Origin of the sequence: Aeromonas fluvialis, from assembly GCF_000819885.1 — a bacterium.
In the GTDB taxonomy this organism is placed as follows: domain Bacteria; phylum Pseudomonadota; class Gammaproteobacteria; order Enterobacterales; family Aeromonadaceae; genus Aeromonas; species Aeromonas fluvialis.
Map to the genome: position 1 here is coordinate 1 of NZ_CDBO01000059.1, position 112825 is coordinate 112825.

The window sequence follows — 112825 nt, forward strand, 5'->3', positions numbered from 1 at the left end:
TTTTCTTGACCACTACACCGTGATCTCACCCGGATTTATCCATGAGCAAATCGTTTATGATTTACGCCGTTTATTGGCCCTAATGAGTCATGCTCCGCCCTGACCCATGTGTGACAAAGATCGCAGTTTATACATCTGGCGACAGCGCCTGACATGCCGCGACACCACCTGTCGCCGCTGTTCTGCATTGTCGTCAACCATCAAGCAGTAGCAATCCAAGGAGTGATGCATGAGTAAAATGATCCAGATGAAAGAGTCCACCGCAAAGCGCGAGGTGAAGCAGGAATACGGCCTGACCGAAACGGATGGCCAGGCTTTCTGGGATCGGGTGAACCGGGTGATCGGTGAATCCCGAGAGGAAGTCGATAATGAAGACCGCGTTCCTGCCGGATATGAAGTGTATCGATAACGTCAACACGTACATGTTAGTTGGTCATTAGTTGACTCCTGTGAGCGATATCTGCCACGAAACGCTCGTAACGACAAAGCGGCCAGTTCTACTGGCCACTTTTTTTTGGACCGTTCGACAGCACCGGCTGAGATCACACCAGTGAGCAATACCGGGGGAATCCCCGCATGGCGAGACACCTGTATCGCGGTTTAGCGACCCAATGAGCCGTTTTGGCTGCACCTCCCTCCAAACCTCCGCAAAAAGATCATCCTGACCTTCTCAGCCTACTGAAATGATGCTCCATCTTCTGCCTACGGCATCGACATTACCTCCGCCCTTCAAGGCTTCTAAACCTTCCTTACCCGAGTGTACTTGCGCTAAATAATGTGTGAGTAAGCAACCATGATTTCCACAAGAAAAGTCCTGCAAATCCATCGTTTCGTCAGTCGTGCCATTGAGCAAACACCCTCTATGACCACCCAGGGTATGGTGCAAATCCTGGACTGGACCATCATGCGAGTGCAGCAAAACCAAATCAGGGAGGAGGCCTATCCCTGTATCTTTGCCAGAGGGGCTGAACTGTTTTATCTGATTAGTTCAATCCGACCGTTTAGGCGATACAACCAGTTAACCGCATTGTGTGCTGTCGACTGGTGTGTCCGACAACATGGCTTTGGCCTCAAAGCTCTGTATCTGGATGAACAGCAGGTCATAACGGAGCGCATAAGACGCGATTACCGAGAGCCACTCTTGCAGGCATGTGATCATTTTGCTCAGGAGTATCGCTACTGGTTTTTCATGCATAGCGAACCCTTCAGTAAACAAAGTGCCAGGTCTGCTAGTGCAATTACATCCATTAGTCGCAGCTTGTTTGATCTCAACTGGTAACTGCCGCTCCCCCTCATTCTTACCTCAAGGAGGTGAGCAGAAACATAGCAATGAGGTGTGACCCCAACCCCCCTAGTTCAGAAACAAATCAATCGGGTGGACTGGTCGTGCCATAACGAAAGGTGGTCGTATGCAACCAATAGCTTCCCGTGCTCGAAGACATCAGCGCCGTCATAGAGAAAAACGAGCACAAGCCGCGATAACGGGCCAGCACTACCATCCCACAATCCTCTTCTTTACCGGGGCGGGCTTGTCAGCGGAAAGCGGTGTGCCCACGTTTAGAAGTGAGGGCATTTGGCGTAATCATGAGAACTGGTGCTATTCCCACGCTAATAGCATGAGTACGGATCTGGCTGGCTTCTTGACCTTTCACAACAAGCGGCGTCAAACCATGTTAGAAGCCGCCCCCTCACAGGCGCATTATCTGATAGCCCTGCTACAACAGAAATGTACTGTTAGGGTCATCACCCAAAATATTGATGACTTACATGAGAGAGCAGGTAGCCGTGAAGTCCTTCATCTGCATGGTTCAATCCAGTTTTTGGTCCCCATAGGTTTTCGTAGCAAAAAATATCGGCAGCCTTGGCATGAGGATGTGGCGATCGGTGATCGCTGCCCATCCACTGGCTCACAATTGCGTCCAGATATCGTGCTGTTTGGCGAAAATGTTTATGAGTATCAACAAGCTCGTCGCTGGCTCTGCGAGGCTGATATCGTAGTAGTTGTCGGCACCAGTTTGCTTGTTGAGCCTGCGAGTTCTTTGTTACAAAACATCAACCCTGGCGCATGTGTCTACTACATCGATCCCGATCTTGGTTTGTCATCCAGATTACCGTTTCCCGGTGAGCTGATTGTTGATGGGGCCAATCGCGGTATTGCTCACGTATTGGAACTAACCATGGAGAAAATGGCATGAAATTATATTTGGACGATGAAAGAGAAACCCCGGCAGGGTGGATTCGCGTATTCTGGCCTGATGAGGCGATTGCATGGCTAAAAACAGAGATGGTGACTGAAATTAGTCTTGATCATGACCTCGGTGATGATGGTAGAGGAACCGGATACGATGTTATTATCTGGATAGAAAATGAAGTAATGACAAATTACTTCATTCCTCCCAAAATTCATATTCATTCGGCAAATGTCTCCGCAAGAAGAAAAATGGAACTGGGCATTATGGCCATAAATAGCTTTTTAGGGAAGTCAACATGACAACTCCAGAGCTGTAACTAAACTTCAGATATAGTAAGTCATGCCACTATGTATAAAGCCCTCTGGCTCTTAGTAAAGAAATGATATCTGCAATGATTTTCCAACAGTTAAAAGCCATCCCCTGAAAGTAAAAGACTTCTAAAATCGATAAGCACTCAGCCAGATTGGATATCAATCTGGCTGAGTTAAAACAAAATCTTTGCTGTTTTCTAGATGCCTTTCGGCTAGGAGGATAGTGGCGGTCTTTTGCTATTCCCTTCCGCACTCACTAGGTTAAGTTTAGTTATGGCTTAATTTTATTAACTAAATAGCTTCATATCCATTTTATCGTGAACGGTAATGATGACTTCATATAGTGCAGCAAAAACACTGTCTTCATCACGCTCACTGAGCTTTGCCCACACAGAGCCGTCATTGCCCCAATTATGAGGGATTCGGTTTTTCCCCTGTGGGTCGAGGTCCCAGCTCCACCATGACCAGTATTTATTTGATTTACCTTGCATGTGCGGGAAAAGTGCTGACATGGCAGCTGATATTTTTTCAGTTCGACCTGCCTTTTCGCTTATCCCTGATATGCCAAAATACAAACCATTAAAATTTGCTCGATCAAATTGCCAGCTAAGATGATGCGTGTCGCTTGAATCTAATGATATGTAAAAGCCAGCCCAGCGACTTGATGTATCAGTATCAGAAATTTTAATCTTTAAGTTATGGTTTGTTAGCTTCTCATTTAAATCTTTGATTAGATTTCCATACAATTGTTTGCGCACAACTTCAATTTGATTATAAATGACAAATGCAGATTCTATTGTGTGACTATCTTTCTTAATAATTTCAGATAGTTCGTCGCTGTTATCCATGATATATTCGCCATTAATTGATTGGTTTACATACTTGATTAGGGATTCAATGAATACTCTGACCGTTCCAGCTCGGACGTACAGTAAACAATCACTTAGCCACTCTACAACTTTATACCAAGATACTGTTAGGATGTGTTGCTTCAGTACGTCTGGTGTGTCTCTGGGAAGACTAGACTCGCTAGGTTCATGATTACACAAATAAATTAACTTCCATGGCTTTCCAAGCTTGTTAAGCCATTGTGCGTAATCTCTTAACTGGTTATCTTGATCCTCTGCCCATGGCTTGTTTTCTATAGCAATAATGCCTTTAGGTGTCGTCAATAGGAGGTCTATTTTTCTCCCGTTTTCAATTATGACTTCATAATCTACTCTGGCTTTATGAAAACAGTCTTCCGTGGCGATAGGACTGTTATGCCCTAAATTTTCAATAAGGGAGAGGAATCCTTTTAGAAATAAAATTGACTGTCCGTGGCTTTCATTGGGGGATAGCAAAAAACGCAGATAACGGGACAGTGCTAGCTCGTCATTCTTCAACCAGTCCATCAAGCTAAAGTCCGGTGCTAGCTCAGCCTGATATCGTGATTTCGCTCGACGAGTTACCTCTGTCCAGCGAACAACGTTCTCAAGAAGTGCTGCTGCCTTCTGATGTATGCCGTTCATTTCGTTATCCTTTTTACAGAATCTGCACGGCAGAATAACGCACGTCATCATTTGGGCAAGCACAAGCCATAAAATATCTGACCAGCATCAAGCCAGGGGATTTTGGGGCTGCGTTGTTGAGTTCATTCTGAGGCCCCCCCCGGCGAGGCACCTGTATCGCGGTTTAGCGACCCAATGAGCCGTTTTGGCTGCGCCGCCCTCCAAACCTCCGCAACAAGATCATCCTGGCCTTCTCGGCCTGCTAAAACGTTCCTCCCCTTGCTGCCTGCTTTTGCCACCGGATCCCATAAAAGCAAAGGGGCCAGTTCGCACTGGCCCCCCTTACTCTTAAAACTGCTCGATGTGTGTCGTCTCCTCCGGTGTTTCCGATGTGGGGGGGGCGCTGATGCTGCCCGCCTTGCTGTTTGAGAATCGGCTAAAAATTCGCTTTGATGGTTCGCATTTTGGCAGCGACCCCTTCAGGCTGTCACTCTCTCCGGCACGGCTACTGACGACCTCACCAGTACTGCCAAACAATCGATTCAAATAGAACGAGTAAACGCCACTATCCACACCCGCTACCTTGATCTTTCTTACATAGCGGTCTGGTGCATACCTCTCAAGATACTGGTTATCGAACAACCATGCTTTAACAGCTTCACCCATGCTCGGAACCAGTTTGTCGAACTGCTCCTTAAAGATGTAACACCGTTCGCCTTCTATGAAGCCTAGGAGCTCCCTCGTTACAACGGCTGGCTTGCCAAGGTGAATTTTATGTCGTTGGAGCGCTACCGTATTCTTGAATTGGGTAGCGGCTCGGGTGACGTCATCCAGTTGCTCCTCCAAGGACGCAACCCAGCGATTGGCGCCCTCAAGCACGGCGGCCTCCACCTCATTCTCGGTATAGGGCAACACACCCAGCTCGATACCATACAAGCCGGTAGCCAGCGTGATAGCGAAGAAATCCAGGCCACGACGAACCAGAGGTGAATCCATCGCGCCATTGACCATCTGCATCAGGCGCTCGGCACACTCATGAACCCGGTTGCGAACTAACTCTTGCAAAGCCTCATAAGAAGTGGCCTCCGGCAAGTTCAACAGCCCTTGTGCCAAAGCCGGAAGGGCTGTGCCGTAGTATTGACCACAGGCCGCCTTGAGTTGGTCAATCCGGGCTTTGGCTTGGGCCAGGGTTTCGCCGGGCAATTTCGCATCATCGGGGTGAACCTCGATGTTGAGCATCCGCACATAGACACCGGAATTGGCACTGCCACCCGTTTTCCTCAGATAGTCATCTGTGCTGAGTTCACCTGTGGATATAATACAGAGGATGGCTGAGCCTTGATCCTCCTTCTCATCCCCACCCGTTTCACACCTTCCTTTGGTTTTCCCATTGGATAGGGCATAGATGGTTGCGTCGAAATTTTTGCTGTTGTGTGACCCAAGCTCATCCAGTACTAGCCCCATACCGTGGTGACTTTTTGCCACAGCAAACAGCCAATTCGTCGTGCCATGCCACTTCCTGATAGCAGACCCACCATCTTTGCTTGGATCAGTAGCTCGTCCCACGACACTCTGTGCCAACTGCCCCCGAGTCGTCTTGCCGCCTGAGCTGAGGCCATGAAAGTGAACAATAACCGTCCCTTCCTTCAGGAGGTCCAACAATACATTCCCAAGCATTGCCAAAATCGGAAACATCATGCTAGGGAGCGGCCGGACAGGCCCAGCCACATACTCTTCCCATTCCAGCAAGGTGCCCTGTGCTCTCAGCTGCGGCAATGCTTTACGGATTTGATAGCTCAGCTTAGTTTCCGGGGTTCCAATGTTTCGCTGTAGCACTGTCTCATGCGTTACATAGATCAACTTTCCAGAGATAAATCCAGCCTGCTCAACGCGATAAATTGGCTCAATTGAGCCACACCTTGAACAGTGGTTCATAAACCGAGAAAGCTGCCGATCGTCATGACCATAATACCCAACACGTAGCTCACCCAACTGGACCTTGACCCTTTTCAAGTCATGCAGGACATCATCAAGCAGGACTGTAAAGACGTGTGGCTTACCATCATAGCCAATGCAGACCAACACCAACCCTTTGAACTGATTGTGATTATCAAGAACGCAATTGAGCGGAAGGACTAACGTATCGAACAGCTCAACGGGCTTCCTTCCTTCAAGGTTCACCACTTTCAGGTCAGGGCTAACAACGTAGTGCTCGGGCAACAGACTGGATTTCATCCATGTTTGGAGTTCATCAATGGTATACGACAGATGAGTACCATCCGACCTGACGGGACGCTCAGAAGAACCCTTTCCCTGATTAAGGGCTAGCCCCTCTTCTGATGCCAGATAGGCCGCTTCTTGAGACCACTGATGGATACGCGCCAGTTCTTGCAGCGCTAAGTTTTGATGGCTGCAATAGGGTTCGCTGGATACTAATAAAGCTGACTCTGATGGCTGAACTACCGGAGCGATAGCAGAGACAGGCACCGATTCTGACGCGGATGCTTCCTGAATGGGGCCTAATGCCGAACCTGTCGGCGATACACCCTGACCAGCACTATTGGGGTCTCCTGTAGACCCATTTAGGGACTCTTCAATAGAACATAAACGTTTCTGTTTGCAGTTATCATTTGTTTTTGAAAGACTCATAATTCTTAATGGGGGAGTCTCCCTCCCCCATCTCCTAAAGTTTGTTAGCAGGTGAGGTTGGGGAGGTCCCATACGGTGTGTAGTGCGTCGACGGCCTTGACCAGCGTCTTATCGTGGTAGCGGGCGTATCGCTCGGTCATCCTCGGCGAGCTATGGCCTAGGACTTTTTGCAGTACATCAAGCGAACAGCCCTTGTTCAGCAGTGAAGTAGCGACGGTATGACGGGCATCGTGGATGCGTACCTCTGATAGCCCACAATCATTGCAGACCCGGTACCAATACCGCCGAGGTTCGGAAATCTGAGAGACACCGTCCTGGCCACGAAACAGCAGGCCAGTCGTGCCATGGCGCTGGCGCTGAAGCTGAACCAATTCAAGGGCGAACTGATTAAGCGGTATAAGCCTTTCTCGACCAGACTTACTCGTCGGTAGATAAGCGATCTGAGTGGTGAGATTACAATCCTGCAGCTTTAGAGCCCTGGCCTCTCCCATCCGGGAGCCCGTTGCGAACAGGAACAGCAACAGACGAGCCTTTTCCTCGTCAATGTCTTCCATCAAGCGAGCGACCAGCTTATTGACTGCCTCATCGGGTAAGCCTTTGGGAGGCAGGACAGGCTCGTATTTGGCGGGGATATCTGCTGCGGGAGACGATTTGAGTATGCCGCGCTCCACTGCGAAGGTCGCAATAGCCTTGATCTGTGCTAGGTAGCGATTCACCGTAGCAACAGATTTGGTTTTAGCTTGCTCCGCTTGAAAGCGCTCGATATCATCACGAATGACACGGTTCAGTGGCTTGTGCCCTAAAGCTGCCACGATTGGCTTTATACGGGACTTAATAGTCCTGATAGAAAGATGAGTTTCCTGCACTGCGGGTAGGTAATCATCATAAATGAAGCGCTCTACCGATAAACTAGCGCGATAGGCTTGTTTGAATCCATCCGGATCTGTGATGAGCTCCGCCATCAGTTTACGTGCTTTATCGCGTATCACTTTGAGGCTAGCCTCACTGGTGCTCGCGATCTTAAACCGATAACGCTGATTGTTTCTGTGCACATTGAAGTAGCCGACCCTGGCACCAGATGTATATGTGACCCATGCGAGCCAAGGGACGTACTCGTCTTTCACCTCTTTTTGTTTGGAGACGTGTTCTCCACACGACCCCAGCCTGCTTCTAGCAGTTGGCGGTGATACTTCGCTGCTCACAATTACCTCTCTAACCATAACCGCCGGGATGACGGTGACTGGAAAGTTTTTGCATATCCCCCCTCAAATCACAACAGCACCAAATGCAGCCATATTATTGATATTTAATGAATTTGTTTGTAGTTGAGGACCCTAAAGGCAGCCATATGAAGGCGATTCGGAGGCGAACATCAGATCGCCTTCTGGAGAGCGACTTTGTGCTTCTAACGACAAATGCTCCTTATCTTCAGGGGGATCTGTGTACGCCCACAAAGCAAAAATCGTCATTTGAGGCTCAAAAAGAGGTGTAATCGAGATTGAGTTTTTGTGATTTTTGTCACAATAAATTTGAGTTCCCCCGCCGAAACACCATCACTTCTCTTCTTCACAGGGACGCTGAGGAGCTGACGACCGGAGGTACAGAGGCAGCGACACAGCAAACCTTGTCTGGTCAATTTCTGGTAACTTTTCAGCGCACAAAAAACATGCAGGTTAGTTCATCCGTTTTTTGACAAAAAATGGGCTCACTTGTTGGAGGAACCGAATGTGTGAGAGAGCGAAAAGGCAATTCTATAAAGGGAAAAATCCTCGATAGCAGAACCTGCCGACAACCGGATCCGGGTGTTGAGTCAGGGGCTCCTTGCACACTATCTCGCCACTTAGTTCACCCTATGCAAAAACAGGCCAAAAACTGGGGCTACAAGGTTGACACCCCAGTCCAGAAAGGGTTTAATGCGCGCCGTTGCCCAGATAGCTCAGTCGGTAGAGCAGGGGATTGAAAATCCCCGTGTCGGCGGTTCGATTCCGTCTCTGGGCACCATAATTCCTCCTTAGTTCAGTCGGTAGAACGGCGGACTGTTAATCCGTATGTCACTGGTTCAAGTCCAGTAGGAGGAGCCAAATTCGAAAAGCCCGCTCAATCGAGCGGGCTTTTTCATTGCTAGTTGCTGTTGCACGCTGCTAAAAAGAGTGTCGCACCACAGGTGGCACTGAACAGCAGCATTCCGGTCTGCAACATGCTGCCAGGGCATGGCTTCTTCTCTCTTTTTCTGGCCCTGATCCACTTCGGTTTCATCACATTACCTTATCCATTTTGTCGGCCTGAATGGCTGCACTCCTGTGCAGGCGAGCCATCTTTGTTGAATGGCACCATGGCGTCAATCTCCCCCGCAAAACAATTAATTCAGCACCGTTGAAGAGCGGCTTGTCTGGTGATGTTTCGACCTTTAAGCCATTGTTAACATTTTGGAAAACCGGAGTGACCCCAAGGCAGGGCGGGGCTATGATGGGTTAATGATGTTCCCATCCTGACGGAGAGATCCCAGATGAACAGCCCCTTGAGCTATGTACTGGACGGCATTCATTGCGAGCCGCACTTTTTTACTGTTCCCCTCGATCATGATGAGCCGGATGGTGACAGCATTACCCTGTTTGCCCGCACCCTCTGCCGTAAAGACACGCTCGATGAGAAGCTGCCCTGGCTGCTGTTTCTGCAAGGTGGGCCGGGATTCGGGGCGCCGCGCCCGACGGCCAACAGTGGTTGGCTCAAGCGGGCGTTGCAGGAGTTCAGAGTGCTGCTGCTGGATCAGCGTGGCACCGGGATGTCGAGCCCCATCCACGGGCATATTCTTGCCAAAATGACCCCGGCCGAGCAGGCGGAGTATCTCGGCCATTTTCGCGCCGACAGCATAGTGCAAGATGCCGAGTTCATCCGGCAGGAGCTCTGCCCCAAGCATCGTTGGAGCCTGCTGGGGCAAAGCTTTGGCGGTTTTTGCTGCCTGACCTATCTCTCGCTCTTCCCCGATAGCCTGCGGGAGGTCTATATCACCGGCGGTATCGCGCCGATTGGACGCAGTGCCGAGGAAGTTTACCGCGCCACCTATCAACGGGTGGCTGACAAGAACCGCGCCTTCTTCGCCCGCTTCCCCCACGCTCAGGGGATTGCCAACCGGCTGGCCAGCCATCTGCACCAGCACGATGTGCGACTGCCCAACGGCCAGCGCCTGACGGTGGAGCAGTTCCAGCAGCAAGGGCTGGATCTCGGCGCCAGGGGGGCCTTCGAGGAGCTCTACTATCTGCTGGAAGAGGCCTTTATCGGCGACAAGCTGAGCCCGGCGTTCCTCTACCAGGTGCAGAGCATGCAGCCATTCAACACCAACCCGCTGTTTGCCATCTTGCACGAGGCTATCTACGCCGAGGGGGAGGCGACTCGCTGGGCGGCCGAGCGGGTGAGGAGCGAGTTCTCGGCGGTGAACTGGGCCCCCGGCAAGGATTTCGCCTTCACTGGCGAGATGGTTTACCCCTGGATGTTCGAGCAGTTCCGTGAGTTGCTGCCCCTGAAAGAGGCGGCCCATCTGCTGGCCAACAAGGCGGATTGGGGGGCGCTCTATGACCCGGCCCAGCTGGCCCGTAACAAGGTGCCGGTAGCCTGCGCCGTCTATGCCGAGGATATGTATGTGGAGTTTGACTACAGTCGCGAGACCCTGCGGGGCTTGGGTAACAGCCGTGCCTGGATCACTAACGAGTATGAGCACAACGGTTTGCGTGCCGATGGTGAAGGGATTTTTGATCGCCTGATCGCGTTGAATCGCGACCGTTAATTGCCGTTACTGGCAGCCCTCGCGGGAGCCTGGATTCCCGCGAGGGTTTTTATGGATGGTTGTTATGAAAGCGCGATCCCCTGAACCTTGCCCCGCGCCTGCCTGACGATGAGTGGCTTGCCAGCGATGAATTACCCCTCTCCCTTTCACGGTTTTTGCCGATCCCTCGCCATATACTTTGCGGGCAAACGATCATACCGTGCAGATAGGACCGTTCAATGGGCGCGTGGTACTGCAATAGCACAGCGTTGCAATAGCGCTGCAGATAGCAAAAACAACAAGAGGGCCGCGAGGCCCTCTTTTACATGGAGAGGTATCGGCGAGCGATCAGAGGCTGGCGGCGATGCGGGCGCCGAGGGCCGCGTTGTTCAGTACCAGCTGGATGTTGGCTGCCAGCGAGTTGCCGCCAGTCAGCTCACAGACACGAGCCAGCAGGAAGGGGGTAGACGCCTTGCCCTTGATCCCCTGCTCGTCCGCTTCATGGAGCGCCCGGGCAATGGCTGCGTCGATATCGGCTTTAGGCATAGCGTGTGCGGTCGGGATGGGGTTGGCCACCACGGCGCCGCCCGCCAGTCCCAGCTCCCACTTGAGGCGAAGTGCCTCGGCGATGGCTGCCGGGGTATCGAGGCGATAATCGACCTTGAAGCCGCTCTCGCGGGTGTAGAAGGCTGGCAGCTCTTCGGTTTGATAGCCGATCACCGGCACGCCCTGGGTCTCCAGATACTCCAGGGTCAGCCCGATATCGAGGATCGACTTGGCACCGGCACAGACTACGGCTACCGGCGTTTGCGCCAGCTCCTGCAGATCGGCGGAGATATCGAAGGTCTCCTGCGCACCGCGATGTACCCCGCCGATACCGCCGGTGGCAAAGACCCGGATCCCCGCCATGGCGGCGATGATCATGGTGGAGGCGACCGTGGTGGCCCCCATCCCCTTGCGCGCCAGTACGAACGGAATGTCGCGGCGGCTGCACTTGGTCACGTCGTGGCCAGCCCGGCCCAGCGCTTCCAGCGCACCGGCATCCAGACCCACCTTGAGGCGGCCATCGAGAATGGCGATGGTGGCCGGAATGGCGCCGTTATCGCGCACCACCTGCTCCACCTGACGGGCCGTCTCCACGTTCTGCGGATAGGGCATGCCGTGGGAGATGATGGTGGATTCGAGGGCGACCACCGGTTTGCCGGCGGCCAGTGCGGCAGCCACTTCCGGTTGGATATCGAGGTAAGCGTTCAGCATGAGTACTCCTCCAGTATGCGGTCAACGGCGGTCTTGCAGAGACCGGAAAAAACGGTATCGGAACAATTGACGGTGAGGGCGGCGCAGCCCAGGGCAAAGCGGGTGGTTTGGGCAATGTCGAGCTCTTGCAGCCAGGCGTGGGCGAGGCCAGCCATAAAGGCATCCCCGCCGCCGGTGACGTTGAGTACCGGACTGCCCAGCACCGGCAGGTGGCCCTGTTGCTCGCCATCGCTGTAGAAGATCCCCTGTTCACCCAGACTGAGGAACAGTCGTTTGACCCCGGCGCGGTGGAACCAGGCGGCCACCATGGGCCAGGTTTCGGGCCCGGCGATGGTCATGCCGCACAGCTGCTCGGCTTCGCTGCGATTGGGTTTGAGGGTGTGGATCTTGCCAAGCCAGGGGCGGATCTTCTCCACCTTGGCCACCGAAACGGTATCGACAAAGATGACGTGATCTCCCTGCCGCTCGAACAGCCAGTCAAGGGTGTGGATAGCCAGATTGGTGTCGATCAGCCAGAGCCTGGCACCGCCGAGAAAGCCGCCGAGGAGGGTCAGGCGGGCAGGGGTGAGCTGCTCTATGATGGCCATGTCATTGATGGCGCAGCTCATTTCGCCGCTGCCATCATGCAGGCTGAGATAGCAGGAGGTGGTGTGGCCATCGAGCACCAGAGTCTGGCGCACATCGACGCCGGCCCGCTGGCTCACCTCCAATAGATGGTGGCCATACTGGTCGTTGCCGACCGCGGTTAGCAGCCGGGTATCGCTGCCGAGCCGCGCCAGATTCTCGGCGATATTGCGGCCAACGCCGCCCGCCGAGGTGCGTACCTTGCCCGGGTTGGAGTCGCCAAGCAGCAGGTTGTCATGGCTGGTGCCGCAAATATCCATATTGGCACCGCCGATCACCACTACGTAGGGGCCCTCTCGCAGTACATAACCTCTGCCTTGCACATATCCCTGCCGGATCAGGCTGGAGATGTGGCTGGCCAGCGCGGAGCGGCTGATGCCGAGGCGATCGGCCAGCTCCTGCTGGGCAATCATGGGATCCTGACGCAGCAGGGCGAGGATCTCTTGTTCACGCTCAGTCATAGACAAACATCCATTTACAAACGTTTGTCTATTATTTCTGATAGTCGCTTTTTGACTATCGGGTTATCCAAAACTTGTCGGCTTGCGCACAAAAAATCGACATCGAAGACAGGTTGGCAAGCGGTTTAGCCGGGGAGGGGACTTTTAACGGGTCGGTAGCCCTGCAGCGGCTTATAATGGCCGCCGCAAGATGAGGAGAGATGATGGATAAGAGTGAATTCTGCTGCGTGGGGCTGGTCAATCCCAAGTCCCCGGAAAATGTCGGCTCCGTGATGCGGGCTGCGGGTTGTTACGGGGTGGATGAGGTCTACTACACCGGTAACCGCTTCGAGCTGGCGCGTCGCTTTGCCACCGATACCAAGCAGATGGTGGAGAAGATCCCGCTGCTCGGGGTGGATGACCTGATGGCGTTTATCCCGCAGGGGTGTGTGCCCGTGGTGGTCGATCTGATCGATGGTGCTACGCCGCTTCCCGACTATGTCCATCCTGAACGCGCTTTTTATATCTTCGGGCCGGAGGATGGCACGCTCGATCCCGCCCTCTATGGCGCGGTGAAAGATGTGGTCTATGTACCGACACAGGGTTGCATGAATCTGGCCGCCTCGGTCAATGTGATCCTCTATGACCGCTTGGCCAAGGCAATGAGGGGAGCGTAATTAGCGCAACGCTATCATCCAGCTGCAGGGCTGGCAGCTACTTTCTGTTCCAGCTCTTTGATAAAACCCTGATGGTAGTCATAGAGCTGATAGTGCTTATAGATTTCTGCCAGAGCGCCGCTGCGGATCAACTCAACCATGCCTTTATCCCAGAGCTGCAACATCCGGTTGCCTTGCTGGGTATCGGCAAAGATCGGATAGGTCGGGATCCAGCGCAGGAAGACCCGATGCAGGTCGGGAGGGGGAGAATCATGCACAAAGAGGACGCCGGCAGTCAGGTAATAGCGATAGCGCTCTTTATCGAGCAGTAGAAAGGCCATCTCATCGCTGTCAATCTCATGCCACTTCATGGTGACGTCAATGTACTTGTCGAATGCCCAGCCTCGCCGCCATATCACCTTTTGCCCTTCCAGGCTTTTTTCCCCCTGCCACTGAAGCTGCCATTTTTTGAGCATGAATACAGTCAAATCATCGGCTGATGCGGGATAGCGAGGTTGTCGTACACCGGTGACTTCATCGCGATATACCCCCATCGCTATATCGCCTCCATTTTTGGCAATCACAGCGAGAGCACGTTTATAGGGCACGATATGTGGGGTTACCTGATAACCGTGGGGTTGGTAGATGGCGCGAACCAGATCGAGATAAATGCCTTTGCCATCTTTTTGGCAAAAGCCGGGCCAATCATCGCAATAGACGTCAATAGACTCTGCCCGGCAATTAACCGCAGTGCACAGGCAACAGAGCAACAGACAGATGCGTAGCATGGTCAGCGCTGGCCTCGTTGGGACGGATGAAAAATTAATACCCTGCTTTATACCATGGCATTGATCGTGAGAGAGCGTAGAAAAAATCTCGTATCTCCATTTTGCGACGTGGTCGAGGGTTATTTTGGGTCGGGTTGTTATGATCAAGAAAGATTCAATAGTGCCCCAATCAGGAGAGGAGACTGCATTATGCCATCGATCAAAACGCTGCTTTGTCCTGTCGATTTTTCCCAAATGTCTCGCGCGGTACTCGACTATGCCGTATTCATGGCGCAGAGCCATGAGGCCCAGCTCAAGCTGATCCACGTGGTTGATCAACTGCACGGTTTTGACAGTTACAAGATCCTGCATATGACGGCCATCGAGATCACCCACGAGATGGAGCGTCAGGCCAGAACCCAGCTCAAAGAGCTGGTTGCCAGCTTGCCGATCCCGGCCACCTTTGATATTCGCTTTGGCCGGGCTGCGGATGAAATTGTCATTCAGGCCAAGGAAGATGAGGTTGAGCTGATCGTGATGGGCAGCCACGGTCGCTCCGGGATCAGCCATCTGCTGGTAGGCAGTGTCGCCGAGTCTGTGGTGCGTCATGCACCCTGTCCGGTACTGGTGGTGCGCCAATAACGCACCATGTTTAGTGTGACAAGCGTAACAAACAAGGCCAGCGATTGCTGGCCTTGCGTTTTCAGGTGTTGTGACCGCTAGCCGTGGGCGTAGATGATGGCTGACTCAGGTGTGATCAAGCAGCTTGTGACGTTTCATGTCGATGACAACCAGCCTGCGCTGGGTGGATGGCTTGCTGTAATCGAAGATGGTGAGAATGGCTTTGCGTTTGTGGCGCTCGTTTTGATAACTGTTGAGTGCCTGATAAAAGGTCTGTTTATCCAGCTTGCCTGCCAGACCCAGCTGACGATAAAGTTCTGATCCCTGCAGTGCTGTTCCAGATTAGCGATATCAACAGCAGTGGCAACAGCCACCCGCATTGCCACGCTATGTGCCCGCGGGCTTGACTCATCCGTGAATATCTCCTGGTCACTCCCTGTCAACGGCGCGGAGATTGCCATCAATCCGCTCGACAGTTATATGCAAGGTGCTGAAAAGGCGTAATAAAAAACCGGCCGCAGAGCGGCCGGAAGTAATTCAAACAGTAGACATTGGTATTACAGGGTATAACTGACTTCCAATTACTTAGAAGTTGTACTGCAGGGCAACAGCAAGAGTGTCGTCAGTGTTGCGACCCAGCTTGCTGGTGCTGTTAGTATCATCGTCCAACAGGTTCAGCTGGTAATCAACGTAGGCATTGAAGTTCTTGGTGAAGTTGTACCAGGCACCGATAGAGACGTACTCGGTGTAGGTATCGTCGATACGGTTGTCATCGTCCTTCACGTCAGTGCGCAGATAAGCCAGGGAAGGCTTGAACTTGCCGATGGTGTACTGGGCAACGGCTTCATAGCCGTCGTGTTTTTCGGCGTAACCGTTGTACTTGCCGATGAACAGGTGGTCTTCACCGTGAGCATAGGTGGCGGCCAGGTACAGGTTGCCGTTTGTGTATTTGGCACCTACGCCGTACAGTTTGGCATCGTCGTCGCCACCAAAGCTGGCATACTTGCCCTGCTCGCTAGTCTTGCTAGCCTGGTTGTAGGAGGTCATCAGGCTCAGGCCCATATCGAAGTCATAGGCAGCCAAGACGGCAAAGCCTTGATCAGAACCTTTGGCGTTCCATTTGTCGGTTTCGCCATTACCAAGATCGACAGATTTATCGGAACGACCAGAATTCTGCGGATCGTTGTTGCCGGTGAACTGGGCACCCAGGGTCAGACTGTTGTAGTTGAATACATACTTTGCCAGCCCGTTGGTACGACCGGTACCGAACACTTCGACGCCCTTGCCCAGGCCGTCACCACCCCACTCGGGCAGTACGTCGGTGTAGTCGTTCAGCATGGTAAACAGGCCATCTTGACGACCGTAGGTGAAGGTGCCGAAACGGTCATGCTTGATGCCGACGTGAGCGTGACGTACTTCGTCGTTGTCAGAGCCAGCGGTCGGCAGGTTGTACTCGGCAAAGCCGAAAGCCGTCATCTCGGGAGCAATTTTGGTCTCACCGCGCATGTTGACACGGAAGTAGCTCTGGTCATCGTCGGTGCCGTCATCATCAGTACCGTAGTACATACCTTGGGCGCGACCACCGATTTCCAGCTTGCTCTCACCTTCTTGAAAGATGGTGTTCTCATTCAGCGGGCCACCTTCAACGGCGATAGCGCCGCCGGCGACGAACAGGCTGGAGATTGCCAAGGTCAGTGCAGACTTCTTCATATGCGTAATTCCTCTGAGGTGTAAGCAATTGGACCTGTACCGGCCCTTGTTAAGGTGATCGGGTTTGAGTGCCGATGACGACACGGTAGGGCTCTGAACCTTGACTGGAGCTGAATCAATCCGGCGTGTTTTATTGGTATGTACTTTATCAGTAAGCGTGGTGTGAAATATTTTTGTTTTAAAACAATGATTTGATGTTTTTGGTGCCACTTGTGTGGCAGACATAAGATGCCTCAGTAATGAGATCTCGATCAGGTTTTTTGCCACAGAGTTATCAGCAGATCCTGTGCCAATTCATCTGGGCCATGTTGGACAAAGTCGTGCCGTTGTTCTCCGTTAGCGCGCCAGCCGAGACGGCTGGTTTCCAGAATAAAGGCGCGTACGTGCTGATCCATGGCGATAGGGAACTGGCAGCGCTCCTGGTTCACCAGTTGAAGACCGGCAAGCGAGGGCCAGCTTAAAGGGTGTTCCATGCTCACTGGATTGAGGCTGACTCTCAGCTGCCACTGATGGCGGGGTCCTGGTTGCAGATAGAGCAGATAGCCGCCGGGGGCCAGCCAGTCGACCAATTGCTCGGTCTTGATCCTGAGGTCGTTGACCAGCAATATGGCCGCCGAGCCCGGCTGCAGCGGCGCACGGGCGGGATCTGCAATGACAAACTGGCCGTCCGGCTGCGCTTTTTTGGCGGCAAAGATGGTGTTCTTGGCGATATCAACGCCAGCAAACTGCCAGCCGGGCAGGCGTTCTGCCAGCGCACGGCAGTAGTAGCCTTCACCACAGCCCAGATGGATCAGCTCGCGTGGCGAGAGGGGGGCGAGCAGGTTCGCCATTGCGTCGACGAGCGGCAGTTGGTGTCCGGCTTCCAGGAAATGGTGCTTGGCGCGCATCAGGGCACGGCTGTCGCTGTCTTTGGGGTTCTTCTTGCCGGGGATGAGATCCAGATAACCTTCCGGTGCGGGATCGAAATGGTGCTTGTTGTCGCAATAGCGCCCTTGGGAGGCCTCATGCAGGTGAAGCGGACTGCGGCAACGGGGACATTGAAGGTGCATAGTGACTCTCTTGGTGAACGCCGGTACGGGTGTTCGGGATTATAGAAGGGAGGGATCAAAAAAGGCTGCCGAAGCAGCCTTTTTCTCCGGTGGCCTGATGGCCATGGCGGGGCATCAGCGGGTGCCGAATACCACTATGGTCTTGCCGTGTGCAGAGATGAGCTCCTGCTCTTCCAGCATCTTGAGGATGCGGCCCACGGTTTCACGGGAACAGCCGACGATCTGGCCGATCTCCTGGCGAGTGATCTTGATCTGCATGCCATCCGGGTGGGTCATGGCATCTGGCTGTTTGGCCAGGTTGAGCAGGGTCTGGGCGATCCGGCCGGTCACATCCAGGAAGGCGAGGTTACCCACTTTTTGGCTGGTGTGCTGCAGGCGCTTGGCCATCTGGCCAGATAGACGCATCAGAATGTCCGGGTTGACCTGGATCAGCTGACGGAACTTCTTGTACGAGATCTCTGCCACTTCGCAGGATCCTTTGGCGCGAACCCAGGCGGAGCGCTCGGGATTCTCGTTCTCTTCGAACATTCCCATCTCGCCCAGGAAGTCGCCCTGGTTCAGATAGGAGAGGATCATCTCTTTGCCCTCATCGTCCTTGATCAGGACGGCCACAGTGCCCTTGACGATGTAATAGAGGGTCTCCGCTTTTTCACCCGCATGGATCAGGGTGCTCTTGGCGGGATACTTATGAATGTGGCAGTGCGACAAGAACCATTCCAGGGTGGGATCGCTTTGCGGTTTGCCAATAACCATGAGAATTCCTCTGTAGTGTCTTTTTATGGACTTGTGCGTCCGGGCAAGCTGCCAATCTTGCCATTCCTTGTATTCGTCGCAGTAGGATAAGAGCCTTTGTCGGTGCTGACAAGGCTTTGCAGGCTTTTGAAAGAGCCCTTTGGGTAATGCCTGCTGCGCCGCGTTGGCCATTCTAGGGAAGATGGGGGGCAGAGATGTTGATTTTGATCTATTTCCCCCCTAACACTCCTCTCGCTAGTCGGCTGTGTGCCCTGAGATATGCCGCTTGTTCGATGGTTGGGGTATGCTGGGCACATCATAATAGTGCGACTACATGAGGAGGCGTGAGATGAAGGCAAAGGTCAGCTGGGTAGAGGGGATGAAGTTCGTAGGGGAGAGCGAGTCTGGCCACAAGGTCATCCTGGATGGTGCCAACCCGGGTGAGGGGGCGAGTCCGATGGAGATGATCCTGCTGGCGCTCGGTGGCTGCAGCTCTATCGATGTGGTCTCCATTCTCGAAAAAGCACGCCAGGCGGTGACGGCCTGTCATGTAGAGGTCAGTGGCGAGCGGGTTGATAGCGTGCCCCGTGTGTTCGAGAAGATTAATTTGCATTTCGTGGTGACAGGCAAGGGCTTGGCAGACAAGCAGGTAGCCAGAGCGGTCGACCTGTCGATGGAAAAATACTGTTCTGTTTCCCTGATGTTGGAAAAAGCGGTACAAGTTACCCATAGTTATCAAATTGTTGAAGCTTGATAACTGACGATTGTTTCGTTGATATCCAAGTATAAGGTCGTCACGTAAGGCCACTGCACAAGGCCATTACATAAGGCCATCACATAAGGAAAATGCAATGAAAAAATGGATCGTTCTGCTTCCCCTGCTGGGTCTGACGGCGTGCAGTAGCCCGCAACCCACCCAGTATCAATACAGCCAATATCAGTGTGGCGAAGAGATGCTGGCCATCACCTATGATGCCCAGGCTGACATGGTACAGTTTCCCTATGCCGGGGTTTACCACAAGCTGGTGCGCGTTGAATCAGAGTCCGGTGCCAAATATTCCGACGGTGTGACCACCTTCTGGAATCAGGACAAACAAGGTCTTCTCACCCAGAAAGGGGTGACGCTGCTGACCTGCACGCTGAAATAGGTGTGCCCGCTGGTTCCCTGAATCAGGCCAAGACCTGCTTGGGGCAACGGATTGAGAACACAAAAAACGGCTTGCCGGGAGGCTGGCCGTTTCTTTAATCCCCTTTTTCAATAAGCCAGTATCAGTTGGTTGGGACGCGATGCAGCAGTTTGGCGGCGAGTTGCTGGCTGAATGCCTGACGTTGGCTATCTGTAATGCTCACGTCGCTGGTCAGTTGGATGATGCTGCTCCAAACCGCTTTCTCGGTTTTGCGATCGCGCAGCACGATGGCTAGCGAGCCTTTGCGCTGGTCGGCGGAGGCATGGACCCCCGGCGTCATGCCGAGGCGCGCGAAAATTTCGCCGTCACTGATGTCCTTGCCCCCAGCGACGCCGATGGCGACCCACAGATCCGCTTCGCCGAGCGGCGCACTCTGCCACCCCTTGCCATTGAGCTCCCGGCTCACCGCCAGTTGCATCGGCTCCAGCCACTTTTCCGCTAACTTTCCGGCGTATTGATACTGCTCGGCCAAGGCGAAGCTCGGGGTGGCGCCATATGTCCAGTCGCCAAGGGAGCGAACGATTATGGTGTCAGATTTCAGTGTCGGGGTGACCTGACCGCTGCTGCAACCGCTCAGCAGGGCGGCCATTACCACAGAAATAAACGCTAACCGCATTATGAACTCCTTGGCTTAAGTGATCTTGCCGGTTTCGAGTAGTTGCTGGATGAGTGGCTTGAGGATCAACTCCATGGCAAACCCCATTTTGCCACCCGGAACGACAATGGTGTTCATACGAGACATGAATGAACCGTCGATCATCGACAACAGGTAGGGAAAGTCGACCTGTTTTATGCCGCGAAACCGGATCACCAGCATACTCTCGTCCAGACTCGGGATCACCTTGGCGCTGAAGGGGTTGGAGGTATCCACCGTCGGCACTCGCTGGAAGTTGATATGGGTGCGGGAGAACTGCGGGGTGATGAAATTGATGTAGTCATCCATGGAACGGACGATGGAGTCGGTCACAGCCTCGCGCGAATGCCCTCGCTCCGAGGTATCGCGGATCAGCTTCTGGATCCACTCCAGGTTGACGATGGGCACTACGCCGATGAGAAAGTCCACGTGGCGGGCCACATTGTGATCTTCGGTGACCACCCCGCCGTGCAGCCCTTCATAAAACAGTAAATCGGTCTCGCTCGGCAGATTCTGCCAGGGGGTGAAGGTGCCAGGCATCTGGTTGAAGGGGACTGCCTCGTCAAAACTGTGCAGATAGCGGCGATACTGGCCGGTGCCATCCTGGCCATAGCCCTGAAAAAAGCTCTCCAGCAAGCCGAAGTCATTGGCCTCGGGGCCAAAATAGCTAATGTGGCGCCCCTGTTCGCGCGCCTTGCGGATGGCCACATCCATCTCGGGGCGGGTATAGCGGTGAAAACTGTCGCCTTCTACCACGGCCGCCTGATAACCCAGTTGGTGGAACATGGAGCGAAAGGCAATGGTGGAGGTAGACGTACCGGCACCGGACGAGCCAGTAACGGCGATAATGGGATGGTTGGCCGACATATAATGTTCTCTTCCTTGGGAGTTCCGTTATACGGGCGTGAACCCGATATGGTCAAGACGGCGCGTTGAAACGATCGCGCGGCACGATATTGACCGACTCATGCAACTCGCTATAGACGATCACGGCGAGGCCTTGCTGTAATTGAGTCCTTACCATAGCGACTTTGGCCTCTAGGGGGACATCATGTTCGCCATATTCGGTGCCTTCCTGCAGCACAAAGTGCTCGATCAGGTTGGTCAGGGTATCGGCATCCAACGCTTGCCAGGGGATTATCATGAGGGGATCTCGATGCAAAAGGGCATAACCGTCAGCTATTGTTGTGCGCAATAAAATGAGTGCAACCTCTTTTTTCCGCGTTTCGTGGAGTGTCTGCCCGAGAGGGGTGATGCCGTTGATGATGCGTTTGGTACCAGTGAGGTGGATCTGGCTACCGGTTATGGCGTGAGGCGTTTTTTTGTGACGGCGTCAGTGTGGGCAGGCCGGGCCACTACTGGCGCGGGCTGACCAGACACTCGGTATCGCCAAGGCCAGAAGCCGCAATCAGTTCTGTATCGCCTCCTGAACCTGCTCGGCGATCCAGCGTTCGATCCGCTCATCCAGCCAGAAGCGTGGCCGCCAGGGTGTGCCGTGCAGAAAGCCGACATGGCCACCACGCTGGCTCAACTCGTAGCGCACCATGGGGGAGAGTTGCTCGGGGCGCGGGATGACGGCGTCAGACATGAAGGGATCATCTGCGGCGTGAATGACGAGAGTCGGGATCGGGATCTGGTGTAGCAAGGGCAGACCTGAACAAATCTGATAGTAGTGGCTGGCGTTGTGAAAGCCATGCAGCGGCGCAGTGACCAGCTCGTCAAAATCGCGCAGGGTGGCAATCTCAGCGACCGCTCTTGGTTGCCAGCGTTCCCTTGCGTTCTGCTGCTGGCGGATCTTGTTGAGCAGATTATGGCGCATGGTGCGCAGCAGGTAGTTCTGATAGACCTTCGAGAAACCCTGATTGACCCGTTCGGCACAGCTGGCCAGTTGCAGCGGGGCCGAAACCACCACCGCGGCCTTCAATGCCGCAGGACAGGCCCGCGCCAGCAGATTGACCAGCATATTACCACCGAGTGAAAAGCCGATGGCGATCAGTGGTTTGCCCGGAAAGCGTTGGCTCAGTTCGGCAATCAGCTCCTGTGCATCCTGAATGGCGCCGGAGTGATACGCTTGCAGATGGCGATTGGGCTCGCCACTGCAGCCGCGAAAGTGCATCAGCACCGCCTCTGTGCCCTTCTGTTGCAGATGACTGAACAATCCCTTGGCATAGTGGGAGTGAATGCTCCCCTCCAGCCCGTGAAACACCACCACTAGTGGTTGCTTGTCAATGCTGACTTTTCCGCTCCAGGCGAGGTCGACAAAGTCCCCATCCTGCAGTTCAAACCGCTCCGCCACAAAGCGGGCAGGTGTGCGGCGCAGCCATTTGGGCAATATGGTCTGCAGATGAGGATTACGGGCCCACCAAGGGGCGTGGAAGTGGCTCTCTGTCAGCATGGGCTCAGTCGGTCTGGGTCGAAGGTAAAGGGGGCGGGAGGAGGGGACCTCCCGTTAGTGACTTGCTTATTTCAGCAGGCGATCGTGATGTTCGGCACCGCGCAACATAGCCTGGATCAACTCGTTGGCCTCGAACTTGGTCAGTGCCTCGTGCGCGCCCACCTGATGGGCTCGCTCCACACTGATCTCACTGGAGAGGGAGGTGTGCAGGATGATGTAAGCCCCCGCCAGTTTGCTGTCGCTCTGCACCTCGAAGGCCAGCTCGTAGCCATCGAGCCCCGGCATCTCGATATCGCTCACCAGAATGTCGATGGGGGTCTTCTGGCTTGCCCGCTGCTGCAACAGGGTCAGTGCATCCTTGCCATTGGTACAGACCTCGTAGGGGATATTAATGTAGTCGAGGGCTGCCATCAGCTGACGACGGGCGACTGAGGAGTCATCCACCAGCAGGATCCGCATCGGCTTGATCCGCTCCCGCTGAACATCGGTCAGCACTGGATAGAGGTGGCTGGGATCGTCAGGGTAGACCCGTGACAGGATCAGCTCCACGTCCAGCAACTGAATCAGCTGACCGTTGACCCGGGTGACCCCGGTCACGAAGACATTGTGGCCGAGGGCGGTGGGCGGCGGCGCGATATCGCGCCAGTTGCACTCGGTAATCTTGTCGATGCCCCGCACCAGAAAGCCCACCAGGGTACGGCGGCAGTCGGTGATGATGATGAAACAGTGGGGCTTCTCCTCCTTACTGATGGGGCGATAACCCACCGCCATCGCCATATCGATCACCGGAATGGTGGCGCCGCGCATATTGGCGGCCCCCAGCACGGTCGGGTGCGAGTGCGGCATGGCTGTCAGCTGAGTGTAAGGGACGATCTCCTTCACCTTGAGGGTGCCGATGGCAAAGGATTGCTGGGCAGAAAGGTGAAACAACAACATGCCCTGGGATTGATTGGCTTTGCTCGTCATGGCAGATGTCCTGTTGGTCGAAACGTTGGCAGTCACGTCAGGCCTTTAGCATAAAGGATTACAGGGGGGATGGCCCTGCCTTGTTAACGGCCATCTGGCAAAAAACTGGACTCGTCCCGCCAATTTTAAATGGCTTCTTCCCCCGATGTTTGGCTATTGATCTCCTGATCGCCATCCCCGCCGACGCACCACTGTTGGCAGGCAGCGTGCAGTGCGGCCTCATCGGCATAGCCCAGCTTGCTGGCGACCTGGGCGTGCTTGCTGCCGCCCTTTAGCAATCTGAGCGCTTGCAGCAGTTGCCACTGTTGTTGCAAGGCAGACCCCTCTACCGGTGGATTGGCCAGTTGCGCCCACAGCTGCAGAGAATCCGGCTGGCCATTGGCCAGCGCTTGCCAGCCGGCTTGCAGCTCACCGTGCCCCTGCTGGCTGATGGCGCACAGTTGCAGCTCATCCTGGATGACCTGCAGCCGCTGGCCGTAGGCCCCTTGCCACTCTTTCGGTCGCTGCCACCGGACCAGTGAATCGAGCAAGGCATCGAGCAAGGGGGTGGCTTGCAGCCAGCCAGCCTGCTGCGGCTGCGCCATGCGCAAAGAGACGCTCAGCCGATCGTAGTGACAACCACTGAGTGGGCTGAAGGCGGCGAGGGCATCGGCACAGAGCCAGAAGCAACTGCCAGCTGGCAGCAGGAGTTCATGCTGGCCCAATCTCAGCAAGGCGGCGCCTCGGGTTATCCGCAAAAGCTGTCCGGCCGGGCTCCGTTTGCGGTTGCCGGCCTGCAATCCCTGACAGGAAAAATGGTAGTATTCGCTGGCGTGATGCATGTAAAAATCCTGATATGATGCTGCCTGGAGGTAACAAATATGGAAACCAGACGTAAAAAACGCTTCATTGCCGGGGCTGTCTGCCCGGCGTGCGGCAAGTTGGACAATATGATGCTGTATCTGGAGCATGGAGTCGAGAAGGTGACCTGCGTCGCCTGCGGTGACACCCAGGTGCAAACACCGGAAGAGGTCGACAAGCTGACTCGTGAGGCGGAAGAGGTGATCGGGGTATTTCGTCCCTGATGAGGCAATGGCTGAGGGGGGATCGGTTTTCCTGTTGATGCTTTTGTCGTTTTTTTCATCACGCTGTGGCGCGGCACGGCATATGCGTGGCCCGCTTTTTAGGGTATTCTGAGCCCGTTTTTTTCTATCCGCAGGATCCTGACATGAAAGTAGCTCCTCTGAGCGTGGTTACGCTGGAATACACAGTCACCGACGAGCACGGTGAAGTCATCGACAGCACTGTCGGCAAAGAGCCGCTGGTCTATCTGCACGGCACCCGTTACCTGGTCTCTGGCCTGGAAGCCGAGCTGGAAGGTCGCGCGGTAGGTGAAGCCTTCGAAGTGACCCTGGCGCCGAGCCAGGCCTACGGCGAATATGACGAGACCCTGGTACAAGAAGTACCGGGCGAGCTGTTCGACGGTATGGAAGTCTCCGAAGGGGATACTTTTGTGGCTGAAACCGACGATGGCCACCGTCCGGTGACCGTGGTTGAAGTGTCTGAAGAGTTCGTCAAGGTAGATGGCAACCACCCGCTGGCTGGTGTGACCCTGGGCTTCAAGGTCGAGATCAAGGATGTGCGTGCTGCCACTGCCGAAGAGCTGGCTCACGGCCACGTTCACGGTGAAGGTGGTTGTGGTCACGATCATGGTCATGATCACGACCACGGCCAGGGTGGTTGCTGTGGTGGTGCTGGTCACGATCATGGCCACGACCACGGTGATGACCATGGTCACGGCGGCTGCTGCGGTGGCGGCGGTTGTGGTGGCAAGGGCCATCAGCACTGATCACGGCCACGCCGATGATAAAAAACCCGCGATTCTCGCGGGTTTTTTATTGGTTGTTGATCGTGCCGGGCAAGATGGCCTGACAACTGATAGCGCCTGATCAGTAGTGTGGCGGTGGTGTCTCTTCGGCCATGCTGGCTATCTGGCTGGGCTGTACGCTCTGCAGTTTGTCGATCAGCAGCTGGATCTGGTATTTAAGTCGATCGAGTTCACGGCCCTGGGTGGTCACCTCGTCGTTGAGCTGCTCTATGGTGTATTCCGCATAGGCGAGACGGGTTTCCAGGGTTTCGATGCGATCGTTAAGTTGCTGGCTCATGGGCCTTCGGGTCCTTACTTGATTGTCCAGATTTCGGCCAGACCACTGGAGCTGGCGCTGACAAGGTGGCTATTGTCGCGCAAAGCGACGCCGTAGACCACTGCGCTGGGCGGTTTCACCTTGGGTTGCGGCGAGACGCGCCAGCTCTGCAGCAGGGTGCCGTCACTCACTTGCCACAGGGAGAGCTGGCGGGAGGGGGCACCGGTGATGAGCCACTTGCCGTCGTTGGCAAAGCGGGCGCTGGTGTAAACCTCGAAGCGATGATCCGATTGCAGCTGACTCACCTCCTTGCCGGTTTTCAGATCCCAGATGCTGGCCCGACGGCTGTCGGCGGTGAAGGCGTAGCGACCGCTCGGCTCCAGTCGTGCCATCACGACCCGACCGCCATGGTTGAAGCGCCACACCACCTGACCGCTGCGGCTATCCCACAGGTAGGCGCTGTAGTCGTTGCCGCCGGTCAGGGCGTAGCGACCATTGGCGGAGAGATCCACCGTATTGACCTGTTCGGTATGCCCCAGAAACTGCAGACGACGGCCGCTTCCGGTATCGAGCCACTCGGCTTTGCCATCTTCCCGCCCTATCAGCACATAACGACCGTCGGCAGAGAGCGCTATGTCCCTCAGTCTGGATTCAGGAAGGGAGTAGTAACCTTGTGACTGCCCATCCTGTAGGCGCCAGGTGGCAAAGGTGTCAGTGGTGGCGGTGACGGCGTGGCTGTTACCTTCGGAAAAGCGGGTAACAAACACCAGGTCATCCTGCGAATCTGACTGTTTCCAGCGCCAGCGCTGGCGGTTCTGCTCGAGATCCCAGACCACAATGCCCTGGCCGATGCTGGAGACGATAGCCTGCTTGCCGTCACTGGCCAGATCTGCGGTCAGCAGACCCGTGCTGGCGAGGGTGATTTGCTGGCTGGGTTGGGAGCTCTGCTCGCAACCGGTGAGCATGACACAGAGGCTCACCAGATAAATGGCACTTTTTATCATTTTTGCAGTCTCACGCTTTTGTTACCTGCGAACACGGCGTTAGTATAAGGCGCTTATCACGATAAACCTCTCATTTCACGATGGAACCGAGAGCGGTATTTGGAGTTTGGAGAAACTGATGAACAAATTTCTGAAGGTGTCCCTGTTGGCGGCGGCGGTTGCCGTCGGTCTGACTGCTTGCCAAAAAGACGAGAAGCCTGCTGCGGCCAATACCGCCGAAGTGAAGGCTGAAGCCAGCAAGCCGGCAGAGGCGACCAAGGCTGATGCCAAGAGCTTTGAAGAGCAATCCGGCTACGCAATTGGCCTCTCCATGGGTCGTTACATCGCGAACACCCTTGAGCGTCAGCAGGAACTGGGCATCAAACTGGACAACGCCGTGATCCTCAAAGGGGTGACCGACGGTCTGGGCAAAGAAGCCAAGATGACGGATGAAGAGATCCAGAAAGTACTGCAGGATTACGACGCCAAGATCAACGAGCTGACCAAGGCCAAGGCCGAGAAAGATTCCGTTGAAAATCTGAAGAACGGCGAAGAGTACCTGGCTGCCAACGCCAAGAAAGAGGGCGTGAAGAGCACCGAATCCGGCCTGCAATATCTGGTCGAGAAGATGGGGGACGGTGCCAAGCCGACATCTACCGACATCGTCAAGGTTCACTACACCGGTACCCTGACCGATGGCACCAAGTTCGACAGCTCTGTCGATCGTGGCGAGCCGGCCACCTTCCCGCTCAACCAGGTGATCCCGGGTTGGACTGAAGGTGTGCAGTTGATGCCGGTTGGCTCCAAGTTCAAGTTCTTCCTGCCGTCCAAGCTGGCCTATGGCGAGCACGGTGCAGGCTCCATCCCGGCCAATGCCGTGCTGGTGTTTGACGTTGAGCTGCTGGCTATCGAGAAGCCGACTGCTGACGACGCTAAGAAGTAATCCCTTCTTGTAGTAAACAAACGGCTCCTTAAGGAGCCGTTTTTACTTGTGTATTCCTTGCAATCGCGGGATAAAAGAGCTGTCTTGGCGTTGGGGTTGCGCGCAAAAATAAGGCAAAATAGATCGCAGAATCAAAAACAAGGATGAGTCCAGTGGCTGAAAATAAATCGCGTGTCCTGCTGGTGGAAGATACCCGTAGTCTGGCGGTGGTCTATGAACAGTACCTGCGCCAGGAGGGGTACGAGGTGGTGCTGGCCGACTGCGGTCAGCAGGCGCTGGCGCAGTTGCTGGCAAGCCCCCCCCCCGTGGTGCTGCTGGATCTGGAGCTGCCGGATATGTCCGGTATGGACATTCTGCAGATGATCACCGAACAGCAGTTGCCCTGCTCGGTGGTGGTGATCACCGCCCACGGCTCGGTGGATGTGGCTGTGGAGGCGATGCGTCTTGGTGCCTTTGACTTTCTGACCAAACCGTTTGACAGCAAACGGCTCTGTGCCACCGTACGCAATGCCCTGAAACATCAGCAATTGAGCTCGCTGGTTGCCCACTATCGCGAGAATTTCGAGCGCAGCTCATTCTTCGGTTTTATCGGCGCCTCCATGGCGATGCAGGCGGTGTATCGCATCATCGAGAGTGCGGCACCCAGCAAGGCGACTGTCTTTATTACTGGCGAGAGCGGCACCGGCAAGGAAGTGTGCGCCGATGCGATCCATCAATGCAGCCCGCGTAGTGCTCAGCCATTCATCGCCCTCAACTGCGCCGCCATTCCCCACGATTTGATGGAGAGCGAGATCTTCGGCCATGTGAAAGGCTCCTTTACCGGTGCCCAGGGGGATCGCAAGGGGGCGGCCAGTCTGGCCGATGGCGGTACCCTGTTTCTCGACGAAATCTGCGAGATGGATCTCGATCTGCAGAGCAAGCTGCTGCGCTTCATCCAGACCGGCACCGTGCAGCGGGTCGGCAGCGGCAAGCTCGAGACGGTGGATGTGCGCTTTATCTGCGCCACCAACCGGGATCCGCTGGTGGAGGTGAAAGCGGGCCGCTTTCGCGAGGATCTCTACTATCGGCTCCACGTCATTCCGCTTACCCTGCCGCCGCTGCGGGAGCGGGGTGAGGACATACTGCTGCTGGCGCGTACCTTGCTACAGAGCTACGCCAAGGAGGAGAGCAAGCGCTTCAAGGATTTCGATGTCAATGCCGCGCGGGTACTGCTCGACTATCCCTGGCCCGGCAACGTCCGCGAGCTGCAAAACGTGGTGCGCAATATCGTGGTGCTCAACGACAAGGAGCTGGTGAGTCCGGATATTCTGCCGCCCCCGCTCAATGGGGTTCGTCCCCAGATCTTTGCGACAACGGCGATGGCGGTAGAGTCGGCGCCCGCGATCAGCGGGATTGCCAAAGGGCCGATCCGCCCGCTCTGGCTGGTGGAAAAAGAGGTGATCGAACAGGCTATCGCCAGCTGTGACGGCAACATTCCCAAGGCGGCGGCACTGCTCGAGATCAGCCCCTCCACCATTTACCGCAAGAAGCAGGGGTGGGAGGAGGCCAATCTGGCCTGAACCATCTTGCCAGCAGAAAGGGCGGCTAGCGTGCCGCCCTTTCTATTTTGGGGATCAGCGTTTGGCGAGGCGCTTGAGTCATGCCAACGAACCGGTCAGTAGACCATGGCCAGGCTCATCAGCATCAGACCGAGGGCGGCGAAGGCTCCCTCCTTGATGGCAAGGCGCGGCACCAAGGCCTTGGGCAGTGCCGGAAACAGGCTCAGCGCGAAGCCAAGCCCCGGCATCAGCCAGTGAAACGCCGGATTGCGCAGGGCGGGATCGGCGGCGCCGTTGATGATGATCAGCAAAATAAACAGGGTGAAGGCCGGCAGGATAAACCAGCGCCCCCCACCGGCGGCGACCGCCCGTAGCGGCGAAATGCGATAGAGCAGCATGGTCACAAGAAACAGCACAAAAGGGGCCAGCAGATAGAGCGGAGCAGGGTTCATAACATCTTTCCTGAAAACTGAACGTCAAAAAACCGGGTGTCTGGTGCAAGAGGCGCGGGATTTAATCACTCTTTGCCACTAATCACCAGCTGCCCGGGCCCAGGCTGTGAAGAAGATCCCGGACAAAGGTTTGCCACAACGGCTCTTAGCGCAACCAGAACCAGGCGGCGGCAAAAGCCAGCCAGCTCAGCACCAGCAAGATCCACGGCAGGGGGTGCTGATGACTCACTTCAACCAGCTCGAGCTGATCATCCTGCTCTTCTGAAGGCTGCTCGCCCTGTGGCTGTCTGGCCTTGGCCTGCAATTTTTTCTGGCGGCTCGCTTCACGGGCCCGTGCCTTCATCTGTTTCTTGTACTCGTCGATGCCTTTCTGGATCCCTTGCGCGATAAGCTGGGTCTGCTCCTTGGTCTGTCCCGGCTTCTGGTTGGCACGGGCAATTTTCATCGCCTCTTGCTGGGTCTCGGGAGAAATCTTGTCGTACTTGGCCATCAATTCGTTCCTCGGGCATGGATGGCTGGGAAGTATGCCATAAAGCCGCTTACTCGTGGTGTCCCCTCGGCACAGTGCGATACAAGTGAGCGGTAACTCAACAAAAATCGAGATAAATCAGAGATAAACCCGATGTTGAATAGAAGATCACAAATAGCACAATTTGTGAGTCATCGATGAAAAATGGTCATCTGTTGTTGTTATATTGGCGCCCGACCCGCTGGACCGGGTTGCGAAATAACAAAACAATCAAGGTGATATGGAAATGAATAATAATTTTATCAAAGGCGGCGTGGCTCTGGCCGTGCTTGCTGCACTGACTGGCTGTAATACCTCTAGCAATGACAGCGTTGCACCCTGCACCGAAAATGTCTGCAAACTGACCATTCTGCACACCAATGATACCCACGGCCGTTTCTGGCACAACGCCGAAAATGAGTACGGTATGGCTGCCCAGAAGACCCTGGTCGAGCAGCTGCGTGCGGATGCCAAGGCAGCCGGCAGCGACGTGCTGGTGCTCTCCGGCGGTGATGTGAATACCGGGGTGCCGGAATCCGATCTGCAGGATGCCGAGCCTGACTTCATGGCGATGAACAACATTCGCTACGATGCCATGGCAGTGGGTAACCATGAATTCGACAACCCGCTCAGCGTGCTGGAGAAGCAGCGCAAGTGGGCCCAGTTCCCCATGCTCTCGGCCAACATCTATGACAAGGCCAGCGGCAAACACTACTTTGACCCCTACAAGGTGTTCAAGCTGGAGAGCGGTCTCAAGGTCGCCGTACTGGGCCTGACCACCGAGGATACCGCGCAGCTGGTGGATCCCAACAACGTGCAAACCCTGGAGTTCCGCGATCCGACCAGCGAAGCTGCCAAACTGGGCCAGCAGATCCGCAGCAACAAGGAAGCCAATCTGGTCTTCGCCATCACTCACATGGGCCATTACGAGAATGGCCAGCACGGCAGCAATGCGCCGGGCGATGTAGAGATGGCCCGGGCTCTGCCAGCGGGTACTCTGGATGCCATCATTGGTGGCCACTCCCAGAATCCGGTCTGCATGGAGCCGGGCACCGCGAACAAGTACGCCAATTTCAAACCGGGTGATAACTGCCAGCCAGACCAGCAAAATGGCACCTGGATCATGCAGGCCCACGAGTGGGGCAAGTATGTGGGTCGCGCCCAGTTTGACTATCAGAATGGCAAGTTGACCCTGACCAGCTATGAGCTGATCCCGGTTAACCTGATCAAGCGCAACGCCAAGGGTGAGGCGATCGATGCCACCGGCGCCGTGACCAAAGATACCACCAAGATGCAGTTCGTACAGGACGAGATCACCAAGGATCCCGAGCTGTATAACACCCTGCTAGGCTATCAGGAAAAAGGTCAGCAAGAGCTCAACGTTGTGATCGGTTCTACCGATGGGGTATTGGTTGGTGATCGCAATACTGTACGCAACAAGCAAACCAATCTGGGTCGTCTGATCACTTCAGCCACCTCTGCCAAGCTGGCCGTCGATTTTGGTATCGTCAACTCCGGTGGCGTGCGTGACAGCATCCCGACCGGGGATATCACCTACCGCAGCGTGCTGCTGGTGCACCCGTTTGGCAACACGGTCAACAAGGCGGTCATGAAGGGGAGCGATCTGGCGACCTATCTGGGCCAGGTGGCAAGCAAGACCCGCAATACCGGTGGTTATGCCCAGTTTGGCGGCATCAACATGGCAGTGGATTGCCAGGCCAAGAGCGTCAATATCACCAGCATCGGTGGCAAGGCGTTTGATCCGGCAGCTACTTACAGCTTCGCGATCCCGAGCTTCAGCGCCTCCGGTGGTGACGGTTATCCGAAGATCGATACCATCAACGCCGGGTTGGTGGATGCTGCCGTGCTGAAGGAGTACATCGAGATCAAGAAGACCATCAACGTTGCGGATTATCAGCCAGGCAATGAGGTGAGCTACCTGAACTCAGCATCTACCGAAGGGTGTATCTAATCGCTCATCAAGGCTGTTAGCCCCTGATGTCACCCCAAAGGGCAGCCGGTGGCTGCCCTATGTTGTTTGGGGGCGGTCACAACGCTTCAATCATCAATGACGATAGCCATCGCCTGTATGACGGGATGAAATGAAAAAAGGCGGCCTGTGGGCCGCCTTTTGCGTCGTGACAATCTAAACCTTACAGCTGCTCGATACCGACGATATGCCAAGGGGCATTGTCTTTCGCCAGATTGCGCTCGAGGTGCCACACCTCTTTGATGTCTTCTTCTACCTGTTCCTGACGGTCCATATAGCGGCCGCTGAAGCGTACGCTCACCTGAGCCCAGTCGCTGCCGTAGTCGGCGCGTACCAGCTGGGTATCGACGTACATCACTTCGGTGTGCTGGTCGCCAGTCAGTTCGGCGCGCTCGGCTTTAAGCTGATCGAACAGCTCCGGGCTGACGTACTCGCGTACTTTTTCCAGATCGTTCTTGTTCCACGCCTCTTGCAGGGTGCGATAGTGATCGCGGGCACCGGCCAGGAAGCTGTTCATGTCAAAGCCTGGCGGCAGGCGGAACGGCACGTCGCTGTCGGCAAAGCCGGTGGCTTGCGGTGCGCTGTTGCTCTGCTCAAACTGCTGCGGGGCCGCAGATTGCGGTGGCTGATAGCCCGCATAGGCCGCCTGTTGTGGCTGTGGCGTCGCGACCTTGCCCTTGCGCAGTGTACGGATCAGGAAGACGGCACCCAGCGCCAGCAGGGCGATCAGCAGGAAGTCCATTCCTTGCAGACCTTCAAAGGCACCGCTGCCCAGCAGGTAGGCAAACAGGCCGCCAGCTAGCAGGCCGCCCAGCAGGCCACCCATCATGCCGCTCTTTTTCGGCGGAGTCTGGGCATTCAGTGTCGGATTCTTGTTGTCGACCGGTTTGGCCGCAGGCTGGGCCGGCGCAGTTTTGTAACTTTTACCAAAGGATTTGCCGCCGCCAAATTTCTTGGCTTCGGCGTGAGGTGCCCCCAGGCCAATGGCCAGGATCACGGCAAACAGGGTCAGCATCTTTTTCATTTTGACTCTTTTCACTCTCGTCTGTGGGTGGGGCATGCTCCGCTTTGGCAAGCTCAGCAAGGCGCATGGCAGGCTGCCTGTCCCTAATTGTGTCGCAGCTTGTATTCATCAATATCACCTCTGGCATGAATTATTCATGAACGAGGTTGCCGCGATGCGGCGTCAAACAAGAGGAGTAAACCGGATGAAAAGCAGAAGATTGAGTCGCAAGGAGCGCAAAATGCGAAGCAAAATCAAAATGGTCAAGGTAGAGCAGACTCTGGTTTGGCCCTTTATGATGGTATGAGCCGCCAGATAGGGCTCGCCGTAGTTGGCTTTCTTTTGTAAAATTCCCGTCCCCTTCCCGCTGCGGTTTTTATGTGTATGGCAGAGCAAGTGACGGCGAAAAAAGACGCCAAGACACAACAGCTGAAAGTTCCTCCCCACTCTTTTGAGGCCGAACAGTCCGTACTGGGCGGCCTGATGCTGGATAACGATGCCTGGGATCGGGTTGCCGAACGGGTGATCGATCAGGATTTCTACAGCCGTCCGCACCGGTTGATCTTCCAGGCCATGACCCGCCTTTCCAACGCGGGCAACCCCATTGACCTCATCACCCTGCAGGAGGAGCTGGAGCGCTCCGAACAGCTGGAAGAGGCGGGCGGCTTCGCCTATCTGGTGGAGATCGCCAAGAACACCCCGAGTGCCGCCAACATCAACGCCTACGCCGAAATCGTGCGTGAGCGGGCGGTAGTACGGGAGATGATCTCGGTCGCCAACGAGATAGTCGAAGCGGGCTACGAGCCCCAAGGGCGCACCTCAGGTGACCTGCTCGATCTGGCCGAGAGCAAGGTATTCAAGATTGCCGAGCAGCGCACCAGCGCCAATGAAGGGCCCCAGCCCCTCAAGGTCATTCTCGAGCAGACCGTCGACAAGATTGAAGAGCTGTTCAAGACTCCCCACAACGGCGTGACCGGGGTGTCGAGCGGTTACGGCGATCTCGACAAGATGACAGCCGGTTTGCAGCGCTCGGACCTGGTCATCGTGGCGGCCCGTCCCTCCATGGGCAAGACCACTTTTGCCATGAACCTGTGCGAACATGCAGCCCTCACCGCCGACAAACCGGTGCTCATCTTCTCGCTGGAGATGCCCTCCGAGCAGATCATCATGCGTATGCTCGCCTCGGTCGGTCGTATCGATCAGACCAAGGTGCGTACCGGTCAACTCGATGATGAGGATTGGGGGCGGCTCTCTTCCACCATGGGCTTGCTGCTCGAGAAGGGCAAGATGTATATCGATGATGCCTCCGGCCTGACGCCGACCGATGTGCGCTCGCGCGCCCGCCGGATTGCCCGTGAGCACGGTGGCCTCTCGATGATCATGATCGATTACTTGCAGCTGATGCGAGTCCCTGCATTGTCTGATAACCGGACGCTGGAGATCGGCGAGATCTCCCGCTCACTCAAGGCCTTGGCGAAAGAGCTGCAGTGCCCGGTAGTGGCGCTCTCCCAGTTGAACCGTAGCCTGGAACAGCGGGCCGACAAGCGTCCGGTCAACTCGGATCTTCGTGAATCGGGCTCCATCGAGCAGGACGCGGATTTGATCATGTTTATCTATCGTGATGAGGTTTATCACGATGACAGCCCGGACAAGGGGATTGCCGAGATCATTATCGGCAAGCAGCGTAACGGCCCTATCGGCCGGGTGCGCCTCACCTTCCAGGGTCAGTTCTCCCGGTTCGACAACTACGCCGGTCCTGCGTTTGATGATGATTATTGATAAGTAACAAGTAAGGCAATCCTGATAGTCAGTATTGCCGCCACCGCCCTGACCCGCTTGCCATTCACTGAGAGGCAGCCGGTCAGGGCCTGTTTTCCCGGTTCGACAATTATGCCGGTCCGGCCTTCGACGACGATAAGTGAGTGGCGGTCTTCGGCCCGATGAGGGGGAGACCATTTGTGCCCTCGTAAGGGAAAACCATGAAAGCGGCTACTGCCCAAATCAACACTGCGGCCTTGCGCCACAACCTCGCCGTGGTCAAGCGCCACGCACCCGCTTGCAAGATCATCGCTGTGGTCAAGGCCAACGCCTATGGCCACGGACTACTGCCGGTCGCCCGCACCCTGGTGGATGCGGATGCCTATGCGGTGGCCCGGATCGAAGAGGCGCTGATGTTGCGCTCCTGCGCCGTGGTCAAGCCCATTGTGCTGCTGGAGGGCTTCTTCTGTGCCGACGATCTGCCGGTGCTGGCGGCCAACAACCTGCAGACGGCGGTTCACACTTGGGAGCAGCTCGACGCGCTGGAGCAGGTCGAGTTGCCAGCGCCCGTGGTGGCCTGGCTCAAGCTCGACACCGGCATGCACCGCCTCGGGGTGCGCGCCGACGAGATGCCCGCTTTTATCGAACGACTCGGCAAGTGCAAGAACGTGGTACAGCCGTTCAACATCATGACCCACTTTAGCCGCTCCGATGAGCTGGCACAGCCCACCACCCGCGAGCAGATTGACCTCTTCAGCCGTCTCACTGCACCGCTGGCTGGCGAGCGGGCCATGGCCAACTCGGCGGGCATTCTGGCCTGGCCGGACTCCCACTGCGACTGGGTTCGCCCCGGTGTCATTCTCTATGGCGTCTCCCCGTTCCCCAATACGGTGGCGGCTGATTACGATTTGCAGCCGGTGATGACCCTCAAGACCCAGCTGATTGCGGTGCGGGATCACAAGGCGGGCGAGCCGGTAGGCTATGGCGCCAACTGGGTGGCGGATCGTGATACCCGGCTCGGGGTCATTGCCATCGGCTATGGTGACGGCTATCCGCGCATGGCGCCCAACGGCACGCCCGTGCTGATTAACGGCCGCATCGTGCCGCTGGTGGGGCGAGTCTCCATGGATATGAGTACGGTCGATCTCGGCCCCGGTGCCACCGACAAGGCGGGCGACGAGGCGGTGCTGTGGGGCGAGGGGCTGCCGGTGGAGCGGGTAGCCGACGAGATCGGCACCATCCCCTACGAGCTGATCACCAAGCTCACCTCCCGCGTCTTTATGGAATACGTCTGATGTGGCAGCAGTGCCCTGAAGATAAAAAGGGATGGCGTTGAGCCATCCCTTTTTCATTGCGGTCGATAAGTCCGGCCAGCGCTTCGTTCAGCGCGCCTTGAACGGCGTCAGCTCGGCCAGGGGGCTCGCGTCCATAAAGGCTTGCGGCTCCTGACCGTGTTTGAAGATCTTGAAGTCCTGATTGCGGGCGCTCCAGTACTCGATGGTGTCACCACTGATCTGCAGCAGGCTTGCTTCGCGCAGGGCCACCACGTATTCGCTCGGGTTGATGGCGCAGAACTCCGCCAGACGCTCGTCGCGGGTCTCGCCCATGTGGCCGCTGATGCTGGCGTCCAGATAGTGCGGGTTGATCTGCAGCGGGAACAGCCCCAGCGCTGGCAGCACGGCGGCGTTGCAGACCGGCATGTCGTTGGTGGTGCGGATGCTCGGGGTTGCCACGTTGCAACCGGCACTCCAGCCCACATAGGGGACGCCACGTTCGCGCACGGCACGCTGGATCGGCACGATCAGGCCATTTTCGTGCAGCAGCTGGTTGAGGCGCCAGGTGTTGCCGCCGCTGATAAAGATGGCGTCGGCCTGATTGACGGCATCGACCGGATCATCGAAGTGGTGAATGCTGATGGTCTCGATCCCGAGGCTCTCGGTGAGATCATTGGCGCGGGCATCCCAGTCGCTGCGGATCACCGCGTAGGGGATGAGCAGAATGCGCTTGACCGGTTTTCGGGCCAGCAGGCTCTGCACCCGGTCACGGGCCCAGCCGAGCAGTCCCGGAAATTCGTTGGCTTTACCATTGCTAAGCAGAAGCAGTTCCATCAAATCGTTCCTCAAAAAGTGAAAGCGGAGGAGGGAGGGCCACCGGATCCGCTGCGCGGCCGGATGGCAAGAGCGGGCATGCTACCACCATTGGCGCGGCGGTTCTGTGATCGGGGAGCCCATTCAACCGCTATGGATGAGTTATGGATGGATAACTCCATGCCAAATGGTGGGTTAATGAGCCGTGGTCAGCTCGCCGCCCATCGCCAATAAAAGACCCCGCCGCAGCGGGGTCATGTCAGAGTTAGTCGAGTTTGAGATCGACCCAAACCATGCGGTGATCCGAACTGACTCCCTTGGCGATGCCGAGTTTCGCATCATAGACCAGGTGATAACCGGCCTCGAAGCTGGCAGGCCAGAAGACGCCGCTCTTGACCGCGTTGAGGTTGGCGGAGGGGATGACGTGATCCAGCTGCAAACCACTGCTGCTGGTGATCCGCTCCGGGTGGGGGCGAGAGTTATTGCGTTTGCAGTCAGTTCCCTTGCTCAGGCATTCGGGGCCTCCTTCACTGACCGGGAGCAGGGTGCCATTGGTGATGGCCTGATTCATCAAGGCGTTGTCCAGCAGCGCCTGGATGGCGGTCAGGTCGCCGTCACCGGTGAGCTGATCGGCGTTGAGATCCCCGGCGATGACGAACTTGGCATTTTTGGTCAGCCCTCCTTTGACCCCCTTGTCATCGGTCATATAGTGGAGACCCTTGACGTAGTCGTTCCAGAAGGCGATCTCGGCACGGTTGTGCTTGACGGTGTGACGCGCCGCGTTGGCAAAGATCGGCGGGGTCGGGTGGGAGATCAGGAAGTGGATCACCTCTTCACCCTTCTCGGTCTTGATCCGTACCGGCACATCGGCGTGGTTCTTGGAGGAGAGTGGGTACTGCTGCCAGGCTGCGTCTGAATACCAGGCATCGCCACACTGGCGGCTGGCCGGGATCTGGACCTTGGGATTGTTGCAGTCATCGATGATGGGGTTCTGCTCGCCCGGCATATCCTTCCACTTGAAGTTCTGGAAGGTACGGATCTGCTTGGTGTCGACAGGATATTTGGACATCACCGCAAAGGCGTACTGGCCGTGGTAGTTGCCAAAGCCCCAGGCATCGTCGGGGCCGCTGTTGACCTTGCCATCCAGATTGAGGTCATAACCGCTCATCAGGCCGGTGTTGGTGGCGAAGTTCTGCATCACCGGATAGCTGATGGCGGTTACTTCCGCATGCTGGGCGTGGGCCAGATAGTTGTCGTTGAAGGCTTTCAGGTCGGTGGTGCTGTCACCCTTGCCGTCGTTGTCGAACTCGTTGAGCAGGAACACATCCGGGCGGGTGCGCTGGATGATCTCGGCCACGTTGCGGATCTGCTGCACGTTTTTGGCTTTGGTTTCTTCCGTACCCGTCAGGCTCCCTTCGGCGAGGCGGGCCAGCAGGGCATCCTGCGCGGTGCGGGTCAGCGCCAGCTCACCGGTCAGCATACCGGCAGCGGTGCGGTCAAAAGAGAGGTTGAAGGTGGCAAAACGAACCATGGGATCAGCTGCCTTTGAGTCGTTGTCGCTGTTGCAGCCAGCCAGCATCCCGAGGGAGATGGCGGCAGCCAGTAGGGTCTTGTTGATATTATTCATTGTAATTATTCCGTAGCATCAATGAGTTATGCCTTCTGTGAGGCAGCGTCATTATAAAGATACGGTGATGCCGGTGGCATTAAATACTCGCTGGATATCTATGATCCAGATCTCATTTTATATGTAATTAATATCGCACGCATTCTCATTGCCATGTTCTGGTCGCACATTGAATATCAAGCATTAACAGGGCTGATTAAAAAAAGCGTTGATGCTGCAAGTGAAGAAGCGCCAGCCTGCAACCAGGCAGTAGTGGCTAATGTTTATCTGCACTGCGCGTTACGGATGAGTGAAAACAACAGAGGCCAGTCACAACCGGCCTCTGAATTATATTATGAGGGTATGGTCTCTAGCGCAAATCAGCGGCCAGTTTACCTGCGAGGGTCGCCCACTCCTTAAAGAGGCCGTCGACCTTGTCGACCTGTACCTGTTGTTTATCATTATCCAGGTTTTCAGCAACCCCCTGGCGCAAGGCCTTGGCCATCACTTCGTTTGTCATGGAGTCGGTCACCAGCCCTTCGGCAGAGATAGTGATCACTTTATCACGGTAACCTAATGCAGTTGATGCACCTGCGAGTACCAAGGCAACAGGGACAACCTCATAGAACTGAAGGCCTTCAAGATTGGTCGCTACCCCGGTAATGGCCACTTTGAACGCGAGGGTGTCACTACCCGGAGTGTTGGTCAGCTCAAAACTCTTGCCAATTTCTTGACTGAGTTGCTGGGTAAGATTCGCAGAAATTTTGTCAAGGTTTTCTTGCTTGACCTGGGCACCTTCCTGCGGTTTCGGATAGTAAGTTACAGGATAAATAATCGCTTTTTTATACTTGCCCTTGACCAGACTGGGGCTGAGCCAGCGCAATGCTTCCCCTTTAGTATCGCCTGGTATCTGGGTCATCGCGGAATAGTCACCTAAATAACCAGAGCGTGGGATATCAGCACTGGACTTGCCACCAGATCCAGCACAGGCGCTAAGCATCAAGGCAGAGAGTAAAATCGCTACTTTTTTAATTTTCATATGCATTCCTATTGCTAATTTAAATTAAACACGATTTGTGTACTTAACGTGACAAAGGACCTGAAGTCAAAAGCACAATGTCTTGTCATTCCCCTCCCACTCCCCGCCCTGGTCCGGACTCCCAGGATTAATAGGCCAAGGTGGGGTGTTTTCTCCGAAATAAATACTTTCAGGTCACTCGAAGACGGGAACAGAATATATGAATATTGCCGCCCCATGCTCCATCGAGTTCCACGTTAGTCACTAAATAGTCAGAATGCAATGCTTAGCCATCCCCTCATATGAGCGAGGCGTGGCGCGGCTTCTGAGGTATGATCTCTGTTCTTGACCAGCTAATACCAAACAGACAAAGCCCATGCTTAACCACGACATCATCCTTAACCACATGGATGACATATTCGGACAGGACATGCATGCCAAACGCGTATTGTCACTTGCCAATGCAACCCACGGGGTGATTGAGTCAGGTTCACTGGCCATCCACGCTCTCACCCTGGGGGAACTGCTACGGTCGGGTTGCATCTGAAATAGCGATTACACCACCATTGGCAGGCCGCTGTCGGGGTGGTGGATCACCTGGGCCGGATAGTCATAGAGGCGAGCGATGAGCTCAGGGGTGAGCACCTCGGCAGGTGTGCCATCGGCCATCAGTTTGCCCCGTTCCAGCATCACCAGCCGATCGGCATAGCGCGCCGCCAGATTGAGGTCGTGCAGCACCACCAGCACCGCAGTATTGCGGCTGGCCAGGGCGCGCGCCATGGTGAGCAGCTGGTGCTGGTATTTCAGATCGAGGGCCGAGGTGGGCTCATCGAGCAGCAGCAAGCGGGGTTGCTCGGCCGGTTCGGTCGGGGAGGGTGCCTGCCAGATCTGCGCCAGCACCCGGGCAAACTGCACCCGCTGTCGCTCGCCGCCGGAGAGTCCCGGATAGAGCCGCTTGGCCAGATGTTCGACCCCGGCATGGGTCATGGCCGCCGCCACAATCTCGTCACGCCGCGCCGCCGGTTCACTGTGGGGCAAGCGTCCCATGGCGACTACCTCTTCGCAGAGAAACGGGAAGTTGAGGGAGGAGCTTTGCGGCAATACCCCGAGCCGGTGGGCCAGCTGGCTGCTGTCCCACTGCTTGCGGTCCGCGCCAAATAGGGTGATGGAACCCTCATATTTCAGCTCGCCGGTCAGGCATTTGAGCAGCGAGCTCTTGCCCGCCCCGTTGGGGCCGAGCAGGGCGGTGAGAGTGCCGCTCTCGAGGTTGAGATCGAGCCCATCCAGGATCTGGCGCTGGCCACGTCGCAAACTGAGTCGGGAGCAGCTCAACAGGGGGGAGGAGAGTGAGGATGAGAGTGCGGATGAGAGTGGTTGCATAACAGTCCGTATCACAGGGCGCGGCGGCCGGTTACCAGCAGCCAGATGAAGAAGGGGGCGCCGAGCAGGGCGGTGATGATGCCCACCGGCAGCTCGGCCGGTGCCAGCAGGGTGCGCGCCAGCATATCGGCTGCCAGCAGCAGGGCGGCGCCAAGCAGGGCCGAGAGCGGCAGCAACCTGACATGGTTGGGGCCCGCCAGCAGGCGCACCAGATGGGGTACTACCAGCCCGACGAAGCCGATCATCCCCGATACTGCCACCGCCACCCCGACGCCAGCTGCGGTGAGCAGAATCAGGCGGCGCTTGAGGGACTGCACATTGACCCCGAGATGACGGGCCTCTCCTTCACCCAGCAGCAGGGCGTTGAGGGGATTGGCATCGCGCATAAAGAGCCACAACAGGGCCACCAGGGTGAGCAGAGCCAGCGCCACATCGGCCGGTTTTCCTGCCGCCAGCGTTCCCATCTGCCACAGGCTCAGGTTGCGCAGCATCTGATCGTCCGCCAGATAGGTGAGCAGGCCGATCACCGCGCCGGAGAGCGCCGTGATGGCGACCCCGGCCAGCAGCATGACGGTGACCGAGGTGCCCCCCTCACGGGTGCCGAGCAGATAGACCAGGGTGGTGGTGAGCGCGCCGCCGAGAAAGGCGAGCAGGGGCAGCAGGCCAACCCCGACGGTGGCTTGCAACTGCTGGCCGAGGGGAGCCAGCAGCACGATGGCGAGCGCAGCCCCGAGCGCCGCACCGCCGGAGACCCCTATGATGCCGGGGTCTGCCAGGGGGTTGCGAAACAGTCCCTGCATCACGGCGCCACAGAGCCCGAGGATCCCGCCCACTGCGATGCAAAGCAGGGTGCGCGGCAGGCGAATTTCCTTCACGATCAGCAGCTTGTACGATTCAATTCCGCTCTCCTGCCCGGCAAACAGCGCCCGCAGACTCTCGCCCAAGGTGAGGGTCATGGGGCCGGTTGCCAGCGAACCGAACAGCAACAGTGCCAGTGCGGCCGTGGTGAAGGCCAGCAGCCAGGAGATGGGCAAGCGCATCATGACCCCTGCTTGATCCACTGGGCGATCTGGTTCGCCTGTTGCAGGGAGTTGAGGCTCAGCCCCCCTTGCAGGGCGTGACCGTCGATGGCGTGAATGGCGTGGCGCTTGCCAGCCGGGGTGGCGGCCAGGGCGGGCACTTCTGCCAGCACCTTGGCCGGATCGGCATACTGCTGCCAGTCACGACCGCTGACCAGCACCAGATCGGGCTGCATCTCGATGAGGGATTCGGCGGATACCGGCTTGTAGTTGCGCAATTCTGTGACCGGATTGATGCCGCCTGCCAGCGAGATCAGCGCGCTGGCGGTGGTGTCCCCCCCGGCGATGCTGGTGGGTTGTCCCTTGTGCAGCAGCAGGAAGGCGACCTTGAGCGGTTTGTTCTGTTTGGCTTGCGCCGCCAGCTGATCGGTCTGGGCCTGGATCTCCGCCTTCAGGCGATCGCCAGCCGCTTTGTCGCCCAGCAGGCTGGAGAGGGTGTCGATACGCTGGTTGAGGTTAGCGAGGGTCGGCGCGGTATCCAGCACCTCCACCTTGACCCCGGCACGGCGCAGCTGATCCAGGGTCGGCGCCGGACCCATCTCGTCGCTGCCCACCAGTCGGGTGGGGGAGAGGCTCAGGATCCCTTCGGCAGCCAGTGCCCGGTGATAGCCCACCTTGGGCAGCCCTTTTGGCAATGGGCTGCTGACATCGGTGGCGATCAGGCTCGATTCACCACCAAGGGCCAGAATGAGTTCTGTGATGGCGGGGCCGATACTGACGATACGCTCTTTCTGGCCGTCGGCGGCAACGGCAAAGAAGGGGGAGAGTGAACTGCAGAGCAGGGTGATGGCGAGGGCAAGACGACGGCCCATGCTAACCTCCGAAGGGGTGAATGAAACGGGTGTGCCGCCGAGAATATCAAGGCTTTGGAAAAAATGCACTGATAATGATAGCAATTATCAATTGCATTGGGTTCGGTGCTTTATTAGAGTAGCCGCCATGATAAACAGCGGGACGACCTAGTCTCGCAGAGGGAGAAAACATGAGCATTGCACAACGCATTCACGCGCTGCTGGAGCAGGATCCCGGCGCTCATCCATCTACCATGGCAGCCCAGCTTGCCATCAGCGAATGGGAGGTGGTTCGCCATCTGCCTGCCGAGCTGGTGACCCTGTTGCCCGCCGATCGCGCACAAGGTCTGCTGGAAGATCTGGCCGACTGGGGCCCGGTGACCACCATCGTCGAATCAGAAGGTTCCATCTTTGAGGTAAAAGCCCCCTTCCCGAAAGGCAAGGACGCACGTGGTTACTACAACCTGATGGGCCGCGACGGTGAGCTGCATGGTCACCTCAAGCTCGACAACGTGGCGGGGATTGCGCTGGTCAGCAAGCTGTTCATGGGCAAGGAGGGGCACTCCTTCCAGTTCTTCGGTCACGCCGGCCGCTGCATTTTCAAGGTCTATCTGGGTCGCGACGAGAAACGCCAGCTGCTGGCCGATCAGGTCACCCGTTTTATGGCGCTGCGCCACAACGCTCAAGAGGAAGTCAAAGCATGAGTGAACGTCAGGAGCGTCTGCAGAACCGCCTGCAACCGGAGATCCGCGAGTTTCGCGACAGCTGCCGTACCTTGCAGCTCGCTACCGTCGATGGCGAAGGCAATCCCAACGCCAGCTATGCCCCGTTTGTGCTGCAAGAAGATGGCTACTATGTGCTGATCTCCGAGATCGCCCGCCACGCCCGCAACCTGCAACAGGTGCCCCGGGTATCTCTGATGCTGATCGAGGATGAGAGCGGTGCCCGCGAGCTGTTTGCCCGCAAGCGCTTGACCTTCGATGCGGTGGCTGAAGTGGTAGCCCGTGACGACGCCCGCTGGAGCAAGGCGGTGGCGGCGCTGGAAGGTCGTTTTGGCGAGATCATCAAGGGTCTCTCCAACCTCAAGGATTTCAAACTGTTTCGCCTCAAGCCGGAGCAGGGATTGTTCGTCAAGGGCTTCGGCCAGGCGTTCGCGGTCTCCGGTGACGAGCTGGTGGATTTCGTCCATCTGGTGGAAGGGCACAAGCGCATCGACAACGGTGCCGAGCTCACCAGCCCGGCCGATGCGCCGGTCTGATAATCCCTGTCGACCACGACAGCCGTCATAACAAAACGGGCAGCCACTGGGCTGCCCGTTTTCATTGCGTTATCTCATCCGGCCTGTTCAATCCTGCCAGGAGGCCTTGTTGGGAAAAGCGTGACGATCGGCGTCGGTGGCCGTTTCGTTGCACTCCCCCCGCACCTTCCAGGAGGTCTGGCTCAGCACTATGTAGCCCTGGCGGCAATACTGCTTGGTCGCCAGGGTCTCGGTCAGCAGGTTCTCCTGCAACGCCTCCCGCTGCTCCAGCAACCGTTGACTCTGGGCCGCCGAGAGGCCGCGCGGCAAGGTGTCGTTGGGCGCGGCTTCAAAGGTGAACCGCTTGCTCCCCTCCTCGTTGATGTGGGTCAGAAACAGGGGTTCCGGCCCGTCATACGTCAGTCCGGGCAAGCTGGCGCAGGCCGACAGCAGGGGAACAATCAACAACAGGGTGGCAGACAACAGGCGCACGACAGACTCCAGTGAGAAACGAGGCGAGGTTCGCAGATTAGCACGGCTGCAGGTCGGGTGTTACTGCCAGCAGTTCGTCGGTGCTGAGCAGGGTGACACTGCGCCCCTCCGGCAGGCTGAGGTGGCGCCACATCCAGTGATGGTGCTCGGTGATCTGGGCCGCGCTCAGGTGGGGGCGATCGGCGGTGGTGTGACCATCGCTCAATACCAGTACCTCGTAACCATGGGAGGCGGCACTGCGCACCGTGGTGTCGACGCAAAAATCGGTGGCGCAGCCACAGATAATCAGTCGATCGACCGGCTGCTCGGCCAGCAGGAAGGCAAGCTCGGTGTCGAGAAAGCTGTCACATGCCGTCTTGCGCACCCGGCTCTCTCCCTTGGCCGGTTGCAGCGCACTGTGCAACTGCCAACCCGGGGTGCCCAGTTCCAGTTCGGTACCGGGGGGCGAGTCATGCTGGATATAGATGACCCGTCCCTGCTGCTGCCTGACGTGGGCCGCTGCCCGGTTGATATTGGCCAGCACCTGCTCCTGGCGGTAACGGGGCTCGTTGAACAAGCCTTGCTGCACATCGATGATCAGTAACACATCCATATTTTACCCGCCGTTTCATTGAAGATTAGGGTTGCAGCCACTGGCTGCAGTCACGACTGCGGGATTGATGCAGCGCGCCCATATCTTGCTTCATCTCATCACTGCTTTGCCAGCGCTTAGGCAGCGGCATGATGGTTACCTGCACATCGGCTGCGCGATCTGCAACAGAGGTCTCATCTGTCCGGGGCACGACCAGCGCCACCTTGAGTGTCGGATTGCGGCTGGCGATGCGACTGGCGATCCCAAGCCCCCCCTCGACGTGGAAGTTACCGGCGATATGCATGATCTGCTGGCCCGGATGCTTGGCGAGATAATCCACCATGCTCTCGGCCATGGTGTCGTCCCAACTGGTCTGTGCGGCGAAGCGGCGGGCGTTGCTGTCGGCATCGCCGTGGTGCATGGAGGCCATAAATTTCTGGCGATAGGGGTCATCCCCCAGCGTCAGTTGGCGGGCCAGCTGGCTGCGGCGCGCGGTTGGCAGTTTGTCGAGCCACTCAGCCCCCTCCTGACCGACACAGCTCACCAGTGGTTTGGGGGCGTTGGCGGCGATCACCGGCATCTGATGCGCCTTGGCAAACTCCACCAGCGGGCGGTAGTCGCTGGGATAGTTGGGCCAGGCGTTGCCTTCGCGGATCAGTGCCGCTTCGCCAATCTGGTTCGCCAGATAGGCATCCAGCGTCTTTTGATCGGCGCGGCTGAACTGCTCCATGGAGAGGGCCAATGGCCGCCCGTGCTGCTGGCTGGCTGTGTAGAGCCCGCTCAGCAGGCGCGATTGCAGCAGATGCACGGCGGGATGGCTGTGCAGCTCGCCCACCAGAATGATGTCGGCGTCGGCAATGCGAGCGATGGTCTGCTCCAGCGTCAGGTCTGCGGCACTCTCGCCGCTCAGTCGATAGTCATAGAGCGTCTGCAGCTGTGATGACACGGTCGGCTGGGTGGGGGTGGCACAGGCTGCCAGTAGCAGCGGCAGGGCGAGCAGGGGAAGTCGTCTCATCAAGGGATCTCTCGGCTGATATGCCCGGATGCCGGTGCATCTCGGGGGGCTAACACAGAATAAGGGCAACACAGGGCGACAGTGTAAAACCAATTTGGTTCAAAACAAAATGAGAATGATTTCGTTTCTTGTTGATCTTTGTCGAGAGCTGGGTAATATGCGGCCTGCTTGATAACAGTTCTCAATAAGGATTCGCTGTGACCCATCATAACGCACTCTCTCTGGTTGCCCTCGCCGTGGCGGCCGGTCTCTCCTCCCAGGTCTTTGCTGCCACCCAGAAGGCGGATGAAGTCGTGGTCGTCAGCGGCTCACGGATGGAGCAAAAACTGGAAGATGTTTCTGGCCCCATCTCGGTGATCACCGCCCAGCAGATTGAAGAGCAGGTCGTCACCAATGTCGCTGACCTGTTCCGTTACGAGCCGGGTGTCAAGGTTCTGGGCGGTCAGGGTGATGCCCAGACCTTCGTTATCCGTGGCATGGGTGAAAACCGGGTCAAGGTGGTGCGCGACGGCGTGCGCCAGAACGATGCCTACAGCAAGGGAGGTGTCGGCCAGAGCTACTTTGATACCGACATGATCAAGCAGGTGGAAGTGGCCAAGGGGCCCGCATCTGCCGCCTACGGGTCCGATGCGCTGGGTGGCGTGATTGCCATCACCACCAAGGATGCCAGCGACTTCCTCAAGGGCAAGGAGAGCTATCTGGATGTGACCAGCGGTTACGCCTCCAGCAGCCACCAGAAGATGGCGGGTTTTACCGGCGCTCTGCGCACTGGCGAAGTGGAGAGCCTGCTGCGCTACACCTGGCGCGATGGCGGTGTGACCCAGAATTTCGACTCCACCAAGAGTGACTTCGATATCGGTACCCACGCCCTGCTGCTCAAGAGCAAGTGGAATCTCTCCGATGAGCAGTACCTCAAGCTGACCGTTGACTATCTGACCGATAACGAAGATCCGGATGCGGTCAAACTCAATAAAGTCGGGACAGGTACAGCCCGTGTCTTTGAGCAACCGATCAAGGATAAAGATACCGATAATCTTGCATTGGTGCTGGATCATGGTATCGCGCTGAATCAACGCTGGGCCGATCGGATGGATAGCAAGGTTTACTTCGCCCGCACCAAGCAGACCCTGGATCAGTACGCCTCATCCAAATATCCGGTGAGCCCAAGCAACCCTTATGTCACCAAAAACTCGCTGGATCGCAACGTGTTCGATCAGAAGAGCATCGGCGCCCAGCTGCAGTTCCACAAGGCGGTAGATAACCACCGTCTGGCCTGGGGTACTGAATACGAGCACACCGATAATGAACGTACCCGTTACAAGGGGCCGACGACTCCCGGTGATTTTGTCGGCTACAACGAGCTGAGCTTCCCGGCCACCACCAGCGAACGCGGCGCCCTGTGGGCCTTTGACGAGATCAAGTTTGGCGAGCGCTGGGTACTGACCCCGGGTGCCCGTTATGACTACTACCGGATGACTCCGGACAACGATCCGGCCTACACCGGCGACAAGCTGCACAAGTTCTCCGAAGGGGAGCTGTCACCAAAGCTGGGTCTGGTGTTCAAGGCCCATGAGGCGGCCAACCTGTTCGCCCAGTACAGCCACGGCTTCAAGGCCCCCATGTATGACAGCGCCTTCTCCACCCTGAACCATCAGGCTTACGGCTATCGCATAGAGCCCAACCCGAACCTCAATCCGGAGAGCAGCGACGGCATCGACCTCGGCGTGCGCGGCAGCAGCAACGGCTTCAGTTATGAAGTGGCCAGCTTCTACAACAAGTTCGACGACTTCATCGAAATGGTGGAAGTGGGCAAAGAGGGGCGCACCGCCGTCTACCAGTACCAGAACCTGAGCAAGGCGACCACCAAAGGGGTCGAAGCCAAGGCGGACTACTGGCTCAACGATATCGTCAATGTCTGGGGCAACCTCGCCTACATCGAAGGCAAGGATGGAGATGGCAACTACATCAACAGCCTGAGCCCGCTCAACGGCTCCGTCGGTGTGCGTCTGGAACAGTCCCAATGGAACTTCAACACCGCGCTGCGCTTTGCTGACGACATGGACAAAGTCCGTAAAGACAGCAAAGGCAACGATTACGTGAAGAGCGCCGGTTGGGGGGTGATGGATATGTACGCCCAGTTCAACCCGATGACCGATCTGCAGCTCAACGTCGGGGTCTTCAACCTGTTTGACAAGGAGTACACCAGCTACGAGCGCATCGCCGGTCGTGCCGAAGGCTCCGATAACAGCGCCATGACCGAGCCCGGCCGCAACCTGAGTGCTCGCGTCAAATACCTATTCTAAAGCGCAAACAACAGACGCAGATGATCAAAGGGGCTTCGGCCCCTTTTTTGCGACCGTCATGTTGTGACTGTGAGTCGTGCTGCGAGTTGCCCAAAAAAGAAACCCGCCATGGGCGGGTGGAAGGATTGCAACACTAACCAGGAGGAGGTGTTACCAGATAGACCCTGCTTCTTCGGTAATAGTTCAATTTTATTGAAGTTTTTTCATTTTCTTCGCGGGGTTTCCATCGGGATCTGTGGTGGCCTATGGGTTATCATTCTGCTCCCGTCATCCGGTTGCAGAGGATCTATGCCCGCATTCTCCTGGTTAGCGCTTTTTTTCGGCGCCTTCTATTTCGTCTACGGCGCTTACTTGCCGTTCTGGTCGCTCTGGCTGGAGGGGGTGGGCGTCAGCGCCGAGATGATAGGTCTCCTGCTGGGGGCGGGGATGGCGATCCGCTTTGCCGGCAACCTGATGGTGATGGGGCAGATCAAGGGGGCGGGTCATCTGCTGCCGGTTACCCGATTGATCTCCCTGCTCAGCCTGCTGGCTTTTCTTGGTTTCTACCTCAGCCATAACCTCTGGTGGCTGGTGGGCTTGACCCTGCTGGCGAACTTTATCTATCCAACTCTGATGCCGGTGGGGGAGGCGCTGGCGACCCGCATGGTGGTGCAGGCTCACCTCGATTACGGCAAGGTGCGGCTGTGCGGTTCCTTTGCCTTCATCGTCGCCTCTACGTTGGTGGGGGCGCTGGTGGGTAACTTCGGTAGCGACTGGATTTTACACATCATGGTGGCGGGGCTGGTGCTGATGCTGCTACTTAGCTGGCTGCCGCTCTATCCGGCGCCGCAGGATAGTCAGGGCGAGCGGGCCAAGGCCTCTTTGCTGGCAACCCTGCGCAGCGCGCCGGTGCGTCGCTTCCTGCTGCTGACTGCTCTGCTGCAGGGGAGCCACGCCGCCTATTACGGCTTCAGCGCCATCTACTGGAAGGCGCAAGGATATAGCGGCACCATCATCGGCTATCTCTGGGCGCTCGGGGTGGTGGCCGAGATCTGTATGTTCGCCGCCGACAAGCGTTTCTTGCAGCGCTTTGGCGCCCAGAGTCTCTTTATCGCAGGTGCCATTGGTTGTGTGGTGCGCTGGGTATTGCTGGGGGCTTCGACCGATCTATGGGTGTTGGTGCTGGGGCAGCTGCTCCACGCGGTCACTTTTGGGATGAGCCATCTCGGGGCGGTGCGCTTCATGACCCGCCAGCTACCGGCCGAGCAGTTGATCCCGACCCAGGCGCTCTATGCGGCCCTTGGCCTCGGCATGACGGTGGCGGCCCTGATGGCAATCTGCGGCATGCTGTTCGAGCCCTTCGGCGGCGGCATCTTCTTCCTGATGGTGCTGGTAGTGTTGCCGGTCTTCTTCCTGCGGCTACGCCCCTCGATGGTCACCGTGTGAGGAGGGATTGATGAACCGTTCAAGAGGGGCAGGGAGTGCACCTCTTGATGCATGACTTTTGGCTGCAGCCTCTCTAGACTGGCGAGGTTGTATACAAAAAATCAACATGGACAAGGAGTTATCGATGCACCAGGGATGGCTGCTGATCGGATTGTCGCTCACCTATCTGGGGTTGCTGTTTCTGATCGCCTACGTGGCAGACAAGCACAAACGCCACCGGCTCAAGGGGCAACCCCTGCTCTACAGCCTGTCGCTGGCGGTCTACTGCACCTCCTGGAGCTTCTTCGGCACCGTGGGGCAGGCGAGCGAGTCCCCCTGGTCGCCGGTGCCCATCTACCTTGGCCCCATGCTGGTCTTTCTGTTTGGCTGGCGGCTGCTGGCCCGTCTCATTCTGGTGGCCAAGCGCGAGCACATCACCTCCATTGCCGACTTTATCGCCGCCCGTTACGGCAAATCCCAGCGGCTTGCCATGGTGATCGCCCTCATTGCCATCATGGGGATCCTCCCCTATCTGGTGTTGCAGCTCAAAGCCATCGTCACCGGGCTGGATCTGCTGATGGTCAACAGCGGTGGCATCAGTCCGACTGGCAATACCAGCGAGCTGGCGCTCGGGGTCACCCTGCTGCTGGCGCTGTTCAGCATCCTGTTTGGCACCCGCCATCTCGATGCCACCGAGCACCACAGGGGCATGGTGGTGGCCATCGCCTTCGAGTCTGTAGTGAAGCTGCTGGCCTTTATTGCGGTGGGGGGCTTCGCCCTCTGGCTCATTGCGAGCAAACCCGAGCCGGTTCACGAGCAGGTGACCCGCGACTTCTTTGCCGCTGTGGTGGCAGTGAGCCCCGGCAACCTGCTGGAGCTGGCGATCTATACGGTGCTGGCAATGTGCGCCGTTATCTGCCTGCCGCGCCAGTTTCATGTGACTGTGGTGGAGAACAACCAGGGGCAGGATTTGCACTGGGCGCGCTGGATCTTCCCGCTCTACCTGTTCGTGATGGGGCTCTTTATCTGGCCACTGGCACTGGCGGGCAAACAGTGGGTGGGGGCTGACATGGCCTCCGACACCTATGTGATCAGTCTGCCGATGGCCCTCGGGTTCGATGGCATGGCGATGCTGGCCTTCCTCGGCGGTACCTCGGCGGCCACCGGCATGGTGATCGTCTGCACCATCGCGCTGGCAATCATGGTGAGCAACGATCTGGTGCTGCCGGTGCTGCTGCGCCGCTTCTGGCGGCAGGGGCGTGACGAGCGGCTGGTTCGGCTGCTGTTGCAGGTGCGCCGTGGCGCCATCCTGCTGATCTTGCTGGCGGCCTGGGGGCTCTACCTCTGGCTCGGCGATCTCACCAGTCTCTCCCGTATCGGTTATCTATCCTTTGGCGCTGTGGCCCAGTTTGCGCCGGCTTTGCTGCTCGGCCTCTACTGGCGTCACGGCAATCGCAAGGGGGTCTATCTCGGTCTTTCCCTCGGGATGAGCCTCTGGTTCGTCACCCTGCTGGTGGAGAGTGGCTTGCTGGCCGGTTCACCGCTGGCCGAGCGGCTGGCCCCGCCGGACTGGCCCGCGTTTCGTGAGCTGAGCCTCGGCGCCTGGTGTATCTTCCTGAGCCTGCTCTTCAACCTGCTCGGCTATGTGGCCGGTTCCTTGTTGTCGCGCCCTGCGGTGAGCGAGCGGCTGCAGGCGGCCAACTTTGTCGGCAAGCCGAGCCGGGATACTGCCGCTCTCTATCAGGCGCGGGTCTCGGTGAAAGAGTTGGAGATGCTGGCGGCCCGCTTTGTCGGCTCAAGCCGGGTCAAGCGCGCCTTTGGCCGTTTTGCCGGTGAGCGGGGCGGCACCCTGGCGCCACAGATGCAGGCCTCGGCCGAGCTGATTGCCCACACCGAGCGGCTGCTGGCGGGGGTGTTTGGCACCTCGTCGGCGCGGCTGGTGCTTGCCTCTGCCCTGCAGGGGCGCAACATGCAGCTCGAGGAGATCGCCACCATCGTCGATGAGGCCTCCGACGTGTTTCGCTTCAACCGCGGCCTGCTGCAGGGGGCGATCGAGCATATCGGCCAGGGGATCTCGGTGGTGGATAGAGAGCTTCGGCTGGTGGCCTGGAACCGCCGTTACATCGAGCTGTTCCACTATCCGCCGGGGCTTATCCAGGCGGGGCGCTCCATCGAGCAGATCATCCGCTATAACGCCGAGCAGGGGCTCTGTGGCCCCGGCGATATCGAGGATCATGTGGCGCGGCGTGTCGCCTTTATGAAGCGGGGCAGCGCCCATATCTCGGCGCGGGAGCGCCCGGATGGGCGGGTGATCGAGATGCAGGGCAATCCCATGCCCGCCGGTGGTTTCGTCATGACCTTTACCGACATCACCCCGTTTCGCGATGCCGAGCGGGTGCTGCGCGAAGCGAACGAACATCTGGAGGCGCGGGTGGCCGAGCGCACCCGTGAGCTCTCCGAACTCAACCGCCAGCTGCTGCTGGTGAACCAGCAGGTGGAGCGGGCCAATCACTCCAAGAGCCGTTTTCTGGCGGCGGTCAGCCACGATCTGACCCAGCCTCTTAATGCCGCCAAGCTGTTTGCCTCCTCCCTGCTGGAGATGTTGCCCACGGCTGGCGAGCAGGCCCGCATCGCCCGCCATATCGACGATGCGCTGGGGGCGACCGAGGATCTCATCACCGATCTGCTCGATATCTCGCGGCTCGAAGCGGGCAAGTTCAAGGCCAAGAAGCTCGACTTCGCCCTGCGCGATCTGCTCGACAACCTCAAGGCGGAGTTTGGCGTGCTGGCGCAGGCGGGGGGGATCCACTTCTCGGTGGTGGAGAGCAAGCACGCGGTACACAGCGATGTGCGGCTGCTTCGCCGGGTGCTGCAGAACTTCCTCACCAATGCGTTTCGCTACAACCCGGGGGGGCGGGTGCTGCTCGGCTGCCGCAGGCTGGGGAGCAAGATCCGCATCGAGGTGTGGGACAACGGCCCCGGCATCCCGCAAGACAAGCAGGAGGCGATCTTCGACGAGTTCTCCCGCCTCGATCACTCCCGCACCGCCAAGGAGCAGGGGCTGGGTCTGGGGCTTGCCATCGCCCGCGGCATCTCGCAGGTGCTCGGCCACCAGCTCACATTGCAGAGCTGGCCGGGTAAGGGATCGGTTTTTGCGGTGACCCTCAATCTGGCGACCCGGCCGGTCACTGCCCATCAGTTGGCGGCGCCGGTGGTGCGCGACAGCCAGCTGGAGGGGGTAGCCGTGCTCTGCATCGACAACGAGCGGGATATTCTGACCGCCATGAGCACCCTGCTCGGCCGTTGGGGCTGCGAGGTGCGCTGCGCCGTCGATCTGGCCGAAGCCGAGGCGCTGCTGGCCGAGGGGTTCGTGCCGCGGCTCGTGCTCTCTGACTATCACCTCGATGACGGCAAGACCGGGCTGGCGGCGCTGGCTGCGCTGCAGCAGGTGTGTGGTGATGAGCTGGGAGGGATCATCATCAGTGCCGATCGCAAGAGTGAGCTGCAGGCGCAGATCCGCGAGCGGGGGTATGGCTACATCAGCAAGCCGGTCAAACCGCTCAAACTGCGGGCACTGATGAACAGTCTGCTGCTGCGGTAAACAGGGCGGTATGTTGCTTATGGCACCAGCAGGGGCTCGATAAAACCGGCGACCTTGTCGCGGATCTGTGGTTGGGCCGCCGGGGTGGGGTGAATACCATCGTTCATCATAAGTTCAGGGCGCAGCGCAATATCATCCATGAAGAAGGGGAGCAGCGGCAGATCGTTAGCCTGGGCCAACTCGGGGAAGATCTGTTCGAACTGGCGCAGATAGCGGGCCCCGTAGTTGCGGGGCAGCTGGATCTGGGTCAGCACCACGTTCACCTGCTGCGCTTTGGCGAGCGCGATCATGCTGGCCAGATTCTGGCGGGTCATGGTCGGTGCGAAGCCGCGCAGGCCATCGTTGCCTCCCAGTTCGATCAGCAGCCAGTCTGGTTTGTGCTCCTTCAGCAGGGCGGGCAGACGGGCCAACCCCCCTTGGGTCGTTTCACCGCTGATGCTGGCATTGAGCAGGGTGTGTTTGCCCCCCTCCTCGTGCCACTTTTGGTTGAGCAGGGCGGGCCAGCTCTGCTCAATCGGCATCTGATAGCCGGCACTCAGGCTGTCACCCAGCACCAGCAGAGTCTGGGCCTGAACCGACGAGAACAGGCTGCCGAGGCTAACGAACAAGGCAAACAGAATACGCACCATCAATTTAACTCCCGCTATGGATTGCCATCAAGGGATTGAAATAAAGGACACAGAGCATGAGTTCAACCCCCATTGTTGTCGTCAAGGGCCTCGGCAAGTCGGTTCGCCTCGGCCAGGAAAGCCTCACCATCCTTGAAGGGATCGATCTGCAAGTCAATAGCGGCGAGACGGTGGCCCTGGTCGGCGCTTCCGGCTCCGGCAAGTCCACCCTGTTGGGGCTGCTGGCCGGGCTCGATCTGCCTAGTCAGGGGGATATCGAAATCCTCGGCAAGTCCCTGGGCGAGCTGGATGAAGAGGGGCGGGCCCGGTTGCGGGCCGAGCAGATCGGCTTTGTGTTCCAGTCGTTCCTGCTGCTCCCGACCATGACGGCGCTGGAGAATGTGATGCTACCCGCCGAACTGCGTGGCGAGCGCGACTGCGAGCCCAGGGCCCGCGAGCTGCTGGCGGCGGTCGGGCTTGGCGAGCGGTTGCACCATCTGCCGCCACGGCTCTCTGGCGGTGAGCAGCAGCGGGTGGCTATCGCCCGCGCCTTTATGACTCGTCCCAGCCTGCTATTGGCGGACGAGCCGACCGGCAACCTCGACAGCAAGACCGGCGAGAAGGTGATCGCGCTGCTGTTTGAACTCAATCGCAAGCATGGCACCACCCTGGTAGTGGTGACCCATGACCATCAGCTGGCTGAGCGTTGCCAGCGCCAGCTGGTCATGACGGCGGGCAGGCTGGATCGCGAGGTGGCACATGGTGTGGTGTAACGGGGTGAGTGGCGGGCCAGGCGGGAGATGCAAGGGATGACGCAGTGGCGATTGGGATGGCGGCTGCTTCGCCGGGAAGGTTTCAGTGGTGAGCTGCGCTGGTTTGTGCTGGCGCTAGCGCTTAGCGTGGCGTGCGTCTTGAGTGTGGCGCTGGTAGCGGATCGGCTCGATGCCGGGCTCAAGGCATCGGGCCGCGACTTTATCGGTGCGGATCGGGTGCTGCGCACCGCGGCCGCCCTGCCGGATGGCTGGCTGGCCCGAGCAAAACAGGATGGCTTGGCGGTGCAGACCACCGTCAGCTTCAACAGCATGCTGTTTCACGGTGATGCGTTGCAGCTTGCCTCCATTCGGGCGGTGCCCGATGGTTTTCCCTTCTATGGCAAACTCACTCTGGAACCTGCCCGCGCCCCGGCTCCCGGTGAGATCTGGCTCTCCGCCCGGGTGATGCAACTGCTTAAGGCCAAAACGGGGGATGAGCTGGAGGTAGGCAATACGGTGCTCAAGGTGGCCGGTCTGCTTGGCGAGGAGCCGGATCAGGGCTTCAGCCCCTTCCTGCTGGCGCCGCGTGCGCTGATCCATAGCGCCGATATCGAGGCGACCGGCGCCCTGTTGCCGGGCAGCCGTCAGCAGTGGCGCTATCTGTTCAAGGGGTCGCGAGAGTCGCTGGCCCGTTACGAACAGTGGCTGCTGCCGCAATTGCAGGCCGGACAGAAGTGGATCAAACCGGATGACAGCGAATCCCGGGTGGGCCGCTCGCTGGCCAATGCCGAGCGTTTCTTCCGGCTTGCCTCGCTAAGTGGCGTATTGCTGGGAGCATTGGCGATGGGCATTGCGGTACGCCACTTTGCCGAGCGTCAGACCAATATGGTGGCGCTGCTCAAGACGCTGGGGGCATCCCGTCGCTCGCTCTGGCAACTGATGGGAACCCTGCTGCTGTCGTTGACGCTGATCGGCGCACTGTTGGGGTTGGTGACGGGCACGGCCATGCAGTGGATCACCTTGCAACTGCTGGGGGACCTGCTGCCGCCGGATCTGCCGCCTCCCTCTTGGCGACCCTTTGCCCTTGGGGTGGCGGTAGCGCTCTTTATCACCCTGCTGCTCGCCTTTGTCCCCTTCTTGCGGCTGCTGAAAGTACCGCCGCTGCGGGTATTGCGCCGTGAGCTGGAGGCGGGTATTCCCCCTTGGCTGGCGCTGCCGGTGGGCCTGCTCGGGCTGTTTGCGCTGGTCTGGGGGTTCACTGCCGATGTGCGGTTGGCTTTGGGCCTGGTCGGTGGCATGGGCTTGCTGATGGGGCTGTTGGCCCTGCTGGCGGCCCTGATGTTGCGGCTGGGAGCAAAAGTGAACGGGCCTCATGCCTTGCGGCTGGCGCTGGCCCATCTGTCGCGCGAGCGCAGCAGCGGCCTGTTCCAGCTGGCGGGTTTTGCGCTGGCATTGATGTTGTTTGGCTTGCTCTGGGCGGCCCGGGTCGATCTGCTGGATGAGTTTTCGGCTCGCCTGCCCGTCGATGCGCCCAACCGGTTTCTGGTCAATGTGGCCGAGAACGAGCGCGAGGGGATCCTGAGCGAACTGGCGGCGGCGGGCGCAGTCACCTCGGACTTCTACCCCATGGTGCGCGGCAGGCTGACCCATATCGCCGGTGAGGCGGTGGGCGAGGGGGTCAGCAGTGGCCGCGAAGGGGTCGATCGGGAGCTTAACTTCACCACCACGGCAACCTTGCCAATCGACAACAAGCTGGTGGCCGGCACATGGCTCGCTGGCCCGGGCGAGGTGTCGGTGGATAGCGAGTTGGCCAAGCGACTCGACATCAAGCTGGGGGACATGCTCGCCTTTACCATCGAGGGGCGCAGCTTCGGCGCCAGAGTCACCAGTTTGCGCAGCATCAAGTGGGACAATATGCGCCCCAACTTCTACATGATCTTCTCCGAGGATCTGCTGGCTCCCTTCTCCCGCACCTGGCTTGGTAGTTACCGGTTGCCCGAAGCGGGACGCACTGCCGAGGTGGAGCTGATCCGCCGCCACCCCACGGTGAGTCTTATCGATGTGGATGATCTGATTGCGCGGCTCACTCAGGTATCGGAGCAGGTGAGTCGGGCGCTGGCCCTGATGCTGGGGCTGGTGACGGTGGCGGCGCTGCTGGTGCTGCTGACCCAGACCCAGGCCAGTATGGCCCAGCGTCGACGCGAGCTGTTGCTGATGCGCACCCTGGGCGCCAGCAGCGACCTGTTGAAAAAGATGCTGCGCTGGGAGCTGGTGGCCAGTGGCGCGCTGGCGGGGCTCTGTGCCGCCATGGTGGTGGAGCTCTGCTCCTTTGGCCTGCAGTGGTGGTGGTTTGAGGGGCAGTGGCAGTTCCACTGGGCCATCTGGCTCGGCCTGCCGACCTTGGGGGCGCTGCTGGTGACGCTGGCGGGGCAGGGGATGCAGCGCCAGCTGCTGGCTGGCACCCTGAGCGATCGGCTGCGGGGGCTGGGTCAGGGGTTGTTGTAATCCCGACAGGGCGAGCCGATGTCACAAGGCGTTTTCGCGCAGTCACAAGCAGCCCGGCCATTGGCCGGGCTGCTTGATCTTCGAAGTATTGCCGAGCGGGATCTGCGAGTAGGTGTCGGTTAACGGGGTTCGCGCAACAGATTGGTGAGGGCGCAGGGGAGCTCGGGATAGCTGAAGTGAAAACCGGCCTGTTGCAGCCTCGCGGGTAGCACCTTCTGGCCGGTGAGCAGCAGGTCTGCTGCTTCACCCATGGCCAGTCGCAACAGGGGGGCGGGAACGAAGAAGAGGTGCGGGCGGTGCAGGGTGGCGGCCAGGGTCTGGCTAAACTCCCGGTTGCTGACCGGATGAGGGGCGGTTCCGTTGAAGATGCCGCTGCACTCCTCGTGATCCAGCAGGAACAGGATGGCGCGCACCAGATCCTGCACATGGATCCAGCTCATTATCTGACTGCCCGACCCCATGGGGCCGCCGAGGCCGAGCCGATAGGGGGGGAGCATTTTGGGCAGGGCGCCACCCTCCATGCCGAGTACCAGCCCGATCCGCACGATGCAGACCCGGGTATGGCTGCTTTGTGCTTCCAGTGCCAGGGTTTCCCACTGCTGGCAGAGCTGGTGGGTATACTCATTACTGGGGGTCGTGCACTGCTCATCGAGGGATTCACTGCCCTGCCGGCCGTACCAACCGATGGCGGAGGCGTTGATCAGCACCTTGGGGGGCGTGCTGGAGAGCTCGATAAGATCCACCAGCTGTTCGGTCAGCAGCCAGCGGCTGTCGCAGAGTAACTGCTTGCGCTGTTCGCTCCAGCGTCCAGCGGCGATAGGTTCCCCCGCCAGATTGATCACCGCATCCACATCGTTGAGATCGTCGAGCCTGTCCAGACTGTCGAGCACCTTGATATCGTGACCCAGCAGGGTATAGGCGCGGCTGCCCTGGCGGCTCAATACCACCACTTCGTGGTTTACCTTGAGATGGGCAACCAGCTTGCGGCCGATAAAACCGGTCCCTCCGGTAATAAGAATCTTCATCGCTACATGCTCCTGCTGCCGTTTGCTCTACTCTAATGGCGCAGCCCCGCTTCAACAAGCGAGATGCCCCTGGGTATTTTTTTATTTGACGGCTGTTAACACTAGCTCCTCTTTGCTACATATTGTTTAACAATAGTTTGAATTGATTGATTTTTGTTGGGTGGACATTTGTTGCTTAATCGCTATTATGGCGACCCTTTGCGCGTGTCCACCAGGGCTGTCCCCCCCATCCGAGCATCAAAGAGGCTGCCATGCCATTTCGTAATCTGAAACTTCGCCAGAGATACAAGCGGATTTCTATGGCGTTGCTGGTGGGCGGCGGTTTGCTGCTGCTGGGGGGCGTCGCGGTCATTTGGCAGACCGTGAGCGAGATAGAGCAGGATGTCGAATCACGCTTGCAGCGTGCCCAGCTGATGTTTGATCGCACCATGAACCATGCCATGAAAGCCGCCACCAATGTGGAGAGGATGGTTGGTCACCCCTGCTCCGAGGCAGCATTGCAGCTGCGTGCTCAGGTGTTGACCGTGCCAGATGTGCGCTCCGCCAATCTGACGATTGGTCGTCGCATCTACTGCACCTCGCTCCATGGCGACTACGATGGCTCCTTCAATCCGGACAACTATGTGGATGGCAGGCTGCGACTATTGTCGGGCAATGAGGTCACACCGGATCGCCCGTTGATTGTGCTGCGTCATGAAACGGACAAGGGGAGTGTGCTGATCGGCGTGGATGGCTACTACCTGCGCAATACCCTGGATATCTCCAGCAAGAACTCCCCGATGGCCCTAGTGGTGGGGAAAAGGGCATTGTTTGGCTCTGGTCAGGTCGGGGAAGCACCCTCTCCCGCAGAAGAGGGCTATATTGCCCTCTCTTCGGTCGATTTCCCTTATCAGGTCGTCACCTGGGTCACGATGCATGACTACTTGAGCCACGCATGGCGCTACTCCAGAGACACCTTGATCCTCTCCCCGTTGCTGGCGCTGCTGGTTGGATTCGGCACCTTCAGGCTGATGGGGCGTAGCAGCTCACCATCGGAGGAGCTCAAGCGCGCGTTGATCGAGGAGGAATTTATCCCCTACCTGCAGCCGGTGGTCTCCGGTGAGGATGAGCAATGGCGTGGCTGTGAGGTGCTGATGCGCTGGCAACATCCCAAACAGGGGATGATCTCGCCGGATCGCTTTATTCCGCTGGCGGAAGATAGCGGGTTGATCGTGCCCATGACCAGCCTGTTGATGGCCAGGGTGCGCGACCACTTCTCCCCTTATGCCGGCAAGTTGCCAGCAAAGTTTCATTTTTGCTTCAATATCAGCGCCAAGCACTTTCAGGATACCGCCCTGTTGGCTGACTGCAAGGCGTTTCTCGACGCGTTTAAGGACAATCCCGTTGATTTGGGGCTGGAGCTGACAGAGCGTGAACTGCTGGTGGCTGATGAGACCACCGCTCAGATGTTTGCCGAATTGCGCAAACTGGGCGTGTTGATCTCTATCGATGATTTTGGCACCGGCCACTCAAGCCTGGCCTATCTGCAACAGTTTCAGGTCGATGCACTCAAGATTGATCGGAGCTTTGTAGAGATGATCGGCACAGATGCACTCTCCAGCCATATCGTTGAAAACGTGATTGATCTGGCGAAGCGACTTGAATTGATCCTGATCGCGGAGGGGGTCGAGAAGCAGTCGCAGGCGGACTATCTGCAGGCGCGCCACGTTGACTATCTACAAGGGTATCTCTATGGCCACCCCATCCCGATGACGCAGTTTTGCAAGACCCTGTTTGGCTGATGGGTTGCGCTTAAGGCTAAAAAAACCAGCGAGAGAACGCTGGTTTTTTTATGGCTGCCGTGGCGCTGCCGATCAGAGCATGCGCCGCAGGGCGTGGGTCAGTCGCTGGATCCCCTCTTCGATGGTGGCCTCATCGACACAAGAGAAACTCAGACGCAGGGTGTTTTTGATCTCGGGGCGGACATAGAAGGGCGCGCCGGGTACGAAGGCCACCTTATCCTTGATCGCCTCGTCAAACAGCGCCATGGCACTGATATGGTCAGGCAGGGTCAGCCAGAGGAACATGCCCCCTTCCGGTCGGGTGTAGCTGACGCCGGGCGGGCAGTGACGCGCCAGCGCAGCTTCCATGGCAGCACGTTGGCGGCCATAGACCTCCTTGATCTTCTCCAAGTGAGCGTCGAGGGAGTTGTCGGTCAGGAAGCGGTGGAGCACCTGCTGGCTGAAGGCGTTGCTGTGCAGATCGGTGGCCTGCTTGGCGATGGTCACCTTCTTACGCAGCCAGTCGGGCACCAGCATCCAGCCCAGGCGGAAGGCGGGTACCACGGTTTTGGAGAAGGAGCCAAGCAGCACGGTATTGTTCGGCGCCAGCTTGGCGATAGGGGGCAGGTGTTCGCCCTCGAAGCGCAGCTCGCCGTAGGGATCATCCTCCACCATCAGCAGCTCGTGGCGCACCAGTCGCTCCGCCAGTGCCTCGCGGTTGGCCCGGCTGTAGGAGACCCCGCTCGGGTTCTGGAAGTTGGGTACACCGTAGAGCAGCTTGGCATTGGAGCCGCTTGCCAGCAGCGCATCCAGCGCTGCCAGATCCAGCCCCTCTTCGCCCAGAGTGATGGGCTTGAAGCTGGGCTGGTAGACGGAAAAGGCCTGAATGGCGCCAAGATAGCCTGGCTCCTCGATAATGAGATCCTGCCCTTCGTCGATCAGCACCTTACCCAGCAAATCCAGCGCCTGCTGGGAGCCGCTGGTGATGAGGATGTTGTCCGGATTGACCTCCATGCCGTGGCGGGCCAGATAGCGGTCGGCAATATACAGGCGCAGCGGGGCGAAGCCCTCGGTGGCGGCATATTGCAGGGCGGCAGCCCCTTGTTCACGCAGCACATCCTGACAGGCCTGATCGATCGCCTTGACCGGGAACAGGTGGGGATTGGGCAGGCCACCGGCAAAGGAGATGATCTCCGGATTGGCGGCAACTTTGAGGATTTCACGGATAAAGGAAGGCTCGACCTTCTCGAAGCGCTGGGCAAAAAACGGCTGCATAGACAATTCTCTCGGCATGTGGGCGGTCGCTCCATTCGACCGCCAGGTTATCCGTTTGTATCAGATTTCAGAAATGAGGCAATGATTGTCACAAAAATCGCCAAAAAAGGGCTGGATCGACTCTACTGCGGATTATATTCGGTGGTTGTCCGGCGTGGTGATGTCAGTGAGGGGCTCGGCAAGCGGCCAGCCGGAATATTTGTTGTGCGAAACACTTGCGCCTTGGGCCTATCTTGGGATAATTCGCTCCCCTGTTTTCGCGGGTCGATGAAATGACGAGTCGCGAGTGGTTCCGAGCGGGGTCGGACACCTGATGTATTACCCGGATTGATGAAATAACGAGACCATTATGCCTGTGACCCAAGATGTATTTAACGAAGACGGCAAGTTCATGCGCAAGATCCGCAGCTTTGTCCGTCGCGAAGGCCGCCTGACCAAAGGGCAGGAGAAGGCCCTGGAAGAGCTCTGGCCGGTCATGGGTATCGATTTTGCGCCACAGCCGCTCGATATGGTTGCCCTGTTTGGCCGCGAGGCCCCGGTGGTCCTGGAGATCGGTTTTGGCATGGGCGCCTCTCTGGTAGAGATGGCCAAGAATGCCCCCGAGAAGAACTTCATCGGTATCGAAGTGCACTCCCCGGGTGTGGGCGCTTGCCTTGGCACCGCGCAAGAAGCGGGTGTCACCAACCTGCGGGTCATTTGCCACGATGCGGTCGAGGTGCTCGAGCACATGATCCCCAACGGTTCGCTCGCCTGCCTGCAACTGTTTTTCCCGGATCCTTGGCACAAGAGCCGTCACCACAAGCGCCGCATCGTCCAGCCGGCGTTTGCCCAGGACATTCGCCAGAAGCTGGCCGTCGGTGGCGTGTTCCACATGGCCACAGACTGGGAAAACTACGCCGAGCACATGCTGGACGTGATGAGCGCCGCCGAGGGTTACCAGAACACCTCTGCCACCGGCAACTGGGTACCCCGTCCGGATTGGCGTCCACTGACCAAATTTGAACAACGTGGTCATCGTCTGGGTCACGGGGTGTGGGATCTGATTTTCAAGCGTGTCAGCTAAGCTGGCGTGTAAATTCGCGTATCAACTAACTTGAGGAGCTATCATGGCCAATCGTAGCCGCCGCCTGCGCAAGAAACTGCGCGTCGATGAATTCCAGGAAATGGGTTTCGACATCAGTTTCAACTTCCCGGTCGGCACTGCCGAAGAGACCATCGATGCAGTAGTCGATGCGATGATCGATGAGGTGGTAGAACCCCGTAAACTGGCCTTCGCCGGTTCTGGCCACCTGGCCTGGGAAGGGATGCTCTGCACTCAGCAACTGGGCAAATGTACCGAAGAAGACCGCATGGCGGTTAAATCCTGGCTGGAAGGCAAGGGACTGGAAGCCGTCGTGGTGACCGAGCTGTTCGACCTCTGGTACGGTGAGCCGGCCTGATAACAGGTCGCCGCACTGGCGCCCTGTTGAGGGTCACTGGAAAAATCCCGCCATAGGCGGGATTTTTGCCATCGGAGATGGGATCTCCGCAGTCGTTTTAGTCATGGAATTGCTTATCGCTTATGGTGTTGTCATCCGAATTACTGGCCAGCATTCTTGAAGAGGTGCGCCCGCTGCTCGGGCAGGGCAAGGTGGCCGACTATATTCCGGCGCTGGCCCAGGTATCGGCCGATCGGCTCGGTATCGCGGTCTGTACCGTCGAGGGGGAGCTGTTCACCGCCGGTGACGCTTTTGAACCCTTCTCCATCCAGAGTATCTCCAAGGCCCTGAGCCTGACCCTGGCGCTCACCCTCTATCAGGAGGAGGAGATCTGGGCCCGGGTCGGCAAGGAGCCCTCCGGCCAGCCCTTCAACTCGCTGGTGCAGCTCGAGTTCGAGCAGGGAATTCCCCGCAACCCCTTTATCAATGCCGGAGCGCTGGTGGTGAGCGATCTGCTGGAGACCCGCCTCACTGCGCCGCGTCAGCGTACCCTCGAGCTGGCGCGCCGCCTCTCCGGCAATCCGGTCATCATGGCGGATCAGGTGGTGGCCCGCTCCGAATATCAGCACTCTGCCCGCAACGCCGCCATCGCCTATCTGATGAAGGCCTATGGCAACTTCGAAAACGAAGTGGACAAGGTGCTGCAAAGCTACTTCAATGCCTGTGCCATTCGCATGAGCTGCGTCGATCTGGCGCGGGCATTCATCTATCTGGCCAACCGCGGGGTGCCATTGGGCGAGAGCGTGCCGCTGCTGCCCGCCCGCACCACCAAGCAGGTCAACGCCCTGCTCGCCACCTGCGGCCTCTATGACGAGGCGGGGGATTTTGCCTATCGGGTCGGCATGCCGGGCAAATCGGGCGTCGGTGGCGGTATCATCGCCCTGATCCCGGGTGAGCTCTGCGTCTGTGTCTGGTCGCCCGAGCTCAACAAAGCCGGTAACTCGCTGGCGGGCACGGCGGCGCTGGAGCTGCTGGCCGAGCGCCTGGGTCGCTCCATTTTTTAACCTTGTTCACTATGAATCGAGAAATCACCATGAAACGACATCTTCGCTCTCTGCAGGCCGCGCTGGCGACCTTACTGCTCTGGTGTGCCTGGCCCGTCCTCGCCGCCGAATTGCCGTCGCTCACCCTGACCGATGCCAAGGCCAAGCAGGCGGTCATCCTGGATACCCGCGCCAGCTACTTCTATCAGGGGTGGCCGATGGAAGGGGAGAAGCAGGGCGGCCATGTGGCGGGCGCCGAGCACCTCTCTGCCGAGTGGAAATACAGCGATGAAGAGTGGCCAAAGGCGCTTGCCGCCAAGGGGTTGAAAGCCGATCGTCCGGTCGTTCTCTACGGTGCACCGCGCGAGGTGGCCGAAGTAGCCCGCCTGTTGCGCCAACAGGGGATCAAGCAGCTGTTCGAGCTACAGGATTGGCAGAGTGTCCCGCGCGAGCATCTGGTTCGCTGGCAACAGCTGGTCTATCCGCAGTGGCTGGCCGATCTGCAGGCTGGCAAGCCGGTGGTTGCCGCGCCGAAAGGGGAGTGGAAGTTGTTTGAAGTGGATTGGGGGGCACCCAAGGCCTACCTCATCAGCCACATTCCGGGGGCGGGGTATATCGACACCAACCGGCTGGAGGAGGAGCCGCTGTGGAACAAGGTCTCTGACGAGGCACTCAAGACGCTGCTGCTGGAAAATGGCATCCGTCACGATACCACCGTCATCCTCTATGGTCGCAACACCATGGCGGCGGCCCGGGCAGCCCACCTGATGATGTATGCCGGAGTGGAAGACGTGCGGCTGCTGGACGGCGGCCTGGAGGCCTGGTTTGGCCAGCATCTGCGCACTGAAACTGGCCTGCCCAACACCTTTGCACCGGTGAAAGAGTTCGGGGCCACCATGCCTGTGCATCCCGAGTACCTCACCACCCTGGCCCAGGCCAAGGAGCTGCTCAAACAGCCCGATAGCGCCCTGGTCAGTGTTCGTACCTGGGACGAGTTTGTCGGCAACACCTCGGGTTACAGCTACATCAAGCCGAAAGGCGATATCCCGGGGGCCAAGTGGGGGCGTGGTGGAGTGGATGCCAACAGCATGAGCGACTTCCACAACCCGGACGGCACCATGAAACCGGCCGGCGAGATCCTCGCCATGTGGGATGAGTGGAACATCGAGCCGACCCAGCAGGCCGCCTTCTATTGCGGTACTGGCTGGCGCGCTTCCGAGGCCTTCTTCTACGCCTGGCTGATGGACTGGAAGCGGATCAGCGTCTACGACGGCGGCTGGTACGAGTGGAGTTCCGATCCCAAGAACCCGACCGTGACCGGTGAGCGTCAGCCCGCCAAGTCATGATTGCGCTCTTGCGCTTTAGAGAAGAGGCCGGACAGATGTCCGGCCTTTTTGTATCCGCTCGGGCCTGCGCCAATGGGGCACTACACTTTGCTGGTGGCTATCAGGTCGATGCAAGGAGTGACTGATGAGACGGATATGGACTGGCCTGCTGGTGGCAGGCGTACTGGCACAGGGGGCGGTGGCTGCCGAAAGGGCTCGCTATCTGGTACAGCTTAAGCCGGGGGCTGAGGCGGCGGTGCTGGCCCAGAGCAAGGGGATGGGGGGCGAACTGGCGTTGCAACTGCCCGAGCAACATGCGCTCGCACTCTGGTTGCCTGTGACGGCAGCGGCAGCGCTGGCACGCAACCCCAACGTGCTGTGGGTAGAGCCGGATGCCAAACGCTATGCCAGCGCCGAGACCCTGCCCTATGGCATCTCCATGGTGCAGGCGCCACTGCTCAGTGACGCGGCGGCGGGAGAGGTGCTGGTGTGTATCATCGACTCGGGCTACAGCGGAACTCACCCGGATCTGCCCCATGGTGCTCAGGTGCAAGGCAGTGACAATGTCGGTACGGGCAGCTGGAGCAGCGACGAAAACGGCCATGGCACCCACGTGGCGGGTACCATCGCCGCAGTAGGAGGAAACGATACGGGCGTGGTCGGCGTATTGCCGGCTCAGAACGTTCCGCTGCATATCATCAAGGTGTTTGGTGCCAATGGTTGGGCTTATAGCTCCAATCTGGTGGGGGCCCTCAATGCCTGCAAGCAGGGGATGAGCAACCGCGGTTTCACCCGCATGGTCATCAATATGAGCCTGGGGGGCAGTGTGCCCAGCAAGACAGAAGAGCAGGCGTTCAATCAGGCCTATGGCCAGAACGTGCTGAGTGTGGCGGCGGCGGGCAATGCGGGTAATACCAGCAAGTCCTATCCCGCCTCTTACAGCAGCGTCGTGAGTGTGGCCGCCATCGATGCCAACAAGCAGTTGGCTTCCTTCTCCCAGCGCAACGATCAGGTGGAGCTGGCCGCGCCCGGCGTAGCGGTGCTCTCGACCGTGCCGACCGGTTACGCCTATTACAGCGGTACCTCGATGGCGACGCCTCATGTGGTCGGGGTCGCTGCGCTGGCTTGGTCGCAGCGGCTGGAGTGCAGCAATGATCAACTGCGTCAGACACTGCGCAGCAGCGCTCAGGATCTGGGGGCGTTGGGACGGGATAACAGCTATGGCTATGGTCTGATACAGGCCCGGGGGGCGGCAGATCGACTGGCGCTCGGCTGTGGGGGCGGAACGGGGGGCAGTGGCAAGCCTGGTGGTCGTAAGTAGCTGATTTTTGACATGGATCCCGTTCCGGCAATCTGTTTTATCGGCGTGTTCGGGTTGAACTAGGCTTCAAGAAACATCCTCGTGGTGAGGGTGAAGGGAGAAGAGGCAGCAATGAAAAAACTGATGATGATCCTGGTGTGCGCCTTGGGGCTGGTGGCATGCAGTTCCCAATACATCATGAGCACCAAGGATGGCAAGATGATCACCACGGAGAGCAAGCCCAAGTTGGATGAGAGCACCGGCATGTACCGCTATTACGATCACGAAGGGCGCGAGGTGATGATCAAGAAAGATGACGTCACCCAAATCATGGAGCGTTGATCTTCTTTTGAGGCTTGGGGCTGCCAGTTGGCGGCCCTTTTTGTATTCAGGGGGATAGCGTTTACCGAGGTTGTGATCCTCCGATAAGGCAGGAACTGGCGCCATCCCGGACCGGATACAGTTCCTGTTATGGTTCGACCCGTATCATAACGCTCCGTTTTTTATTGGAGGTGTTATGTCCCTGAACTCTATCTGGCGTAAAGCGTGTTCCGGTCGTGCTCTGTTTGGCGCTCTCTTGTTGGTGGCGGCGTCGGCTTGTCAGGCCGGTGATGATCAGTTCACCCTTGGCCGCACCATCTTGCTGGGAATTGGTGATCATGGCGCCACCATTCCGATGGTTGCCTGCCGTCAGACCAAATATATCAAGGTGAAGGCAGAGCGTGATTTGACGCTGGATCGGATCGTGGTGACATATGGCAGCAATCGTACCAAGACCATCAAATTTGATCGGGATATGCGCGCTGACAAAGAGACCGAATGGAAATCTCTCGGTTCCAGAGTCTGTGTAAAACGGCTGGAAGTGTACGGCAATTCGGAAGGCAGCAAAGCGGGCGTCAAAGTATTTGGTCGCAAATAAGCGAGCGCTGAAGCACTGTTATTAAAAATAATGGCGAGCCACGGCTCGCCATTATTTGTTATGGTCGGGTCAGCTATTTTTTCGGTCGAAATGGCTTGATGACGGTCTCATCGCACTCGAGATAGGGCCCTTCCATCAAATCGATGCAGTAGGGGATGGCGGGGAAGACCGCATCCAGACACTCGCGGATCGACTTGGGCTTGCCCGGCAGATTGACGATCAGGGTATCGTCGCGCAGGCCAGCCGTCTGGCGCGACAGAATAGCGGTCGGCACAAACTTGAGGGATTCTGCCCGCATCAGCTCGCCAAAGCCCGGCATCATGCGATCACACACCGCCTCGGTCGCTTCCGGTGTCACATCCCGCTTGGCCGGGCCGGTGCCGCCAGTGGTGACGATGAGACAGCATTGCTCCTCATCAGCAAGGCGGATCAGGGTCGCTTCAATCTGATCCTGTTCATCCGGGATGACCTGATAGACGGGCTCCCATTCCGAGGTCAGATAGGCGTTCAGGGTGTCGATGATGGCCTTGCCGGAGAGATCTTCATAGATACCCGCACTGGCGCGATCGCTGACAGTGATGATACCGATTTTTGCCTTGCTCATGGTCTGCTCTTGAGTGTCCGATAAAAGTGGCAATTAAAATAACATAATCAGTGAGATATGTTAAACCACCGAAAGATGGTACTAGCCATCGTGCGGATGATAAAGAGTCGAATGAAACGATATAAATCCATCACGGCTTTTATTGGAAATAAAAAAAATAAAAAACAGCCTAAAATGTCTAAGTGTGTTGTTTTGCCTTTATTTTTAAAGCAAATGCTTGTTTTTAATGTTATTTCAATAGATGGTTTTCATTGCGGTAGATATTTTTCGGTGCGCTATCAGACAGATGTGGTGAGCTATTTGCTGCTCGGTCGTATATAAAGTTTTATATGGCTGTGGCTTTGTATTGTGGAGCCAGCAATATTCGCCGAGGAGGGCATATGGAGTTGCCTGATTTTGACACACTGAAGGAGTTGGCCGCGAAAGAGCCCTCCATGCTGGATGTGATCCTGCAACAGCAGATCGATCAGTTGATGGCCCAAGCGAGCCCTGATCTGCAGCGCCGTCTGCTCGGATTGCAGTTCAAGATCGATGGTCAGCGCCGGCTGGCGAAAAACAATCTCGATAGTTGTATCCGGATTGCCAACATGATGCGGGAATCCTTTTACTTGATGCGCAGCGAAATGCTCCAGCTGAGAGAAGAGGGAAAGCCTCTGCCTGAAAACGATGGCGATGGCAAAATAATCTGCCTGGCGGACTATAAACGCCGCAAATAATCTGCAATACACCCTTTGTCTGATATTTACGCATAAGATAGCGAGTCAAAATAAAGGGTATTGATTAGGGTGGGAGCTCACTTTGTTAAAAATTCTCGAAAGCATAAATATCGAACAACCCAGACAACGTTAATGCTTAAAAATCAAACTGCTGACTAATTGCGTTAATGCAAAAGAGAACCATAAGTGGTCGATATCTGTTCGATCTGTGTGTTTGTTATTAAATTTAACAAAGTGTGCTCCCGCCCTGGGGTATTGATGGCGAACTGATTGTTATGTTTTTTAATGTTTGTGGTAATTTATTTGTAATATCCGCGCTTCTTTTTTTGTCTAATAATTAATCGGCCTGGTTATGGCAGGGGTGGATGAATAACAGTAAAAGTTAGGCTAATATGACCGAAATTTTTATTGCTACGACTCGAAGGGATTATGAGAAGTATCACGCCAAGAGAGGTCCTGTCGCGGGAGCAGCAGACAGAGATCACCCGTATTATTGCCAAGGTGGGTCAGCTGCTGGCCCAGTTCGGGGCCGAGAGCCGGATCATCGAGCAGACCACTGTACGGTTGGGGATGGCGCTGGGGCTGGAGAGTGTCGAAATGGCCATCTCGTCGAGCGCCATCGTGCTCACCAGTCTCTATCAGGGTGGCTGTGTCACCACGACCCGACGGGTGCGCGAGCACGCTATCAACATGCAGGTGGTGTGCGAGATCCAGCGCATCTGTATCATGGCGGAGAAAGATCTGATCGGTGCTCGTGAAGTGCGTCAGCGGCTCGATGCCATCATCCCTTTTCACTACCACCCTTGGCTGGTGGTACCCATGGTCGGGCTCTCCTGTGGTGCCTTTAGCCTGCTGTTTGGCGGTGATTGGCCCATCTTTCTGGTGACCAGCTTCTCGGCTGCGGTAGCGATGCGGGTGCGCCAGCTGATGGCTCGCCATCACCACAGCCCCCTTATCAACTTTGCCGCAACCGGCTTTATCGCTACCTTGCTCTCCTCCAGCGCCACCTTCTTCAACTGGGGTGACCAGCCCTATCTCGCCATGGCGGCCAGTGTACTGCTGCTGGTGCCGGGCTTTCCGCTGATCAATGCGGTCTCCGATATGGTGAAGGGTTACTTCAATATGGGGCTGGCCCGCTGGGGCACAGCGACCCTGCTGACCATCAGTGCAGCCATCGGCATCATTTTGGCCATGTCGGTGACCGGTATCTGGGGGTGGAAAGTATGATGGACTTGCTCTGGCTACTGGCCAAGGATGCTTTCTGGTCGGCCATCCCGGCGGTCGGTTTTGCCATGCTGTTCAACGTGCCGCCACGGATGCTGAAGTATTGCGCCATGGGCGGCGCATTGGCCCACAGTCTGCGGACCCTGCTGATCCACTATGGTATGCCCATCGAGTGGGCGACGCTGGCTGCGGCGACCACGGTCGGCTTTGTCTGCGTCTACTGGTCTCGCCGTCTGCTGGCGCCGCGTCCGGTGTTCAGCGTTGCCTCGATTATTCCGATGATCCCGGGCAGCTATGCCTTCAAGACCATGATTGCGGTGGTAGAGCTAAACATCAATGGCGTGACCATGGAGTTAATCCAGAGTGCGGTGGAGAACGGCCTCAAGGCGCTCTTTATCGTCGGTGCCCTCAGTTTCGGTTTGGCTATTCCGTCTCTGGTCGTGTATCGTAACCGCCCCATTATATGAATGGTGAAGTGAGATACTGATACCGTGAAGATTTCTATGATTGCTGCCCTCGCGAAAAAGCAGGTGATCGGCAAGAATAACCTGATGCCTTGGCATATGCCTGCTGACTTGGCCCACTTCAAGCGTGTCACCCTCGGTAAACCGGTATTGATGGGGCGCAAAACCTTCGAATCCATCGGACGACCGCTGCCCGGACGGCGCAATCTGGTGATCAGCCGCAATCCCGACTATCAGGCCGAGGGCATTGAGGTGGTGGGCTCCGTCGAGGCGGCGCTGGCTCTGTTGGCAGGTAGCTCGGTGGAGGAGTTGATGGTGATCGGTGGTGGTCATCTCTATGCCGAGATGTTGCCGAGCGCGGATTGTCTCTACCTGACCCGCATCGATCTGGCGGTGGAGGGTGATACCCGTTTCCCCGCTTTTGACGATGGTCAGTGGCAACGCGTTGATTGCGAGAGCCACCCTGCCGATGAAAAGAACCCGCACCCTTATAGCTTCGAGACCTGGCAGCGCCGCTGACGGACGAATGCCAATGGGCAAATAACAACAAGGGCATCTTCGGATGCCCTTGTTGTTCTGTCGGTTTTTCAAGATGGAATTAGATGCCTGAACCGTCGCTCTCGCCATTCTCCTCGTGCAGGCCGCATTCGCGCTTGAGGCCGAAGAAGCGGGTCTGCTCCTCGCTCATGCCCGGCTCCCACTTGGTGGTGGTGTGGACATCGCCCACCGAGAGATAGCCCTGCTCCCACAGCGGGTGGTAGGGGAGGTCGAACTCCTTGAAGTAGTAAAAGACATCTTTGTTGCTCCAGTCGATCACCGGCAGGAACTTGAAGCGGCCGCGCTGGATGGCCAGCACCGGCAGCTTGCCCCGGCTGCCTGATTGCTCCCGGCGCAGGCCCGAGAACCAGGTGCGGGCGCCGAGCTCGTTCAGAGCGCGGTCCATTGGCTCCACCTTGTTGAGCTGGTTGTAGCGGGAGATCCCCTCTACCCCCTGCTCCCACAAGAGGCCGAAGCGGGCCTCCTGCCAGGCCGGGCTTAGTGCGGCCCGATAGACCTTGAGGTTAAGCCCGAGGCGCTCGGTCAGCTCGTCAATAAAGCGATACGTCTCGGGGAAGAGATAGCCGGTATCGGTGAGCACCACGGGCACGTCGGCCTGCTCGCGACTGACCAGATGGAGCATCAGCGCCGCCTGAATGCCGAAGCTCGACGATAGCACGTGCTCCCCCGGCAGGTTGGCCAGTGCCCAACGCACCCGCTCGGGGGCGCTCATGGTATCCAGCTCCCGGTTGAGGGGGGCCAGCGCCTCGACCTGCTCCTCCCGGCTTAAGGCGAGCAGGGCGTCGAGGTCGAGCCGACCATCGGCGGTGCGCGCCAGCAGTTCGGTATCAGTCTGTTCAGGCTGCATAGAAGTCCCTCGCGGAGTCGATGACCGGGGCTATAACGCCGGTGCGAATGACGAAATCGCCGAAGCACTCGCCCCCGTTGCGCTCGCTGGCCCAGCGACCGATCAGGGTATCCAGCTCGGCCAGGATCTGCGGCTCGGTGATGTTCTCCTGATAGAGGCGTGGAATGCGGGTGCCCTCCAGGTTCCCCCCCAGATGGAGGTTGTAGCGACCCGGCGCCTTGCCCACCAGTCCTACCTCCGCCAGCATGGCGCGGCCACAGCCGTTGGGGCAGCCGGTGACCCGGAAGATGATGGCGTCATTAGCCAGCGCGTGTTTGGCCAGCAACCCTTCGATGTCGGTGACGAAGGCCGGCAGCATACGTTCGGCCTCGGCCATCGCCAGCGGGCAGGTAGGTAGTGCCACACAGGCCATGGACTGCTTGCGCTGCTCGCTCACACCGTCATCCAGCAGGCCGTATTGGCGCGCCAGTCCTTCGATGCGGGCTTTCTCACTGACAGGCACCCCTGCGATGATCAGGTTCTGGTTGGCGGTCAGGCGAAAATCCCCCTGATGCACCTTGGCGATCTCCAGCATGCCGGTTTTGAGCGGCTTGCCCGGGAAGTCCAGCAGGCGGCCATTCTCGATAAACAGGGTGAGGTGGTGCTTGCCGTCGATCCCCTCGACCCAACCGAAGCGATCGCCACGGCTGGTGAACTCATAGGGGCGAACAGGCCCGAACGGGATACCGGCGCGGCTCTCCACCTCGGCCTTGAAGGCTTCGACGCCGACGCGCTCGAGGGTGTACTTGGTCTTGGCGTTCTTGCGGTTGACCCGGTTGCCCCAGTCGCGCTGGGTGCTGACTACGGCGGCCGCCACCTCCAGCACGTGGGAGAGCGGAATAAAGCCAAAGTCGCTCGCCTTGCGCGGGTAGGTGCTGGTATCGCCGTGGGTCATGGCGAGCCCACCGCCCACCAGCACGTTGAAGCCTACCAGCTTGCCGTGCTCGGCAATGGCCACGAAGTTGAGATCGTTGGCGTGGATATCTACGTCGTTGTGAGGCGGGATCACCACGGTAGTCTTGAATTTGCGCGGCAGGTAGTTGGAGCCCAGGATCGGCTCCTCGTCATCCCCCAGCTTCTCGCCATCCAGCCAGATCTCCACGTAGGCGCGGGTCTTGGGTAGCAGATGTTCAGAGATCTGCTTGGCCCACTCGTAGGCCTCCTGATGCAGCTCGGACTCCACCGGGTTGCTGGTGCAGAGCACGTTGCGGTTCACGTCGCCGGCGGTGGCGATGGAGTCGATGCCGGTGCTGTTGAGGGTCTGGTGCATCAGCTTGATGTCGCGCTTCAACACCCCATGAAACTGGAAGGTCTGGCGGGTGGTCAGGCGGATGCTGCCATAGAGGCTGTGCTCTTCGGCGAACTGGTCGATGATCTGCCACTGGGCCGGGGTGATGATCCCCCCCGGCAGGCGGGCGCGCAGCATGACATTGTGCAGCGGCTCCAGCTTCTGGGCGGTGCGCTCGGGGCGGATGTCGCGGTCATCCTGCTGGTACATGCCGTGAAAGCGGATCAGCTGGAAGTTGTCGCCGTTGAAGCCGCCGGTGAGCGGGTCCTGCAGATCCTGCTCTATGGTGCCGCGCAGAAAGTTGCTCTCGCGCTTTAAGCGCTCGTTGTCGGCCAGCGGCCCTTCGACCGGTCCCGCTTTTGGGTGAGAAAGAGGTTGTTTGCTCATCAATAGACATCCCTTTGATAACGTTTGGCACGACGCAATTCGCTCAAATACTCTTCTGCTTCCTCACGGCTCTTGTGGCCGTGATCGCTAATCACATCCAGCAGCGCTTCCTGCACATCCTTGGCCATCTTGTTGGCGTCGCCACACACATAGAAGTGAGCGCCTGCTTCCAGCCACTGGTAGAGCTCAAGCCCTGCCTCGCGCAGGCGGTCCTGCACATAAATCTTGTTGGCCTGATCCCGGCTGAAGGCCAGGGAGATCTTCGACAGCAGCCCCGATTTCACATAACGCTGCCACTCCACTTGATAGAGGAAGTCCTGGGTAAAGTGGGGATTGCCGAAGAAGAGCCAGTTCTTGCCTTCCGCGCCCTGAGCTTCCCGCTCTTGCATAAAGGCGCGGAACGGGGCGATGCCGGTACCTGGCCCCACCATGATGACGGGGGTGTCGGGATTGGTGGGCAGGCGGAAGTTGTCGTTGTGCTCGACGAATACCCGCACCTCGGCATCTTCAGCCAGCCGATCCGTCAGATAGGAGGAGGCGGCGCCGCTGCGCACTGTGCCATCTTCCTGTGGGTAGCGCACCACCCCGACGGTCAGGTGTACCTCCTCTTCCACCTCGCTCTGGGCAGAGGCGATGGAGTAGAGGCGCGGGGTGAGGGGACGCAACAGGCTGATCAACTGCTCGGCCGTGAGTATGGTCGGGAAGCGTTTCAGTACATCCACCACCTGGGCGCTGGCCACCATGGCGTTGATCTGGGCCTTGTCGCCCGCCAGATCTTTCAGCGCCGCGTTGTCCGATATGTCAGCGAGTCCGGTGATAAAGCCGCCGTGCAGCCGGGTCAGTTCGAAGTGACTGGTCAGTGCGGCGCGCAAGGTGGCGTGAGCCGTGGCTTCATCGCCGGAGAGGCCGGTCAGGGCCAGCACTTCATTAACCAGTGCGGCGTCGTTGTCGAACCAGACACCGAGGGCATCCCCCGGCTGATAGGCGAGTCCAGAGGACTCGAGGCTGATCTCGATATGGCGAATATCCTTGGTGGAGTCGCGGCCGGTGATCTTCTGATTGACCGACAGGCGGGCAGGGAAGGGATTCTCCTTGCTGTACTGGCTGTGGCCAACCGCCTGCTGCACCGCGCTTGCCACGCTGCTGCTGGCCGCATCGGCGGAGAGGGTGGCGGTGATGGCGTTGAGTGCCTGTTCGCTCCACGCCTTGGCGGCATCCTGATAATCCACATCGAGACTGGCGAGTTCATGAATGCGCTCGGCCCCTGCTTTGGCGAGGAAGTTGTCAAAATCTTTGCCGGTCTGGCAGAAAAATTCGTAGGAGCTGTCACCCAGTCCCAGCACCGCGAACTTGAGCCCGTCCAGCTTGCCAATCTTGCCTTTTTTAAGCTGCTCGAACAGATCGACGGCGCTCTCCGGCGGTTCACCCTCCCCGTAAGTGCTTACTACCACCAGCAGGTGGCTCTCTTTCTTCAGCTGCTTGGGCTTGTAGTCGGCCATCGACGCGAGGGTGGCGGGTAGGCCACGGGCCTCGGCTTGCGCCTTGATGGTACTGGCGACACCTTTGGCGTTGCCGGTCTGGGAGCCGTAGAGAATGGTCAGGCTGCCACTGGGCGCAGCCACGGCGGCGCTGGCGGCAACGCTCTGGTGACCGCTCTGGGAGAGGCCGTAGAGATATCCGCTCACCCAGGCCAGTTGCTGGGTATTGAGGGTCGAGAGTACCTGACCCAGCTGACGTTGCTGCTCGTCAGAGAGGGGGGAGAGGTTGAATGGGGAGTCCTTCAATTGCATCACACGCGTCTTCCATGGTCTGATTTTTGGCCAGATTAAAGGGCGTGTTGGCTAACAACAAAGAATAAAAATATAGCCCTTATTCCATTATTGCATTTAGGAGGGGTGGTGCGGCAAATGGGATAAAAAACGCCCCGCAGTTGCGGGGCGTTTTGTTTGTGTCGGACTGTCAGTACAAGCCTGACGGTGACAGCTTATTTCTGCGGGCGCAGCGCCGGGAACAGGATCACGTCGCGGATGGTGTGGCTGTTGGTGAACAGCATGACCAGACGGTCGATACCGATACCCTGACCGGCAGTCGGCGGCAGGCCGTGTTCCAGCGCGGTCACGAAGTCGGCGTCGTAGAACATGGCTTCGTCGTCGCCAGCGGCTTTCTGGTCAACCTGATCCTGGAAGCGTTTGGCCTGATCTTCCGCATCGTTCAGCTCGGAGAAGCCGTTGGCCAGCTCGCGGCCACCGATGAAGAATTCGAAGCGGTCGGTGACGTCCGGGTTCACGTCGTTGCGACGGGCCAGCGGAGAAACAGCAGCCGGGTACTCGGTGATGAAGGTCGGTTGCAGCAGCATGTGCTCTACGGTCTCTTCGAAGATCGCGGTGATCACATGGCCCAGCTCCCAGCCCTTCATCAGCTCGATGTGCAGGCGCTTGGCAACAGCCTTGGCGCTCTCCAGCGTAGCCAGATCTTCCAGAGTGACGCCTTCGGCGTACTTCAGGATGGAGTCCACCATAGTGAGACGCTGGAATGGCTGACCAAAATCGATGGTCAGGCCCTCTTCGCCCTCTTTGGCATAACGGATCCGGGTATCGCCCAGAATGTCCTGCGCCAGGGTGCGCAGCAGCTCTTCGGTCAGGTCCATCAGATCGATATAGTCGGCGTAAGCCATGTAGAACTCGATCATGGTGAACTCGGGGTTGTGACGCACCGAGATACCTTCGTTACGGAAGTTGCGGTTGATCTCGTAGACACGTTCGAAACCACCTACCACCAGACGCTTCAGGTAAAGCTCCGGGGCGATACGCAGGTACATGTCGATGTCCAGCGCATTGTGGTGAGTGACGAACGGACGGGCAGAGGCGCCACCCGGGATGACTTGCATCATCGGGGTTTCCACTTCCATGAATTGTTTGTCGTTGAAGAACTTGCGGATGCCTGAAACCACTTTGGTGCGGATCACGAAGGTCTTGCGGGACTCGTCGTTGGCGATCAGATCCAGGTAGCGCTGGCGGCAGCGAGCTTCCTGGTCGGTCAGGCCTTTGTGCTTCTCGGGCAGCGGACGCAGCGCCTTGGTCAGCAGGCGGATATCGGAAACGTGAACGGAGAGCTCACCGGTCTGGGTCTTGAACAGGGTACCTTCGACACCCACGATGTCGCCCAGATCCCACTTCTTGAACTGCTCGTTGTAGAAACCTTCCGGCAGGTCGTCACGGGTGACGTAGACCTGGATCTTGCCAGCCATGTCCTGCAGGGTGGCGAAAGAAGCCTTACCCATGATCCGGCGGGTCATGATGCGACCGGCAATCTTCACCCGTTTACCCAGGCTCGTCAGCTCCTCGGCGCTCTTGTCGTCAAACGCGGCGTGCAGATCGCCGGAGAGGCTGTCGCGACGGAAGTCGTTGGGGAAAGGATTACCCTGGGCGCGCAGGGCGGCCAGCTTGGAACGACGCTCGGTCATCTCGTTGTTGAGTTCGAGTGAATGGTCGACTTCCGGAGTGATGGTTTGTTCAGACATGGTGATTCCTGCTTGTTTACAGACCTGATTTCAGGCTGGCTTCGATAAACTTGTCCAAGTCACCGTCGAGCACCGATTGGGTATTACGGGTTTCGACGCCGGTACGCAGATCCTTGATACGGGAGTCATCCAGCACATAGGAACGGATCTGGCTGCCCCAACCGATATCGGACTTGGTCTCTTCCAGGGCTTGTTTCTCAGCGTTCTGCTTCTGAATTTCCAGCTCGTAGAGCTTGGCTTTCAGCTGCTTCATACACTGGTCTTTGTTTTTGTGCTGGGAACGGTCGTTCTGGCACTGTACCACGACACCGGTCGGCACGTGGGTAATACGCACCGCAGATTCGGTTCGGTTAACGTGCTGACCACCGGCACCGGAGGCGCGATAGACGTCGATCCGCAGATCCGCCGGGTTGATCTCGATATCGATATCGTCGTCGATCTCGGGGTAGACGAACACGGAGCAGAACGAGGTGTGACGGCGGCCACCAGAATCGAACGGGGACTTGCGCACCAGACGGTGTACGCCGGTTTCGGTGCGCAGCCAGCCAAACGCATATTCGCCGGTGAACTTGATGGTGGCGGATTTGATACCGGCCACGTCGCCTTCGGAGCATTCAATCAGCTCGGGCTTGTAGCCGTGGGCATCGCCCCAGCGCAGGTACATGCGCAGCACCATGTTGGCCCAATCCTGTGCTTCGGTACCACCGGAGCCGGACTGGATATCGATATAGCAGTCGGAGCCGTCGTGCTGGCCGGAGAACATGCGGCGGAACTCGAGATCTACCAGCTTGGCTTCCAGCTGCTCGGATTCGACGATGGCCTCGTTGAAGGTCTCTTCGTCTTCCCCTTCCACCGCCAGGCTCACCAGCATCTCGACGTCATCCACGCCCTGGGTCAGGGTGTCGATGGTGCCGACCACGTTTTCCAGCGCCACGCGCTCCTTGCCCAGCGCCTGTGCGCGCTCGGGTTCATTCCAGACATCCGGCTGCTCCAGCTCGGCGTTGACCTCTTCTAGACGCTCTTTCTTGGCGTCATAGTCAAAGGTACCCCCTAAGAAGCTCGGTCCGCTCAGACAGCTCCTTAAGTTTATTTAATACGGGATTAACTTCGAACATCGTGAAAACTCTCAGGGTCGATGTGACTTAAAAACGGGATATTCTAGCCAATTGCGGAAGGAATAAACAGGGTTGCCTTGGCCTGTGCGGCTTATGCGGTCGATTTCTGGTGCACTTTTCTCCACCTCGGTAGAAAATATCGCCCGCCGACCCATTTTCGGGTTCAGTTTTGGCTATTTGGGTCGCTAATGACTACGTAGTGTTGTGCACTTTTAGGGAAAACCCGCTCCTCACCTCAATAAGAAGAACACATGATGAAAAACCTGTCACTCAAGCAGAAGATACTGTTATCAGTGGTGATCGCCCTCTCGCTGGTGATCTTGTTGCTCTCCTGGCAGAGCTATAGCAGCCAAAAGAGTCTGTTGCTGCAAGGTAGCCAGGAGCAGTTGCAGCGGCTGGGCAATCAGCAGGCCGAGCGTATCAGCGACTGGCTCGCAGCCCGTCGTGACGTTATTCAGGCGCTCGGCAACAAGGCCGGTGCCGACCCCCTCAATGCCTTGCAACAGGCACAAGTCTCAGGCCGTTTCCAGCTCACCTATTTCGGTGAGAGCAACGGCAAGATGAATGACTCCAATCCTGCGATCGACCGTTCCAATTACGACCCGAGATCCCGCCCTTGGTATCAGGAAGCCATGAGCAAGGGAGCAATGATTACCACTAAGCCTTACCTTGGTGTCGCGAGTGAAGGTACCATTCTTACCATTGCAACCCCGGTCAGTGGTGGTGTTGTTGGCGGCGATCTCGCTATCAATGCAATGGTGGAAGACGTGACCAAGATGCAACTGCCTGCCGACGGTTTCGCCATCATGATGCACAAGGATGGCACCATCATCGCCTACAAGGATGCCGCCAAGGCGATGAAACCGGCCAGCGAGATCGACAACGATCTGACCAATGCGCTGATCGAGCAGAGCAAGTCGAGTAAGGATTTGGTTCCGGCCTACTTTGACAGCGAAGGTCGCGACAAGCTTCTGTGGGCGGTCGACATTCCGGATACCGACTGGGATCTGGTGCTGGTACTGGACAAGGCCGCGCTGGAAGCATCGCTTTCCTCCCTGCTGATGACCCAGCTGGGGATGGCGCTGCTGGTGCTGGTAGGTAGCATCCTCGCTATCTCCTGGCTGGTCAGCATGCTGCTTGGCCCGCTCACCAAGGTCTCCCAGGCGCTGGCTCGTATTGCCGATGGTAACGGCGATCTGACCCAGCGCATCAAGATCGACGCCAACGACGAGGTGGGCCAACTGGCCAACAGCTTCAACCGTTTCGTCGGCAGCCAGCATCAGCTGATCGGCAATATCCGCCAGCTGGCCAACGAGCTGAACGCCGATGCCGAGCGCAGTCTGGTGACCAACCAGGCCGCGGTGGACGAGCTGCAGCGTCAGCAGCAGGAGGTGACCATGGTCGCCACGGCGGTCACCGAGATGGCGAGTGCCACCATGGAGATCGCCGGCAACGCCGAGAACACCGCCGCCGCCGCCCAGCAATCAGCCCAGAGCAGTGAACAGGGCAAGATGCTGGTCAACAAGACCCGCCAGTCCATCAATGGTCTGGCTGAAGAGGTGGGGCAGGCGACCGAGGTGATTGGCGAGCTTAGCCGCCACGCGCAGGCTATCACCAGTATCCTCTCCACCATTCAGGGGATTGCCGAGCAGACCAACCTGCTGGCGCTGAACGCGGCCATCGAAGCGGCCCGTGCCGGTGAGCAGGGTCGTGGTTTTGCCGTGGTCGCGGACGAGGTGCGGGTGCTGTCGCGCCGTACCCAGGACTCCACCCAGCAGATCCAGTCCACCATCGAGACCCTTCAGCAGACCACTGCCCGCGCGGTGAGCCTGATGCAGACCAGTCAGGGTCTGGCGGACAACAGCGTGCAGGATGCCGATGCCGCCGCTGCCGCGCTCGAAGAGATCACCCAGGCGGTCAGCCTCATCTCCGATATGGCGGGTCAGATCGCCACCGCAGCCGAGGAGCAGACCCAGGTGACTGGCGAGATCACCCAGAACACCACCGCCATCAAGGATGTGAGTGACGAGATCACCGCCGCAGCCATGCGCGATCTGGATCAGGCAGCCGGACTCAAGGGACGGGCTACCGACCTGAACCAGCAGGTGGCGACCTTTATCCTGTAATCAGGCAGACCTGCTGCAACCGGGCCCCGCGATCGATGAACGCGGGGCTTTTTATTGTCGCTGTCGTGGCAACTCGGGTTGAGGAAGCAGAGAAAGTTGAGCCCGTGCTTGACGCCGATAGGCCAGGTGACAGCATATCTGGCGTGGTGACAACCCTGTGCCAGGTCATGTCTTCAAGCACAGTCGCGCCAAAACAAAGAGCCCACCGAAAGGTTGGGCTCTAATCATATACGTCTGACGGGAAAGGAATTACAGGAAGGGCAGCGCCATAAACAGCTTGATCACCATGGCGTTGATGATATCGATGAAGAAGGCGCCCACCATGGGCACCACCAGAAACGCCAGGTGAGAGGGGCCAAAGCGCAGGGTGACCGCCTGCATGTTGGCAATGGCGGTGGGGGTGGCCCCCAGACCAAAGCCGCAGTGACCCGCCGCCAGCACGGCCGCGTCGTAATTTTTGCCCATGACCCGGAAGGTGACAAAGACGGCATAGAGCGCCATGGCCACCGTCTGGGCCGCCAGCAGGATGAAGATGGGCAGCGCCAGGCTGGCCAGATCCCACAATTTCAGGCTCATCAGCGCCATCGCCAGAAACAGCGACAGGCTGACGTTGCCGAGCAGGGAGACCTCGCGGTCGCTCACTTCATGCCAGTTCAGCAGGGTCAGCAGGTTGCGCAGCAGCACGCCGACAAACAGCACGCAGACAAAGATTGGCAGCTCGAAGGCGCCCCCCTTGAGGTAGGCGGAGAGCAGCTCGCCCCCTTTCAGGCTGATGGCGATCAACGCCAGTGTCTCGATCACGCTGAATGGGGTGAGGGGACGCTCCATGTCGGGCATTTCGAAACCTTGCGGCGCGTCATCCCGGTTGTGCTCTTCGCCCGGCACCTGCACCTTCTTCACCAGATAGCGGGCCACCGGCCCACCGATCAGGCCTCCCAGCACCAGACCGAAGGTGGCGCAGGCGATGGCGAGTTCAGCGGCAGATTGCACCCCGTACTTGTCGGAGAAGGTAGCACTCCAGGCCGCTCCGGTGCCATGGCCGCCGGAGAGGGTGATGGAGCCGGCCAGCAGCCCCATGTGGGGATCCAGACCGAGCAGAGTGGCCAGACCGACCCCCAGGCTGTTTTGCACCAGCAGCAGGCCGGTGACCACCATCAGGAAGGTGAGCACCGCCTTGCCGCCGCGTTTCAGGCTGCCCAGATCGGCGGAGAGACCGATGGAGGCGAAGAAGGCCAGCATCAGCGGGGTTTGCAGGCGGGTGTCGAATTGCAACTCCATCTGCAGGGTGGAGCGCAGCAACAGCAGCATCAGGGCGACCACCAGGCCGCCGGCAACCGGTTTGGGGATGTTGAAGGTGCGCAGCAGCCCGACCCGAGTTACCAGCACCCGGCCAAGCAGCAATACCAGCGTAGCCGCGACCAACGTTGCGTAGGAATCAAGTTGTAACATTAAGCACTCCCATGTTAGGTACTCCCATGTTGATTGGCTGTGTCTTTCATAGCGAAAGAGTTACAGATTCAGCCGGGATGAAAACAGTGTGGCTCATGCGCCAACAAAGAAGGGGAAACATCTCCCCGCCCCAGAAAAAATGGGGCTTGTGTGGGCCTGACATGCTCAGGCATCCAGATGAGATTTATGAAAAATCGAGCGGATAATAGCAAAAAACACCGATTATATCCATATTTGTCAGATTTATAGCCTTGTCTGTGCATTATTGTGGTGTTTAACACTACCTTTCTCTCTGTGATTTATGCGTCATAACCGCGAGGGAACGGCTGTCATTTGGGGCACCAGTCTCTATAATCCGCCGGTTTCCGCTGCACGCAGAGGCGCTGGCGGGTGTTGACTTTGTGGTTCACCCCGACATGGCTCATGTTCCGGCGGTGTTCACTTCATCAAGAGGAGAGGGTGTGAAGAAGTCTATCTACATTGCCTACACAGGTGGCACCATAGGGATGCAGCGTTCCGATCACGGCTACGTGCCGATGGCGGGCTTTATGGAAGACTGTTTGGCGCGGATGCCCGAATTCCACCGCCCCGAGATGCCGGATTACCATATCCATGAATATGCGCCCCTCATCGATTCCTCCGACATGACCCCGGCGGATTGGCAGCGCATCGCCGAGGATATTCGCGACAACTACGAGAAATACGACGGTTTCGTCATTCTGCACGGCACCGACACCATGTCGTTCACCGCTTCGGCGCTCTCTTTCATGCTGGAAGAGCTGCACAAGCCGGTCATTATCACAGGCTCCCAGATCCCGCTCGCCGAGCTGCGCTCCGACGGTCAGCAGAATCTGCTCAACGCCCTCTATATCGCGGCCAACTACCCGATCCACGAAGTGACGCTGTTTTTCAACAACCAGCTCTATCGCGGCAACCGCAGCAAGAAGGTGCATGCGGACGGCTTCCACGCCTTCGATTCGCCGAACTACCCGCCGCTGCTCAACGCCGGTATCGCCATCTCCCTGGAGGCGGGCGAGCTGGGTGAGCCCTCCGATCGGCCGCTGGTGCTGCACGACATCACCCCCCAGCCCATCGGCGTGGTGACCCTCTACCCCGGCATCTCGGCCGAGGTGATCGCCAATATCCTGCAACAGCCGGTGAAGGCGCTGATCCTGCTCTCGTTCGGGGTGGGCAATGCGCCGCAGAACCCGGCCATGCTGGCGCTGCTCTCCGAAGCCTCGGCCCGCGGTGTCATCATCGTCAACCTGAGCCAGTGCCTCCACGGCAAGGTCAATATGGGGGGATATGCCACCGGTAACGCCCTGTCGCGTGCCGGGGTCATCTCGGGATTCGACATGACCGCCGAGGCGGCGCTCACCAAGCTGCATTTCCTGCTGAGTCAGGGCTTGCCCTCCCACCGTATTCGCGAGCTGATGCAGCAGTCGCTACGTGGGGAGCTGACGCCCTGATAAAACAGGTGAGGGACGGATAAACAAGAGGGGAGCCATGATGGCTCCCCTCTTTCCTTTCGTTTCGTCGCCGCGATGGGTGATGTTCGGCCCGCCTCAGTGGCAGAGGTCGGCCTGCACTCTCTTCTTCGTCGCGGTACTCCGATGCTTGAAGTCGCCCTCAGTGGCTGATCTCGATCCGGACTATCTCTTCCTCGTCATGGTACTGGCGCTTGAGCTCGCTCTTGCTCTTCATTACGATCTCGCCGTCGCGGCCGATGTTCATATGCTCGGGGTTGTCGAGGTGCATCGCCTGCCAGGCCATCACGGCTTGCAGTGAAGTGGCCTTCTGCTCGTCGGTGAGCTGCTTGCCATCGGGCCACTTGCCCAGCTCGACAGCGGTTTTGAGCCGCTCGTACACCTCTTGTGGCATCTGCTTGATTGCTTGTAGAAACTCACCCTGTTGAAACGACATCCGGCCTCTCCTTGAAAATTGAGCCATGAACCCGGGCTTGGGCAGGCAGATCCTGGCGGACTACGCCAGCCATCTGCTCCATCACCCTTACTCCCTGACAACTGTACCCGAACTCGTTGTCATACCATACATAGAGCACGCAGTGCTCCCCCTTGGCGATGGTCGCCCGGGAGTCGACGATGCCCGCATAACGGGAACCCACCATGTCGGAGGAGACCAGCTCGGTACTGGCGCTGAAGTCGATCTGGCGATGCAGGGCCGAGCTCAGCGCCATCTGTTGCAGATAGGCGTTGAGGCTCTCCCGATCGGTGGTCTGCTCCAGCGACAGGTTGATGATGGCCAGCGACACATTGGGGGTCGGCACCCGGATGGCGTTGCCGGTACTGGTCATCACCATGTTGAGGGCCGCGCTGCGACCGTGCCGCTTGTCCTTGTGATAGTTGTCGATCAGGTTCTGGTCGTTGGTATAGGCGTGCACCGTTTCTACATGGCCGTGGCGGATGCCGTATTTGTCCTGCATCACCTTGAGCACCGGGGTGATGGTATTGGTGGTGCAGGAGGCGGCGGAGATGATGTGATCTTCCGGCGAGCTCACCTCGTGGTTGACCCCGAACACCACGCTCTTCATTTCCCCCTTGCCGGGGGCGGTCAGCAGCACCTTGCCGGCACCGCGCGCCTTCAGGTGCTCGGAGAGGCCCGCCTCATCGCGCCAGACCCCGGTGTTGTCGACGATCTGCGCATCGTGAATACCGTAGGCGGTGTAGTCGATATCGGCCGGGCTATTGGCGTAGATCACCTGAATGAAGGTGCCGTTGGCGATGATGGCGCTGCGCTCGACATCCACCTCGATGGAGCCGTTGAAGGAACCGAGCACCGAGTCGCGGCGCAGCAGGCTGGTGCGTTTCTCCAGATCCCCGTCGCGACCACCGCGCACCACGATGGCACGCAGGTAGTCGTCGATGCCCGCCTTATCCTGATGATCCTGCCAGTAGCCCACCGCCAGTTTGCCAAGAGCTATCTCGGCGGCGGTGGGTTACAGGGCCACGATGGCCTGGAGCAGGGGGAAGCTTTGCTGGATCGGGAGGGGGACGCCCTGGTGGCGGCGGACGACCCGATGGGCCTTGAGGATATCAATGGTGGAGGCGTTTTGCAGCGGGCGGCCGTAGAGGTTGATCTCGACCCCCTGTTAGCGGTAGAGGCGACCGATCAGCGGTTGCATGGCTTCGGCGAGCGCCTGGCTTTCTTGCCACGCCTGCAAGTAGTGTTCGTGGGGCATTGACCAGATCCTTTATTTCACGTTGTTGGGGCAAATAGAAATTCATCGAATGCAGATCAGTGTAGGGGTCTATATTTCGTTATAGTATTCTGCAGTCGCGGCCTTATATTGCGCGCATTGTAATGGGTGTGTAACTTGCTTGTTGGTGTTAGGTGGCCAACAGTGGCGCCAGTTATTACCAATTCGCGTTACCAACAAGATGTGAACCATGGCCAATTTCCCTCTGCGACAGACCTTCATCATGCTTTCAGTCGGCCTTGCCGTGGCTGGCTGCAATGACGATAGGATCCACAATATCTGCAGCAACCATACCGAGCTCTGCCAGGATCTGGTGGACGATGGCTGGTGCCGCTACGAGCGTACCGATGTGATCCGCAGTCGCTTCTATCTCAAGGAGGAGGGGACGGATCGGCGCAAGTTCGAGCTGATGCGCAACCTTGAGGGCTATCTCAAGTGTGCCGAGCGCTCCACCAGCATTGAATACAAGAAGGCCCGTGAGCAGAAGAGCCCACGGGTAGAGGGCATGCTGGCCGCTGGGGATCAGTTGGCCCAGCTCGATGCGGCGACCCGCAATTCGCAAGACCCCTACCTGCTGCTCTGGCACTGGACCAACAACACCAACGAGCTGGCTCGCCAGCAGTTTGTGGCGCTGGAAGGCACCAAGGCGCTGGATGAACCCGAGCTGCAACTGGCGCTCGGTGGCATTTACGCCAAGAGCGACCCCGAAAAGGCCATTGCCACTCTGCAGCACGGCCTCTCCCTCTATCAGGAGGGGGATAAGGTGAACAGCCGCATGTTCACCTCCCTCAGCACCCTCTATATGGGCCAGAAACAATACGGGCTGGCCTATCTGTGGGGCAAGGTGAGCGAATCGTTTCAGGATAGCCCCGAGGTTTCAGCCAAGCGTTTTGGCATCTACCACACCCTGAGCAAGACAGAGCAGGATGGTTACGATGTTCGGGCTGCCGAAATTGTCGAGCAGCTCAAACATGGCAACTACCGGCCCTGAGGCAGTGATGACGATGCTCTCCCCGGCCAGCAGCTGGCCCAATCCGTTCGCTCTCTCTTTCGTTCATGGCGAGGTACGTACCGATGGCCGTACTCTGGAGCGACTCACTGTGCGTGCCGTGGTGCCTCGTGGCGACGAGTTGCTGCTGGTCAACTCCCGGGTTAACGGCGATCTGATGTTTCCTGGGGGCGGCGTTGAAGCGGGGGAAAACCACCATGTGGCGCTGGCCCGCGAGCTGAAGGAGGAGTGCGGTGCCGAGCTGCTTGAAGCAGGGGCCCTGCTTGGCGAGACCCGGGAATACCGCGCCGCCCGCGAGCCGGGGTTTGATGCCTACTGCATCCGCTCGCTCTACTACTTGTGCCGGATTGGCGATCAGCTGGTGCCCCCGCAGCCGCAGCCTTACGAGATCCGCCTTGGCTTCGTGCCCGGCTGGTTTGCCCTCGACGAGGCGCTGCAGACCAACAAGACCCAGCTGGCCGGGCCCTGTCCCCAGTGGACGGCGCGGGAGACCCGGGTGCTTGCTCAGTTGCAACGCTGGCATCGGCAGGGGATCTTCGACCACGGCAACTGAGAGCATCATGCAACAACGGTCAGGGATCCCAACAAAAAGAGCGCCAATAGGCGCTCTTTTTTATTGCGAGGGTGGCGGTTACTTGGCCACTATGTCGTGCGAGGTTATTTGACCTCTTCGCCCTTGGCTTGCAGATCCGCATGGTAGGAGGAGCGCACGAAGGGGCCGCAGGCGGCGTGGGTAAAGCCCAGCTCCATGGCGATCTCTTTCAGCTCGTCAAACTCTGCTGGCGGCACGTAGCGCTTCACCGGCAGGTGGTGGCGGCTCGGTTGCAGATACTGGCCCAGAGTCAGCATGTTGACCCCGTGCTCACGCAGATCCTTGAGTACCTGAACGATCTCTTCATTGGTCTCGCCAAGGCCCATCATGACACCGGATTTGGTCGGTACATGGGGGTGCATCTCCTTGATCCGGCGCAGCAGTTCAAGGGACCACTTGTAGTCGGCACCGGGGCGGGCAACACGGTACATGCGCGGCGCGGTTTCCAGGTTGTGGTTGAACACATCCGGCGGCGTTTCGCGGAACACCTCAAGCGCCTGCTCCATCCGGCCACGGAAGTCCGGGGTCAGGATTTCGATGCGGGTCTGCGGGCTGTGCTCGCGGATCTCGCGGATGCAGTCGGCGAAGTGCTGGGCACCGCCGTCACGCAGGTCGTCGCGATCCACCGAGGTGATCACCACATACTTGAGGTTCATCTCCTTGATGGTCAGCGCCAGCTTCTTCGGCTCTTCCGGATCGAGGGCCAGTGGGCGGCCGTGGGCCACATCGCAGAAGGGGCAGCGGCGGGTGCAGATGGCGCCCATGATCATGAAGGTGGCGGTGCCGTGGTTGAAGCACTCGGCCAGGTTGGGGCAGGAGGCCTCTTCACACACTGAGTGCAGCTTGTTCTTGCGCAGCGTACTCTTGATGTGCTCGATCTTCTGGCTCGACGGCGGTAGCTTGATCCGCATCCAGTCCGGCTTGCGCAGCACTTCCTCGTTGGGATCCGGCATGAATTTCACCGGGATCAGGGCCATCTTGTCGCCATCGCGCAGCTTGACGCCCGGCTCCATACGAACGGGTTTGCTCATGATTCACTCTCGGTGTTTGTTATTGTCTGGTTGATAGCCGTTTGGGCCATTTTCATGCCCTCATGGGCGCCCGGCATGGGCTTGCTCATGCGGTTTCTTCGGTATTGATGATCGTTTGGTAGCCAATCAGACGGGCCAGTTCGGCCACCAGCATGGCTTGCGCCTCGGCCACGCTCTGCGGGCCGCCCAACGCGCAGGTCTGGGTCATGACCATGCCCGCATAGCCGCACGGGTTGATGTGCAGGAAGGGGGTCATGTCCATGTTGACGTTGAGGGCCAGCCCGTGGAACGAGCACCCCTTGCGGATGCGCAGCCCGAGCGAGGCCAGTTTGGCCTCCATGCCAAGGTCATTTTTCACATAGACCCCGGGGGCATCCGCCTTGGCATAGGCCTGAATATCGCTGTTGGCCAAGGTATTGATGATGGCTGTCTCCAGCGCGGTCACCAGCTCGCGCACCGAGAATTTGCAGCGGCGAACATCCACCAGTACGTAGAGCACCAGCTGGCCCGGACCGTGATAGGTCACCTGACCACCGCGATCGCTCTGCACCACCGGGATATTGCCCGGATTAAGCAGGTGTTCAGCCTTGCCCGCCTGGCCCTGGGTGTAGACGGGATCGTGCTCGACCACCCAGAACTCGTCCGGGGTGTCGCTGGTGCGGTTGTCGGTGAAGGCTTTCATGGCGTCCCATACCGGCTGGTAGGGGCGGCGACCCAGCTGCCTGACTATCAGACTGGACCGGGTGGGGATCTGGGATGACATGGCGTCCTCACGGCGTGCTGTGGCCAAAAACAGTCGCCCCGCAGAACGGGGCGAGAGAGAAATTACAGTACGTATTTCACCAGCTCGATCTTGCCAAGGGCGTGGTACATCGCTTCGATGTGCTCTTTGCTCTGGGCAGTCACGGTGACGCGAACCGAGTGGTAGTTGCCCTTGGAGCTGGGCTGGACGGTTGGGCTATAGGTGCCGGGGGCGTGTTTTTGCAGCACTTCAACCACCATTTCCGGCAGGGTCGGGTCGGCAACGCCGAGCACCTTGAACGGGAATTTGCAGGGAAACTCCAGCAGTTCATCAAACTTGGTATTCATTTACTCACCTTATTCGTCATCAGCATGATGACTTCATCTTGGATGGCTAGTGGCCGATGGCCCTTGGGGCCGCCATTTCAAGTCTATCTGGGTACGGCTCATAGCTATATATGGGCACGGCCCAGACCGGGATCAAGGCCAGGATCGGTCAGACAAGGATGGAAGTGCTGCTTTTTACCACAAATCGGGGTAAGGCGGAACCTGCAGTTTACAGGGATATTCACTGCTTTGGCACGGCCCAGACAGCAGCGGCGCCTGTTGGCGCCGCTGTTTGGTGAGAATGGTGCTGTGGATTATTTGAACCAGCTGGTGACCAGCAGTACCAGATAGTCCCACAGACGGCTCATCAAGCCACCTTCCTGCACCTCTTCCAGGGCAACCAGCGGCACCTGCTTGATCTCTTTGTCGCCCTGTTTCAGGAACACGGTACCGACCCGTTGACCCTTGGCCAACGGTGCTTTCAGCTCGCTGTCGAGCTGGAAGTCCGCCTTAAGGTTGTTGCCCTGACCGCGGGTGACCAGCACGGAGACATCCTGGTCGACACCCAGTTTCACTTCCGGCTTGTCGCCCATCCAGATCTTCTGGGTAACCAGTTCGGTGCCGGCTTTGTACGGGGTCAGGCTCTGGAAGAAGCGGAAACCGTAGGTCAGCAGCTTCTTGCTCTCGGCGGCACGTGAGCCTTCGCTGTTGGCGCCCAGCACCACGGCAATCAGACGCATGCCTTCGTTGTTGGTCGCCGAGGAGACCAGGTTATAGCCGACCTGGCTGACGTGGCCGGTCTTGATGCCATCCACTTGCAGGGATTGATCCCACAGCAGACGGTTGCGGTTGTGCTGGGTGATACCGTTGAAGACGAAGGATTTCTGGGAGTAGATCTTGTACTCATCCGGCTGATCATGGATCAGTGCCTGGCCCAGGCGGGCCATATCGCGGGCAGTACTGTAGTGGCCCTCTTCATCCAGACCGTGGGGGTTCTTGAACTGGGAATCCTTCATGCCGAGCTTGGCGGCCCAGGCATTCATCAGGCTGGCGAAGGAGTCGGTACTGCCGGCAAGATGTTCGGCCATGGCGACGCAGGCATCGTTGCCGGACTGGATGATGATGCCCTTGTTGAGATCGTCGACGGAGACCTGCTTGCCCACCTCGATGAACATCTTGGAGGAGTCGGAGTAGTTCTTGGACCAGGCGTTCTGACTGATGGTCACCATGTCGGTGCTCTTGATGTTCCCCTTGTGCAGCTCGTCGCCAACGATGTAGGAGGTCATCATCTTGGTCAGACTGGCAGGAGGCAGACGTTCGTCGGCGTTCTGCTCGGCCAGCACCTGACCGGAGTAATAGTCGATCAGGATGTGAGCCTTGGCGGAGATCTCCGGCGCGGCGGGGACGACCATGGGGCTGGCGTTCGGCGTGGGGGTCGGCACCGGCGTATTGGCCTGAGCGGTGACGCTGATCAGCGAGGCCAGAAGAACTGAACGGGCAAATTTGGACATCTTGAAATTCCTGCAAGCCAGATGGGGATAAAATGCGGGCATAACTATACCAGATGCGTCCGCAGGTTATAGTCCGACATGGCGATCAGAACTGGTTTTTTATCCATCACTCCCTGTCATCACGCCATAAAACGACGTGACGACAGTGAGTAAGTGGTTAGTCACACCCGCGGCAAAAGGGGGCGATCAGGGGACGATAAAGGCCTGCTCCAGTCCGCCCTGACGTACTTTTTCCAGCACACTTGCCTGCTGGTCGGCGGCGACCGGGCCAATCAGCACCCGGAAAATGGCGCCGTGGGCTTCAATCCGGTAGGGCACGCCGTAACGCTGGCTCATCACCTTACCCATCGCCTCGGCCCGCTCCCGGGAGCCGCTGGCCAGTACCTGGATCATCTTGCCATCACCCCCGCTGGCGGGCGCGGCGGCCTTGGCCGCTGCCGCTTTGGCTGGTTTGGCCGCAGGAGCCTTGACGGGGGCCGGTTCGGCGGCGGGGGTCGCCCTCGCCAACTCGGCCGGTTCACCCTGGAAGCCATCTTGCGCCACGGAGCTGGAGGCCGTTGCTGCCGGGGTGGTTGGGGTCATCTCGATGGGCTTCATCGGTTCCATGATCACCCTCTGGTCCGGGGTGTCGTTGATCAGCTCCAGCCGAACGCGTGCTGTGCCGCTATCGACCATCTCCAGCTGCTTGGCCGCCGCATAGGAGAGGTCGATCAGGTGTGGGCTGTTGAACGGGCCGCGATCGTTGACCCGCACTATGGTCTCCAGCCCGCTGTCCAGATTGGTGACCCGCACATAGCTCGGGATGGGCAGATTGCGGTGGGCGGCGCTGAACAACTTGCTGTCCAGCACATCACCGTTGGCGGTCTTCTGACCATCCAGATCCGGTGACAGCCAGCTGGCGGAGCCCTCTTCGCTGTAGTGTTTGATGTCGCGCCACACCTCGTTTTTCTGTTTGCCGATCCAGTAGTCCCGGTTGCCGCTGGCACTCAGGGGCTCGGGACGCGGAATAGCGCCGGTGGCTTGCGGGATCTCGATAACGGGCGGCTTGCTGACCGGTGCTGGCGGCTCGACGGGGGGGCGCTGTTCCGGCTGGCTGCTACAGGCGGCCAGCAACAAGCTCAGGCTGAGCGGGAGGAGTTTGTGACGAAGATGCATACGCTTCCTGAATGGCTTGGCTAAGTTGATACACCGCCATCGCATAGAGTGGGCTGCGATTGTAACGGGTGATCACGTAAAAGTTATGCCGTGCGACCCAGTATTCCGGTCCATCGGCTTGGGCAAACGCCAGTAACTTGACCGGCGTCTGTGGGGCCAGCGGCGTGGCGAGCTCAATCCCTGCCGCCGCCAGTTCTGACCACTGTTGTGTGAGCTCGGGCTCAGATCTCAACAGAGGTTCAACGGCCATCAGCCCGATCCGGGCCGGTTCCACCACAGATTCCCCCCAGCGCCACTGGTGGCTGGCAACATAGTTAGCCACGCTGCCGATGGCATCGACCGGATTGGCAAACAGGTCCCGCTTGCCATCTCCGTCAAAATCGACCGCGTAGTGGCGGTAGCTGGAGGGCATGAACTGCCCTATCCCCATGGCGCCGGCATAGGAGCCCTTGAGGCGCTCCAGCGACCAGCCCTCTTCCCTTGCCAGCAACACCAGCTGAGCAAACTCCTTGGCAAAGAAGTCGCTGCGTTCGGGGTAGTGGAACCCCAGGGTGTAGAGGCTATCGAGCACCGGATGGCGGCCCATCTGGCGACCGTAGAAGGTCTCTACCCCTATGATGGCGACGATGAGCGAGGCGGGCACCCGATAGGTCTGCTCGGCGCGAGCCAGCGTCTCGGCATGTTGCTGCCAGAACTGCTGCCCGTCACGGATGCGATCCGGGGTAACGAACAGCGGCCGGTAGCGATGCCAGGGTTTGGCCTCCCACGGCTTACTGATGGTGTCGAGCACCTCCTGGCGCAACTGGGCACGGGCCACTGCCGCCTGCAACTCCGCCAGTGGCACCTGCTGCTGTTTGGCGAGCAGGGCTAACCGATCCGGCGCCACCGCGGCAGTAGCCATCGAGGCGAAAAGAGCAAGAGAGAATCCGATCCGTCTCATCAGGCGAGCAGTCTTCTATGAGTCTGGATGGACATCAGGATACCGAATCCGGCCATCAGGGTCACCATGGAGGTACCGCCATAGCTCACCAGCGGCAGGGGCACCCCCACCACGGGTAGGATGCCGCTCACCATGCCCATGTTAACGAACACATAGACAAAGAAGGTGAGGGTGATGGCGCCACCCAGCAATCGCTCGAAGCTGTTCTGGGCCTGCATCGAGATAAACAGGCAGCGGCTAATGACGTAGAGGTAGAGCACCAGCAGCAGGGCAACCCCCACCAGACCGAACTCCTCACTGAATACCGCGAAGATGAAGTCGGTGTGACGCTCGGGCAGGAACTCCAGCTGGGATTGGGTCCCTTGCAGCCAGCCTTTGCCAAAGACGCCGCCGGAGCCGATGGCAATTTTCGACTGAATGATGTGATAGCCGCGGCCGAGCGGGTCTTTCTCCGGATCGAGCAGCATCAGCACCCGCTGGCGCTGGTAGTCGTGCATCAGGAAGAACCAGAGCACCGGCATAAAGGCGAGCAGCAGCAGCACCGCCAGACCGATCAGCCACCAGCTGAGCCCCGCCAGGAAGATCACGAAGAAGCCGGAGGCGGCCACCAGGATGGAGGTGCCAAGATCGGGCTGGGCGGCGATCAACAGGGTGGGCAGCAATACCATGATGAGGGCGATCATCACATGTCTGAACTTGGGGGGCAGCGAGTGGCGACTGAGCCAGGCGGCCACCATGATCGGCATGGAGAGCTTCATCACCTCGGAGGGCTGAAACTTCATAAAGCCCAGATCAAGCCAACGCTGGGCCCCCTTGCCGATGTGGCCGAATACGTCCACCGCAATCAGCATCAGCACCACCACGGCGAACAGCGGCACCGACCAGCGGGCGTAGAGGGAAGGGGGGAGCTGGGCCAGGCCGATCATCAGGGCAAAGGCGAGGCCGCCGCGCACCAGCTGGCGCACGATGGAGTCCATATCCTGGCCTGACGCTGAGTAGAGCACCACCATGGAGAGGGCAACAACGGCCAGCAGTCCCAGCAGCAGGGGCAGGTCGATATGCAGCTTGTACCAGATACTCTGCTGGCGGGCTGAATTACTCATGGGGGGCGACCTCACTCGGTTGGGACGGCTTTTCCGGTGCCGGTGGCAGTTGCGGATCAGGAGGCAGCAGATAGGCGTCCAGCATCTGGCGTGCGACAGGGGCTGCTGCCTTGCCACCGCCACCGCCAATGGAGTTCTCCAGTACCAGTGCGACGACCGCTTTGGGTGCCTCAAAGGGGGCATAGGCAACGAACAGGGCGTTATCTCGATGTTCCGCCTTGACGGTTTTGATGTTGTAGACCTGATTCTCTTTCAGCCCAACCACCTGAGCCGTGCCCGATTTGCCGCCCGAGGAGTAGAGGGCCTTGGCAAAGGCATTGCGGCCACTACCCTCACTGCCATGGTTGACGCGCCACATGCCATCCTGTGCCACTTTCCAGAAGCTGTCGTTTTTGAGCTGGAGGGCGATGTTGGGATTGACCGGAGCATCGACCACGCCCGCCTGCGAAGCGGTGCTCTTGAGCAGGTGCGGGGTCACGTCGTGGCCGTTCTGGGTCAGGATGCTGATCGCCTTGGCCAGCTGGAGAGGTGTCGCGCTCCAGTAGCCCTGACCAATGCCGACCGAGATGGTGTCGCCCTGATACCAGGGCTGGCGCCAGCGGGCCATCTTCCAGTCACGGGACGGCATGACTCCCTTGGTCTCTTCATAGAGGTCGACCCCGGTGTATTGACCGAAGCCAAACTTGGTCATGTAGCTGTGGATCTTGTCGATGCCGACCCGATAGGCGAGATCGTAGAAGTAGGTATCTGCCGAGACCTCGATGGCGCGATAGACATCGAGCCAGCCGTGTCCCCAGCGGCGCCAGTCGCGGAACTTCTTGGTGGTACCGGGAATGGAGAAGCTCGGGCCGCCGAAATAGCGGTAGCCCGGGGTAATGGCCCCCTCGTTGAGACCCATGATGGACATCATGGGCTTGACGGTGGAGGCAGGGGCATAAATGCCCTGAGTGGTGCGGTTTACCAGCGGCCGCGCCGGATCGTTGAGCAGCGCCGAGTAGTTGGCGCTGGAGATACCGGTCACGAACAGGTTGGGGTCGTAGCTGGGGCTTGACTCCAGGGCCAGGATGGCACCGGTTCTCGGGTCCATCATCACGATGGCACCGCGCTGACCGGCCAGCAGTTGCTGGGCCTTGAGCTGCATCCTGACGTCGATATTAAGATAGATATCCTTGCCTGGAACGGGGGGCTGGAACTTGAGGGTGCGGACAATCCGGCCGCGGTTGTTGACCTCAACCTCCTGATAGCCGGCCACGCCGTGCAGCTCGTCCTCGTAGTACTTCTCCACCCCCTGCTTGCCAATATCCTTGGTAGCCGCGTAGTTGGCGAGCTTGTCATCTTTTTCGAGACGCTCCACGTCGCGGGTGTTGATCTTGGCCACGTAGCCAAGCGCATGGGTCAGGGTATCGCCAAACGGGTAGTAGCGCTTGAGGTAGGCCTCGATACTGGCGCCCGGATAGTTATGCTGGTTGACCGAGAAGAGAGCCACCTGATATTCGGTCAGCTTCTCGTAGAGGGGGACCGGCTTGAAGCGACGCTGGCGCTTCACCTCGGTCAGGAACTTCTCTTTAGTGCCTTCCGGCAGCCCCAGCAGAGCGATCAGCTGGTCGGCGGTTTTTTCAAGATCCCTGGTCTCTTCCTGGACGATTTCCAGACTGTAGACCGGGCGGTTCTCCGCCAGCAGCACGCCGTTGGTGTCGTAGATGAGACCCCGTGGTGGCGCCACCGGCACCACCCGGATGCGGTTGGAGTTGGAACGGGTCTGGTAGGCGTCGTAAGACTCAACCTGCAGGTAGTAGAGATTACCCAACAGCACCAGCATCAGTACCACGATACCTATGTAGGCTACCAGGGTGCGCCGGAAGAACAGATTGCCCTCGGCACTGTGATCGCGCATCTCGATGCGTTGTTTCAGCATGCCTTTACCTCGGATTTTTGGGGGGCAATAACAGCAGGAACGGCATGGTTCACTCTCTGTGATAAGGGTGATTGGTCGTTATGCTCCAGGCGCGATAGAGGCTCTCGGCCACCAGTACCCGCACCAGCGGGTGGGGCAGGGTGAGCGGCGACAGCGACCAGCTCTGCTCGGCGGCCGCCTTGCACTCCGGTGACAGGCCTTCCGGCCCACCCACCAGCAGGGCCACATCGCGGCCATCGAGTTTCCACGCTTCCAGTTGTACGGCGAGTTGCTCCGTGGTCCAGGGTTTGCCCGGAATATCGAGGGTGACGATGCGCGAGCGCCCCGCAGCCGCCAGCATGGCTTCCCCCTCCTTCTGCAGGATGCGGGGAATGTCGGCATTTTTGCCCCGTTTGCCTGCGCCGATCTCGACGAGTTCAAACGGCATGTCTTTGGGGAAGCGGCGACGATACTCTTCGAAGCCATGCTCTACCCAGGCTGGCATCTTGGTGCCCACCGCAATCAACTGAATCTTCATCTTGCTACGTTGCTGCTCTCGTTATTGCGTGTTCATCTGAGCGGCACCGCTCCACAGTTTTTCCAGTTGGTAGAAGTCACGGTACTCATCCTGCATCACGTGCACGATCACCGAGCCCATATCTACCAGTACCCACTCGCCGCTCAGTTGTCCTTCCACGCTCAGCAGATCCAGACCCGCGTGGCGGGCCTCGCTGGCCAGATGATGGGCAATGGCGCTGACGTGACGACTGGAGTTGCCGGAGCAGACGATCATGGTGTCAGTGATGCTGGATTTGCCGCGAACATCGAGGGTGATGATGTCGCGGCCTTTCATGTCATCGATCTTGTCGATGATAAAGGCATGCAGTTCTTGGCCTTGCAATGAGTCTCTCCTGTATTCCGGCGCACAGCGTTTGCGTCAGGGCGGCGGATTATATCATGGTCACTCCCGTTTCCCATCGGGTGGGGCGGGATTACGACAGGGGCTAGCGGCGGTTGGCGCGGTAGAGCCCCTGTTGATCAATATAGTGCGCAACCGACTCGGGCAAGAGGTAGCGGGTGTCTTGCCCCTCATCCAGCAAGGCTCGCAGTCGGGTGGCTGACAGTTCGATGGGCTGGTTGTCCGCCAGCCAGATATGACCGGCCAGACGCTGATGCAGCGCGTTGGTATCTGTGGTGTGATGGCGCGCCAGCAGCTGCGCCACCCCGGCCGTATAATCCGGTTGCCAGCCCGGCCGCACGCTCACCACCAGATGGGCATGGTCGAGCAGCTCCTGCCAGCGGTGCCAGCTTGGCAGGCTCAGCAGGGAGTCCATTCCCATCAGAAAACAGAGCGGCGTATCGGGCAGTTCACGACGCAGCTCGATCAGGGTATCGATGGTGTAAGAGGGCTTGTCTCGTCGCAGCTCCCGCTCATCCACCACAAAGTGGTGATTCTCTGCCGCCGCCAGTTTGACCATGGCGAGGCGCTGCTCGCTCGAGCAGAACGGATTGGCGCGGTGGGGCGGGATATGGTTCGGGATCAGCCGCATCTCGGCCAGCCCGAGGGCATCGCGTGCCTCGATGGCCGGGCGCAGATGCCCGATATGGATGGGGTCGAAGGTGCCGCCAAGCAAACCGACAGGCGCCTTCAGCACGGGCTGCTCTCCATCACCAGCGGCAGCGGGGTGCCATCACGAAAGCCGAGGGCGATGGTCTGCAACATCAGCCACGCCTGCTCGGTATCGAAGCGGCGCTGGGCATCGTCCAGCTGGGCCATCAGCTGCCACAGTCGCTGCAACTTGGCAAACGGCAGTCGGGTCAGCGCCTGCTGAATGAGCTGCTGGCGGCTCTGCCAGATGCGCAGGCGGCTGAAGTGCTCACCCAGCGGCTGGCCGTTGCGCATCGCCAGCGACAGCTCGGTGAGCTGCTCCAGCTCGCGGCAGAGGACCCAGGCCAGCATCCCCGGCTCGGTACCTTCGGCCCGCAGGGCGGCCAGGATCCGCTGGGCCCGGTTCACCTTGCCCTCCAGCAGGGTATCGACCAGCTGGAACGGGGTGAAGTGGGCGTGGCGGATGATGGTCTCCTGCAGATAGGTGACGCTGATGGGCTGGGGTGGCGAGAGCAGGGTCAGCTTTTCGATCTCCTGACTGGCGGCCAGCAGGTTGCCCTCATAGGAGTGGCACATGAAGTTGACTGCATCTGGCAGCGCCTTGAGGCCGAAACGCGCAAAGCGGGCGCTCATCCAGCGCGGGAAGAACTTTGGCTCGGGGTGGTTGACCGGCACATAGGTGCCAATCTGGTAGAGCTTGTCGAACCAGGCTGCCTTCATCTGGGTCTGGTTTAGGCGACCACCGCTCAGCACCAGCAGCAGGTCGGGATGAAGCTGCTTGCCGATTTCGCTGATGCGGGCGGCCAGATCCCTGTCTACCTTGGCGGGCAGATCCAGCTCGATGATCTGACGGGCGGAGAAGAGGCTCATGGCCTGACTGGCATCGTAGACCTGATTCCAGTCCAGACCCTGTTCCACCACGAAGGTGTGGCGCTCATCGAAACCCTGCTTGCGGGCGACCTGACGGATGGCATCGATGGCCTCCAGTCGCAGCAGGGGCTCGTCACCAAAAACGAGATAGCAGGGCCGAAGCCCTGCTTTGAGGTGGTCACCAAATTGCTCAGGGTAAATCCGCATCAGAAGCTGACCTGACTCAACTGCCGGATCACCTGATTGGCCGCCTGCTCCTGCATTTCGCGGTTGAGCTGCTCCTGCTCACGGGAGGAGGCGAGCGCTGCATCCGGCTTGTTGAGGAAGCTGCGGTTGAAGTCGATGGGGAAGACCTGAGTCGGCTTGCCCGGTACCGAGATGGTGAACTGGGTACCAAAACCTAGCACATATTCGGTGTCCGTCCCCAGCGCGTTGACCGAGGCGACCTGGCTGGTGCTGCCTACGCCGCCCAGAGTGAGCACCGGAATGCCCTCCTTGTCGGCCAGGGTCACGCCAGAGGCCTTCAGACGGGTGGTAACCATCCGGTAGAAGTCGCTCTTGTTGTCGCCCACGACCTTCATGGTCATCAGCTCGCTCGGAATGCCGTTGCCGCGCATGTGAAAGCCGCAGCCTTGCAGCAGCAGACCAGCCAGCACGATGGCCATCCAGCGGGTGAAGATGGTGCCCATAGAAAATCCTCTTTGCATGAAGGGAAAGCGGCGGGCGCAGGGCCCGCCGTTATCATCCGTATACCGTCACCACTTGGCAACGATCAGTTGGCAACGATGTTGAGCAGTTTGCCCGGCACATAGATCACCTTGCGCACGGTCAGACCGTCGGTGAACTTCTGTACGGAGGCATCGGCCATCGCCAGCTTCTCGACATCGGCCTGGCTGATCTCGGCCGGCACGGTCAGCTTGCCACGCATCTTGCCGTTGATCTGCACTACCACCAGCTTCTCGGTCTCGACCATGGCCGCTTCGTCGGCCACTGGCCAGGCAGCGTGATCGATGTCGTCGCCCTTGCCCAGCATCTTCCACAGCTCGAAGCCGATGTGCGGGGTGATGGGGTAGAGCATGACCACCACGGCTTCCAGCGCTTCCTGCATCAGGGCGCGGTCCTGCTCGTCGGAGCCGAGCTTGGCCAGATTATTCATCAGCTCCATGATGGCGGCGATGGCGGTGTTGAAGGTCTGACGGCGACCCACGTCATCGCTCACCTTGGCGATGGTCTTGTGCAGCTCGCGGCGAACGGCTTTCTGTTCGCTGGTGAGGGCTGCCACATCCAGTGCCGGAACGGCACCCGCAGAGACGTGCTCGAATGTCAGACGCCACAGGCGGCGCAGGAAGCGCTGGGCACCCTCTACGCCGGAGTCGGACCACTCCAGGGTCATCTCGGCCGGAGAGGCGAACATCATGAACAGACGGACGGTATCGGCGCCGTAACGCTCGACCATCAGCTGCGGGTCGATGCCGTTGTTCTTGGACTTGGACATCTTGGTCATGCCGGAGTGGATGACTTCGCGGCCCTCGTTGTCCACCGCCTTGGTGATGCGACCCTTCTCGTCACGCTCAACCTTGACGTCGGTCGGGCTGACCCAGACGTTGCCGCCCTTCTCGTCCTTGTAGTAGAAGGCGTCAGCCAGCACCATGCCCTGGCAGAGCAGGCGCTTGAACGGCTCGTCGCTGTTGACCAGACCCGCGTCACGCAACAGCTTGTGGAAGAAGCGGGCGTAGAGCAGGTGCATACAGGCGTGCTCGATGCCGCCGATGTACTGATCCACCGGCAGCCAGTGGTTGGCAGCAGCCGGATCCAGCATGCCCTTGTCGTAGTCAGGTGAGCAGTAGCGGGCGTAGTACCAGGAGGACTCCATAAAGGTGTCAAAAGTGTCAGTTTCCCGGAACGCTTCCTGGCCGTTGTAAGTGGTCTTGGCCCACTCTGCGTCGGCCTTGATCGGGCTCTGGATACCGTCCATCACCACATCTTCCGGCAGCAGTACCGGCAGTTGATCTTCCGGCGTCGGGACAACAGTGCCGTCAGCCAGAGTCAGCATCGGGATGGGGGCACCCCAGTAACGCTGGCGGGAGACGCCCCAGTCGCGCAGACGGAAGTTGACGGTACGCTTGCCGTGGCCGAGGGTTTCCAGCTTGTTGGCGATGGCGTCAAAAGCGCCCTGGAAGTCGAGACCGTCGAACTCGCCGGAGTTGAACAGCACACCCTTCTCGGTGTAAGCCGCTGCGCTCACGTCGACGTCGCCATCAACCGGCTTGATCACCGCCTTGATGTCGAGGCCATATTTGGTGGCGAATTCGAAGTCACGCTGATCGTGCCCCGGAACCGCCATCACGGCGCCGGTGCCGTAGTTCATCAGCACGAAGTTGGCGACCCAGACCGGCACCTTGCGGCCATCCAGCGGATGAATGGCATAGAGGCCGGTGGCCATGCCTTTCTTCTCCATGGTGGCCAGTTCCGCTTCGGCTACCTTGGTGTTCTTGCACTCTTCAATAAAGGCGGCCAGCTCAGGATTGTTCTGGGCCGCTTGCAGCGCCAGCGGGTGACCGGCGGCGATACCGACATAGGTAACGCCCATGAAGGTGTCCGGACGGGTGGTGTAGACCTCCAGATGATCAGTCTGACCCTCGATATTGAAGCTGATGTTGACCCCTTCGGAGCGGCCAATCCAGTTGCGCTGCATGGTCTTGACCATCTCTGGCCAGCCTTCCAGATTGTCGATGTCGCTGAGCAGCTCTTCGGCGTAGTCGGTGATCTTGATGAACCACTGGGGGATCTCTTTCTGCTCCACCGGGGTATCGCAGCGCCAGCAGCAGTTGTCGACAACCTGCTCGTTGGCCAGCACCGTCATGTCGTTCGGGCACCAGTTGACGGAGGAGGTCTTCTTGTAGACCAGTCCCTTCTCGTAGAGCTTGGTGAAGAACCACTGCTCCCAGCGGTAGTAGTCCGGCTTGCAGGTGGCCAGCTCGCGATCCCAGTCATAACCCAGACCCAGCATCTTGAGCTGGTTTTTCATGTATTCGATGTTTTCGTAGGTCCAGGGCGCCGGTGCCGTGTTGTTTTTGACGGCGGCGTTCTCGGCCGGCAGACCGAATGCATCCCAACCTATGGGTTGCAGCACGTTCTTGCCATTAAGGCGTTGATAACGGGAGATCACATCACCTATGGTGTAGTTACGAACGTGCCCCATGTGTAGTCGACCAGACGGATAGGGGAACATGGACAGGCAGTAGAACTTCTCCTTGTCTACCTTTTCCACGGCCTTGAAGGTTTTCTTGGCATCCCAGTGCTTTTGCACTGCTGGTTCGATTGATTGGGGAACGTATTGCTCTTGCATGGGTGACATCCGGATCTGTGAAATGATTAGATAAATCAGCTGGGAAATCGCAATAGAATACCCATATCCTGCGGCGGCAACAACCGCCAGCGTCCCTTGGGCCTTAAGCCGGGCCAGATCAGGGTTTAGTAGAGGAGTAACAGCCATGGACAAACGTCAAAAAGGGTACGAAGCCTTCATTGCCGAGCTGCAAAAACAGTGGCAGGAGACCGAACAGTTCCAGGGGGAGCGCCTCAACCGGATGATCGCCAAGGTACAGGCCTATCTGGAGGCCGCCAGTGACCTGACCCAGGACGAGCTGGCGCTCATCGCCGAATACGTGAAACGAGATCTGGGCAACTATGACGAGGGGCGCAAGGATGAGCAGGTGGAGGAGTCCGCCTTTATGCTGGCCCTCAAAGATACCGCCTGGTCCTGGCTGGTGGATGTGACCGACCGCGCCCAGGTGGAGTGGCGCGAACTGGCCGACGAGCTGGAGCACAAGGGGGTCTATGAGGCGGGTGACTGGGTGGGGCTCGGGGTCATGGTGTGCGATCAGTGCGGCTGGCGCCATACCGTGCTGCATCCCGAGCAGCTCGATACCTGTCCTGAGTGCGGCGGCGCCGAGTATCACCGCGAGCCGCTCTCGCCCTGAGTCATGCCATCAATGCGGACGAGATAACGAGCCAAAAGGCGCCATCAGGCGCCTTTTTCTTACTTGCAGGTTTCGTCGGGGCGTTTACTTACCCGCGACACAGAGACCACCAAAACGGATCAGCGGGGCGAAGAAGCCCTTGCCGTCGTTGTGATGCAAGGTGTCGCCGACCGCTTCCAGCTCACCCAGCAGGCGGTAGAAGTTGCCTGCTACCGTGATGCCGCGCACCGGCTGCAGGCGAACTCCATCGCGACAGAGGAACCCTGACGCGCCAAAGGAGAAGTCGCCGCTCACCGCATCGGCCCCCGAGTGCAGGCCATCGAGTTTCACCAGCTCCAGATAGTCGCCGCTCTGCACCTCTGCTTCGCTATGTGGGCCCGCGCCAAACACCAGATGGCGAGCGGTCACATCGAGGGCGCTGCGGGCACCACGGGCGGCTGAGCCGTTGCTGGCGACGCCAAAGTGGCGGGCAGTGGCGCTGTTGTGGAGCAGGGTTTTCAGCTCCCCTTCGCCAATCAGCAACAGATCCGAAGTGGCCGCCCCTTCGCCATCAAATGCCTTGATGTTCATGCCGCCCGGCATAGTGACCCGGCTCTCCAGAGTGAGCCAGCGTGACGCCACGCTTTGGCCGACCTTGCTGCGCCAGGGGTTGATCCCTTGCTGGGCCCACTTGCCCGACAGCACACCCTGAAAGCAGCCAAACAGGCTGGCGAAGCAGTTGGTGCTGAAGATGACGCTGTAGCGACCGCTCGGCACCGCGGTCCCGGGCAGCAGGCCATCAGCGATGGCGTAGATCTGCTCGATGAGCCGCTGGCTATCCAGCTCGTCGAAGCGGCGGCCATACTGCCCCTGCGAGTGGATCGACTGGCGGCCATCCCGTTCCACCAGCGCCGAGCTGTAGCAGCCGACACTGAACTCGCCGTGCTGGCAGAGGGAGCCCTGACTGTTGGCGAGCCAGAGCTGGCTCTCTCCTTCGAAGAAGCTGTTGTAGGGGGCGCCGCTCACATCGGGCATGGCCAGCATGTCCGATTCCAGGCGCAGGGCCAGGGCGATCTTCTCCTCAACCGGCGTGGTATCGGGCTGGTTGATCTCGGCACAATCTGTGGTGATCCGGCTATTGGCCACCGAGATGCGCTGATCAGCATCCACCTTGGCAAAGCGGCTGGCATCGAGCGCATCTTGCAGCATGGCATCCAGCGCCGGTTCATCGAGGGATTCCGAGTAGGCGATGCCGACCCGGCCATCCTTGATCAGGCGAATACCGAGTTGCTGGCTGCTGGTGACCTTGTATTCCCCCAGCTCGCCCTTGTCTGCCTTGAGGGAGAAGGCTCTCTCCTGATTGGCGATGATGTCTGCCTCGGCACCGAGATCGGCCACTTTATCCAGCAGGCGGGCGAGCAGTTGATTCATATCGAGTTGGCTCATCAGGCGTTCCCTCCTACCAGAATGTTGTCCACTTTGAGGGCCGGTTGGCCGACTGAAGTGGGAACCGAACCCGAGACCGAGCCGCACATGCCGGCGGCCAGCGCCAGATTGCGACCCACCATGGAGATCTCTTTCAGCACCTGCGGGCCGGTGCCGATCAGGGTGGCCGACTTGAGCGGCTTGGTGATCTTGCCATGCTCGATGAGGTAGGCCTCCTGCACGTTGAAGTTGAACTCGCCGGTGCCGGGCTGTACCGAGCCGCCCCCCATCTTCTTGGCGTAGATGCCGTGCTCGACGGTGGCCAGCATCTCGTCGAGGCTGTGGTTGCCCGGCTCGATATAGGTGTTGCGCATGCGCGAGGTGGGGGCGTACTTGTAGGATTCGCGCCGCCCCGATCCGGTGCGGGCATAACCGGTCTTGAGGGCGCCCATTCTGTCCACCAGAAAGCCGGTCAGTACCCCGTCCTTGATGAGCTGGGTATGCTGGGTCGCCATCCCTTCGTCATCGACGTTGATGGAGCCCCAGGCGTTGCTCTGCAAGCCCTCGTCCACGGCGCTGACCGCCGGATTGGCGATGAGCTGGCCCATCTTGTCGTGGAATACTGAGGCCTTCTTGGCGACCGAGGTGGTCTCCAGCAGATGGCCGCAGGCCTCGTGGAAGATGACGCCGCCAAAGCCGCTTTCCATGATGACCGGCAAGGTGCCACTCGGGCAGGGGGCTGCCCCCAGCTTCACCAGCGCCTGCCGAGTGGCGGTGAGAGCCAGCTCCCGCGGATCTATGCGATCGGCATGCTCCCAGCCCATCAGGGCACCGGGGGCCTCGTAGCCCACGCTCTGCTCACTCCCTTCCAGTGCGATGGTCTGGGCCATGATGCGGTTGTAGTGGCGACGATCACTGACCTGCATCCCTTCACTGTTGAAGATCTCTACCTCTTGCTCCCAGCCGAGCACATTACCGGAGAACTGGCTCACCTTGTCGCTCTCGGCGCGGGCCGCCGCATCCATGACGTGCAGGTAGGCGATCTTCTGCTCCAGCAGCTTGTCCGCCGACAGGGGCCGGGCGACCGGATGGCGGTCGGTGAGACGGGTGAAATCGAAGGCGGTGGCGGTCACCATGGGGTCACGCCTGTCCTTGGCCGCCAGCAGGGTGACGATGCGCAAGAGCTCGTCGCGGCTGGCCAGATTGGTGTAGCCGTAGAGTACCTTGAGGCCGTAGCAGAGGCGCACGCCGATGCCGAAATCGAGGCCACCGCTGATGTTCTCTATCTGGCTGGAGAGCAGGCTGAGCTGGCTGCGGCGCTTGCGCTCGACAAACAGCTCGGCGAAATCGGCACCCAGCGCCAGCGCGTGATCGAGCACGTCGCGGGCGATGGTTGGGGCCAACAGGGAGAATGGAGTCATAGAATATCCTTTTCTGGTCTGTCCGTTTGCTTCCGACATCCAGCTCTGATTGTTATGGGATGTCGAGTCCATTGTTGCAGACCAGCACAAAAAAGTCGCTATAGGGTCACGTGATGATACCGATTGATAAAATCGGTGCGATAACTGCGCCCGGAGGCCAGGACCAGGCGCTCAGGACCGTGTTGCCAAAACGTGGGAAGGATCAGAGCAGGGTGTGGATTTCGCTCAGGATCTGCTCGACCCACTGTTCGATGCGCGGATCGGTCTGGTCATATTGATTGGCATCGTCCAGCGCCAGACCGACGAAGTGACGGCCATCGTCGATCAGTGCCCTGGAGGCATCAAATTCGTACCCTTCGTTGGGCCAGTAGCCCACCAGCTTGACCCCTTTTGGCACCAGCTGATCGTGCAGCATGCCGAGGGCATCCTGGAACCATTCGCCATAACCGAGCTGATCGCCGAGGCCAAACAGGGCCACGATGCGTCCCTCCAGGTGGAGGTCGGCGATATCTTCCCAGCGGGACTCCCAGTCCTCCTGCCGTTCGCCAAAATCCCAGGTGGAGATGCCGAGGATCAGGATCTCGTAATCCTCCATCCGGCGCAGGGAGACATCCTTGATATTGTGAATATCCACCAGCTCGGGGCCGATGAGGGCGCGGATCTTCTCGGCTGCCATCTCGGTGTAGCAGGTGGTGGAACCGTAAAACAGACCAATCTTCATCGCTCTTCTCTCTGTTGGCGCTTTCTCGCTTGCTGTTGGCGCGTTCTCGCATGCTCGTGTGGGCTGCGCCATGTTGGCAACACGATGGGTAACGTAAGGGGAGGGGCCAGTCTAGCAGATTGCCGGGACCCCTTCACTGCCCTCAGATAGTGGCTGGCGGGCAAGCGGGCTTGCGCGGGAGGCGAGCCGGCGCGCTACAATGGGCCATCTTTTCTCTGACAGCGGCGCATCATGAGCAAGCCTGATTCCCATCCCCTGATCGAACCCTTCCTCGACGCCCTCTGGCTGGAGCGGGGATTGTCTGACAACACGGTCAGCTCCTATCGCAGCGATCTGGAGAAGTTTTCCTTCTGGCTCGACGAGCAGGGGAGCTCGCTGCTGCTGGCAGGGATGGACGAGATCCAGCACTACCTCGCCTGGCGGGTTGACCACCAGTTTGCGGCGAGCAGCACCGCCCGCTTCCTGTCGGCCCTGCGCCGTTTTTACCAGTATCTCAACCGCGAGAAGCTGCGCAGCGACGATCCGACCGTGCTGCTGGAGGGGCCCAAGCTGCCGAAAAAACTTCCCTCTGATTTAAGCGAAGCGGAAGTGGAAGCTCTGCTGAGTGCGCCGCTGGTGGATGACCCGCTGGAGCTGCGGGACAAGGCGATGCTGGAGCTGCTCTACGCTACCGGGCTGCGGGTTTCCGAGCTGGTGGGGCTCACCGCCGAGCATGTCAGTTTACGTCAGGGTTTGGTGCGTGTGGTGGGCAAGGGCAACAAGGAGCGGTTGGTGCCGATGGGCGAGGAGGCTATGCACTGGCTGGAGCGTTACTACCACGAGGCCCGTACCCTGCTGCTGGGGGGCACCAGCTCGGATGTGGTGTTTCCCTCCAAACGGGCCCAGATGATGACCCGCCAGACCTTCTGGCATCGCATCAAGCTCTACGCACTGCGGGCCGGGATCAGCGGCGAGCTCTCCCCTCACACCTTGCGCCACGCCTTCGCCACCCATCTGCTTAATCATGGCGCCGACCTGCGGGTGGTGCAGATGCTGCTGGGCCACACGGATCTCTCCACCACCCAGATCTACACCCATGTGGCCAACGAGCGACTCAAGGCGCTGCACGGTGAGCACCACCCCAGAGCCTGAGCGCCTGTCCTCCCAAAAACAAAAAAACCGCCAGCAGGCGGTTTTTTTATCTCTACACGACAGGAGATGGCGCTTATTTCCCCTGTTGGGATTTCAGCAGATCGCGGATCTCGCTCAGCAGCTCCTGATCCTTGGTCGGACCAGCCGGGGCTGCGGCTTCTTCCTGCTTCTTCTTGAGGGTATTGATGGCCTTGAGCCCCATGAAGATGGCGAAGGAGATGATCAGAAAGTCGATGATGGTCTGGATGAATTTACCGTAGGCAATCACCACGGCGGGTGCTGTCCCCTCGGCGGCCTTCAGGGTGACCGCCAGGTCGCTGAAGTCCACGCCGCCCAGGATCAGGCCGATGGGCGGCATGATCACGTCACCGACAAAAGAGGAGACAATTTTGCCGAAGGCGGCACCAATGATGATACCCACTGCCATGTCGATCACGTTGCCACGGGCGGCAAACGCTTTGAACTCTTGAATCAGACTCATTATTTCCTCCGGAATTAAACAAGATAGCGCCTTGGTTGCCCTTGCCAAAGGGCTGACTCTTATCAGGAAAACGGAGGCGGTGCTGCGTTATTCCTGTCGTCCTCTCTAGCTTGCTGGGGTTGCATCGCCTTGGCAATCGGGGAACGCGGATTTTTTGGTGCCAAGGGAGTTGTACCTCAGGGTTGAACGCATGAATAACGGATTGAAGAACTGGTGCCCCAATTCAGTGAATATTTGCCAGTGGCGCGCTGTAGTGAGATCCTCTCCCACTATATCGGCCTGAGCCAGTGGCTCGGGATCAAGGTGTACCGCGCTGGGCCCTGCCAAATGGCGGCCTGCTGCGCGGTTATCAGAGCCCAGAATAACTGCTCAAGAGACTGGATCATATTGATGTCCCTGCAAATTCATCGTCGTCCGCGCGTGGATGATTCCCATCTGCCTGCCACCCTGCATCCGCTGCTTCGCCAAATCTTCGCCAGCCGTGGCGTAGAGGATCCCGCCCTGCTGGAACGCAGCGCCAGCCAGCTGTTGCCGCCCCAGCGCCTCTATGGCATGGAGCAGGCGGTGCCCCTGCTGGCGGATGCCCTGACGGCGCAGCAGCGCATCCTCATCGTCGGCGACTTCGACTGCGACGGCGCCACCAGCTCGGCCCTGTGCGTGTTGGCCCTGCGGGCCATGGGGGGTCATCACATCGATTTTCTGGTGCCCAACCGCTTCGAGTTCGGCTATGGCCTCACCCCGGAGATCGTCGAGTTGGCGGTGGCCCGCGGCGCCGAGTTCCTCATCACGGTGGACAACGGCATCTCCAGCATTGCCGGGGTGGCGGCGGCCAAGGCGGCCGGGATGCGGGTACTGGTTACCGATCACCACTTGCCAGGCCAGGAGCTGCCTGATGCCGATGCGATAGTGAACCCCAACCAGCATGGTTGCGACTTCCCCTCCAAGTCCCTGGCCGGGGTGGGGGTGGCCTTCTATCTGATGGCGGCCCTCAACACTCACCTGCGCCAATTGGGCTGGTACGAGCGCCAGGGCATTCGCGCCCCCAATGTGGCGGATTATCTGGATCTGGTGGCCCTCGGCACCGTGGCCGACGTGGTGGCGCTGGATGGCAACAACCGCATCCTGGTGCATCAGGGGCTGCAGCGGATCCGGGCCGGTCGCTGCCGTCCCGGCATCCAGGCGCTGGTGGACGTATCGGGCCGCGACGGTCGCCGGCTGTGTGCCGCCGATCTCGGCTTTGCACTGGGGCCTCGCCTCAACGCGGTGGGCCGGCTCGATGACATGTCCCTCGGGGTCGCCTGTCTGCTGAGCGATGACCTCAATCTGGCGCGCCAGCTTGCGGCCGAGATGGACAGCCTCAATCAGGAGCGCAAGGAGATCGAGCAGGGGATGCAACAGGAGGCCCTCGCCACCCTGGAGCAGATCCGGTTTCGCGATGGCGAGGTGCCGTCGGGGATCGTGCTGCACCGGGACGAGTGGCATCAGGGGGTAGTGGGGCTGGTGGCCTCCAAGGTGAAGGAGAAGTACTACAGACCCGTGATTGCCTTTGCCGAGAGCAGCGACACCGAGCTCAAGGGCTCGGGTCGCTCCATTCCCGGGGTACACCTGCGCGATGCCCTCGAGTTGCTCGACACCCGCCATCCGGGCCTGATGGGCAAGTTTGGTGGCCACGCCATGGCGGCGGGGCTGACCCTGCCGAAGGCCAATATCGAGGCCTTCAGCCGGGCCTTTGAGGCGGTGATCAGCGAGCTGGTGACGCCGGAGCTCTTGACCGGGGTGCTGCTCACCGATGGCGAGCTCTTGCCGGACGAGCTCAACCTCGAACTGGCGGAGCTGATTCGCGCCTCCGGCCCCTGGGGGCAGGCGTTCCCCGAGCCGCTGTTTGACGGCGAATTCGTGCTGGTGCAGCAGCGGCTGGTGGGGGATAAGCACCTCAAGATGATGCTGACAACCGATTCTGGTCACGCGGTGGATGCCATCGCCTTTGGCGTCGATCTCAAGCGTTGGCCCGATGCCTCGGTCAAGCGGGTGCGGCTGGTCTACAGGCTCGACGTCAACGAGTGGCGCGGCAACCGCAGCGTACAGCTGCTGGTAGAGCATCTGGAGGCGGCCAGCCTCTAGCTTGTCGGACAGAAGATAACAACGAGGCGCCACAGGGCGCCTCATATTTTATGGTGTGTTTATTTGTGCGGGATCAGTGCTCGCGGGCCCAGGGGTGAGCCTTGGGGCGCAGCGCCAGTGCCAGACCCAGCAGCAGGGCTGTCAGGCCGTAGAGCGGCCAGCTGCCAAAGCGCATATAGGGGGTTTCGCCGTGGGCGGGACGCACCTCGCTGCGCAGTACACCCGCTTCAAACTGCGGGATCTGGCCGATGATGCTGCCATCGATCTCGGTGACGATGGTGATGCCGGTGTTGGTGTCGCGCAGCAGCGGGCGAGCCAATTCGAGGGCGCGCATCCGGGCGATCTCCATGTGTTGCCAGGGGCCGATGCTGGTGCCGAACCAGGCGTCGTTGGAGACGGTCAGCAGGAAGTCGGTATCGGCATTGACGTTGCGGCGCACCTCCTCAGGGAAGATGATCTCGTAGCAGATGGCGGCGGCAAACTTGAGTCCCCTGGCGATCAGATTCGGCTGTACTTCATCGCCCCGGCTGAAGGAGGACATTGGCAGGTTGAAGAAGGGGGCGATGGGACGCAGCAGATCTTCAAACGGCACGAACTCGCCAATGGGCAGCAGGTGGTATTTGTTGTAGCGGTTGGCGTGTCCGTAGAAGTAGGAGGCCTTGCCATCCGCATCCTGCACCCCCATGCCGAGCACGGTATTGAAGAAGCGTCGCTGCTCGAAATCATAGTGAATGATCCCTGCCAGCAGACCGGTGTTGTTTACCTTCATCGCCTTGTCCAGATTCTCCAGATAGGGACCCATCTCCTTCTCGATAGCCGGGATGGCTGACTCAGGCCAGACGATGATATCGGCATCCTGATTCTCGCGACTGAGATCCTGATAGGTCCGCACTGTCGGTACCAGTGCCTCTGGATCCCACTTGAGGGACTGGGCGATATTGCCCTGCACCAGTGCCACCTTGACCGGCTCACCACGGGTGACCCAGTTGAGCTGCATCAGACCGTGGGCTCCGGCAACCAGCAGGGCGGGCAGCGCCAGCCAGAGCGGGGAGCGGGATTTCCACACTAGCCAGATGGCGGAGGCACAGAACAACAGGGCGAGCGTAATGCCCTGTACCCCGAGGATGGGGGCGAAGCCTCGGAGGGGCCCGTCGATCTGGCTGTAACCAAACCAGAGCCAGGGGAAGCCGGTCATCACCCAGCCGCGCAGCCAGTCAGCGACCAACCACAGGGCCGGGAAGGCAAGCAGCCAGCGGCTCCAGTGCCGGCCACCAAAGAAGCGGGCGAAAACCCAGCAGGCGAGGGTCGGGTAGAGCGCCAGATAGGCGGAGAGCCCGGCCAGCAGCACGAAGGCCATCGGCAGCGGGATGCCGCCAAATTCAGTCATGCTGACGTGGATCCACCACAGGCCCGGTAAAAAGAGTCCCATGGCATAGCCAAAACCGCGCCAGGCGGCCTGCTTTGGTGTGGCTTTGTCCAGCAGGGCGTAGAGGCCGAGCAGGGAGGGGATCACCAGCGGCCAGTAGCCGAAGGGGGAGAAGGCCAGCACGGCGATGGCTCCACAGGCCAGTGCGCTGAGGCTCAACAGGATTTTTGATGTAACGGGCGATGATTTCACGGGCGATGGTGCTCGTCTTGGTAGGCAACCGGGGTCGAATGGCCGGTATCTTAACCTGTAAGAAGGGGAACGGCGAGCCTCGATACCGGTGGCAGAGAGCACAACGCCCCGAGGTCGGGGCGTTGTTTCAAGCAGCGAGTGCTTTGGCTTACTGCGGCTCGGATTGCGCCGCTGCGTGATGCTCAGGGATCTTCACCTGCAGCTGCTGCAGACGACGCCGGTCGGCATGCATCACCTTGAACAGGTAGCCATCCAGCTCGATCTCCTCGCCTTTTTTGGGCAGATGGCTGAAGGCATGCATCACCAGACCGCCCACCGTATCAACCTCTTCATCGCTGAACTGGGTGCCGAAGAAGTCGTTGAAATCCTCGATCTCGGTCAGGGCGCTGATGGAGAAGACCCGCTTGCTGAGGCGGCGGATTTCGTCCGGCTCATCCTCAATATCGTCAAACTCGTCGTCGATCTCGCCAACGATCAGTTCCAGTATGTCTTCGATGGTCACCAGACCGGAGACACCACCAAACTCGTCGACCACGATGGCCATGTGGTAGCGCTCTTCACGGAACTCCTTGAGCAGACGATCGACCCGTTTGCTCTCTGGCACGATCACCGTGGGGCGCAAGATTTTCTCGAGCTGCAGCGGCTCGCTGGCGTGATGGCCGCCGAACCCGAAGGGGAGCAGATCTTTGGCGAGCAGTATGCCCTCCACATGATCCTTGTCTTCGTTGATCACCGGGAAGCGGGAGTGACCGGACTCGATAATGACCGGCAGGATCGCGTTCACCGGTTGGGATTTCTCGATGGTCACCATCTGGGAGCGGGGGATCATGATATCGCGCACGCGCAGATCGGCGATCTCCAGCACCCCCTCGATCATGTCCTTGGTGTCCTGATCGATGAGGTCGCGCTCTTCGGCATCGGCTATCACGTCTACCAAATCATTGCGGTCTTTTGGCTCGCCCTGGAAGAGTTGGCTGAGTTTGTCGAGCCAGGTTTTCTTCGGCGAGCCGGTACTAGGGTGATCGTCGGTCATTTTCTCTCTTGGTTACTCGCTTAAACACACTTGAAATTGTTCGGGTTATATAAGGATGGCCATCTGCTGTTTCAAGTCGATGACCGTCCGGCATTTTACTCTTCGTCGTTCAGATAAGGATCGGCAAAACCGAGTTCCTGCATGATATCGCGTTCCAGCTGCTCCATCTCTTCGGCTTCCTCATCCTCGATATGGTCATAACCTAGCAGATGCAGACTGCCATGCACAACCATGTGGGCCCAGTGGGCCATGAGGGGCTTGCCCTGCTCTTGTGCTTCCCGTTCCACCACCTGACGGCAGATCACCAGATCGCCGAGCAGCGGCAGCTCCAGACCGGGCGGTGCCTCGAACGGGAAGGAGAGCACGTTGGTGGGCTTGTCCTTGCCGCGATAGGTGAGGTTGAGCTCGTTGCTCTCCGCCTCGTCGACGATACGCACCGTCACTTCAGCCTCTTGCTGGAAGCCGAGAATGGTGCCGTCGAGCCAGCTTTGCAGTTGGGCTTCGGTGGGCAGGCCGTCAGTGCTGGCGCTGGCCAGTTGCAGATCCAGGGTCACGCTCATTGCTCGCTCTCTTTGCTGGTGCTCTCTTTGCCGATGCTCTCTTTCCCTAAAATGGGGGCTGCTTTTTCGGCCGCCTGTTTGGCATCGAACGCCTCGTAAGCCTGCACGATGCGGGCTACCACCGGATGGCGGACCACGTCTTTGGACTCGAAGAAGTTGAACGACAGACCATCGACCCCTTGCAGCACCTCCAGCGCGTGGCGCAGGCCGGATTTGGCATTGCGCGGCAGGTCTACCTGAGTGATGTCGCCGGTGACCACTGCCTTGGAGTTGAAGCCGATGCGGGTCAGGAACATCTTCATCTGTTCGGTGGTGGTGTTCTGTGCTTCATCGAGAATGATGAACGCATCGTTGAGAGTGCGGCCGCGCATATAGGCGAGCGGCGCGACTTCGATGATGTTGCGCTCCATCAGCTTCTCCACCCGCTCAAAGCCCAGCATTTCGAACAGGGCATCGTAGAGCGGGCGCAGGTAGGGGTCCACCTTCTGGGAGAGATCGCCGGGCAGGAAGCCCAGTTTCTCGCCCGCTTCCACCGCCGGGCGGGTCAGCAGAATGCGGCGGATCTCCTGACGCTCCAGGGCATCCACCGCCGCTGCGACAGCCAGATAGGTCTTTCCGGTACCGGCGGGGCCTATGCCGAAGCAGATGTCGTGGCGCACGATATTGGCGATGTACTGGGCCTGATTGGGGCTGCGTGGCTTGATGAGACCGCGCTTGGTCTTGACCGTCACCTCCTTGCCGTAGGGGATGCTCGGTGCCGGTTC

104 protein-coding genes, 2 tRNA genes and 4 pseudogenes (1 of these 110 cut by a window edge) are annotated in these 112825 nt (G+C 58.8%); 46 read left to right on the top strand and 64 right to left on the bottom strand.

Translation table 11 applies throughout. From position 1 onward, the window contains the following. Positions 1–229 precede the first annotated feature (229 nt). From BN1125_RS12870 to BN1125_RS12885, 3 genes are all read left to right on the top strand, one after another. Positions 230–409 (top strand): hypothetical protein, encoded by a 180-nt coding sequence (locus BN1125_RS12870; protein ID WP_029304370.1) that lies wholly within the window; start codon positions 230–232, stop codon positions 407–409. Between the two features lie 1000 nt (positions 410–1409). Beyond that, complete coding sequence (locus tag BN1125_RS12880; protein ID WP_052446169.1) at positions 1410–2195, top strand: SIR2 family NAD-dependent protein deacylase; 786 nt, start codon at positions 1410–1412, stop codon at positions 2193–2195. After that, positions 2192–2491 carry a cyclic-phosphate processing receiver domain-containing protein gene (locus BN1125_RS12885; RefSeq protein ID WP_042012714.1) on the top strand — a complete coding sequence of 100 codons (300 nt, stop codon included), beginning with the start codon at positions 2192–2194 and terminating at the stop codon, positions 2489–2491. Before BN1125_RS12880 ends, BN1125_RS12885 begins: the two co-directional genes overlap by 4 nt. A gap of 299 nt (positions 2492–2790) precedes the next feature. Here BN1125_RS12885 and BN1125_RS12890 read toward each other — a convergent pair whose 3' ends face one another. The 3 genes from BN1125_RS12890 to BN1125_RS12900 form a co-directional block, all read right to left on the bottom strand. Next, the gene (locus BN1125_RS12890) at positions 2791–4014 is read right to left on the bottom strand and encodes a PDDEXK-like family protein (protein ID WP_042012715.1); all 1224 of its coding nucleotides are present in this window, start codon (positions 4012–4014) and stop codon (positions 2791–2793) included. A 327-nt stretch (positions 4015–4341) separates the two neighbouring features. Next, positions 4342–6642: a DUF927 domain-containing protein gene (locus tag BN1125_RS12895; protein ID WP_167562319.1), complete on the bottom strand. Its 2301-nt coding sequence runs from the start codon at positions 6640–6642 to the stop codon at positions 4342–4344. A 44-nt stretch (positions 6643–6686) separates the two neighbouring features. Further along, positions 6687–7844, bottom strand: coding sequence for a tyrosine-type recombinase/integrase (locus BN1125_RS12900; protein ID WP_167562320.1), 1158 nt, complete (start codon positions 7842–7844; stop codon positions 6687–6689). 723 nt (positions 7845–8567) lie between these two features. On the opposite strand from BN1125_RS12900, the gene BN1125_RS12905 reads away from it, so the two are divergent. The 3 genes from BN1125_RS12905 to BN1125_RS12915 all read left to right on the top strand — a co-directional run bounded on the left by BN1125_RS12905 (position 8568) and on the right by BN1125_RS12915 (position 10423). Further along, positions 8568–8643: transfer RNA gene (locus BN1125_RS12905), tRNA-Phe, on the top strand. 4 nt (positions 8644–8647) lie between these two features. Further along, positions 8648–8723: transfer RNA gene (locus BN1125_RS12910), tRNA-Asn, on the top strand. Between the two features lie 425 nt (positions 8724–9148). Beyond that, a complete protein-coding gene (locus tag BN1125_RS12915) occupies positions 9149–10423 on the top strand; it encodes an alpha/beta hydrolase (RefSeq protein WP_042012719.1) in 1275 nt (424 codons plus the stop codon). 327 nt (positions 10424–10750) lie between these two features. Here BN1125_RS12915 and BN1125_RS12920 read toward each other — a convergent pair whose 3' ends face one another. Further along, positions 10751–11659 (bottom strand): pseudouridine-5'-phosphate glycosidase, encoded by a 909-nt coding sequence (locus tag BN1125_RS12920; RefSeq protein WP_042012720.1) that lies wholly within the window; start codon positions 11657–11659, stop codon positions 10751–10753. Beyond that, entirely contained in the window at positions 11653–12744 is a 1092-nt protein-coding gene (locus BN1125_RS12925; protein ID WP_042012721.1) for a PfkB family carbohydrate kinase, read from the bottom strand. Before BN1125_RS12925 ends, BN1125_RS12920 begins: the two co-directional genes overlap by 7 nt. A gap of 203 nt (positions 12745–12947) precedes the next feature. Between BN1125_RS12925 and BN1125_RS12930 the strand changes: the two genes are divergently transcribed. Then, positions 12948–13400: an RNA methyltransferase gene (locus BN1125_RS12930; RefSeq protein WP_042012722.1), complete on the top strand. Its 453-nt coding sequence runs from the start codon at positions 12948–12950 to the stop codon at positions 13398–13400. 14 nt (positions 13401–13414) lie between these two features. Here the strand turns inward: BN1125_RS12930 and BN1125_RS12935 are convergent, their stop codons facing one another. Further along, on the bottom strand, positions 13415–14167 hold the full coding sequence (locus tag BN1125_RS12935; RefSeq protein WP_042012724.1) for a substrate-binding periplasmic protein: 753 nt from the start codon (positions 14165–14167) through the stop codon (positions 13415–13417). A gap of 189 nt (positions 14168–14356) precedes the next feature. Here BN1125_RS12935 and BN1125_RS12940 point away from each other — a divergent pair, with 189 nt between their 5' ends. Beyond that, positions 14357–14788, top strand: coding sequence for a universal stress protein (locus BN1125_RS12940; protein WP_042012725.1), 432 nt, complete (start codon positions 14357–14359; stop codon positions 14786–14788). A 108-nt stretch (positions 14789–14896) separates the two neighbouring features. Here BN1125_RS12940 and BN1125_RS19765 read toward each other — a convergent pair. The 4 genes and pseudogenes from BN1125_RS19765 to crp form a co-directional block, all read right to left on the bottom strand. Beyond that, positions 14897–15179: pseudogene (locus BN1125_RS19765) on the bottom strand (murein L,D-transpeptidase catalytic domain-containing protein); the annotation flags it as partial. Between the two features lie 173 nt (positions 15180–15352). After that, complete coding sequence (locus BN1125_RS12950; protein ID WP_042012728.1) at positions 15353–16477, bottom strand: porin; 1125 nt, start codon at positions 16475–16477, stop codon at positions 15353–15355. 251 nt (positions 16478–16728) lie between these two features. Then, positions 16729–17526 (bottom strand): putative RNA methyltransferase, encoded by a 798-nt coding sequence (locus tag BN1125_RS12955; RefSeq protein WP_042012729.1) that lies wholly within the window; start codon positions 17524–17526, stop codon positions 16729–16731. A gap of 114 nt (positions 17527–17640) precedes the next feature. Next, positions 17641–18279: a cAMP-activated global transcriptional regulator CRP gene (crp, locus tag BN1125_RS12960; protein WP_005335304.1), complete on the bottom strand. Its 639-nt coding sequence runs from the start codon at positions 18277–18279 to the stop codon at positions 17641–17643. 328 nt (positions 18280–18607) lie between these two features. Here crp and BN1125_RS12965 point away from each other — a divergent pair, with 328 nt between their 5' ends. Then, on the top strand, positions 18608–19012 hold the full coding sequence (locus BN1125_RS12965; protein ID WP_042012730.1) for an OsmC family protein: 405 nt from the start codon (positions 18608–18610) through the stop codon (positions 19010–19012). 97 nt (positions 19013–19109) lie between these two features. After that, positions 19110–19406, top strand: a complete 297-nt coding sequence (locus tag BN1125_RS12970; protein WP_042012731.1) for an MliC family protein — start codon at positions 19110–19112, stop codon at positions 19404–19406. Positions 19407–19527: 121 nt separating this feature from the next. Here BN1125_RS12970 and BN1125_RS12975 read toward each other — a convergent pair whose 3' ends face one another. The 6 genes from BN1125_RS12975 to BN1125_RS13000 form a co-directional block, all read right to left on the bottom strand. Then, positions 19528–20061 (bottom strand): DUF4136 domain-containing protein, encoded by a 534-nt coding sequence (locus BN1125_RS12975; RefSeq protein ID WP_042012732.1) that lies wholly within the window; start codon positions 20059–20061, stop codon positions 19528–19530. Positions 20062–20076: 15 nt separating this feature from the next. Then, on the bottom strand, positions 20077–20946 hold the full coding sequence (locus tag BN1125_RS12980) for a phosphoribulokinase (protein ID WP_042012733.1): 870 nt from the start codon (positions 20944–20946) through the stop codon (positions 20077–20079). Positions 20947–20998: 52 nt separating this feature from the next. Continuing rightward, on the bottom strand, positions 20999–21223 hold the full coding sequence (locus tag BN1125_RS12985) for a YheU family protein (RefSeq protein ID WP_042012734.1): 225 nt from the start codon (positions 21221–21223) through the stop codon (positions 20999–21001). 264 nt (positions 21224–21487) lie between these two features. Continuing rightward, the gene (locus BN1125_RS12990) at positions 21488–22474 is read right to left on the bottom strand and encodes a hydrolase (RefSeq protein ID WP_042012735.1); all 987 of its coding nucleotides are present in this window, start codon (positions 22472–22474) and stop codon (positions 21488–21490) included. A gap of 66 nt (positions 22475–22540) precedes the next feature. Next, entirely contained in the window at positions 22541–23440 is a 900-nt protein-coding gene (locus tag BN1125_RS12995; protein ID WP_042012737.1) for a chemotaxis protein, read from the bottom strand. Between the two features lie 125 nt (positions 23441–23565). Then, a complete protein-coding gene (locus tag BN1125_RS13000; RefSeq protein WP_042012738.1) occupies positions 23566–24261 on the bottom strand; it encodes a hypothetical protein in 696 nt (231 codons plus the stop codon). A gap of 39 nt (positions 24262–24300) precedes the next feature. Between BN1125_RS13000 and BN1125_RS13005 the strand changes: the two genes are divergently transcribed. Both BN1125_RS13005 and slyD read left to right on the top strand, forming a co-directional pair. Further along, a complete protein-coding gene (locus BN1125_RS13005) occupies positions 24301–24504 on the top strand; it encodes a YheV family putative zinc ribbon protein (RefSeq protein ID WP_042012739.1) in 204 nt (67 codons plus the stop codon). 143 nt (positions 24505–24647) lie between these two features. Further along, a complete protein-coding gene (slyD, locus tag BN1125_RS13010; RefSeq protein ID WP_042012740.1) occupies positions 24648–25268 on the top strand; it encodes a peptidylprolyl isomerase in 621 nt (206 codons plus the stop codon). Between the two features lie 100 nt (positions 25269–25368). Here the strand turns inward: slyD and BN1125_RS13015 are convergent, their stop codons facing one another. Together BN1125_RS13015 and BN1125_RS13020 are read right to left on the bottom strand one after the other, a co-directional pair. Further along, on the bottom strand, positions 25369–25584 hold the full coding sequence (locus BN1125_RS13015; RefSeq protein WP_005335285.1) for a SlyX family protein: 216 nt from the start codon (positions 25582–25584) through the stop codon (positions 25369–25371). A 14-nt stretch (positions 25585–25598) separates the two neighbouring features. Next, positions 25599–26567 (bottom strand): WD40 repeat domain-containing protein, encoded by a 969-nt coding sequence (locus tag BN1125_RS13020; protein WP_042012741.1) that lies wholly within the window; start codon positions 26565–26567, stop codon positions 25599–25601. A gap of 118 nt (positions 26568–26685) precedes the next feature. Between BN1125_RS13020 and fkpA the strand changes: the two genes are divergently transcribed. Next, on the top strand, positions 26686–27489 hold the full coding sequence (gene fkpA / locus BN1125_RS13025) for an FKBP-type peptidyl-prolyl cis-trans isomerase (protein ID WP_042012742.1): 804 nt from the start codon (positions 26686–26688) through the stop codon (positions 27487–27489). A gap of 152 nt (positions 27490–27641) precedes the next feature. Further along, positions 27642–29048 carry a sigma-54-dependent transcriptional regulator gene (locus BN1125_RS13030; protein WP_042012743.1) on the top strand — a complete coding sequence of 469 codons (1407 nt, stop codon included), beginning with the start codon at positions 27642–27644 and terminating at the stop codon, positions 29046–29048. A 95-nt stretch (positions 29049–29143) separates the two neighbouring features. Here BN1125_RS13030 and BN1125_RS13035 read toward each other — a convergent pair whose 3' ends face one another. Both BN1125_RS13035 and BN1125_RS13040 read right to left on the bottom strand, forming a co-directional pair. Then, complete coding sequence (locus BN1125_RS13035; protein ID WP_042012745.1) at positions 29144–29479, bottom strand: hypothetical protein; 336 nt, start codon at positions 29477–29479, stop codon at positions 29144–29146. 145 nt (positions 29480–29624) lie between these two features. After that, positions 29625–29969: a DUF2956 domain-containing protein gene (locus BN1125_RS13040; RefSeq protein WP_042012746.1), complete on the bottom strand. Its 345-nt coding sequence runs from the start codon at positions 29967–29969 to the stop codon at positions 29625–29627. A 265-nt stretch (positions 29970–30234) separates the two neighbouring features. Here BN1125_RS13040 and ushA point away from each other — a divergent pair, with 265 nt between their 5' ends. Continuing rightward, positions 30235–31959: a bifunctional UDP-sugar hydrolase/5'-nucleotidase UshA gene (gene ushA, locus BN1125_RS13045; RefSeq protein WP_042012747.1), complete on the top strand. Its 1725-nt coding sequence runs from the start codon at positions 30235–30237 to the stop codon at positions 31957–31959. Between the two features lie 181 nt (positions 31960–32140). Here ushA and BN1125_RS13050 read toward each other — a convergent pair whose 3' ends face one another. Then, positions 32141–33001 carry a Tim44 domain-containing protein gene (locus tag BN1125_RS13050; protein ID WP_042012748.1) on the bottom strand — a complete coding sequence of 287 codons (861 nt, stop codon included), beginning with the start codon at positions 32999–33001 and terminating at the stop codon, positions 32141–32143. Positions 33002–33364: 363 nt separating this feature from the next. Here BN1125_RS13050 and dnaB point away from each other — a divergent pair, with 363 nt between their 5' ends. After that, positions 33365–34759: a replicative DNA helicase gene (dnaB, locus tag BN1125_RS13060; protein WP_042012749.1), complete on the top strand. Its 1395-nt coding sequence runs from the start codon at positions 33365–33367 to the stop codon at positions 34757–34759. A gap of 200 nt (positions 34760–34959) precedes the next feature. Further along, the gene (gene alr / locus BN1125_RS13065; protein WP_042012750.1) at positions 34960–36033 is read left to right on the top strand and encodes an alanine racemase; all 1074 of its coding nucleotides are present in this window, start codon (positions 34960–34962) and stop codon (positions 36031–36033) included. Positions 36034–36120: 87 nt separating this feature from the next. Here the strand turns inward: alr and pepE are convergent, their stop codons facing one another. The 3 genes from pepE to BN1125_RS13080 all read right to left on the bottom strand — a co-directional run bounded on the left by pepE (position 36121) and on the right by BN1125_RS13080 (position 39470). Beyond that, positions 36121–36846 carry a dipeptidase PepE gene (gene pepE, locus BN1125_RS13070; RefSeq protein ID WP_042012751.1) on the bottom strand — a complete coding sequence of 242 codons (726 nt, stop codon included), beginning with the start codon at positions 36844–36846 and terminating at the stop codon, positions 36121–36123. Between the two features lie 244 nt (positions 36847–37090). Beyond that, positions 37091–38452: an endonuclease/exonuclease/phosphatase family protein gene (locus BN1125_RS13075; protein WP_042012752.1), complete on the bottom strand. Its 1362-nt coding sequence runs from the start codon at positions 38450–38452 to the stop codon at positions 37091–37093. 349 nt (positions 38453–38801) lie between these two features. Next, positions 38802–39470, bottom strand: a complete 669-nt coding sequence (locus BN1125_RS13080) for a DUF3313 domain-containing protein (protein WP_052446172.1) — start codon at positions 39468–39470, stop codon at positions 38802–38804. Positions 39471–39825: 355 nt separating this feature from the next. Here BN1125_RS13080 and BN1125_RS19110 point away from each other — a divergent pair. Then, positions 39826–39987: pseudogene (locus BN1125_RS19110) on the top strand (IS4-like element ISAs18 family transposase); the annotation flags it as partial. 17 nt (positions 39988–40004) lie between these two features. Here BN1125_RS19110 and BN1125_RS13085 read toward each other — a convergent pair. The 3 genes from BN1125_RS13085 to BN1125_RS13095 are packed head-to-tail and all read right to left on the bottom strand — an operon-like array spanning position 40005 to position 42720. Next, on the bottom strand, positions 40005–40829 hold the full coding sequence (locus tag BN1125_RS13085) for a heme ABC transporter ATP-binding protein (protein ID WP_042012754.1): 825 nt from the start codon (positions 40827–40829) through the stop codon (positions 40005–40007). An 11-nt stretch (positions 40830–40840) separates the two neighbouring features. After that, positions 40841–41872: a FecCD family ABC transporter permease gene (locus BN1125_RS13090; protein ID WP_042012755.1), complete on the bottom strand. Its 1032-nt coding sequence runs from the start codon at positions 41870–41872 to the stop codon at positions 40841–40843. Next, a complete protein-coding gene (locus tag BN1125_RS13095; RefSeq protein WP_042012756.1) occupies positions 41869–42720 on the bottom strand; it encodes a heme/hemin ABC transporter substrate-binding protein in 852 nt (283 codons plus the stop codon). Before BN1125_RS13095 ends, BN1125_RS13090 begins: the two co-directional genes overlap by 4 nt. Before the next feature lie 170 nt (positions 42721–42890). Between BN1125_RS13095 and hutX the strand changes: the two genes are divergently transcribed. Both hutX and hutZ read left to right on the top strand, forming a co-directional pair. Further along, a complete protein-coding gene (gene hutX / locus BN1125_RS13100; protein ID WP_042012757.1) occupies positions 42891–43403 on the top strand; it encodes a heme utilization cystosolic carrier protein HutX in 513 nt (170 codons plus the stop codon). Beyond that, positions 43400–43957 carry a heme utilization protein HutZ gene (hutZ, locus tag BN1125_RS13105; RefSeq protein WP_005335257.1) on the top strand — a complete coding sequence of 186 codons (558 nt, stop codon included), beginning with the start codon at positions 43400–43402 and terminating at the stop codon, positions 43955–43957. Before hutX ends, hutZ begins: the two co-directional genes overlap by 4 nt. Before the next feature lie 87 nt (positions 43958–44044). Here hutZ and BN1125_RS13110 read toward each other — a convergent pair whose 3' ends face one another. Genes BN1125_RS13110 through BN1125_RS13120 form a run of 3 tightly spaced genes read right to left on the bottom strand, consistent with a single transcriptional unit; the run spans position 44045 to position 46017 of the window. After that, positions 44045–44428, bottom strand: a complete 384-nt coding sequence (locus BN1125_RS13110) for a hypothetical protein (RefSeq protein ID WP_042012758.1) — start codon at positions 44426–44428, stop codon at positions 44045–44047. A 37-nt stretch (positions 44429–44465) separates the two neighbouring features. Further along, positions 44466–45020, bottom strand: a complete 555-nt coding sequence (locus BN1125_RS13115) for a cysteine hydrolase family protein (RefSeq protein WP_042012760.1) — start codon at positions 45018–45020, stop codon at positions 44466–44468. Positions 45021–45045: 25 nt separating this feature from the next. After that, on the bottom strand, positions 45046–46017 hold the full coding sequence (locus tag BN1125_RS13120; RefSeq protein ID WP_042012761.1) for a ChaN family lipoprotein: 972 nt from the start codon (positions 46015–46017) through the stop codon (positions 45046–45048). Between the two features lie 194 nt (positions 46018–46211). Here BN1125_RS13120 and BN1125_RS13125 point away from each other — a divergent pair, with 194 nt between their 5' ends. The 3 genes from BN1125_RS13125 to BN1125_RS13135 all read left to right on the top strand — a co-directional run bounded on the left by BN1125_RS13125 (position 46212) and on the right by BN1125_RS13135 (position 53322). Further along, positions 46212–48317 (top strand): TonB-dependent hemoglobin/transferrin/lactoferrin family receptor, encoded by a 2106-nt coding sequence (locus BN1125_RS13125; RefSeq protein ID WP_042012762.1) that lies wholly within the window; start codon positions 46212–46214, stop codon positions 48315–48317. Between the two features lie 288 nt (positions 48318–48605). Next, positions 48606–49742 carry a 3-phenylpropionate MFS transporter gene (locus tag BN1125_RS13130; RefSeq protein WP_042012764.1) on the top strand — a complete coding sequence of 379 codons (1137 nt, stop codon included), beginning with the start codon at positions 48606–48608 and terminating at the stop codon, positions 49740–49742. A 124-nt stretch (positions 49743–49866) separates the two neighbouring features. Beyond that, on the top strand, positions 49867–53322 hold the full coding sequence (locus BN1125_RS13135) for a hybrid sensor histidine kinase/response regulator (RefSeq protein WP_042012766.1): 3456 nt from the start codon (positions 49867–49869) through the stop codon (positions 53320–53322). 17 nt (positions 53323–53339) lie between these two features. Here BN1125_RS13135 and BN1125_RS13140 read toward each other — a convergent pair whose 3' ends face one another. Beyond that, positions 53340–53951, bottom strand: coding sequence for an arylesterase (locus BN1125_RS13140; protein WP_042012767.1), 612 nt, complete (start codon positions 53949–53951; stop codon positions 53340–53342). Between the two features lie 56 nt (positions 53952–54007). Here BN1125_RS13140 and BN1125_RS13145 point away from each other — a divergent pair, with 56 nt between their 5' ends. Beyond that, entirely contained in the window at positions 54008–54703 is a 696-nt protein-coding gene (locus BN1125_RS13145; protein WP_042012769.1) for an ABC transporter ATP-binding protein, read from the top strand. 36 nt (positions 54704–54739) lie between these two features. Next, positions 54740–57187: an ABC transporter permease gene (locus tag BN1125_RS13150; RefSeq protein ID WP_042012770.1), complete on the top strand. Its 2448-nt coding sequence runs from the start codon at positions 54740–54742 to the stop codon at positions 57185–57187. A gap of 119 nt (positions 57188–57306) precedes the next feature. On the opposite strand, the gene BN1125_RS13155 is transcribed toward BN1125_RS13150, so the two are convergent. Continuing rightward, positions 57307–58212: a TIGR01777 family oxidoreductase gene (locus BN1125_RS13155; RefSeq protein WP_042012772.1), complete on the bottom strand. Its 906-nt coding sequence runs from the start codon at positions 58210–58212 to the stop codon at positions 57307–57309. Positions 58213–58463: 251 nt separating this feature from the next. Between BN1125_RS13155 and BN1125_RS13160 the strand changes: the two genes are divergently transcribed. Further along, a complete protein-coding gene (locus tag BN1125_RS13160) occupies positions 58464–59993 on the top strand; it encodes an EAL domain-containing protein (RefSeq protein ID WP_042012774.1) in 1530 nt (509 codons plus the stop codon). Between the two features lie 72 nt (positions 59994–60065). Here the strand turns inward: BN1125_RS13160 and BN1125_RS13165 are convergent, their stop codons facing one another. Next, positions 60066–61247, bottom strand: coding sequence for an aminotransferase-like domain-containing protein (locus tag BN1125_RS13165; RefSeq protein WP_042012775.1), 1182 nt, complete (start codon positions 61245–61247; stop codon positions 60066–60068). Between the two features lie 349 nt (positions 61248–61596). Between BN1125_RS13165 and trmB the strand changes: the two genes are divergently transcribed. The 7 genes from trmB (at position 61597) to BN1125_RS13200 (ending at position 67252) form a co-directional block, all read left to right on the top strand. Continuing rightward, entirely contained in the window at positions 61597–62310 is a 714-nt protein-coding gene (trmB, locus tag BN1125_RS13170; RefSeq protein WP_042012776.1) for a tRNA (guanosine(46)-N7)-methyltransferase TrmB, read from the top strand. Positions 62311–62353: 43 nt separating this feature from the next. Beyond that, positions 62354–62686, top strand: a complete 333-nt coding sequence (locus BN1125_RS13175) for a YggL family protein (protein WP_042012777.1) — start codon at positions 62354–62356, stop codon at positions 62684–62686. Positions 62687–62808: 122 nt separating this feature from the next. Then, positions 62809–63729, top strand: a complete 921-nt coding sequence (gene glsB, locus BN1125_RS13180) for a glutaminase B (protein ID WP_042012778.1) — start codon at positions 62809–62811, stop codon at positions 63727–63729. A gap of 29 nt (positions 63730–63758) precedes the next feature. Further along, positions 63759–65054, top strand: a complete 1296-nt coding sequence (locus BN1125_RS13185) for a rhodanese-like domain-containing protein (protein WP_042012779.1) — start codon at positions 63759–63761, stop codon at positions 65052–65054. A gap of 124 nt (positions 65055–65178) precedes the next feature. Next, positions 65179–66354: a S8 family peptidase gene (locus BN1125_RS13190; RefSeq protein ID WP_042012780.1), complete on the top strand. Its 1176-nt coding sequence runs from the start codon at positions 65179–65181 to the stop codon at positions 66352–66354. A gap of 111 nt (positions 66355–66465) precedes the next feature. Next, complete coding sequence (locus tag BN1125_RS13195; RefSeq protein ID WP_005335219.1) at positions 66466–66675, top strand: YgdI/YgdR family lipoprotein; 210 nt, start codon at positions 66466–66468, stop codon at positions 66673–66675. A gap of 175 nt (positions 66676–66850) precedes the next feature. Then, complete coding sequence (locus BN1125_RS13200; RefSeq protein ID WP_042012781.1) at positions 66851–67252, top strand: DUF2541 family protein; 402 nt, start codon at positions 66851–66853, stop codon at positions 67250–67252. Positions 67253–67325: 73 nt separating this feature from the next. Here the strand turns inward: BN1125_RS13200 and mog are convergent, their stop codons facing one another. Beyond that, complete coding sequence (gene mog / locus BN1125_RS13205) at positions 67326–67856, bottom strand: molybdopterin adenylyltransferase (RefSeq protein ID WP_042012782.1); 531 nt, start codon at positions 67854–67856, stop codon at positions 67326–67328. Positions 67857–67967: 111 nt separating this feature from the next. Here mog and BN1125_RS19115 point away from each other — a divergent pair, with 111 nt between their 5' ends. The 5 genes from BN1125_RS19115 (at position 67968) to folA (ending at position 70779) form a co-directional block, all read left to right on the top strand. Then, complete coding sequence (locus BN1125_RS19115; protein WP_156993342.1) at positions 67968–68177, top strand: hypothetical protein; 210 nt, start codon at positions 67968–67970, stop codon at positions 68175–68177. 59 nt (positions 68178–68236) lie between these two features. Continuing rightward, positions 68237–68572 (top strand): DUF3135 domain-containing protein, encoded by a 336-nt coding sequence (locus BN1125_RS13210; RefSeq protein WP_042012783.1) that lies wholly within the window; start codon positions 68237–68239, stop codon positions 68570–68572. A 429-nt stretch (positions 68573–69001) separates the two neighbouring features. Beyond that, the gene (locus BN1125_RS13215; protein WP_042012784.1) at positions 69002–69799 is read left to right on the top strand and encodes a threonine/serine exporter family protein; all 798 of its coding nucleotides are present in this window, start codon (positions 69002–69004) and stop codon (positions 69797–69799) included. Then, the gene (locus BN1125_RS13220) at positions 69796–70263 is read left to right on the top strand and encodes a threonine/serine exporter family protein (protein ID WP_042012785.1); all 468 of its coding nucleotides are present in this window, start codon (positions 69796–69798) and stop codon (positions 70261–70263) included. The genes BN1125_RS13215 and BN1125_RS13220 overlap by 4 nt, the downstream gene beginning before the upstream one ends. Before the next feature lie 24 nt (positions 70264–70287). Next, positions 70288–70779, top strand: coding sequence for a type 3 dihydrofolate reductase (gene folA, locus BN1125_RS13225; RefSeq protein ID WP_041234339.1), 492 nt, complete (start codon positions 70288–70290; stop codon positions 70777–70779). 79 nt (positions 70780–70858) lie between these two features. On the opposite strand, the gene BN1125_RS13230 is transcribed toward folA, so the two are convergent. The 5 genes from BN1125_RS13230 to prfB form a co-directional block, all read right to left on the bottom strand. Further along, positions 70859–71665, bottom strand: a complete 807-nt coding sequence (locus BN1125_RS13230; protein WP_042012786.1) for a phosphoadenylyl-sulfate reductase — start codon at positions 71663–71665, stop codon at positions 70859–70861. Beyond that, entirely contained in the window at positions 71655–73379 is a 1725-nt protein-coding gene (gene cysI, locus BN1125_RS13235; protein ID WP_042012788.1) for an assimilatory sulfite reductase (NADPH) hemoprotein subunit, read from the bottom strand. Before cysI ends, BN1125_RS13230 begins: the two co-directional genes overlap by 11 nt. Beyond that, positions 73379–75169 (bottom strand): assimilatory sulfite reductase (NADPH) flavoprotein subunit, encoded by a 1791-nt coding sequence (locus tag BN1125_RS13240; protein WP_042012789.1) that lies wholly within the window; start codon positions 75167–75169, stop codon positions 73379–73381. Before BN1125_RS13240 ends, cysI begins: the two co-directional genes overlap by 1 nt. Positions 75170–75363: 194 nt before the next feature. After that, positions 75364–76899, bottom strand: a complete 1536-nt coding sequence (lysS, locus tag BN1125_RS13245; protein WP_042012790.1) for a lysine--tRNA ligase — start codon at positions 76897–76899, stop codon at positions 75364–75366. A 16-nt stretch (positions 76900–76915) separates the two neighbouring features. Beyond that, a protein-coding gene (gene prfB, locus BN1125_RS13250) for a peptide chain release factor 2 (protein ID WP_156993346.1) occupies positions 76916–78014 on the bottom strand; the annotation gives its coding sequence in 2 pieces (ribosomal slippage) (positions 76916–77938 and positions 77940–78014; 1098 coding nt in all). A 254-nt stretch (positions 78015–78268) separates the two neighbouring features. Between prfB and BN1125_RS13255 the strand changes: the two genes are divergently transcribed. Next, positions 78269–80140 (top strand): methyl-accepting chemotaxis protein, encoded by a 1872-nt coding sequence (locus tag BN1125_RS13255; protein ID WP_042012839.1) that lies wholly within the window; start codon positions 78269–78271, stop codon positions 80138–80140. Between the two features lie 249 nt (positions 80141–80389). On the opposite strand, the gene gltS is transcribed toward BN1125_RS13255, so the two are convergent. Further along, on the bottom strand, positions 80390–81589 hold the full coding sequence (gene gltS / locus BN1125_RS13260; protein ID WP_042012791.1) for a sodium/glutamate symporter: 1200 nt from the start codon (positions 81587–81589) through the stop codon (positions 80390–80392). Between the two features lie 461 nt (positions 81590–82050). Here gltS and ansA point away from each other — a divergent pair, with 461 nt between their 5' ends. Beyond that, positions 82051–83058, top strand: a complete 1008-nt coding sequence (gene ansA / locus BN1125_RS13265) for an asparaginase (RefSeq protein ID WP_042012792.1) — start codon at positions 82051–82053, stop codon at positions 83056–83058. Positions 83059–83218: 160 nt separating this feature from the next. On the opposite strand, the gene BN1125_RS13270 is transcribed toward ansA, so the two are convergent. Further along, positions 83219–83512, bottom strand: coding sequence for a YeaC family protein (locus tag BN1125_RS13270; RefSeq protein WP_042012793.1), 294 nt, complete (start codon positions 83510–83512; stop codon positions 83219–83221). Beyond that, a pseudogene (locus BN1125_RS13275) lies at positions 83493–84686 on the bottom strand (glyceraldehyde-3-phosphate dehydrogenase). Before BN1125_RS13275 ends, BN1125_RS13270 begins: the two are co-directional and overlap by 20 nt. A 310-nt stretch (positions 84687–84996) precedes the next feature. On the opposite strand from BN1125_RS13275, the gene BN1125_RS13280 reads away from it, so the two are divergent. Together BN1125_RS13280 and BN1125_RS13285 are read left to right on the top strand one after the other, a co-directional pair. Continuing rightward, entirely contained in the window at positions 84997–85797 is an 801-nt protein-coding gene (locus BN1125_RS13280) for a DUF2989 domain-containing protein (RefSeq protein WP_042012794.1), read from the top strand. 7 nt (positions 85798–85804) lie between these two features. Beyond that, positions 85805–86368 (top strand): NUDIX domain-containing protein, encoded by a 564-nt coding sequence (locus BN1125_RS13285; RefSeq protein ID WP_042012796.1) that lies wholly within the window; start codon positions 85805–85807, stop codon positions 86366–86368. Positions 86369–86472: 104 nt separating this feature from the next. Here the strand turns inward: BN1125_RS13285 and lipA are convergent, their stop codons facing one another. The 14 genes from lipA to leuS all read right to left on the bottom strand — a co-directional run bounded on the left by lipA (position 86473) and on the right by leuS (position 100937). Next, positions 86473–87438, bottom strand: a complete 966-nt coding sequence (lipA, locus tag BN1125_RS13290) for a lipoyl synthase (protein WP_042012797.1) — start codon at positions 87436–87438, stop codon at positions 86473–86475. An 85-nt stretch (positions 87439–87523) separates the two neighbouring features. Next, positions 87524–88201, bottom strand: a complete 678-nt coding sequence (gene lipB / locus BN1125_RS13295; protein ID WP_042012798.1) for a lipoyl(octanoyl) transferase LipB — start codon at positions 88199–88201, stop codon at positions 87524–87526. Between the two features lie 62 nt (positions 88202–88263). After that, positions 88264–88527 (bottom strand): DUF493 family protein YbeD, encoded by a 264-nt coding sequence (ybeD, locus tag BN1125_RS13300; protein ID WP_042012800.1) that lies wholly within the window; start codon positions 88525–88527, stop codon positions 88264–88266. A gap of 293 nt (positions 88528–88820) precedes the next feature. Beyond that, positions 88821–90017 (bottom strand): D-alanyl-D-alanine carboxypeptidase family protein, encoded by a 1197-nt coding sequence (locus BN1125_RS13305; RefSeq protein WP_042012801.1) that lies wholly within the window; start codon positions 90015–90017, stop codon positions 88821–88823. A 186-nt stretch (positions 90018–90203) separates the two neighbouring features. Beyond that, on the bottom strand, positions 90204–91172 hold the full coding sequence (locus tag BN1125_RS13310; RefSeq protein ID WP_042012802.1) for a septal ring lytic transglycosylase RlpA family protein: 969 nt from the start codon (positions 91170–91172) through the stop codon (positions 90204–90206). Beyond that, positions 91114–92112, bottom strand: a complete 999-nt coding sequence (mltB, locus tag BN1125_RS13315) for a lytic murein transglycosylase B (RefSeq protein ID WP_042012803.1) — start codon at positions 92110–92112, stop codon at positions 91114–91116. Before mltB ends, BN1125_RS13310 begins: the two co-directional genes overlap by 59 nt. Continuing rightward, entirely contained in the window at positions 92112–93215 is a 1104-nt protein-coding gene (gene rodA / locus BN1125_RS13320; protein ID WP_042012804.1) for a rod shape-determining protein RodA, read from the bottom strand. The genes mltB and rodA overlap by 1 nt, the downstream gene beginning before the upstream one ends. Continuing rightward, positions 93208–95130, bottom strand: coding sequence for a penicillin-binding protein 2 (gene mrdA / locus BN1125_RS13325; RefSeq protein ID WP_042012805.1), 1923 nt, complete (start codon positions 95128–95130; stop codon positions 93208–93210). The genes rodA and mrdA overlap by 8 nt, the downstream gene beginning before the upstream one ends. Positions 95131–95179: 49 nt before the next feature. Then, the gene (rlmH, locus tag BN1125_RS13330) at positions 95180–95647 is read right to left on the bottom strand and encodes a 23S rRNA (pseudouridine(1915)-N(3))-methyltransferase RlmH (RefSeq protein ID WP_005298242.1); all 468 of its coding nucleotides are present in this window, start codon (positions 95645–95647) and stop codon (positions 95180–95182) included. Between the two features lie 21 nt (positions 95648–95668). After that, the gene (gene rsfS, locus BN1125_RS13335; RefSeq protein ID WP_042012806.1) at positions 95669–96010 is read right to left on the bottom strand and encodes a ribosome silencing factor; all 342 of its coding nucleotides are present in this window, start codon (positions 96008–96010) and stop codon (positions 95669–95671) included. A 103-nt stretch (positions 96011–96113) separates the two neighbouring features. Beyond that, complete coding sequence (gene nadD, locus BN1125_RS13340) at positions 96114–96764, bottom strand: nicotinate-nucleotide adenylyltransferase (RefSeq protein ID WP_042012807.1); 651 nt, start codon at positions 96762–96764, stop codon at positions 96114–96116. Next, on the bottom strand, positions 96758–97795 hold the full coding sequence (gene holA / locus BN1125_RS13345) for a DNA polymerase III subunit delta (protein WP_042012808.1): 1038 nt from the start codon (positions 97793–97795) through the stop codon (positions 96758–96760). The genes nadD and holA overlap by 7 nt, the downstream gene beginning before the upstream one ends. After that, the gene (locus tag BN1125_RS13350) at positions 97795–98277 is read right to left on the bottom strand and encodes an LPS-assembly lipoprotein LptE (RefSeq protein ID WP_042012809.1); all 483 of its coding nucleotides are present in this window, start codon (positions 98275–98277) and stop codon (positions 97795–97797) included. The genes holA and BN1125_RS13350 overlap by 1 nt, the downstream gene beginning before the upstream one ends. Before the next feature lie 83 nt (positions 98278–98360). Further along, complete coding sequence (gene leuS / locus BN1125_RS13355; protein ID WP_042012810.1) at positions 98361–100937, bottom strand: leucine--tRNA ligase; 2577 nt, start codon at positions 100935–100937, stop codon at positions 98361–98363. Between the two features lie 145 nt (positions 100938–101082). On the opposite strand from leuS, the gene BN1125_RS13360 reads away from it, so the two are divergent. Further along, positions 101083–101571: a zinc ribbon-containing protein gene (locus BN1125_RS13360; protein WP_042012811.1), complete on the top strand. Its 489-nt coding sequence runs from the start codon at positions 101083–101085 to the stop codon at positions 101569–101571. An 84-nt stretch (positions 101572–101655) separates the two neighbouring features. Here BN1125_RS13360 and BN1125_RS13365 read toward each other — a convergent pair whose 3' ends face one another. The 3 genes from BN1125_RS13365 to fldB form a co-directional block, all read right to left on the bottom strand. Next, positions 101656–102996, bottom strand: coding sequence for a TldD/PmbA family protein (locus tag BN1125_RS13365; RefSeq protein WP_042012812.1), 1341 nt, complete (start codon positions 102994–102996; stop codon positions 101656–101658). After that, positions 102996–104396, bottom strand: coding sequence for a TldD/PmbA family protein (locus tag BN1125_RS13370; protein ID WP_042012813.1), 1401 nt, complete (start codon positions 104394–104396; stop codon positions 102996–102998). Before BN1125_RS13370 ends, BN1125_RS13365 begins: the two co-directional genes overlap by 1 nt. Positions 104397–104598: 202 nt before the next feature. After that, entirely contained in the window at positions 104599–105117 is a 519-nt protein-coding gene (gene fldB, locus BN1125_RS13375) for a flavodoxin FldB (protein ID WP_042012816.1), read from the bottom strand. Positions 105118–105348: 231 nt separating this feature from the next. Here fldB and xerD point away from each other — a divergent pair, with 231 nt between their 5' ends. Next, the gene (gene xerD, locus BN1125_RS13380) at positions 105349–106248 is read left to right on the top strand and encodes a site-specific tyrosine recombinase XerD (RefSeq protein WP_042012817.1); all 900 of its coding nucleotides are present in this window, start codon (positions 105349–105351) and stop codon (positions 106246–106248) included. Positions 106249–106321: 73 nt separating this feature from the next. On the opposite strand, the gene mscL is transcribed toward xerD, so the two are convergent. Further along, a complete protein-coding gene (gene mscL, locus BN1125_RS13385) occupies positions 106322–106729 on the bottom strand; it encodes a large-conductance mechanosensitive channel protein MscL (RefSeq protein ID WP_042012818.1) in 408 nt (135 codons plus the stop codon). Between the two features lie 234 nt (positions 106730–106963). Here mscL and BN1125_RS19560 point away from each other — a divergent pair. Continuing rightward, positions 106964–107157 (top strand): annotated as a pseudogene (locus BN1125_RS19560) (disulfide isomerase DsbC N-terminal domain-containing protein); the annotation flags it as partial. Beyond that, on the top strand, positions 107120–108850 hold the full coding sequence (recJ, locus tag BN1125_RS13390) for a single-stranded-DNA-specific exonuclease RecJ (RefSeq protein WP_042012819.1): 1731 nt from the start codon (positions 107120–107122) through the stop codon (positions 108848–108850). The pseudogene BN1125_RS19560 and the gene recJ, both read left to right, overlap by 38 nt. Positions 108851–108923: 73 nt before the next feature. Here recJ and lnt read toward each other — a convergent pair whose 3' ends face one another. From lnt to BN1125_RS13410, 4 genes are all read right to left on the bottom strand, one after another. Then, positions 108924–110468: an apolipoprotein N-acyltransferase gene (lnt, locus tag BN1125_RS13395; protein ID WP_042012820.1), complete on the bottom strand. Its 1545-nt coding sequence runs from the start codon at positions 110466–110468 to the stop codon at positions 108924–108926. 148 nt (positions 110469–110616) lie between these two features. Further along, positions 110617–111501, bottom strand: a complete 885-nt coding sequence (corC, locus tag BN1125_RS13400; RefSeq protein ID WP_042012822.1) for a CNNM family magnesium/cobalt transport protein CorC — start codon at positions 111499–111501, stop codon at positions 110617–110619. Between the two features lie 95 nt (positions 111502–111596). Beyond that, positions 111597–112061 (bottom strand): rRNA maturation RNase YbeY, encoded by a 465-nt coding sequence (ybeY, locus tag BN1125_RS13405; RefSeq protein ID WP_042012825.1) that lies wholly within the window; start codon positions 112059–112061, stop codon positions 111597–111599. Beyond that, on the bottom strand, positions 112058–112825 hold the 3' portion of the coding sequence (locus BN1125_RS13410; RefSeq protein ID WP_042012827.1) for a PhoH family protein. Its footprint extends 306 nt past the window's final position; the window shows 768 of its 1074 coding nt (coding positions 307–1074); its start codon lies beyond the right edge, outside the window; its stop codon occupies positions 112058–112060. Before BN1125_RS13410 ends, ybeY begins: the two co-directional genes overlap by 4 nt.

Excerpts from the sequence above, each read along its gene's own strand:
- BN1125_RS13050 (WP_042012748.1), bottom strand. The coding sequence starts at position 33,001 with ATGAAAAAGATGCTGACCCTGTTTGCCGTGATCCTGGCCATTGGCCTG.
- BN1125_RS13095 (WP_042012756.1), bottom strand. The coding sequence starts at position 42,720 with ATGGGCCGTCGTCTTGCCCTCGCCATCACCCTGCTCTGCAGTTCACTC.
- BN1125_RS13255 (WP_042012839.1), top strand. The coding sequence starts at position 78,269 with ATGAAAAACCTGTCACTCAAGCAGAAGATACTGTTATCAGTGGTGATC.
- BN1125_RS13160 (WP_042012774.1), top strand. The coding sequence starts at position 58,464 with ATGCCATTTCGTAATCTGAAACTTCGCCAGAGATACAAGCGGATTTCT.
- BN1125_RS13195 (WP_005335219.1), top strand. The coding sequence starts at position 66,466 with ATGAAAAAACTGATGATGATCCTGGTGTGCGCCTTGGGGCTGGTGGCA.
- BN1125_RS13200 (WP_042012781.1), top strand. The coding sequence starts at position 66,851 with ATGTCCCTGAACTCTATCTGGCGTAAAGCGTGTTCCGGTCGTGCTCTG.
- BN1125_RS13350 (WP_042012809.1), bottom strand. The coding sequence starts at position 98,277 with ATGGGCACCATCTTCACCCGCTGGATGGCCATCGTGCTGGCTGGTCTG.
- BN1125_RS12965 (WP_042012730.1), top strand. The coding sequence starts at position 18,608 with ATGAAGGCAAAGGTCAGCTGGGTAGAGGGGATGAAGTTCGTAGGGGAG.
- BN1125_RS12950 (WP_042012728.1), bottom strand. The coding sequence starts at position 16,477 with ATGAAGAAGTCTGCACTGACCTTGGCAATCTCCAGCCTGTTCGTCGCC.
- BN1125_RS12940 (WP_042012725.1), top strand. The coding sequence starts at position 14,357 with ATGCCATCGATCAAAACGCTGCTTTGTCCTGTCGATTTTTCCCAAATG.
- BN1125_RS19115 (WP_156993342.1), top strand. The coding sequence starts at position 67,968 with ATGAAACGATATAAATCCATCACGGCTTTTATTGGAAATAAAAAAAAT.
- BN1125_RS12930 (WP_042012722.1), top strand. The coding sequence starts at position 12,948 with ATGGATAAGAGTGAATTCTGCTGCGTGGGGCTGGTCAATCCCAAGTCC.
- BN1125_RS13140 (WP_042012767.1), bottom strand. The coding sequence starts at position 53,951 with ATGGTGCGTATTCTGTTTGCCTTGTTCGTTAGCCTCGGCAGCCTGTTC.
- BN1125_RS13035 (WP_042012745.1), bottom strand. The coding sequence starts at position 29,479 with ATGAACCCTGCTCCGCTCTATCTGCTGGCCCCTTTTGTGCTGTTTCTT.
- BN1125_RS13370 (WP_042012813.1), bottom strand. The coding sequence starts at position 104,396 with ATGACTCCATTCTCCCTGTTGGCCCCAACCATCGCCCGCGACGTGCTC.
- BN1125_RS12985 (WP_042012734.1), bottom strand. The coding sequence starts at position 21,223 with ATGATAATCCCCTGGCAAGCGTTGGATGCCGATACCCTGACCAACCTG.
- hutZ (WP_005335257.1), top strand. The coding sequence starts at position 43,400 with ATGAGTGAACGTCAGGAGCGTCTGCAGAACCGCCTGCAACCGGAGATC.
- BN1125_RS13155 (WP_042012772.1), bottom strand. The coding sequence starts at position 58,212 with ATGAAGATTCTTATTACCGGAGGGACCGGTTTTATCGGCCGCAAGCTG.
- BN1125_RS13000 (WP_042012738.1), bottom strand. The coding sequence starts at position 24,261 with ATGCATCACGCCAGCGAATACTACCATTTTTCCTGTCAGGGATTGCAG.
- trmB (WP_042012776.1), top strand. The coding sequence starts at position 61,597 with ATGCCTGTGACCCAAGATGTATTTAACGAAGACGGCAAGTTCATGCGC.
- BN1125_RS12920 (WP_042012720.1), bottom strand. The coding sequence starts at position 11,659 with ATGCTGAACGCTTACCTCGATATCCAACCGGAAGTGGCTGCCGCACTG.
- BN1125_RS13210 (WP_042012783.1), top strand. The coding sequence starts at position 68,237 with ATGGAGTTGCCTGATTTTGACACACTGAAGGAGTTGGCCGCGAAAGAG.
- BN1125_RS12975 (WP_042012732.1), bottom strand. The coding sequence starts at position 20,061 with ATGCGGTTAGCGTTTATTTCTGTGGTAATGGCCGCCCTGCTGAGCGGT.
- holA (WP_042012808.1), bottom strand. The coding sequence starts at position 97,795 with ATGCGGATTTACCCTGAGCAATTTGGTGACCACCTCAAAGCAGGGCTT.
- BN1125_RS13230 (WP_042012786.1), bottom strand. The coding sequence starts at position 71,665 with ATGCAGCCTGAACAGACTGATACCGAACTGCTGGCGCGCACCGCCGAT.
- BN1125_RS12895 (WP_167562319.1), bottom strand. The coding sequence starts at position 6,642 with ATGAGTCTTTCAAAAACAAATGATAACTGCAAACAGAAACGTTTATGT.
- recJ (WP_042012819.1), top strand. The coding sequence starts at position 107,120 with ATGTCCCTGCAAATTCATCGTCGTCCGCGCGTGGATGATTCCCATCTG.
- rodA (WP_042012804.1), bottom strand. The coding sequence starts at position 93,215 with ATGAGTAATTCAGCCCGCCAGCAGAGTATCTGGTACAAGCTGCATATC.
- BN1125_RS13080 (WP_052446172.1), bottom strand. The coding sequence starts at position 39,470 with ATGAAAATTAAAAAAGTAGCGATTTTACTCTCTGCCTTGATGCTTAGC.
- gltS (WP_042012791.1), bottom strand. The coding sequence starts at position 81,589 with ATGTTACAACTTGATTCCTACGCAACGTTGGTCGCGGCTACGCTGGTA.
- BN1125_RS13015 (WP_005335285.1), bottom strand. The coding sequence starts at position 25,584 with ATGAGCCAGCAACTTAACGATCGCATCGAAACCCTGGAAACCCGTCTC.
- BN1125_RS13150 (WP_042012770.1), top strand. The coding sequence starts at position 54,740 with ATGACGCAGTGGCGATTGGGATGGCGGCTGCTTCGCCGGGAAGGTTTC.
- BN1125_RS12995 (WP_042012737.1), bottom strand. The coding sequence starts at position 23,440 with ATGACGAGCAAAGCCAATCAATCCCAGGGCATGTTGTTGTTTCACCTT.
- leuS (WP_042012810.1), bottom strand. The coding sequence starts at position 100,937 with ATGCAAGAGCAATACGTTCCCCAATCAATCGAACCAGCAGTGCAAAAG.
- corC (WP_042012822.1), bottom strand. The coding sequence starts at position 111,501 with ATGACCGACGATCACCCTAGTACCGGCTCGCCGAAGAAAACCTGGCTC.
- BN1125_RS12925 (WP_042012721.1), bottom strand. The coding sequence starts at position 12,744 with ATGACTGAGCGTGAACAAGAGATCCTCGCCCTGCTGCGTCAGGATCCC.
- BN1125_RS13075 (WP_042012752.1), bottom strand. The coding sequence starts at position 38,452 with ATGAATAATATCAACAAGACCCTACTGGCTGCCGCCATCTCCCTCGGG.
- BN1125_RS13130 (WP_042012764.1), top strand. The coding sequence starts at position 48,606 with ATGCCCGCATTCTCCTGGTTAGCGCTTTTTTTCGGCGCCTTCTATTTC.
- BN1125_RS13145 (WP_042012769.1), top strand. The coding sequence starts at position 54,008 with ATGAGTTCAACCCCCATTGTTGTCGTCAAGGGCCTCGGCAAGTCGGTT.
- BN1125_RS13090 (WP_042012755.1), bottom strand. The coding sequence starts at position 41,872 with ATGATGCGCTTGCCCATCTCCTGGCTGCTGGCCTTCACCACGGCCGCA.
- BN1125_RS13005 (WP_042012739.1), top strand. The coding sequence starts at position 24,301 with ATGGAAACCAGACGTAAAAAACGCTTCATTGCCGGGGCTGTCTGCCCG.
- BN1125_RS13310 (WP_042012802.1), bottom strand. The coding sequence starts at position 91,172 with ATGCATCTTCGTCACAAACTCCTCCCGCTCAGCCTGAGCTTGTTGCTG.
- fldB (WP_042012816.1), bottom strand. The coding sequence starts at position 105,117 with ATGAAGATTGGTCTGTTTTACGGTTCCACCACCTGCTACACCGAGATG.
- BN1125_RS12990 (WP_042012735.1), bottom strand. The coding sequence starts at position 22,474 with ATGCTGACAGAGAGCCACTTCCACGCCCCTTGGTGGGCCCGTAATCCT.
- BN1125_RS13220 (WP_042012785.1), top strand. The coding sequence starts at position 69,796 with ATGATGGACTTGCTCTGGCTACTGGCCAAGGATGCTTTCTGGTCGGCC.
- ybeY (WP_042012825.1), bottom strand. The coding sequence starts at position 112,061 with ATGAGCGTGACCCTGGATCTGCAACTGGCCAGCGCCAGCACTGACGGC.
- ushA (WP_042012747.1), top strand. The coding sequence starts at position 30,235 with ATGAATAATAATTTTATCAAAGGCGGCGTGGCTCTGGCCGTGCTTGCT.
- BN1125_RS12870 (WP_029304370.1), top strand. The coding sequence starts at position 230 with ATGAGTAAAATGATCCAGATGAAAGAGTCCACCGCAAAGCGCGAGGTG.
- BN1125_RS12890 (WP_042012715.1), bottom strand. The coding sequence starts at position 4,014 with ATGAACGGCATACATCAGAAGGCAGCAGCACTTCTTGAGAACGTTGTT.
- mltB (WP_042012803.1), bottom strand. The coding sequence starts at position 92,112 with ATGAGACGGATCGGATTCTCTCTTGCTCTTTTCGCCTCGATGGCTACT.
- alr (WP_042012750.1), top strand. The coding sequence starts at position 34,960 with ATGAAAGCGGCTACTGCCCAAATCAACACTGCGGCCTTGCGCCACAAC.
- BN1125_RS13270 (WP_042012793.1), bottom strand. The coding sequence starts at position 83,512 with ATGTCGTTTCAACAGGGTGAGTTTCTACAAGCAATCAAGCAGATGCCA.
- BN1125_RS13280 (WP_042012794.1), top strand. The coding sequence starts at position 84,997 with ATGGCCAATTTCCCTCTGCGACAGACCTTCATCATGCTTTCAGTCGGC.
- BN1125_RS12980 (WP_042012733.1), bottom strand. The coding sequence starts at position 20,946 with ATGTCGGCCAACCATCCCATTATCGCCGTTACTGGCTCGTCCGGTGCC.
- BN1125_RS13215 (WP_042012784.1), top strand. The coding sequence starts at position 69,002 with ATGAGAAGTATCACGCCAAGAGAGGTCCTGTCGCGGGAGCAGCAGACA.
- cysI (WP_042012788.1), bottom strand. The coding sequence starts at position 73,379 with ATGAGCAAACAACCTCTTTCTCACCCAAAAGCGGGACCGGTCGAAGGG.
- slyD (WP_042012740.1), top strand. The coding sequence starts at position 24,648 with ATGAAAGTAGCTCCTCTGAGCGTGGTTACGCTGGAATACACAGTCACC.
- BN1125_RS12915 (WP_042012719.1), top strand. The coding sequence starts at position 9,149 with ATGAACAGCCCCTTGAGCTATGTACTGGACGGCATTCATTGCGAGCCG.
- BN1125_RS13240 (WP_042012789.1), bottom strand. The coding sequence starts at position 75,169 with ATGCAATTGAAGGACTCCCCATTCAACCTCTCCCCCCTCTCTGACGAG.
- BN1125_RS12880 (WP_052446169.1), top strand. The coding sequence starts at position 1,410 with ATGCAACCAATAGCTTCCCGTGCTCGAAGACATCAGCGCCGTCATAGA.
- rlmH (WP_005298242.1), bottom strand. The coding sequence starts at position 95,647 with ATGAAGATTCAGTTGATTGCGGTGGGCACCAAGATGCCAGCCTGGGTA.
- ybeD (WP_042012800.1), bottom strand. The coding sequence starts at position 88,527 with ATGAATACCAAGTTTGATGAACTGCTGGAGTTTCCCTGCAAATTCCCG.
- BN1125_RS13360 (WP_042012811.1), top strand. The coding sequence starts at position 101,083 with ATGGACAAACGTCAAAAAGGGTACGAAGCCTTCATTGCCGAGCTGCAA.
- BN1125_RS13040 (WP_042012746.1), bottom strand. The coding sequence starts at position 29,969 with ATGGCCAAGTACGACAAGATTTCTCCCGAGACCCAGCAAGAGGCGATG.
- BN1125_RS13085 (WP_042012754.1), bottom strand. The coding sequence starts at position 40,829 with ATGCAACCACTCTCATCCGCACTCTCATCCTCACTCTCCTCCCCCCTG.
- mog (WP_042012782.1), bottom strand. The coding sequence starts at position 67,856 with ATGAGCAAGGCAAAAATCGGTATCATCACTGTCAGCGATCGCGCCAGT.
- BN1125_RS13190 (WP_042012780.1), top strand. The coding sequence starts at position 65,179 with ATGAGACGGATATGGACTGGCCTGCTGGTGGCAGGCGTACTGGCACAG.
- BN1125_RS13185 (WP_042012779.1), top strand. The coding sequence starts at position 63,759 with ATGAAACGACATCTTCGCTCTCTGCAGGCCGCGCTGGCGACCTTACTG.
- glsB (WP_042012778.1), top strand. The coding sequence starts at position 62,809 with ATGGTGTTGTCATCCGAATTACTGGCCAGCATTCTTGAAGAGGTGCGC.
- hutX (WP_042012757.1), top strand. The coding sequence starts at position 42,891 with ATGAGCATTGCACAACGCATTCACGCGCTGCTGGAGCAGGATCCCGGC.
- BN1125_RS13165 (WP_042012775.1), bottom strand. The coding sequence starts at position 61,247 with ATGCAGCCGTTTTTTGCCCAGCGCTTCGAGAAGGTCGAGCCTTCCTTT.
- lipA (WP_042012797.1), bottom strand. The coding sequence starts at position 87,438 with ATGAGCAAACCCGTTCGTATGGAGCCGGGCGTCAAGCTGCGCGATGGC.
- BN1125_RS13285 (WP_042012796.1), top strand. The coding sequence starts at position 85,805 with ATGACGATGCTCTCCCCGGCCAGCAGCTGGCCCAATCCGTTCGCTCTC.
- BN1125_RS12955 (WP_042012729.1), bottom strand. The coding sequence starts at position 17,526 with ATGCACCTTCAATGTCCCCGTTGCCGCAGTCCGCTTCACCTGCATGAG.
- xerD (WP_042012817.1), top strand. The coding sequence starts at position 105,349 with ATGAGCAAGCCTGATTCCCATCCCCTGATCGAACCCTTCCTCGACGCC.
- fkpA (WP_042012742.1), top strand. The coding sequence starts at position 26,686 with ATGAACAAATTTCTGAAGGTGTCCCTGTTGGCGGCGGCGGTTGCCGTC.
- crp (WP_005335304.1), bottom strand. The coding sequence starts at position 18,279 with ATGGTTATTGGCAAACCGCAAAGCGATCCCACCCTGGAATGGTTCTTG.
- BN1125_RS12935 (WP_042012724.1), bottom strand. The coding sequence starts at position 14,167 with ATGCTACGCATCTGTCTGTTGCTCTGTTGCCTGTGCACTGCGGTTAAT.
- BN1125_RS12885 (WP_042012714.1), top strand. The coding sequence starts at position 2,192 with ATGAAATTATATTTGGACGATGAAAGAGAAACCCCGGCAGGGTGGATT.
- BN1125_RS13175 (WP_042012777.1), top strand. The coding sequence starts at position 62,354 with ATGGCCAATCGTAGCCGCCGCCTGCGCAAGAAACTGCGCGTCGATGAA.
- pepE (WP_042012751.1), bottom strand. The coding sequence starts at position 36,846 with ATGGAACTGCTTCTGCTTAGCAATGGTAAAGCCAACGAATTTCCGGGA.
- lipB (WP_042012798.1), bottom strand. The coding sequence starts at position 88,201 with ATGTCATCCCAGATCCCCACCCGGTCCAGTCTGATAGTCAGGCAGCTG.
- BN1125_RS13305 (WP_042012801.1), bottom strand. The coding sequence starts at position 90,017 with ATGTCCAAATTTGCCCGTTCAGTTCTTCTGGCCTCGCTGATCAGCGTC.
- mscL (WP_042012818.1), bottom strand. The coding sequence starts at position 106,729 with ATGAGTCTGATTCAAGAGTTCAAAGCGTTTGCCGCCCGTGGCAACGTG.
- BN1125_RS13135 (WP_042012766.1), top strand. The coding sequence starts at position 49,867 with ATGCACCAGGGATGGCTGCTGATCGGATTGTCGCTCACCTATCTGGGG.
- BN1125_RS13365 (WP_042012812.1), bottom strand. The coding sequence starts at position 102,996 with ATGAGCCAACTCGATATGAATCAACTGCTCGCCCGCCTGCTGGATAAA.
- BN1125_RS13115 (WP_042012760.1), bottom strand. The coding sequence starts at position 45,020 with ATGGATGTGTTACTGATCATCGATGTGCAGCAAGGCTTGTTCAACGAG.
- dnaB (WP_042012749.1), top strand. The coding sequence starts at position 33,365 with ATGGCAGAGCAAGTGACGGCGAAAAAAGACGCCAAGACACAACAGCTG.
- lysS (WP_042012790.1), bottom strand. The coding sequence starts at position 76,899 with ATGTCTGAACAAACCATCACTCCGGAAGTCGACCATTCACTCGAACTC.
- BN1125_RS12970 (WP_042012731.1), top strand. The coding sequence starts at position 19,110 with ATGAAAAAATGGATCGTTCTGCTTCCCCTGCTGGGTCTGACGGCGTGC.
- BN1125_RS13020 (WP_042012741.1), bottom strand. The coding sequence starts at position 26,567 with ATGATAAAAAGTGCCATTTATCTGGTGAGCCTCTGTGTCATGCTCACC.
- mrdA (WP_042012805.1), bottom strand. The coding sequence starts at position 95,130 with ATGCTGAAACAACGCATCGAGATGCGCGATCACAGTGCCGAGGGCAAT.